We start from the raw sequence: 111,103 nt of genomic DNA, 5'->3' as shown, positions 1-111,103 counted from the left end.
GATGAAGCTGCCTCCCGAGAAGCCGGTCACATGGGCGGCCGGTATCTCGAGCGCGCGCAGCAGCGCCGCGGCATCGTCTGCCATCCGAGGCACGGTGAGCGGCCCTTCGGGCAGCGGCGTACGCCCGACGCCACGGTTGTCGAAGGCGGTGAGCCGGTAGCGGTCCGCGAGCCCGTCGAGCTGCGCCTCCCACGCCTCGGCGGGGTCCCCGAGACCCGAGATGAGCAGGACGTCGGGTCCCTGGCCCCGTCGCTCGACCCAGAGATCCACACTGTCAGCGTTGATCATTTGTCCCATGGCCGCCTCCCGTAGCGGAGACCCGTGTCGTCACCCTTGCGCCGGCGCGATGTTCTGGTTGGCGTGGAACAGGTTGTCCGGGTCATAGGTCCGCTTGACCCGGGCGAGCCTGTCGTAGTGGTCGCGGTAGGTCGCCCGGACCCGCTCCTGGCCCTCGCCCGACCCCATGAAGTTCACGTACGAGCCGCCCATGGAGTACGGGTGCAGCTCCTCCTGGTAGCCGACGCACCACTGCCTGATGGCCCCGGCGTTGACCGGATCGGGGTCCACACCGGCGAAGACGCCGGACCACACCGCGTCCCGGTAGCTCCACGCCGTGTCGTCCGGGTCCACCCGGTGGACCGCCCCGTCGACCGGGTAGAGGTGCATCAGCGAGAGCTGGGTGGGATTGTTCTCGCCGTACTTGAGGTGGACGTCCAGGGCGGCGTCCGGGATGTGGTCGAAGAAGTCGCCACGCCAGTACCACTGGTAGCCGGTCGGGATCAGTTCGTCGAACATGCTCTGCAGCCCGACATAGGGCATCGGGGTCGTGAAGTGGAAGGCCGGCGGTCCGGCCTCGTTGACCACTGAGAGCGTCTCGTCGAGCCGGTCCAGGTCTCCGGTGAGGCACCACACGATGCCGCACACCTTCTGCCGGTGGAGCTCCTCGGGGAAGGGCGGGCCGGGCGGTACGACGAAGACGTTGAAGAAGCCGTACACGTCCTCGGGCGCCTGTGGCAGGAACTCGCGGTACCACGCCAGCGCCTCGCGGGTGTGCTCCACCGGCCAGACGGTCACCCCCACCCCGACCGTGTCCACCGGGTGCAGCCGGTAGGTGAGGGAGGTCGCGATGCCGAAGTTGCCGCCGCCTCCCCGCAGGGCCCAGAACAGGTCCGGGTGTTCGTCCGCGCTCGCGGTGACGTAGCCGCCGTCCGCCAGCACGACATCGGCGGCGATCAGGTTGTCCGCGGTCAGGCCGTACCTACGGGTGAGATAGCCGTGTCCGCCGCCGAGGGTCAGGCCCCCGACCCCCGTCATGGAGATGATGCCCGTGGGGGTGGCCAGGCCGAACGCGTGGGTGGCGTGGTCCAGGTCGCCGAGCTGAGCGCCGCCGCCGGCCTGCGCGGTCTTCGCCGCCGGGTCGACACGCACCCCGCGCATCGGCGAGAGGTCGATGGTCACACCGTCGTCCACCAGGCACAGGCCCGGTCCGCTGTGCCCGCCGCCCCGCACGGCGAGTTCCAGGCCGTGATCGCGGACGTAGGCGACCGCGGCCATGACGTCCGCCGCGTCCGCGCACCGCACGATCGCGGCGGGGTGTTTGTCGATCATCGCGTTGTAGATCTTGCGGGCCTGGTCGTACTCGGCGTCCCGCGGGCCTATGACCGGTCCTCGCAGCGTGGTCCGCATGTCTTCCAGGGTGGCGCTGTTCATGACGATCTCCTCGGGACGCGTGACCGTGCTGATATCACCAGCGTCCCGCCGACGGCGGAGTGCTGCATGTCCGGCGGACCCGGTCCCCGCCGGCCACCCGGCACACCGCGTAGACGCCGAACGAGATCGTCGTGACGTAAGGGCTGATGGGGATGCTGCTGCCCAGGGCGAGCAGGATGCCGCCCTCGATCGAGGCCACGGCGAACAGCACGCTCAGCACGGGCAGCAGCACCGGCGACGCGGTGACGCGGGCGGCGGCAGCGGCCGGGGTGACGACCAGCGTCAGCACCAGCAGCGCGCCGACGATCTGCACCGACAGGGCGACCGCGAGGCCGAGCACCAGCATGAAAGCGAAGGACAGCGCCCGCACCGGCACCCCGCGCGCCTCCGCCACATCCGGATCGGTGCTGGCGAAGGCGAGCGGACGCCACATGACCGCCAGCGCGGCCAGCACCAGCACGGACGTGCCCAGCAGCCACGACATCTGCGGGGTGTCCACGGCCACGATCTGCCCGGTGAGCAGCCCGAACTTGTTGGCCGCCCGGCCCTGGTAGAGGGCCAGGAAGAGCACGCCCAGGCCCAGCCCGAACGGCATGACGATGCCGATGACCGAGTTGCGGTCCCGGGCCCGCGTCCCCAGCACCCCGATGACACCGGCCGCCAGGAGCGAGCCGGCGATCGACCCGGCCACGATGTTCACGCCCAGCAGCAGCGCCGCCGACGCGCCCGCGAAGGACAGTTCGCTGATGCCGTGCACCGCGAACGGCAGATCCCGCATCAACACGAACACCCCGGCCAGCCCGCCCACGAGCCCCAGCGCCACGCCCGCCACGAGGGAGTTGCGAACCAGGGCGAGGAGTTCGCCGTAGTCGGTGAAGTCGAAGATCTGGTGCCAGATCCCGGCGGCGAGCGTCATGCGCGCACTCCGTCCGTCTCGTCCGACGGCTCGGGATGGTGTGCCGATGCGGCCGGTTCGTCGGGCGCGCCCGCGACCACCACCCGGCCGCGCACCCGCACGACGTCGACCTGCGTGCCGTACAGCCGGGACAGCGACTCGGAGGTCAGCACCTCGTCCGGGGTGCCGACGCGGTGGCCGCCGAGGGCCAGGTATAGCACCCGGTCGACCAGCCCCAGCACCGGGTTGATCTCGTGTGTCACGAAGACCACCGCCGTCCCGTGGGAGCGGCGCCGGGCGTCGATCAGTTCGGTGACGGCCCGCTGGTGGTTCAGGTCGAGCGACAGCAGCGGCTCGTCGCACAGCAGGATCCGCGGCTCGGTGGCCAGGGCCTGCCCGATGCGGACGCGTTGCCGTTCGCCGCCGGACAGCATCCCGAGCGGGACATCGGCGTAGGCCGACGCCCCGACCGCCTCGAGGATCTCGTCGACCCGGCGACGGACCCCGGCGGTGCGCAGCCGTGGCCCGAAGCGGTGCCCGTCGATGCCGAACCGTACGAGGTCCCGGGCGCGCAGCATGGCCTGCGCGGACAGTGCGGCCTGCTGCGGGACGTAGCCGACGTCCCGGGCGGCGTCGCGGGCGGGGCGGCCGAGGACGGTCAGCGTCCCGGCGGACAGCGGACGGCGGCCCAGCAGTGCCCGTACGAAACTGGTCTTGCCCGCACCGTTCGGCCCCAGCACGGCCAGGAACTCCCCGGCCCGTACGTCGAGATCGAGGCCGCTCCACACCTCGCGGGCGCCGTACGACAGGGCCGCGCCGCGCAGACTGATGACAGGGACGCCGTCCTGCCGGGATATCGGCGTCACTTGGCCAGCGCGCCCGCGAGCGCGTCGACGTTGGCGGTCATCCAGCCGAGGTAGTCCGTGCCCTTCGGCAGGGTCTCGGTCACGGGCACGACGGGAATGCCCGCCGCCTTGGCCGCCGCCTCGGTCTTCTCGGTCTGCGGGCCGGTGGTCTGCTCGTTGTAGACGAGGGCCTCGACCTTCCTGCCGCTGAACAGCGCCAGGTTCTCCCGGAGGATCCGCGGGGAGACGTCGTCACCCTCCTCGATCGCCTCGCTGAACTCCGCGGGCGTCCGGTTGACCAGCCCGCTCGCCTCGGTCATGTACAGCGGCACGGGCTCGGTGATCGCCACCCCCTCGCCGCCGTGCTCCTTCTTGATGCGGGCTTCCTTCGCCTCCAGGGGCGCGAGCCCGGCCTTGAAGGCGGTGGCGTTCTTCTTGAAGGCGGCAGCGTCGGACGGGTCGGCCGTGGCGAGGGCCGTGGCTACGCGGTCGGCGACGCGGGCGACTGTGGGGAAGTCGTACCAGACGTGCTCATTGAGCTCGCCGCCCTTCGGAGCGGTCTTGCCGGAGACCTTCACCGCGTCGATCACCTGGGCGGAGTCGTTGTGGCCGCCCTTCAGCATGCGGCCGACGAAGTCGTCGTAACCGCCGCCGTTTTCCACGACGACCTCGGCCTTGGACAGGGCCAGCTGGTTCTGGGGGTCGGCCTCGTAGGAGTGCGGGTCCTGGTCGGGGTCGCTGATGATCGAGGTGACGTCGACTCTGTCGCCCCCCACGCGCCGCACGATGTCGCCGTAGACATCGGTGGAGGCGACCACCGCGACCCGGGCCGGTGTGCTCTTGCCGCCGGTGGAGTCCGACGAGCTGCCGCAGCCCGCGAGAAGCGCCAGTGACGCGCTGATCAGCAGCGCCAGGCGGCAGCGGGACGTGGACAGGGGCATGGCTCCTCCATGGCGGACGTGCACAGGGGTACTTGGCAGCGCCACGCTAGATGGGAATGAATGTCAAAAGCGGATTCCGGCCGAAGTCATGTGAAAACCATTGCCAACTGTTGAAGTGGCGAGGATTTGGACTGGAAATCCAAGAGTTGGACGCATAGTCTAAATCCATGCGAGAGACTCTGACCGCGGAACGGGATGCGATCCTCGCCGCGCTGACACCTGTCGTCGAAGGAATCGCCGCGACCTTCGGGCCGGTCTGCGAGGTCGTGCTGCACGACTACCGGAACCCGGAGAAGTCGGTGGCCGCCGTCGCCGGCTCGGTGACCGGGCGATCGGTCGGCGGTGCGATGAGCGAGATCGGCATGCGCGTGCTCGCCCGAGGCGACGAGGCGGCCGACGAGCTGAACTACGTGACCCGCACCCGGAACGGCACGCTGGTGAAGTCCTCCACGATGGTGCTGCGGGACTCCACGGCCACCGTGTTCGGCGCGCTCTGCGTCAACGTGGACGTCAGCGCCGTCAGCCAGGTCCACGGCCTGCTCGGCGCGCTCGCCGGAATCCGCCCCGAGCCGGCGGAACTGCCGACCACCACCTTCGGCAACGACATCGACGCCGTGGTCGACGCCCTCGTCGACGTCCACCAGTCGAAGCAGCGGGGGAGCTGGGCGGAACTGGACCGCGCGGAGCGCCTTGAGCTGTTCGGCGGGCTGGACACGCGCGGTGTCTTCGCCGTGCGCGGCGCCGTCGAGCAGGTCGCCGCCCGGCTCGGGATCTCCCGCGCCTCCGCCTACAACTACCTCTCCCAGGCCCGGGCCGCCCACGACACTTCCACCGGAGGACCCGCGTGACGACCACCACCCCACCGGTCACCCTCGACGACGTCCGGGACGCCGCCGCCCGGCTCAAGGGCGTCGCCCACCGCACCCCGGTGCTGCGCTCCCGCACCCTCGACGCGCTCGCCGGTGCCGAGGTGCACCTCAAGTGCGAGAACCTCCAGCGCGTCGGCGCCTTCAAGTTCCGCGGTGCCTACAACGCTGCCTCCCGCCTCACCCCCGAGCAGCTGTCGCGGGGCATCGCCGCCTACTCCTCCGGCAATCACGCCCAGGCCGTCGCCCTGGCCGCCCGCGAGCTCGGCACCACCGCCGTGATCGTCATGCCGGAGGACGCCCCGCCGTCCAAGCGGGCGGCCACCGCCGGGTACGGCGCCGAGATCGTCACCTACGACCGCTATGCCGGCGACCGCGTGGCCATCGCCGAGGCCCTGGCCGCCGAGCGGGGTCTCACCCTCATCCCGCCGTACGAGCACCCGCACGTGATGGCCGGCCAGGGCACGGCCGCACTGGAACTCCTCGAAGAGGCGGGGGAGTTGGGGGCGATCGTGACACCGGTCGGGGGTGGCGGGCTCATGGCCGGGAGCGCCACGGTGGCCAAGGGGCTGCACCCGGACATCCGGATGATCGGCGTCGAACCGGAGGCCGGGGACGACACCAAGCGCTCGCTGGAGGCCGGACGGCGCATCAGCATCCCAGTGCCGCACACCATCGCCGACGGACAGGCCCTGCACACCCCGGGCGAACTCACCTTCTCCGTCAACCGGCGGCTCGTCGACGAGATCGCGCTGGTCAGCGACGACGAGATCCGGGACGCGATGCGGTTCGCCTTCGAACGCCTGAAGATCGTCCTCGAGCCGAGCGGCGCCACCCCGCTCGCCGCCCTGCTGACCGGCCGCGCGGGCCGTCTCCCACGCCGTGTCGGCGTCATCCTCTCCGGCGGCAACATCGACGCCGGACGCTTCGCCGAGCTCTGCGGAAAGGAGGCCTGAGCGGGCGTTCTTCGGTTGGCGGCCCCGGATGGACGGGCGGACGATTGAGGGGTAGGAGGCCGGCCGCCGACGGCGGTGTCCAGGGCCGCCGGGGAGACCGGCCCCCGGCCGCGGTGCGCCGCGGTCGGAAGGGAGCGCGTCATGTTGGAAGTGAAGACGCTCGACAAGCCGGACGAGCGGCGTGATTTTCCCCGCGGTCACCTCGAAGCCGTCCACATGACGGAGCTCGACTTCGCCGTGGCGACCTTCGAGCCCGGCTGGCGCTGGTCCGAGTCCGTGGCCCCTATCGCGGGCACCGGCAGCTGTCAGATGCACCACAACGCCTACATGCTCCAGGGTCGCATGCACATTCGCATGGACGACGGCGGTGAGAGCGAGGTCGGCCCCGGCGACGTCTTCGTCTGCACACCCGGCCACGACGCCTGGGTGGTGGGCGACGAGCAGGTCGTGGTCTACGACTTCCAGGGGCAGTCGGCGAGGGAGTTCGCGAAGAAGTAGCCCCCTCTTGCTCTCCGGAAACCGATCGGTTTACGCTTCCCTTCGTGGGAAACCGATCGGTTTCCTGTGTGGAGAACACGAGGGAGACCCCTATGACCGCCATCGAAGGTTCCGTCGCGCTGGTCACCGGCGGCAGCCGCGGCATCGGCCGGGCCCTGGTCGAGGCCCTGTACGAGCGGGGTGCCGAGAAGGTGTACGCCACTGCCCGTGACCCGCGCACCGTCACGCACCCCGACGCCGTGCCGCTCGCGCTGGAGGTCACCGACCCCGCGTCCGTCGCGGCGGCGGCCGAGCGGGCACAGGACGTCACCCTGCTGATCAACAACGCGGGCGCGTCGGTGAACGCGAACTTCCTCGACTCGCCCGTCGAAGACGTCCGCCGGGAGTTTGAGACCAACTTCTACGGTCCGCTCCTGGTGACCCGGGCCTTCGTCCCCGTCATCGAGCGCAACGGCGGCGGCCACATCCTGAACCTCCACTCCGTGCTGTCGTGGATCGGCCTCGCCGGCTCCTACAGCGCGTCCAAGGCCGCCTTCTGGTCCCAGACCAACTCGCTGCGACTCGACCTCAAGCCGCGGGGCATCGAGGTCACCGGCCTGCACGTCGGGTACGTCGACACCGATCTGACCGCCGACATCGACGCTCCGAAGTCCACGGCCGGGAGTGTCGCGGCCCAGGCCCTCGACGGGGTCGAGTCGGGCGCCTACGAGGTCCTGGCCGATGACATCTCCCGCCAGGTCAAGGCCGGGCTGGCGGCCGACCCCGCCGCCCTCTACCCGCAGCTCGCCGTCGCCTGACAGCGCCCTGGGTCACACCGGCAGCAGCCGTGCCACCAGCGCGCTGAGCTGTCCGACATTGCGGCACTCGTGCATCTCGACCAGCTCGGCGTAGAGCGGCGCGACGGAATCGCCCGTGCCCCACAGGGAGCGCTGCTCGGGGTTCAGCCAGTAGACACGGCGTGCCCGTTCGGCGATCAGCCGTACGGCGGGCGGATTCGGGTCGCTCCGGTTCGTCCGGGCGTCACCGAGGACGAACACGGTCGTGCGCGGACCGACCGCGTCGCCGTGGATCTCGGCGAACTCGCCCAGCGCAGTGCCGTAGTCGCTGCTGTCGTGCCATCCGGTGAGGGTGGCCTCCGCCCCGATGCGGGCGCTGAGCCCCTCCGGGTCCGCGGTGCCGTGCCTCAGGAGCGCGGTCACCTCGTCGATCCGGTTGACGAAGGCGAACACCCGCACCTTGCTGAACTGGTCGTGCAGCGCCTGGACCAGCAGCATCGTGAAGTCCGAGAACCCGGACACCGACCCCGACACATCGCACAGCAGCACCAGTTCGGGGCGGGCCGGGCGGCGCCGGCGCAGCACCGGCTTCATCGGCACGCCGCCCGTCGACAGCGAACCGCGCAGGGTCCGCCGCAGATCGATGGTGCCCCGGGAGGCGCGGCGGCGCCGGGCCGCGAGCCGGGTCGCGAGCTTGCGGGCGAGCGGCTGGACCGCCCGGCGCAGTTCCGCCAGCCGGGCTTTCCCGGCGAACAGGAAGTCGACCTGCTCGGCGGTCGGGGCCACCGCACGCCGGGCGATCTCGTCCCGGTCCCGCCGCTCGGCGACCCGGCGCCGCGCCTCCGTGGCCACCAACGCGCGGAAACCATCGATGCGTCGCCGGATCTCGTCCTCCAGCAGCCGGTCGGCGAACCCCGAACTGCCGCCCTGCCCACGCACGTTGTCGCGGACCCGGGCGAGCAGGGTCTGCGGGCGCAGCCGTTCGAGCGCCTGGTACGACGACCAGCCGTCCGACTCGGGCGAGGAGCCGTAGCCCCCGAAACCGTCTACGGCCTCGATCGCCAGCCGGCCCAGCATCGTCTGGTCGTCGGCGGCGAGCGCGGCTGCCAGCCGGTCGCGCAGATCGTCCCGTCCGGCGGCCTTCCGCTCCGGGGCGCCGACGCCGCGCGGGAAGTACAGGTCGAAGACCGGGTCGAACACCTGCCGTTGCCCGGTGCCGTGCAGCAGCGTCGCCGCCAGCCCCTCGCGCAGCAGCTCCCGGTCCGTGAGGCCGAGCGCCTCGATCGCCTGCCCCGCGTCGACCGTCTCGCCGGTGCCGATCCGGATGCCGTGTGCGCGCAGCGCCCCGACCAGGGACGTCAGCCGCTCCGCGACGCCTGGGCCCGTCGGGGTGGTCACAGCGCGTCCAGGTCGAGCTTGGCGCTCGCCTTGAGGACGTCCTCCTGATGCTTGAGGAGCACGCCCAGGGTGGCCCGCACGACCGTCTCGTCCAGAGTGCCGGCGCCCAGCGCGAGCAGCGTGCGCGCCCAGTCGATGGTCTCGGCGACCGACGGCACCTTGCGCAGGTCCATCGCCCGCAGCGCGCCCACCACCCGGACCACCGAGCGGGCCAGCGCCTCGTCGAGCCCCGGCACCTTCAGCCGTACGATCCGGCGTTCCAACTCCTCGTCCGGGAAGCCGATGTGGAGGAAGAGGCAGCGGCGGCGCAGCGCCTCGGACAGCTCCCGGCTCGCGTTGGAGGTGAGGACGACGAAGGGGCGGCGCGTCGCCGAGATGGTGCCCAGCTCGGGCACGGTCACCTGGAAGTCGCTGAGCACCTCCAGGAGCAGGCCCTCCACCTCGACGTCGGCCTTGTCGGTCTCGTCGATCAGCAGCACCTTCGGGTCGTCGCCCCGGATGGCGGTCAGCAGCGGCCGGGTGAGCAGGAACTCCTCGCTGAAGATGTCCGTGCGCGTCTCGTCCCAGGACTCGTCGCGGCCCGCGCTGATGCGCAGGAGCTGCTTGGCGTGGTTCCACTCGTACAGCGCCCGGGACTCGTCGACCCCCTCGTAGCACTGGAGGCGCACGAGCCGCGCGTCCGCGACCTCGGCGACGGCCTTGGCGAGCTCCGTCTTGCCGACCCCGGCCGGGCCCTCGACCAGCAGCGGCTTGCCCAGGCGGTCGGCGAGGAAGACGGTCGTGGCGACCGCGGGCGAGGCGAGATACCCGGTCCCGGCCAGACGCGCGGAGACGTCGTCGACGGATGTGAACAACGGGGCCTCCAGGTCAGCGGCGAGGATCAGAGCACTATCTAAGCGCTTGTTCAGCCAGGATGTCACGAGGGTTCCGGGTACCGGAAGGCGGTAGACCGATCGGTTTCCCCGCGCCCCGGGGCGAGGTAGCCTCACCTCTATGGCCACCACAGACAAGGCGTCCACCCGGGACCGGCTGCTCGACGCGGCGGCCGAGATCTTCTACCGCGAGGGCGTCTCCGTCGGCGTGGAGGCGCTGTGCCGGAGCGCCGGGGTCTCGAAGCGGTCCATGTACCAGCTCTTCGCGAGCAAGGACGAGGTCCTGGCGGCGAGCCTGGCCGGGCGGCTCCCGGAGTACGAGGCACGGCTGGTGCCCGGCCCGCAGGAGGAGACCGGCACTCCGCGCGAGCGGATCCTGCATGTCTTCGAACGACTGGAGAAGGCCTCCGCCGAACCCGCCTACCAGGGCTGCCCCTATCTCGCCGCGCTGGTCGAGCTCAAGGATCCCGGGCACCCGGCGAGTGCGGTCGCCCGCGGGGCGAAGGAGCGACTGCTGGGCTTCTTCCGCGCACAGGCCGAGGAGGGCGGGGCGCGGGACGCGGAGCTGCTCGCCCGGCAGCTGATGCTGGTCTTCGACGGTGCCGCCGCCCGAGCGGGGGCCGGGCTCGAGACTTTGGACGGCCTGACCACAGCGACCGTGAACGCGCTGCTGGACGCGTCCGCCATGCGGTGAGCGGTGAAGGGACGGCGGCCGAAAGCCACCGTCCCCGCAAACGCCCTGTTCATCACGTCATCACGCCACCGCGACCGCCCCGACAGCCGGAGTGCGCAGCGTCCGCCGGGCCGTGGCCAGGCTCGTGCCCAGCGTCACCGCCGCCGCGACCGTGACGACCGCCGCGCCGATGCCGAAGAACTCGCCCGGCACCACCTCGTCGGTGCGCACCACCGTGAAGGGGACGACCCCCGCCAGCGCCGCCAGCGTGCCGAAGACCACCCCCGTGACCATCAGGATCAGCCCTTCGGCCCCCACCAGCCCGAGCACCTGCCCCGGAGTGGCCCCCGCGAGGCGCTGCTGCCCGAACTCCCGGATCCGGTAACTGGTCGCCGCGTACAGCGAGTTCACCAGCATGACGCACACGAAGACCACGATGATCCCGACGACCGTGAAGTTGAGCGTCTCGAGGGTCTTCGCGTCGACCGACTTCACCGCCCCCGAGGCCTCGATGGCGTCGCTCTCCACCATCTGCATGGTCAGGGTCGCCGTGGCGACCGCCGTGAACAGGATCAGCGACATCAGGATCCCGGCGAGCTGCCCGGCCCGCTCGCGCAGATTGCGCACCGCCAGCCAGCCGCTCGCGCCGCTCAGCGGCAGCCGGTCCAGCACGGCCGCCAGCAGCCGCGGCGCCCGCAGCGCGCACCCGACGGACAGCAGGATCGCCCCGTACGTCGGCGGCGCCATCAGCGCGGCGTCCGTCGCCGAGAACACGAACGTCGAGGTCGCCGAAGCGGCACCGGCCACCAGAGCCGCGTAGGCGAGGACCGTCCGCGCCCGGCCCCGCTGCCGGCTCCCGCCCGTCGCACGCCGCACGGCGAGGAACGCGGCCCCCACGGCGGCGAGCAGTGTGACGCCGATACCGGACGAGGACGCCACCGGACCGAAGGAGTACTCGACGGACCGGGCGACCTGACCGCTGTCCTGGAACACCTCCAGCAGCGCACGGCCGCCGAGCAGCGCCGGGCCGATCGCCAGCGCCGCGCCCACCAGGGCCACGGCCAGCGCCTCACCCACGACCATCCGCTTGAGCTGCGCCGGAGTCGCCCCCGAGCAGCGCAACAGCTCCATCTCGGCGGCCCGCTGGCGCACGTTCACCGTCAGCGTCGAGGCGATCGCGAAGAACACCAGCAGGGTGCCGTAGCCGCCGACCACGCCCGCCGCGGTGGACAGGGTCTCCCTGCTCACCTGGTCCACGCCCGGCTGCCCGGCCGTGTCGTGCATCGAGTTGAAGGTCATGACGATCGCCGCGCCGAGGAACGCGGACAGCAGGGTCGCGAGAAACCGCCCGGGCCGCTGCCGTATCGACCGCATCGCGAGGACGAACACGGCTCACACCCCCGTCCGCACGTCGTCGCCCAGGTGCGCCAGCCGCTCCGCGACCGCGTCGGCCGTCGGCGCGTCCATCCGGCCCGCGAGCCGGCCGTCCGCCAGGAACAGCACGGTGTCGGCGTAGGAGGCGGCGACCGGGTCGTGCGTCACCATCACCACGGTCCGGCCGTGCACCCGCACCGCCTGCCGGAGCAGTTGCAGCACGTCCCGCGCGCTGCGGGTGTCCAGCGCGCCGGTCGGCTCGTCCGCGAAGATCACCCGCGGCTCGGTGACGAGCGCCCGGGCGATCGCGACCCGCTGGCGCTGACCGCCCGACAACTGATCGGGCCGGTGCCCCAGCCGGTCACCCAGTCCCACCGCCGTCAGTACCTCGCGGACCCGCTGCCGGTTCACCCGCCGACCGGCCAGCTTCAGCGGCAGCACCGTGTTCTGAGCGACGGTCAGCGTCTCCAGCAGGTTGTACTGCTGGAACACGAACCCGATCCGGCCGCGCCGGAACCTCGTCAGCTCGGCCTCGCCGCCGCCCGTCAGCTCCGTGCCGTCGACCCGCACTATCCCGCTGTCGGGCCGGTCGAGCCCCGCCGCGCACTGCAGCAGCGTCGACTTGCCGGAACCGGACGGCCCCATCACCGCCGTGAACGTGCCACGCCCCAGACCGAGCGTCACTTCGTCCAGGGCGGTCACGGCGCTGTCGGCGCTCCCGTACGTCTTGGTGACCTTGACCAGCCGCAGCGCCTCGGCCGCCGGTCCCGGGTCCTGGTCCTGGTCCTTGCGCAGGCCGGTGCGCACCATCGTCGTCCCCCTCCGTCCGACACGCCCTGTGTCTCGTCCTCGACGCTACGGAGAAGGTGACGTGACCACACTGGCCGCAGAACCCGTATCGGGGGGTGTACTCAGCGACACCCCGGGGGTACCCGATCACACCAGCACCGAAAGGGTTGACCCGGCATGCAGATCGATCTGAAGGGCCGCACCGCTCTGGTGACCGGCTCCACGCAGGGCATCGGCGCCGCGATCGCCTCGGGCCTGGCCCGGGCGGGCGCCAGGGTGGGTGTCAACGGCCGCTCGCCCGCGCGGGTGCGGGAGGCCGTGGACCGGCTGCGGGGCGAGGCCCCCGGCGCCGACCTGGTGCCCGTGGCCGCCGACGTGACGACCGAGGAGGGCGCGGGGCAGGCGGTGGACGCCCTAGGGCAGGTGGACATCCTCGTCAACAACCTCGGCGTCTTCGAGTCCGCCGACCCCCTGGAGATCAGCGACGACGAGTGGCGGCGCTACTTCGAGGTGAACGTCCTGGCCGCCGTACGCCTCACCCGGCTCGTCCTGCCCGCTATGACCGGACGCGGCTGGGGCCGGGTGCAGTACATCGCCAGCGACTCGGCGGTCGTCATCCCCGCCGAGATGATCCACTACGGCATGTCGAAGACCGCCCTGCTGGCGGTGAGCCGGGGCTTCGCCAAGCAGGCGGCCGGCACCGGCGTCACGGTGAACTCCGTCATCGCCGGGCCGGCCCACACCGGCGGCGTCGAGGACTTCGTCTACCAGCTCGTCGACCGCGACCTGCCCTGGGACGAGGCCCAGCGTGCCTTCATGCGGCAGCACCGGCCGCAGTCCCTGCTGCAACGGCTGATCGAGCCGGAGGAGATCGCGAACATGGTCGTCTACCTCGGCTCCGACCAGGCCTCCGCGACCACGGGCGGCGCCCTGCGAGTCGACGGCGGCTACGTCGACTCCATCCTGCCGTGAATCACGCTCCGCCGACGAGGACCACCTCCAGAGTGCGCGGACCGTGCACCCCCTCGACCCGGTCCAGCTCGATGTCACTGGTCGCCGACGGCCCGGAGATCCAGGTCAACGGGCGCATCGGGTCGAGCCGTTCGAGGCCCTGCGGCACCGACGACACGACCTGCCCGGGCACACGCACGACGCAGATGTGGTGGTCCGGGACGAGGGTGATCCGGCGCCGGCCCTGGTCGGGTGAGCCGTCCAGCACGATGGTGCCGGTCTCGGCGATCGCGACCGCACAGGCCGTCACGACACTGTCCACCCGGTCGAGCTCGCCCGGAGTGCTCTCCGCCCGGTCCGCCACCCGAGTCACCCCAGTCCGCTCCAGCCACGCCGAGTCCAGCCCGGGCGGCACCAGTACCGAAGCCGACCCCCGCTTCTCCAGCAGCCCCGCGATCAGCCCGGCCAGCCCCTCGGCGTCCGTGCGGTGCACGATCGCCCGGTAGTCCGCCAGATTCTCGGCCAGCAGCTCGACGGTCTGCTCGGCACTCCGGTCCCCGTGCTCGCGCACATAGTCACGCGGAACCGCCTGCTCGTACGGATTGTCGTCCCGGGGCACGTCCGCCAGCGCGCGCCGCACCCGACCGAGGATCCGCTCCCTGCTGTTCACTTGGCACCGTCCTTCCCACCACGGGTCCGCAGCCACCAGTCCCGGAACGGCTCGGCCGGCACCGGCGGCAGATCCCGGGTCCCGCTCCAGGCCCGGCCGGGCCCCGGCAGCGCACGGGGATGGAAACGACGGGTCCGGGAGGCGGCGCGCTGGCCGGTGCGCAGCGCGCCCGGGTGTGTGAACGCCCAGCGGGCCGCCCGCATCGCCGCACGCTCGGCGGCATGCCCCTTCGCCGGACGTAGCACCACCTTGTTGCCCTCCCGGGTGACCTCACCGCCCTCCACGACCCGTTCCCGCAGATGCACCAGCACCTCGGGGATGTCGATGGCGACCGGGCACACCTCGTAGCACGCCCCGCACAGCGAGGACGCGTACGGCAGCGAGGCGTCGATCTCGCTGGCCGTGCCCCGCAGTTGGGGGCTGAGGATCGCGCCGATCGGGCCCGGGTACACCGAGCCGTAGGCGTGGCCGCCGGCCCGCTCGTACACCGGGCACACGTTGAGGCACGCCGAGCAGCGGATGCAGCGCAGCGCCTGCCGGCCGACCTCGTCGGCGAGAGTGTCGGTGCGGCCGTTGTCCAGCAGCACGAGGTGGAACGTGCCGGGTCCGTCCTGGTCCGTCGTGCCGGTCCAGGTCGAGGTGTAGGGGTTCATGCGCTCGGCCGTCGACGAGCGGGGGAGGGTCTGGAGGAACACCTCCAGGTCCCGCCACGTCGGCACGATCTTCTCGATGCCCACGACCGAGATCAGCGTCTCGGGCAGGGTCAGGCACATCCGGCCGTTGCCCTCCGACTCCACGACCACCAGGGTGCCCGTCTCGGCGACCATGAAATTGGCGCCGGAGATGCCGACCTTGGCGCGCAGGAACTTCTCCCGCAGATGCAGCCGGGCCGCCTCGGCGAGTTCGGCGGGCGTATCGGTGAGGCCCTCGGGGGCCGCGCGGCCCCACTCGCTCATCTCGGAGCGGAAGATGTCCCGGATCTCGCCCCGGTTGCGGTGGATGGCCGGGACGAGGATGTGCGAGGGCCGGTCCTTGCCCAACTGCACGATCAGCTCGGCGAGATCGGTCTCGTAGGCGCGGATGCCCTCGGCCTCCAGCGCCTCGTTGAGCCCGATCTCCTGCGTGGCCATCGACTTGACCTTGACGACCTCCGACTCGCCCGTCATCTTCACGAGCTGGGTGACGATCTCGTTGGCCTCCTCCGCGTCGGCGGCCCAGTGGACGATGCCGCCCGCCGCCGTGACCGACTCCTCCAACTGCTCCAGATAGCGGTCGAGATGGCGCAGCGTGTGGTCCTTGATCCGCTTGCCCGCCTCGCGCAGCTCGGCCCAGTCGGACACCTCCGTCACGGCCTTGGCACGCTTGGCGCGGATGGTGTGCGTGGCGTGCCGCAGATTGCCGCGCAGCGTCTCGTTGCCCACGGCCTCCCGCGCGGCCTCCGGAAACGCCGGCATACCGAGATACGTCCCGCTCATACGGCCGGTTCCTCCTCCGTGCTCGCCAGGATCTCCGCGATGTGCACCGGCCGCATGCCGGTCCGCAGCCGGGTCATCGTCCCGCCGATGTGCATCAGACAGGAGTTGTCGGCCGCGCACAGCACCTCGGCGCCCGTCGACTCGGCGTTGCGCACCTTGTCGGTGCCCATGGCCGCCGAGACATCGGAGTTCTTCAACGCGAAGGTGCCGCCGAACCCGCAGCACTCGTCGGCCCCCGGCAACTCGGCCAGCTCCAGCCCCTTCACGGCCTGGAGCAGCCGCCGCGGCCGGTCGCCGAGCCCGAGCCCGCGCAGCCCGTGGCAGGTCGGGTGGTACGTCACCCTGTGCGGGTAGTACGCCCCGACGTCCGTCACGCCCAGAACGTCCACCAGGAACTCCGTGAGTTCGTACGTCTTCGGCACCACCGGCGCCAGCGTGGCCGCGAGGGTGTCCCCACGCCCCTCGGCCCGGGCTCGCTCACCCATCCTCGGATACAGCTCGCGCACCATCGCCCCGCACGACCCGGACGGCGTCACGATCGCCTCGTACTCGCTGAAGACATCGGAGAAATGCCGGGCGAGCGGCTCGGCCTCATGACGGTATCCGGTGTTGTAGTGCGCCTGCCCGCAGCAGGTCTGCGCCATCGGGAAGTCGACGTCGACGCCCAGTCTGGTCAGCAGTTTCACCACGGCGCGCCCGGTGTCCGGATACAGCGTGTCGTTGACGCAGGTCAGGAACAGGGCGACACGCATCGCGGCTCCTTGTGGTCGATCATCGGATGAGTGAAGCGTAGTGCGGGGACAAGACTCGGGGGAGACCCCGTCAGTCCCCGGCGAGCCGGTCCTGCGCGGCGCGCCACCGCTCGGTCCCGCCGCGCGGCTCGTACCGCGTGAGCGGCTGCGTCCGGACGAGCAGCCGCCGCATCCCCTCCAGGTCACCGACCAGACCGTGCGCCCGCGCCTGCACCAGCACGTTGCCCAGGGCGGCGGCCTCCGTCGGCCCGGCGACCACCGGCAGCCCGCAGGCGTCGGCGGTCAGCTGGCACAGCAGCGCGTTGCGCGTACCCCCGCCCACTACATGCACCACGTCGACCGGATGCCCGGCGAGCCGCTGCGCGTCCTGGACCGCCTTGCGGTGGGCGAGGGCGAGGGAGTCGAGGATGCAGCGCGTCACCTCGGCCGGCGACCCGGGCACCGGCTGCCCCGAGGCCCGGCACGCCTCGGCGATCCGCTCGGGCATCCGCCCCGGCGCGAGGAACGCCGCGTCACCCGCATCGACCACCGACCGCAGCGCGGGCACCTTGGAGGCCTCCAGCAGCAGCGCGCCCAGATCCGTCTCGCCCCAGGCCCGCACGCACTCCTGGAGCAGCCACAGCCCCATGATGTTGCGCAGGTACCGGACCGTGCCGTCCAGCCCCAGCTCGTTGGTGAAGTTGGCCGCCCGACTCTCCTCGGTCAGCACCGGAGCGTCCAGTTCGAGACCGGCCAGGGACCAGGTGCCGGTGCAGATGTACGCGAACCGCTCGCCCGACGCCGGTACGGCGGCGACCGCCGACGCGGTGTCGTGCGACCCGACGGCCGTCACCGGCACGGGACCGGTCAGCCCGGTCTCCTCCAGCACCTCCGGCCGCAGCACACCCGCCGGATCCCCAGGCTGCCGCAGCGGCGCGAACAGCCCGAGATCGATGCCCAGCCGCTCCGCGACCCCGTACGCCCAGTCCCGGGTGCGCGGATCGATCAGCTGGGTCGTCGAGGCGTTGGTCAACTCCGTGCCCTGCTCACCGGTCAGCCAGTACGTCAGCAGATCCGGCATCAGCAACAGCCGCCGGGCCCCGTCGAGTTGGGCCGTGGAACGGGCGGCGGTGAGCTGGTACAGGGTGTTGAAGGGCGCGTACTGAAGCCCCGTCGCCGCGTACAGCTCCTCGGCGGGCGCAGTCGCCCACACCTTCTCGGCGACGCCCTCGGTCCGGCTGTCGCGGTAGTGCACCGGGTTGCCCAGCAGCGCCCCGTCGGCATCCAGCAGGCCGTAGTCGACGGCCCAGCTGTCGATGCCGACGGAGTCGACCCTCCCGGCCGCCCGCAGCCCGTCCAGCACGCCCGCGTACAGCCCGAGCACGTCCCAGCGCAGCCCCTCCGGCACCCGCACCGGCCGGTTCGGGAAGCGGTGGGCCTCGCTCAGCTCCAGCGAGTCCGGGCCGACCCGGCCGACCATGACGCGCCCGCTGGACGCGCCGAGGTCGACCGCGGCGTACGACTTCACGGCGGCGCTCATCGCAGGAAGGCGGCCGCGACGCCGGCGTCGACCGGGATGTGCAGCCCGGTGGTGTGGGTCAGGTCCCCGCCGGTCAGCGCGAAAACGGCGTTCGCGACATGCTCCGGCAGCACCTCGCGCTTGAGGATGGTCCGCTGCGCGTAGAACTCACCCAGCTTCTCCTCCTCGACCCCGTACACGGCGGCCCGCTTGGCCCCCCACCCCCCGGCGAAGATCCCGGAGCCGCGCACGACACCGTCCGGGTTGATCCCGTTGACCCGGACCCCGTGCTCGCCCAGCTCGGCGGCGAGCAGCCGCACCTGGTGCGCTTGGTCGGCCTTGGTGGCCGAGTAGGCGATGTTGTTGGGCCCGGCGAACACGGCGTTCTTCGAGGCGATGTAGACGATGTCGCCCCCGAGCCCCTGCGCGATCATCACCCGCGCCGCCTCCCGCGACATCAGGAAGGACCCGCGCGCCATGATGTCGTGCTGGAGGTCCCAGTCCTTGGCGGAGGTCTCCAGCAGCGGCTTGGAGATCGAGATGCCCGCGTTGTTGACGACGAGATCGACTCCGCCGAAGGCCAGCACGGCCGCCCGGAACGCCTCGGCGATCTGCTCCTCGGACGTGACGTCGACCGTCACGGCGACCGCCTTGTCCGGCCCGCCCAGCTCCTCGGCGACGGCCGCGGCGTTCTCACTGTTGAGGTCCGCGACGACCACACACGCGCCCTCGGCCACGAGCCGGTGCGCGATGGCCTTCCCGATCCCACTGCCGGCACCGGTCACCAGCGCGACCCGCGTCGCGAGCGCCTTGGGCTTGGGCATCCGCTGAAGCTTGGCCTCCTCCAGCGCCCAGTACTCGATCCGGAACTTCTCGGACTCCTCGATGGGCGCGTATGTCGAGACGGCCTCGGCGCCCCGCATCACATTGATGGCGTTGACGTAGAACTCCCCGGCCACCCGGGCGGTCTGCTTGTCCTTGCCGAAGCTGAACATGCCCACGCCCGGGACCAGCACGATCGCCGGATCGGCGCCGCGCATCGCGGGGGAGTCGGGCAGGGCGTGCCGCTGGTAGTAGGCGGCGTACTCCTCGCGGTATTCGGCGTGCAGCTCCTTGAGCCGCGCGACGGCCTCGTCGAGCGGAGCGGCCGGCGGCAGGTCCAGCACCAGCGGCCGGACCTTGGTCCGCAGGAAGTGGTCCGGGCAGGAGGTGCCCAGCGCGGCCAGCCGCGGATGCTCGGCGCTCGCCAGGAAGTCGAGGACGACCTCGGAGTCGTTGAAGTGCCCGACCTGAGGCCGGTCCTGGGAAGCGAGGGCGCGCACATACGGCGCGAGCGCGGCGGCCCGCTCCCGGCGCTCACCGGCACTCAGCGCGGCATACCCCTCGATCACCGGCCCGAACGGCTCGGCCTTCCCCCGCTCGGCCAGGAACTTCTCGGCGGTCCGGATGATGTGCAGCGAGTTCCGCTCGCACTCCTCGGAGGTGTCACCCCAGGCCGTGATCCCGTGCCCGCCGAGAACGCACCCGATGGCCTGCGGATTGGCCTCCTTCACGGCGGCGATGTCCAGCCCCAGCTGGAACCCGGGCCGCCGCCACGGCACCCACACCACACTGTCCCCGAAACACTCGGCGGTCAGCTTCTCTCCATCGGCGGCACAGGCGAGCGCGATCCCGGAATCAGGATGCAGATGATCGACATGAGCGGCCTCGACCAGCCCATGCATGGCGGTGTCGATCGAAGGAGCCGCCCCGCCCTTCCCGTGCAGGCAGTAGTCGAACGCGGCGACCATCTCGTCCTCGCGCTCCACCCCCGGATACACCTCGACCAGCGCCCGCATCCGATCCAGCCGCAACACGGCCAGCCCGCCCTCGGTCAACGTCCCGAGATCCCCACCGGACCCCTTGACCCACATCAGCTCGACGTCCCCACCGGTGACGGGGTCGGTCTCGGTGCCCTTGGCGGAGGCATTGCCGCCGGCGTAGTTGGTGTTACGCGGATCGGCCCCGAGCCGATGCGAACGAGCGAGCAGAGCGGCAGCTTCGGGATGGGTTGCCATGGATACGTGTTCCTTTCAAGGGACGGCGGGTGACTCACTCAGGGGCGCGGGGAACTGCGCGACCAGCCACAACCGGCCCGCACCCCGCAGACAACAGAACTCGGCAGACGCTTACGCACCCCACCCCGCCTGCTCCCCACCAACCCGCTCGGCAACGATCTTCTCGGCCCACCCGGACCGCCGGTACGCCGCCATCGGCTCGGGGTCCAACCCCATCTCCTCCCGCACTTCACGAAGCAACGGCCGCACATCCGTGTTGTACGCATCCATCACCACGGCATTGGCCTCAAGAACATCCCCGGCCGCCTGCGCCGCACCCAACGCATCCCCGTCAACAAGCAACGCCTTCGCCGTAGCCTCCTGCACATTCATCACCGACCGAATGATCGCCGGAATCTTCGCCTCGATGTTGTGACACTGATCGAGCATGAACGCGACCTCAGGAGTGAACCCCCCACCCCGAATCACCTCGTACATGATCCGGAACAGCTGGAACGGATCCGCCGCCCCCACCATCAGGTCGTCATCCGCGTAGAACCGCGAATTGAAGTCGAACCCTCCGAGCTTCCCCTCACGCAACAGCGTCGCCACGATGAACTCGATATTGGTCCCCGGCGCGTGATGCCCCGTGTCGACCACGACCTGCGCCTTCGGCCCGAGCTTCAGACAGTGGGCGTACGCCGTCCCCCAGTCCGGAACATCCGTCGTGTAGAACGCCGGCTCGAAGAACTTGTACTCCAGCAGCATCCGCTGCCCCTCGCCCAGCCGCTCGTAGATTTCCGCGAGCCCCTCGGCCAGCCGGTCCTGCCGCCCGCGGATGTCGTCCTGCCCGGGATAGTTCGTCCCGTCGGCGAACCACAGCTTCAGGTCCGTCGACCCCGTGGTGTCCATGATGTCGACGCACTCCAGCAGATGGTCCACGGCCTTCCGCCGCACCGCCGCGTCCGGATGGCAGATGCTCCCGAGCTTGTAGTCGTCGTCCTGGAAGGTGTTGGAGTTGATCGCGCCGAGCCGCACACCACGCCGCTCCGCGTGCTTCGCCAGCGCCGCGTAGTCGTCGACCTTGTCCCACGGGATGTGCAGGGCCACCGTGGGGGCGACCCCGGTGAACTCGTGCACCTTCGCCGCGTCGTCCAGCTTCTCGTACGGATCACGCGGCACGCCCGCCTGCGCGAACACCTTGAACCGGGTGCCCGAGTTCCCGTACGCCCACGACGGCGTCTCGACGGCCTGGGTCTTGAGAGCGGTCTTCGCCGCGGCGAGCTCGGTCACGTCAGGGCTCCTGTGGCATCGGGTCGTAGCGACCACTGAATGAAACGATTCAGGACGCGAAGCTATGGGCCCCCCGAAGGGGTGTCAACCCCTCCGGCCCACACGGTTTCCCGTGACCGGTGCGTGACCTTCTGTCCTCGAAATATTTTCGACCGGTACCCATTGACGTGACATGCGCGGCCCGCCTAACGTCCCGGCAATCCAGTTGAAACCTTTCACGACGCCGAGAGGGCCTCCCGCCGGCGTCGTCGAGGAGCCCTCATGACCCACCCGTCCACCACGGGTCCGGCCCCGGTTCTGGCACTGAGGGACGTGTCCAAGTCCTTCGGCGCGGTCCGCGCGCTGCGGGACGTCTCCCTGGAGCTGTTCCCCGGGGAGGTGCACGCCCTCGCCGGCGAGAACGGCGCCGGCAAGTCCACCCTCATCAAGGCACTCGCCGGAGTGCACCGGCCGGACACCGGCCAGGTGCTGCTCGACGGTGCGCCCGTCGTCTTCAACGGCCCCGGCGACGCCCGCGACGCCGGCATCGCCGTGATCTACCAGGAGCCCACGCTCTTCCCCGACCTGTCGATCGCCGAGAACATCTACATGGGCCGCAGGCCCAAGCGCGCCTTCGGCCGGATCGACCACAAGGCCACGCACAACGCGACGGCCGCCCTCATGGAGCGCCTCGGCGTCGAACTCGACCCCGACCGGCCCGCCCGCGGTCTGTCCATCGCCGACCAGCAGATCGTCGAGATCGCCAAGGCCCTCTCCTTCGACGCCCGCGTCCTGATCATGGACGAGCCGACCGCCGCCCTCACCGGCAGTGAGGTCGCCCGTCTCTTCGGCGTCGTACGCACCCTGCGCGACCAGGGCGCCGCCGTGCTGTTCATCTCCCACCGGCTGGAGGAGATCTTCGAGATCTGCCGACGGGTCACCACCCTGCGCGACGGCGCCTGGATCGCCAGCGAGCCCCTGGACGGCATGACCGAGGACGACCTCGTGCGCCGCATGGTCGGCCGGGACCTCGACGAGCTGTACCCCAAGCAGGACGTGACGCCGGGCGAGGTCGCCCTGAGTGTGCGCCGCCTGACCCGTGAGGGCGTGTTCACCGACGTCTCCTTCGAGGTGCGGCACGGTGAGATCGTCGGCCTCGCCGGGCTCGTCGGCGCCGGCCGTACGGAGGTCGCCCGGGCCGTGTTCGGCATCGACCGCTGGGACGCGGGCGAGGTCTCCGTACAGGGCAGGGCCCTCGTCAACGGCGCCCCCTCCACCGCGATGTCCGCCGGACTCGCCCTGGTCCCCGAGGACCGGCGCGCCCAGGGCCTGGTGATGGACATGTCCATCGAGCGGAACATCGGCCTCACCGGGCTCCGTACGACCGTCAAGGCGGGGCTGATGGACCGCGGCGCCGAGCGCAGCAGGTCCCTCGACTGGGCCGTCAAGCTCCAGGTGAAGTACGCCCGGATCGCCGACACCGTCAACACCCTGTCCGGCGGCAACCAGCAGAAGGTCGTGCTCGCCAAGTGGCTGGCCACCGGCCCCAGGGTGCTGATCGTCGACGAGCCGACCCGGGGCATCGACGTCGGCACCAAGGCCGAGGTGCACCGGCTGCTGTCCCAGCTGGCCGCCGACGGCGTGGCCGTCCTGATGATCTCCTCCGACCTGCCCGAGATCCTCGGCATGGCCGACCGCGTGCTGGTGATGCACGAGGGCCGCCTCACCGCCGAGATACCGCGCTCCGACGCCACCGAGGAAACCGTGATGGCCGCAGCCACCGGGAGGGCCGCCGCATGACGGTAGTCACTCCCCGAGAGGCCCCCGTGGCCGACGTGCCCAAGTCGAGCGGCACACGGCTGGTCGACCGGGTCTTCAAGATGCGCGAACTCGCCATCCTGGTCGTCTTCCTGGTGATGATCGCCGTCACCCAGGCCGGCAACAGCGAGTTCCTGTCCGAGCAGGGCATCAAGGACCTGCTGCTGAACGCGACGATCCTGGTGCTGGTCGCCACGGGCCAGTCCCTGGTGGTCATCACGAGGAACGTCGACCTGTCCGTCGGATCCACGCTCGGCATCAGCGCCTTCGCCGCCGGAACGTATCTCCAGGGCGGCGGCAACCCGGTCGTGGCGATCGCGCTGGCCGTCCTGCTCGGTATCGGCTTCGGACTGCTCAACGGGCTGCTCGTCAGCCTGGGCCAGGTGCCCGCGCTCGTCGTCACCCTCGGCACGCTCTACATCATCCGCGGCATCGACTCCATCTGGGTCGGCTCGCGCCAGATCACCGCGGCCGATCTGCCCGGCGGATTCGTCGACTTCGGCTCCGGCGGCATCTGGGCGGTGCCGTACCTGGCGCTGATCGCCCTGGCGGTGCTGGTGGCGACGGCGTACTACCTCAAGCACTACGGCAGCGGACGCGAGCTCTACGCCCTCGGCTCCAACCCGGAGGCCGCCCGGCTCGCCGGCATCCCCGTCCGCAAACGGATCCTCGCCGCGTACACCTTCTGCGGCGCCCTCGCCGGACTCGCCGGCGCGATGTACCTCGCCCGGTTCGGCAACGTCGACTCCGGCACCGGCAACGGCTACGAACTGACCGTCGTCAGCGCCGTCGTGGTCGGCGGCGTCGTCTTCACCGGCGGCTCCGGCAGCGTCTATGGCGCGGCCCTCGGCGCGCTGCTGCTGACCTCCATCAACAGTGTGCTGCCCGCCCTCGGTGTCAGCTCGGTCTGGGTGCTCGCCATCAACGGCATCCTGCTCATCCTCGCGATCGCGGTCGACCGGGTCGTCGCGCTGCGCGTGGCCTCCGCCCTGAAGAAGAGGAACGCCCGCCATGGCTGACATCTCCCTGAGCCGAGCGATCCGCTGGTCCGCCTTGAAAAGGTGGGATTCCGCCGTCGGTGCCCTGCTCGTCGTGGTGCTGCTGTTCTCCTTCGGGTTCGTCGACGGATTCGGCAACGCGCTCAACCTGTCCTTCCTGATCGGCAACACGCTTCCGATCGCGCTGATCGCCCTGCCGATGACCCTGCTGGTGGTGTCCGGGGAGATCGACCTGTCGGTCGCCTCGACGGCGGGTCTGTCGGGTGCCGTGATGGGGGCCCTGTGGAACCAGGGCATGGCCATCGAGACGATCATCCCGATCTGCCTGCTCCTCGGTGTGGTGTGCGGGCTGATCAACGGTCTGCTGGTGACCAGGCTCGGGCTGCCGTCCCTCGCCGTCACCATCGGCACCCTCGCCGCGTACCGGGGTATCGCGCAGATCGTGCTCGGGTCCGACGCGGTGACCGACTTCCCCACGCAGTACCTGGACTTCGCGGCCGGGCGTCTCGGCGACACGTTCATCCCGTACGCCTTCCTGCCGTTCCTCGTCCTGCTCGCCATCGCCGTGGTCGCGCTGCACGCCACGCCGTTCGGGCGGTCGTTGTTCGCGATCGGGGCGAGTGAGGAGGCGGCGCGGTTCGCCGGTATCCGCGTCAAGCGGCAGAAGCTGCTCCTGTTCACGCTGACCGGGCTGATGGCTTCCCTGACTGGCATCTTCTGGGCCCTGCACTACGCGAGCGCGCGCTATGACAACGCGACGGGGCTCGAACTGTCGGTTGTGGCGGCGGTGTTGCTCGGCGGGGTCGACTTCGACGGGGGCAAGGGCACGTTGGGCGGTGCGATCGCCGGGGTGTTTCTGCTCGGGGCGCTGCAGAACGTGATGAGCCTTCAGGATGTCTCGGCGCAGTCGCAGATCGTCGTGACCGGTGTGTTGCTTGTGCTTTCCGTTCTTGGGCCGCGGGTGGTTCGGCAGATCGCCGTGTTGCGTGCTCAATCGTCCGGCTGACCGCCTGTCTGTGGTTGTTCGCGCAGTTCCCCGCGCCCCTAAGAAACAAAGGCGCGTCTCACTCACCTTCGTCAAAGGAAACCGTCATGCCTAAGACAACCCTCCGCCGCAGCTGCGCGGTGCTCGCCACTGCCACCTCGCTCGCCCTGGCCCTCACCGCCTGCGGCGGGACCACCAAGAAGGACGTCGCGAGCGAAGGAGGTTCCGCCGCCACCGCCGGCAAGGCCGATCCGAACGCGGCCACCAAGAAGGGGCTCACCGTCGGGTTCCTGCCCAAGCAGGTCAACAACCCTTACTTCACCTCCGCCGACAAGGGCGGCGAGAAGGCGCTGAAGGAGCTCGGCTCCAGCTACAAGGAGGTCGGTCCCTCCAGCGCCACCGACACCGCCGGGCAGGTCAGCTACGTCAACACGCTCACCCAGCAGCAGGTCGACGCGATGGCCGTCTCCGCCCAGGACCCGGGCGCCCTGTGCACCGCGCTCAAGCAGGCCATGAAGAACGGCATCAAGGTCGTCACCTACGACTCCGACACCACGGCCGACTGCCGCAACGCCTTCGTCTCGCAGGCCTCCGCCGAGGACCTGGGCCGTACCGAGGTGCAGCTGCTCGCCAAGCAGCTCGACTACAAGGGCGAGATCGCGATCCTGTCCGCCGCGCAGACCGCGACGAACCAGAACACCTGGATCGACTTCATGAAGGACGAGCTGAAGAAGCCCGAGTACAAGAACATGAAGCTGGTGAAGACCGCGTACGGCAACGACGACGCCCAGCAGTCCTTCCAGCAGACCCAGGGCCTGCTCCAGGAGTACCCGAACCTGAAGGGGATCATCTCCCCGACCACCGTCGGCATCAAGGCCGCCGCCCAGTACCTGTCGGGCTCCAAGTACAAGGGCAAGGTCAAGCTGACCGGCCTCGGTACCCCGAACGACATGCGCAAGTACGTCAAGAACGGCACCGTCGAGGCGTTCGAGCTGTGGGACCCGGCCAAGCTCGGCGAGCTGGCCGCCCGTACCGCCGTCGCCCTGTCCTCCGGGCAGATCACCGGCAAGGAGGGCGAGACCTTCAAGGCCGGCTCGATGGGCGAGTACACCATCGGCAAGGACGGCGTGATCAGCCTCGGCAAGCCGACCGTGTTCGACGCCAAGAACATCGACCAGTTCAACTTCTAGTCCCCGGAGGGTTGTTGATGCAGCGCGTGTGCTTCCTGCTGAAGGTCAGGGCGGACCGTCTCGACGAGTACCGCGAGCGGCACGCCACCGTGTGGCCCGAGATGCGCCAGGCGCTCTCGGACACCGGCTGGCACAACTACTCGCTCTTCCTGCGCGAGGACGGGCTGCTCGTCGGCTATCTGGAGACCGAGGACTTCGCGGCCGCCCTGGCCGGGATGGAAGCCACCGACGTCAACGCCCGCTGGCAGGCGGAGATGGCGCCGTTCTTCGAGTCGCTGGACGGCGCCCGGCCCGACGAGGCCATGAAACCGCTCACGGAAGTGTTCCACCTCGTATGACGATGGAGTCCATGAGATGCACAGACGCACGCTGCTGGCCGCCGCCCTCGCCGAAGCCGTGGTGACCCCCGCCCTCGCCTCCGGCACCGCCCGGGCCGCCGACCCCGGCCCCTCGGTCACCCGGACCGGCACCACCACGCTCGACAGCCAGGCCGTCTTCTTCGTGTCGTACGACGGACTGGTCAACAACAACGCGTTCCAGAAGAACGGCCTGCTCACCTACAAGGGCTACCAGTACGCCGTCTGGTACACGGCCGACCGCAACGCCGTCGTCGGCCGCCGCGCCCTCGGGGCGAGCACCTGGTCGACCGTGAAGGTCGGGCACACCCTGCGGTACGACGACTCCCACAACGTCATCTCCATGGGCGTCTCCAGGACCGACGGCCGGCTGCACCTCAACATGGACTCCCACAGCGACGGCTTCACCTACGTCAAGTCGGTCGCCGGGCTGATGGACAACCCCGGCGGGCTGAGCTGGACCGCCGCCCGTTTCGGGGCGCCGCAGTCCACCCTCGACGGGCTGGCGCTGACCTCGCAGTTCACCTACCCGCAGTTCGTCTCCACGCCCGAGGGCCGGCTCCAGCTGAGCTACCGCGTCGCCGTCTCCGGCAACGGCCGCAACGCGCTCGCCGAGTACGACGGCACCAAGTGGACCAACCTCGGCGAATGGTCCGCCTCCACGGGGACCTACACCAGCGAGCACGGCTCCTCGACCGCCCGCAACATGTACCTGCACGGCATCGACTACGACCGGAACGGCCGGCTGCACTCCTTCTTCACCTGGCGCGAGCAGAACGGCGCCGTGATGTGCGACGGCGGCGGCATCAGCAACCACGACACCGGCTACGTCTACTCCGACGACCGGGGCCGCACCTGGCGCAACAACGCCGGCGCCGTCGTCGGCACGACCGGCGGCTCCGACAAGGTGTCCGTGAACGACACCGGCCTGGTCGTCGACCCGCTGAACGCGGACCACTCCCTGATGAACCAGGAGAGCCAGTTCACCGACTCCGCGGGCCGGCCGCACGCGATCATCTCCTACGTCCCCGGCCGCTTCGGACAGTGCACCACGAACTACGTCGCGAACCGGACCGCCGACGGCCGCGCCTTCCACGTCCGCAGGAACGCCTCCGGCACCTGGCAGAAGACCGAGATCCCGGTCCCGCTGAACTCCAGCCAGCGCACCAAGCTGCTCCTGGACAAGTACGACAACGCGTACGCGGTCTTCCCCTTCGGCCGGATCGCCGGCGCCTCCGCGGCCTCCGGGTACACCGACTGGAGGATCCTGTTCGACGGCAGCGGCCTCAACGCCTTCGGCGAGGTCGTCATCGACGAGACACGGGCCGCGCAGGACGGGGTGCTGTCCTTCATGTACCAGGAGAAATCCAGCGGTACGACGCCCTCGGCGCTGCACGTCATCGACTTCCGGCTGCCCGCCTGACCGGACCCGGTCGCCGGGGCGGCATGCCGGTAATGTGAAGCCGCTCCGGCCCCCGCCCCCTCTTTCCCCCTTCTGGAGGTCCCTGTCCGATGTCCCAGTCGGTGGGTATCAAGGACGTCGCCCGTGCCGCCGGAGTCTCCGTCGGCACGGTGTCGAACGTGATCAACCGCCCGGACACGGTCGCGACCGAGACCCGGGCCCGCGTGCAGTCCGCGATAGACCGGCTCGGCTACGTCCGCAGCGAGTCCGCGCGTCAGCTGCGCGCGGGCCGCAGCCGGATCATGGGGCTGCTCGTCCTCGACATGGGCAACCCCTTCTTCGTCGACGTGGCACGAGGCGCCGAGCGTGCCGCCCGTCAGGCCGGACTCGGCGTGATGGTCTGCAACAGCGCCCAGAACCCGGGGGAGGAAGCCGACTATCTCTCCCTCTTCGCCGAGCAGCGTGTGCGCGGCGTGCTGCTCACCCCCGCCGACGCGACGGGGCGCAACATCGAGGCCTTCCGGCGGCACGGCATCCCGTTCGTCCTGGTCGACCGGGTCGCCGAGGGCACCACAGAGTGCTCGGTCTCCGTCGACGACGTCGCGGGCGGCGCCCTGGCCGTACGCCATCTCGTCGACGCCGGGCACCGCTCGATCGCGTACGTCAGCGGCCCGCCCGGCCTCAACCAGGTCCGCGACCGGCGCACGGGCGCCCTGGAGGCGCTCGCCGAGGCAGGGCTCGGCCCCGAGGCGCTGCGCGAGCTGCCCACCGAACGGCTGGACGTCGCCGCGGGCCGCGACGCCGGAGCCCGGCTGCTCGGCCTCGCCGACCGGCCGACCGCCGTGTTCTGCGCCAACGACCTGCTCGCCCTCGGCGTCCTGCAGGCCATGTACGCGGCGGGCGTGGGTGTCCCCGACGACCTCGCCATCGTCGGCTACGACGACATCGAGTTCGCGGCCGCGGCGGCCGTCCCGCTCACCTCCGTACGGCAGCCCGCCGTCACCATGGGCGCCATGGCGGCCGACCTGCTCCTGGAGGAGACGGAGGCGGAGGGCGCGGTGAAGCCGCACGAGCACCGACGGGTCGTCCTCCAGCCGGAGCTGGTGGTCCGACGCTCCAGTCTCTCTGCCCGCTGAGCCTGAACGTCCGTTCAGGAAGGTTTCATGATCCGAAGGGCCCGCCCGCGGACGTTCCCTGTGATGAACTGGGACGCGGTCCGAAAATCCGTCCGTCCCGGGAGCCCTGTTGACCGTCAGCTACCGCCAGCCCGGAGTCGTCCTCACCGACCGTCGCTTCACCGTCCCCCTCGACCACGACCACCCCGAGGGCGACACGATCGAGCTGTACGCCCGCGAGGTCGTGGCGAGTGACAAGGCCCACCAGGAGCTGCCCTGGCTGCTCTATCTGCAGGGCGGTCCCGGCTTCGGCGCGGACCGCTCCGTCGGCAGGCCCGGCTGGCTGGGCAGGGCCCTGAAGGAGTTCCGCGTCCTGCTCCTCGACCAGCGCGGCACCGGTCACTCCACGCCCGCCAACCGGCAGACGCTCCCGCTGCGCGGCGGCCCCGCCGAGCAGGCCGACTACCTCACCCGGTTCCGCGCCGACTCGATCGTCCGCGACTGCGAGGCCATCCGCCCGCTGGTCACGGGCGGCGCGCCCTGGACCGTCCTCGGCCAGAGCTTCGGCGGCTTCTGCGCGACCAGCTACCTCTCCCTCGCCCCCGAGGGCCTGGCCACCGCGGTGATCACCGGCGGGCTGCCCGCCCTGGACGCCCACGCCGACGACGTCTACCGGGCCGCCTTCCCACGCATCGAACGCAAGGTCGCCGCCCACTACGCCCGGTACCCGCAGGACGCCGAGCGCGCCCGCCGGGTCGCCGACCACCTGCTGACCCACGACGTGGTCCTGCCGAACGGCTACCGGCTCACCGTCGAGGCGTTCCAGTCCCTCGGCATCCTCCTCGGCACCGGCGACGGCACCCACCGCCTCCACTACCTCCTGGAGGACGCCTTCGTCCGCACCCCGCAGGGCTTCACCCTGTCCGACGCCTTCCAGGAGCAGGCGCAGGGCATGCTGTCCTACGCCCGCCACCCGCTGTACGCGCTCGTCCACGAGTCGATCTACGGCCAGGACGGCCGGCCCACCGACTGGTCGGCCGAGCGGGTCCGAGCCGAGTTCCCGCAGTTCGACGCCGCCAAGGCACTCGCGGGCGACGAGCCGCTGCTGTTCACCGGCGAGTCGATCCACCCCTGGATGTTCGACTGCGACCCGGCCCTGCGGCCCCTGCGCGAGACCGCCGACCTGCTCGCCGCCCGCACCGACTGGACGCCCCTGTACGACGCTGCCCGCCTGGCCACCAACAAGGTGCCGGTCGTCGCGGCCGTCTACCACGACGACATGTACGTCGACACGGCCCACTCCCTGCGGACCGCCCGCACCATCCGCGGCCTGCGCACCTGGATCACGGACGAGTTCGAGCACGACGGCGTGCGCACCGGCGGCACGCGTGTCCTGGACCGGCTGCTGGCCATGGCGCGTGACGAGGCCTGAGACGGGTCCCCGGACTAGTCTGCGGACATGACGACCACTCAACTCCAGCCCATGCCCGAAGACTGGCGGCGTGCCCTCGCGGTCGTGGCCCACCCGGACGACCTCGAGTACGGCTGCTCGGCGGCGATCGCGGCCTGGACCGACGGGGGCCGCGAGGTCGCCTATGTGCTGGCGACCCGGGGCGAGGCGGGCATCGACACCCTGGAGCCGGAGAAGTGCGGGCCCCTCCGGGAGCGCGAGCAGCGGGCCAGCGCGGCGGTGGTCGGCGTCTCGGCCGTGGAGTTCCTCGACCACAAGGACGGCGTCATCGAGTACGGCACCGCCCTGCGCCGTGACATCGCCGCCGCGATCCGCCGGCACCGGCCCGAGCTGGTCATCACGCTCAACCACCGGGACACCTGGGGCGGCGTCGCCTGGAACACCCCGGACCATGTCGCCGTCGGCCGTGCCACGCTCGACGCGGCCGGCGACGCCGGCAACCGGTGGATCTTCCAGGAACTCGTCGAGCAGGGCCTCGAGCCGTGGGACGGAGTGCGCTGGGTCGCCGTCGCCGGTTCCTCCACACCCACACACGCCGCCGACGCGACGTCCGGCCTGGAGCGCGCGGTGGCCTCGCTGCTCGAACACCGCAGCTACATCGAGGCACTGACCGACCAGGACCCGGAGACTTACGTCCGCGGCTTCCTGACCAAGCACGCCGAGGCCACGGGCGAGCGCTTCGGGGGCAGGCCGGCGGTGGCGTTCGAACTGTTCAGCAGATGACTCGACGGAGTACGGGGGAGACCATGACAGGCAGCGCGGAACTGGCCGACCGGTTCGAGGAGCACCGCGGGCGGCTCAAGGCCGTGGCCTACCGCATGCTCGGCTCCCTGGTCGAGGCGGAGGACGCCGTCCAGGAGACTTGGCTGAAGCTCAGCCGCACCGACGTGGACGACATCCAGAACCTCGGCGGCTGGCTCACCACGGTGACCGGCCGGGTCTGCCTGGACCTGCTGCGCTCGCGCACCGCACGCCGCGAGGAGCCGATGGGCGACGCCTTCGTCCCGGACCCGGTGCTCAGGCCCCTCACCCACCTCGACCCGGCGGAGGAGGTGCTCCAGGCCGACTCGGTCGGTCTGGCCCTGCTGGTCGTCCTGGAGAACCTGGAGCCCGCCGAACGGCTCGCGTTCGTGCTGCACGACATGTTCGCCGTGCCGTTCGACGACATCGCGCCGGTCGTGGAGCGCAGCACGGCCGCGACCCGGCAGCTGGCGAGCCGCGCCCGGCGCCGGGTCCGCGGCGCCACGCCCTCGGCCGAGCCGGACCTCGGCCGGCAGAAGGAGGTGCTCGACGCCTTCCTCGCCGCCTCGCGCGGCGGCGACTTCGAGGCGCTGCTCGCGCTGCTGCACCCGGATGTGGTGCTGCGGGCCGACTCGGGTGCCCTCGTACGGGGCGCGGCCGCGTCCAAGGTCGTCCAGGGCGCGAAGACGGTGGCGGAGCAGGCGCTCATGTTCGCCCGGTACGCGACGTCCGCGCGGCTGGTGCTGGTCAACGGCTCGGTAGGCCTCCTCCACGCACCCGAAGGGCGCGTGCAGTCGGTCATGGGTGTCACCATCGCCGACGGCCGGATCACCGGCATGTACATCCTGGCCGACCCGGAGCGGCTGGAGCGTCTGGAGGTGCCCGGACTCACGGGCTGACCGGCGTTCTTCGTTTCGTATGCTGAACGTCATGCGAGATCACCAAGCCGCGCGAGCGGAACTGCGCGGCGACTGCGAGCGGTGCTTCGGGCTGTGCTGCGTCGCCCTGCCCTTCGCGCGGTCGGCCGACTTCGCGGTCGACAAGGACGCCGGTACGCCCTGCCGCAACCTCCAGGACGACCACCGCTGCGGCATCCACGCCAGACTGCGGCAGAAAGGGTTCACCGGCTGCACCGTCTACGACTGCTTCGGCGCCGGACAGCAGGTCTCGCAGATCACCTTCGGCGGGCGGGACTGGAGGTCCGGGCCTCCGGAGCACGCCCGCCGCATGTTCGACGTGTTCCCGGTCGTCCGGCAGTTGCACGAGCTGCTGTGGTACCTGACCGAGGCGCTGGCCCTGCCCGCGGCCCGCCCGGTCCACGCCGAGCTGCGCGAGGCGCTGGAGAAGACCCGGGAGCTCACCGACGGGAGCCCCGAGGAGCTCGCCGGGCTGGACGTGGCGGCGCACCGCCAGGAGATCAACGTCCTGCTGCTGAGGACGAGCGAACTGGCCAGGGCCGGCACCCGGGGCCGTAAGAAGGACCGCCGGGGCGCGGACCTCATGGGCGCCCGGCTCAAGGGCGCCGACCTGCGCGGCGCAAGTCTTCGCGGCGCCTACCTCATCGCCGCCGACCTCACCGGCGCGGACCTCAGGGGCGCCGACCTGATCGGCGCCGACCTGCGCGACGCGGATCTCACCGACGCGGACCTGACCGGGGCGTTCTTCCTCACCCAGCCGCAGCTCAACGCGGCCCGGGGGAGTGCCGGGACCCGGCTGCCGGAGTCAGTCACCCGCCCCGGGCACTGGACAGCGCAGGTCTGACGCCGGCTCCCGCACCGGGGTCCGCCGCTCCGGGTGCAGCCGCAGGCCCTCCGGCATCAGCGTCAGCCGTTCCGTGACGCGCAGCCGGTAGGCCGGGTCGGACCGCAGCTCGTAGCGGCGCAGCAGCAGACCGAGGACCAACGTCGCCTCGTGCAGCGCGAACTGGCGCCCGATGCACGCCCGCGCCCCCGTCCCGAATGGCTTGAAGGTGTGCGGGGCTCGGGACCGTACGGCCGACGCGTCGAAACGGTCCGGGTCGAAGCGCTCGGCGTCCGCGCCCCACACCTCCGGGTCCCGGTGCAGCATCGGCGTCAGCACCAGTGTCCACGCCCCGCGCAGCATGGGATGCTCCCCGGCCAGCACCGTGTCCTGACGTGCCTCCCGGGCGAAGGCGGGCGCGGTGGGCCACAGCCGCAGCGACTCGTCCAGCACCCGGCGGACGTAGCGCAGCCTGGCCACCTGCTCATAGGCCGGCTCCGCCGCGTCGCCCCACACCCGGTCCACCTCGGCGCGGGCCCGGGCCGCCGCCTCGGGGTGCCGGGAGAGGTAGTGCAGGGCGAAGGAGAGCGCGCCCGATGTCGTCTCGTGGCCCGCGACGAGGAAGGTGATCACCTGACGGCGCACGTTCTCCGGCGAGAGCCGCTCCCCGGTCTCCGGATGGGCCGTCTCCAGCATCCTGTCCAGCAGGTCGCCCTCGCCGCCGCCGTTCGCGCGCCGGGCCCGGACCAACTCGTCGACCGTGCTGTTGAGGTGGGCGATGTCGGCCGCGTTGCGGCGGCTCGCGCTCCGCAGCAGCAGCGGGGCCAGCGGGAAGGGCACGGTGTTGAGCCGCTGCGCGTAGGTCAGCGTCCCGACCATCGCGGTCACGAAGGGATGCGGCCGGGAGCGCTCGAACGACCCGAAGTCGTGCCCGAAGCCGGTGCGGGCGATCGTCTCCAGCGTCAGCTTGGTCATGTCGCCGGGCACGTCCACCGACCGGCCCGTCGCCGCGGCCCGGTCCCAGTGCTCCGTCAGCCGCCGGGCGACATCCAGCATCATCGGGTGGTAGCCGGCCATGGCCTCGCGGCTGAACCCCGGGGCGAGCACGTCGTGCGCCAGCTGCCAGTTCGGCTCGTGGTTGTACGCAGTGAAGAGGCCGTCCCCGGCGACCGGCCGGAGGTTGGCGATGCCGAGCCCCACGTGCTTGGCGAACCTCGACTCGTCCGCCAGATCGGCCGCGTGCCGGGCGCCCCACACGAACACGAACTCCTTGCCGAAGGCCTTCCGCCGGAAGACCGGACCCAGCTGCCGGGCGTACCGCAGCGAGTCCTGCAGGGGAGTGCGCCGGTTCACGCCCACCACGTCACCGAGCAGCGGGATCCGGCGCGGCGGATGCGGAATGCGGTCCAGCTCGGGCCAGCCCAGCTCGGCACTCCGGAACCCCTTGGGCCCTGATGCCCGTATCGGCGCCTCCGTCATGACGCGATCTCCCTTGATCCGGCGGCGGGTTCGCACGTGTTGTACGTGAGTTCAATAGCGCGGTCAGTCTGGTCCCGTTGTTGAACCGGCGTCAAGTAAAGTGCCGGTATGGCCGCGAACCAGGGCGGGCGCACACGCCGCCGGCTCAGCACCGAGGAGCGCCGGGAGCAGCTCCTGTCGGTCGGGGCGCGACTGTTCTCGGAGAGCCCGTACGACGACGTGTGGATCGAGCAGGTCGCCGAGATCGCCGGGGTGTCGCGGGGGCTGCTGTACCACTACTTCCCGACCAAGCGTGACTTCTTCGCGGCGGTCGTGGAGCGCGAGAGCGAGCGGATGCTGCGCATGACGGCGGCGGTTCCGGGCGTCCCGGTGCGCGAGCAACTCGCGGCCGGTCTCGACACGTTCCTGGAGTACGTCCGGACGCACGCGCACGGCTACCGCGCCTTTCACCGTGCCGACGCGGCCGGGGACCAGGCGGTGCGGCGGGTCTACCAGCGGGCCCTGGCCGCGCAGGAGCGGCAGATCCTCGCCGCGCTCGCCGCCGACCCCGAGTTCGGCCCGGCCTTCGAGGTGCGGCGCGAGGTGCGGCTCGCCGTGCGCGGCTGGCTGGCGTTCACCACGGCCGTCTGCCTGGAGTGGCTGCGCGACGCGGAGTTGGGCCGGGAGCAGGTGCGCGAGCTGTGCGCTCGTGCCCTGCTGGGCGTGCTCACTCCCTGAAACGTCTCGTAAAGATCACGTGACGTGGTTGGCTCACACCCCGATCTTCGGTAAGTTAGGCAAGGCTTACCTAAGGAGGTTCGGGATGGGTGACGACAGCCAAAGCTGGACGGCGGCCCCTGCCGCGGCGGAGCGGGCGCGCTCGGTGCTCGCCGCCGCCTGGTCTTGCTCGGTGACCGCGGAGGGCACGCGGGAGGAGCTGGTCGGCGCGCACACGGTGACCGAGGACGGCAGGGTACTCGTGACCGTGCCGGAGGACAGCGCCCTGCTCGCGGCCGCGATCTGCGCGCCCCGCGGCGAGCCGTCCGCGGTCCTGGAGTTCGCCGATGTCGCGCCCGTCCCCGTGCGCAACCGGATCCGCGCCCGGCTGTGGCTCGCGGGCTGGTTCGCCGTCGAAGAGGGGCAACTGGCCTTCAGGCCCACCCGTGTGGTGCTGCGGCAGTCGTCCGGTGCCGTGGTCGTCGATGTCGACGAGTTCACCGCCGCCGTGCCCGACCCGCTCACCACGGCCGAGGCCCGGCTGCTGACGCATCTCGCCGACTGCCACGCCGACGCGGTCGAGCGGCTCACCCGGCTCGTGGAGCACGACAGCCTGCACGGCGCGGTCCGCGTCCAGCCGCTCGCCGTGGACCGGCACGGACTGACGCTGCGCATCGAACGGGCCCGCGCCCACGGCGACGTACGCCTGGCGTTCCACGCGCCGGCCGACGACGTCGCGCAGCTCACCGAGCGCATGCACGTCCTGCTCACACAGGCGAGCGCCGCGTCCTGTCCGCGGGCCCTACAGCGGCAGCGCACAGACGGCGACGGGTGAGGGAAACGGTTCTCCGGCGCGCCGCAGCGCACCGCTCTTCTCGTCCACGTGGAAGACGGTGACGGTGCCGGACTTCTGGTTCGCCGCGAACAGCAGCGTGCCCTCCGGAGAGAAGGCGATCTGGCGGGGGAAATCCCCGTCCACCGGCACGGTGTCCAGCAGTCTGAGCCGGGCACCGTCCGCCTCGATCGCATAGCGCGTGAGGCTGTTGGCGCCGCGGTTGGCGAGAAAGGCGTACCCACCGTTCGCCGTCACCAGGAGCTGCGCCGGATAGTTCGTGCCCGAACCCGTGCCCGTGGACTGCGCCTCACCGACGGTCAGACGGCCGGAGGCCGGATCGTACGAGCAGACGGCCACCGTGTTGTCGACCTCGTCGGCGAGGTAGGCGTACCGGCCGCCGGGGTGGAACGTGAGGTGACGCGGCCCGGCACCCGGCCGGGTCCGCGCCTGGGACACCTCGGTGAGCTTTCCGGCCTTCTCGTCGAACCGGTACGTGTAGACGGTGTCCGTACCGAGGTCCACGGCGAGCACGTGCCGCCCGTCGGGGCTGGTGAAGATCTGGTGGGCGTGCGGCCCGTCCTGGCCCGGCCCGGGCGGCGGAGCGGAATGCCGGACGAGGTCGGTGCGCTCGCCGAGGGCTCCCGAGGAGTCGATCGGATGCACGGCCACACTGCCCGAGCCGTAGTTCGCGCTGAGCAGCCAGCGCCTGCCCGGATGCACCGACAGATGGCAGGGAGCCGCGCCCCCGGTGCTCCGGCTGCCCAGGACCTTCCGGTCGGCCAGCCGGACGGCGGTCACGGCGCCGTCCTCGCGTTCGTCCACCGCGTACAGCGTGCGGCGGTCCGGGTGGATCGCGAGATACGACGGGTCACCGACGCCGGTGATCGTGCCGGTGCCGGTGATCCGGCCCGTCGCCGCGTCGTAGGTGGCCAGGCCGATGCCCTTGCCGCCGCCCTCGACGGAGGTGTAGGTGCCGAGGTACAGAGGGCGGGGCCCGGAAGGCCGCCGCGCCGCTCCGGACGGACTCGACTCCGGGGCCGCCGGGGTTGTCGAGGCCGAGGGCGCGGGCGCCTTGTCGCAGGCCGGGAGCGCCGCCGCGGCGGATCCTCCTGCCAGTGCGCCGACGAACCGGCGCCTGCTCCAGCCACCACTTGCCATGTCGCCCCTCAGGTCGTCACTCGTCCCCGTCGCGACAGCCACCTTGGCGTGGATCACCCACCGGGTGCAACAACGGCACCGCGCGTTGCGCGAGACGCAATGGGCCTCGGCTGTCTACCAGTCCCCGTCCTCCACCGGCCGGCCCGGCGCGTCCTTGAGCCGCCGTACCTGCCCGGGCTCCGGCTCCTGCCAGGGCTCGTGGTCGTCCCCGAGCCAGTCGCCGGCCGGCTTGACGGCCCGGAGCGTGTCCGTGGGGGCGAGATCCTCCGCGTCCTGGTCGTAGTAGTCGAACCAGGGCAGGCCCGCCCGGGTGTACGCGGCCCGGTTCACCGGAGAGGGCGGCGCCGCCTCGCCGGTGATGCGGCGCCACTCCGGCGGCGTCACGAGGTGCACGAAGACCCGGCCCGCCGGCTGCTCCGCCCAGTCCGACAGCGGCCGGTCGTCCTGGAAGACCTCCTGCCGCATGGATCCGCCGACGCCGAGCCCCATCGCCGCGGGCGCACGGGAGGGAGCCGGGGGAGCGGCTCCGGCGGCGGGCGCGGGGGCCGCGCCGTACGCGGGAGGCACCGGGGCGGACCCGGGCGCGGAGGGCGCCGGAGGCGCACCGGCCGCGGGCGGCGCCGCCATCGGCATCGCGGCACCGTAGCCGCCCGGCGCGCCGGCACCGAATCCGCCCGGCCCGCCGGCACCGAATCCGCCCGGCACGGCACCGTAGCCGCCCGCCGGGGCCGTCTCCCGGGCCCGCTCCGCCCTCCGGCGCTCCTCGGCACGCCAGAGCGCCAGCTCCCGGTCGTTCAGCGGGAAGGACTGCAGCTGTACGCCGCCCCAGACCTCCTCGCCCGTGACCTGGCCCTCGACCGTGGCGCCCAGGCCGAGCGGGACGGCCACGAACTGACGGACCGTGCCCGTGCCGGAGTTGATGCCGTCCAGCCAGGGCTGCCGGGGGAGCACCACATAGTTCTGCGGGTCGCGTGCCGGGCGGTCGCTCCAGGGCCGGCCCGAGACCGCGCACACCTTGCCGACGCCGACCTGCAGCGCGGCCGGCTCCGATGTGCCCGCGAAGCTCAGCCACATCGCCTCGCGCAGATACACCGGCAGCATCACGCCGCCGCGCGCCCGCCACGCCTCGGGCACCCGGTCCTCGTAGTCCGCGACCCGCCGCACCGGGAACTCGCCCAGGCCGGGCGGCAGTGGATGAGTGCCCGTCTCCGGCAGCCGCAGGGTGCGGATGAACCGCACGGTCACACCGCCCGGCAGCCGCAGGGTGTTCGCGTCGATTCGTACCGCCGTCGTGTCGGCCATGGGCCCGCTCCCTCGCATCGGGTGCCGGCCCCCTGCCGGCGCTCCCTCAGCGAGAACGCGCGTCGAACCCGGCGCGGTTCCGCCACAGCTCTTCCGTGACGCCCAGCCGCTCACGCAGCCGCGTCAGCCGGGGCATCCGCGCGCGCTGCTCGCGCGACACACGGTCCAGTTCCTCGAAGAGGCGCCGGGAGCGGTGCTCGGTGTCGAGCTCGTCGAGGATGCGGTTGACCTCCGTCAGGACGGCGCCCGGAAGCTGCCAGTGCCCGGGGTCGCGCTCGGCCTCCTCGCGCAGCAGCAGGGCCAGCTTGTCGCGGGTGCCCGCGGCGGTGCGCAGTTCGGCGGCGAGACGTTCCTCGGCCGACTCGGCGCTCGCGCTGAGGTGGGTGGTGACCAGCACCGCGAAGCTCACCACGGCGTCGGCGATCTCGGACAGCAACTGCTCCAGGGCGGCGCCCGTCTCGGCCTCGAACAGCGGCTTGGGTTCGCGCTCCTTCGCCAGGTCGGTGAGGGAGCGCGCGAGCACACGCAGGACGACCGCGCAGATCTCCAGCGTGTCCAGGCCGGTGCGCATCACGACCCGGTGCAGCACGCTGTCCTGCACACGCGGGTTGAGCCGCAGACTGTCCTCAGCCTGCCGCAGGGCGGCATCCACCTCGACGATGTCGTGGTCCAGGCGCCGCGCCTCGTGCAGCTGCTTCTCCGCGCGGTCCACGGGCGTGCCGCCCGCCGCCTCCTCGCCCATGAGCAGCATCAGCTGCCGCAGCCGGCGCGCCAGACCCTCGATCGACTCGCCCGCCTCCTCCACCCACACCGGCGGCGCCAGCAGCAGATTGCAGGCGAGCCCGACGCTCGCGCCGATCAGTGTCTCCACCACCCGGGCCCAGGCGGTGTTCCCGACGGTGGTGACCCCGAGGACCAGCATCGCGCTGATCGCCACCTCGGGGACGTACTCCTCCACCTTGACCAGCCGCCCCACGACCAGCGCGGCCAGGAGGAGCAGCGCCAGGCTCCACCAGGTCAGGCCCACCAGCAGGCTGAACCCGATGGCGACGAGGACTCCCGTGACCACGGCGTTCACCCTGCGGAAGCCGTTGGTGAGCGTGGTGTACAGCGTCACCTGGGTGACCAGCAGCGCGGTCAGGGGAGCGGTGAGAGGTGCGGCCGTCGGCTCGGGGCTCAGCCGGAGCGCGATGACGTACGCGATCGTCGCCGCGGTCGCGGACCGGAACGTCTGGACGACCACGGGATCCCGGCGCTTGTGCATGATCCGAGTGGCGTGCGCCCTCCACTCACGTACCTCTCGCATCCTCGGGCTGTTCCCCTTCCCCTGGCGCGTCGAACGCATCTATGAAGGACGTTAGCGCCGCGGGAAAACAGGGGCGACCGTGGACGCTCAGGCGTACAGCTTGTCGAGGAAGGCGGCCAGTCCGTCCGTGGTGCGGTCGATCTGCTCCGCCAGGGTGAGGCTCTCCTCGAGGCGGGACCCGCTCTCCGGCACCTTCTTCCCGCGTACGTAGAGGGAACAGGCGAGGTCGGTGCACATGTACACACCGACGGAATTCCCCTCACGCCCGGCCGCCCCGGCCTTCCGCGCGGTCATCAGCGAGACCCCGCCCCGCGGGTGGGTCGTCAGGCACAGCGAGCACATGCTGCGCTGCAGGGGCCCGCGCTGCGCGGGCTGGAACCGCATCGTCACCCCGACGAGCCGGCCTTCCCGCTCGGTCACCAGATAGCTCCGATCGGGCGCCCCCGGATCCCGCCACCCGAGAAAGTCGAGATCGCCCCAGGGGCGTTCCCCGAGATCGCGGGGAACGGCCAGACGCTTGGCCTCTCCCTTCGAGCAGTTGATGAACGAGGTGCGGATGTCCTGCTCGGTGAGCGGCTTCATGGGAGGGCTCCTGGTTCTCTTCGGCCAAACCTAGGGGTCCTAGGTTTTGGGGGTCAGGTCAGGTTAGACAGCCACGACGAACGGGGCGAGTGGATTTCCGGAAGGCCGTCTCACCCCGGCTCCGCCGCCGACACCTCCGGCGGCCACACCCCAGGGGCCAGTACCCCCAGGGCGTAGGCGCGGGCCACCAGTTCCGTGCGGTTGGCCGCCTGCCAGCGGGAGGACAGGCGGCGGAGGTGGTATGTCACGCCGTCGGCGGTGAGGCCGGTTTCACGGGCGGCCCGGGCCGTGGTGGCGCCCGCGGCCAGAAGGGCCAGGATGCGTGCCTCCGCCGGAGTGACCCGCTCGGCGGGCGGGGCGCCGCGGGCCTCGCGTTCGCCGTCCACCCGCAGCATCACCAGCAGGGCGGGCGTCTCCTCCACCGTGTCGCTCACCGGGTCCGCCGTCAGCTCCCCGTACCGCTCCGCCCCGCCGGGCGCCCGCCAGCGCACGGACACCTGGTACCGCGAGCGGTGCCGCAGCCGCAGCGCCTCGGCGATCCGCTCCACCTGCGTCGCCTCCCGCGGGCTGAACAGCTCCAGCACGTCACGGCCGCGCAGCCGCCCCGGCGTCGTACCGCACTCCGCGGCCATCGCCGGGTTCGCGAGCAGCACGGCGCCGTACACGTCGCACACCGCGACCGGCATCGCCACCCGGTCGAAGAGGAGCAGGGCGCGGTTGCGCCACACCACTGCCTCCTGCCGGGCCAGGTCCACGAGCATCTCCTGCCACGCCGGGTCGCTCCCGCGCAAGAGCGACGCACTTCCTTGCGCTACACAATCATGTAGGGGCGGGGTATCGCCCGCCGGGCCCCGTGGATCACGCTGGATCGCAGTACTTCCGTACCGCGAAAGGCAGTTGCCGCGTCATGCCCCCCACCGGACAGACCTCCCGCCCCGCAGACACCCGCGCCGACCTCCCCGTCGCCGACATCACCGCCACCGGCCCCGGCCCCGCGCCCATCCAGCAGGCCATGGACCTGATGCGTGAGCACGGGGCCGCCTTCGTCCGGCGGCTCTACGGGCGGGACACCCTGTTCGTGGGTGACCTGGACCTGGTCGCCGACCTCGCGGACGAGCAGCGCTTCGCCAAGCACATCGGGCCCGGTCTGGAGAACGTCCGCGAGTTCGCCGCCGACGGCCTGTTCACCGCCTACAACGACGAGCCCAACTGGGCCAAGGCGCACGACATCCTCATGCCCGCCTTCGCGCTCGGCTCGATGCGGACGTACCACCCCGTGATGCTGCGGGTCGCCCAGCGGCTAATCGCGTCCTGGGACCGCGACGCCGGTGCCGGGAAGCCCGTCGACGTGCCCGGCGACATGACCCGCATGACGCTCGACACCATCGGACTCGCCGGCTTCGGATACGACTTCGGTTCGTTCGAGCGGGCCGAGCCGCACCCCTTCGTCGAGTCGATGGTCCGCTGCCTGGAATGGAGCATGACCCGTCTCGCCCGCGTCCCGGGGCAGGACTACTCGGCGCAGGACGCGGCCTTCCGCGACGACTCCGCCTACCTCGCCCAGGTCGTCGACGAGGTCATCGCCGCCCGCACCGGCACCGACCAGAGCCAGGCCGGCGACCTCCTCGGCCTGATGCTCACCGCCGAGCACCCGGCCGACGGCACCACCCTGGACACGGCCAACATCCGCAACCAGGTCATCACCTTCCTCATCGCCGGGCATGAGACCACCTCCGGCGCCATGTCCTTCGCGCTGTACTACCTCGCCAAGCACCCGACCGCGCTCCAGCTGGTGCAGCGCGAGGTCGACGCGCTGTGGGGCGACGCGGCGGACGTCGAGCCGGCGTACGACGAGATCGGCCGGCTGACCTACACCCGCCAGGTCCTCAACGAGGCGCTCCGGCTGTGGCCCACGGCCGCCGTGTTCTCCCGCGAGGCCCGTGAGGACACACTCCTCGGAGGCCGCATCCCGATGCGCGCCGGACAGTCCGCCCTGGTCCTCACGCCGATGCTGCACCGCCAGCCCGTCTGGGGCGACAACCCCGAGCTGTTCGACCCCTCCCGCTTCACGGCCGAGGCGGAGGCCAAGCGCCCGGTGCACGCCTTCAAGCCGTTCGGCACCGGTGAGCGCGCCTGCATCGGACGCCAGTTCGCGCTGCACGAGGCGACCATGCTGCTGGCCATGCTCGTCCACCGCTACCGGCTGGGCGACCACGCCGACTACCGGCTGGACATCAAGGAGACCCTCACCCTCAAGCCCGAGGGCTTCACCCTCGCGCTCACCCCGCGCACCGCCGCCGACCGGGTCCACACGCCGCTGCCCGGCGCCGCCCCGCCCCAGGACACCGGCTCGGCCGAGCCGCAGGACCTGCCCGCCCGCGTCCGCCCCGGCACCGCCGCCCTCTTCCTGCACGGCAGCAACTACGGCACCTGCCGCGACTTCGCCGCCCAGCTCGCCGACGAGGCCGCGGCCGTCGGCTGCGAGACCCAGGTGGCGTCCCTGGACGCCTACGCCGGCGGCCTGCCCACCGACCGGCCCGTCGTCATCGCCGCTGCCTCCTACAACGGCCGCCCCACCGACGACGCCACCGCCTTCGCCGCCCGCCTCGAAGAGGACCACGACCTGTCCGGGGTGACGTACGCCGTCCTCGGTGTCGGCGACCGCAACTGGGCCGCCACCTACCAGCACGTCCCCACCCGGATCGACGAGCGGCTCGCGGAGTCCGGCGCCACCCGGCTCCTCGACCGCGCCGCCGCCGACGCCTCCGGCGACCTCACCGGCACCGTCCGGGATTTCACGGCGGCCCTGCGCACCGCCCTCCTGCGGCAGTACGGCGACCCGGACGCCACGGCCCCGGGCCCCGAGCCCACGGCCGCCTACGAGGTCCGCACCCTGACCGGCGGCCCGCTCGACGCCCTCGCCGAACGGCATGAACTTGTCCCCATGCGGGTCACCGAGGCCTACGACCTCACCGCGCCCGGCTACGCGCGCCGCAAGCGGTTCCTCCGCGTCGCCCTCCCGGACGGCGTCACCTACCGCACGGCCGACCACCTCACCGTGCTGCCCGCCAACGACCCGGACCTCGTCACCCGCACCGCCACCGCGCTCGGCCTCGACCTCGACACGGTCCTGGACATCCGCGCCACCCGCCCGCGCCGCGACGGCATCGCCGTCGACCGGCCCGTGACGGTACGGCAGCTCCTCACCCACCACGTGGAGCTCCAGGAGCGCCCGAGCGCCGGGCAGCTGGCCGCGCTCGCCGAAGCCAACCCGTGCCCGCCGGAGCGCACGGCCCTGGAGGCCCTCACCGACGACCCGCGCACCCTCGTGGAGATCCTCGAGGACCACCCGGCCCTGCGAGGCGCCCTGGACTGGCCGCGGCTCCTCGACCTCCTCACCCCGCTGCGCCCCCGGCACTACTCCATCTCCTCGTCGCCCGCCGTCGACCCCGGCCACGTGGACCTGATGGTGTCGCTGCTGCAGGCACCCGCCCGCTCCGGCAAGGGCGTCTACCGCGGCACCGGATCCGGCCACCTCAACACGGTGGAGCCCGGCGACACGGTCTATGCGCGCGTGCAGCCGTGCCGGGAGGCCTTCCGTATCGACGCCACCGAAGGATCCGCACCGGTCGTCATGGTCGCGGCGGGCACCGGCCTCGCCCCGTTCCGCGGCGCCATCGCCGACCGCACGGCCGCCCTCGCGACGGGCGCCGAACTCGCCCCGGCCGTCTGCTACTTCGGCTGTGACGCGCCCGACGCGGACTTCATGCACGCCGACGAGCTGGGCGCCGCCGACGCCGCAGGGGCCGTCTCGCTGCGCCCCGCCTTCAGCGAGACCCCCGAGGGCGAGGTGCGGTTCGTGCAGCACCGCATCGCCGCCGAGGCCGGGGAGGTCTGGGCCCTGCTGGCCGCCGGAGCGCGGGTGTACGTCTGCGGCGACGGTTCGCGGATGGCGCCCGGCGTGCGGGACGCGTTCCGTACGCTGTACCGCAAGCACACGCCGGGTGCGGACGAGACGGCCGCCGAGCAGTGGCTCGACGGGCTGGTCGCGGACGGGCGTTACGTCGAGGACGTGTACGCGGCCGGCTGACCGAAGCCGTAGGGGAGGGGTGGGCGCACGGTGGTGGACTCCTGGGAACGGGCCCGGCGCATCCTGGAGGTGGCGGGCCTGGACCCCGGCCGCCTCGCCCACCTCCGCCCGCTGACGGGCGGCACGTACAACACCGTCGAGGAACTCCGCCTCACCGACGGCACCCGCTACGTGCTGAAGATCCCGCCCGCGGCGGCCACCCCGGGTCTGCGCCACGAGCGGCGACTGCTCGTCTCGGAGGCCGAGTTCTACCGCTCGGCCGCCCGCGTCGGTGTCCCCGCGCCGCGGCTGGTCTCCCTGGGCGACGACTTCCTGCTGATGACGGCCTGCCCGGGCGACTCCTGGGACGACTCCCTCACAGCGGCGGAACAGACCGCGCTGCGTACGGAGCTGGGACGCCGGACGGCCCGGCTGCACCGCGTGAGGGGCCCCGGCTTCGGCTATCCCTCCGGCGCCCTCGGCCCGCTCGCCTCCGACTGGCGGACCGCGTTCACGACGATGTTCGACGCCGTCCTCGACGACGCCCGGCGCTACGGGGCCCGGCTGCCCCGCCCGGTCGAAGCGGTGGCCCGTACCGCCCGTTCCGCGTACGGCGCCCTCGACGAGGTCACGGTCCCCTGCCTCGTGCACTTCGACCTGTGGCGGGGCAACATCCTCGTCGACCGCTCGGACGGAGACGCCCGCATCGGCGGCCTCATCGACGGGGAGCGCATGTTCTGGGGCGACCCCCTCGCCGAATTCGTCTCCCTGGCACTGCTGGGGGACATCAAGGAGGACGAGGCGTTCCTGTCGGGCTACCGGCAGTCCGGCGGCCGGGCCGACTTCGACACCCTGGCCCGCCTCCGTCTCGCCCTGTACCGCGCCTATCTGTACCTGATCATGCTCACCGAGACGGTTCCGCGCGAGAGCGGCGAGGAACAGGTCAGCTGGGTGCAGAGCGCGGTCGCCCCGGAACTCGTCGCGGCCCTGGACGAGATCGAGGAACTCCTCGACGGGAAATCTCACACCGTGAAATAAGGGGTGGAGGAATGTCGCGCCGAGCCCGCCCCGGCGGTATGTTGCAGGTCGGGCAAGGGGCGGAGGGAGCCACATGGCGGGGCGGAACGGGCGCACGGTACGCGATCTGAGGCGGGCCAACCGCACGGCCGTGCTGCAACGGCTCTACTTCGACGGCCCGCTCAGCCGCTTCGCACTCGGCCCGGCGACCGGACTGAGCTCCGGCTCCGTCAGCAACGTCGTCGCCGATCTGGTCGCCGACGGGCTGGTCGAGGAGGCCGGCAGCGTCGACTCCGACGGCGGCCGCCCCCGCACCCTGCTGCGCGTCGCGCCCGGCAGCGGCCACATGATCGGCGTCGACGTCGGCGAGACCCGGGTCCGTGTCGAACTGTTCGACCTCACCCTCACCGAGCTGGCCCGCGTCGAGCGCCCGCTCGCCGGCCGGCGGTACGAGGTCGAGGTCATCGTCGACCACATCCGCCAGGGCATCGCCGAGGTGCTCGACACCGCCGACCTCGCGCCCGAACGGCTCCTCGGCGTCGGCATCGGCGTCCCCGGCATCGTCGATCACGCCCCCGACCGCGGCGCGCTCGTGCACGGGCAGACCATCGGCTGGGACACCGTCCCGCTGGAGGCCCTGCTCCGCACCGGAACCCCGCTGCCGGACACCGTCCCGTACTTCATCGACAACGGCGCCAAGACGCTGGGCCAGGCCGAGATGTGGTTCGGCGCCGGACGCGGCGCGGACAACGCCGTGGTGGTCCTCTTCGGCTCCGGTGTCGGCGCGAGCCTTGTCACCCCCGAGGTGGAGCAGGGCCGGGCCGTCGAATGGGGGCACCTGACCGTCCGGGTCCGGGGCCGCCGCTGCCGCTGCGGGGCGCTCGGCTGCCTGGAGGCCTACGCGGGCGCCGAGTCACTGCTCGCCCGCTGGCGGGAGGAGGGCGGCCGGGTCCAGGACGGCGCCGACGAGGAGGCCGCGCTCACCACGATGCTCGCCGCCGCGTACCCGCCCGGGGACGGCGAGGCCGACCCGGTCGCGCTGGCCGTCCTGGAGGAGACCGCCGAGTATCTGGGCGCCGGTCTCTCCGACCTGATCAACCTCTTCCAGCCCGAGCGCATCCTCATCGGCGGCTGGGCGGGCCTGGCCCTCGGCGCCCGCTTCCTGCCCGCCGTACGCCGCCATGCCATGTCCTACGCGCTGCGCCACCCGGCCGGGAAAGTGACCGTCGAGCTGGGCCGGCTCGGGCCCGACGCGGTCACGGTCGGCGCCGCGATCCTGCCGCTCGCCGACTTCTTCGCCCGCGGCGGACGGCGTCCCGATCCGGCACCGGAGAGTCCGCCTCCCGCATGGCACGCGGCACTTCGGGAGCGGACACCGCGCTGAGGTTTCGCAGGTCACGGCGGAGGTACTCGCGTGGCGCCCGGACCACGAAGGGAGTACGCCGTGACCGACCACCGCCTCGAAGGACCCGGCGAGAACGGTGAGCCCGTCCCGCGGGACCTGCCGGACCAGCAGGCCGACGTCGGCGAGGACCCGTGGGAGGTCGCCCCGCGCTTCACGGGTACCGGCGAGGACGACAAGGACGGAAGGGGCCAGGCCGACCAGCCAGCCGATGACGTCCCCGACACGGACGAGGCGGGGACGGGCCGCCAGGGGGAGGCGCCGCGACAGGGAACGGTGCACCCCGAGCATCCGGTGCCGGACGAGCCCGCCGACTGACCACCCCTGACCACCCCTGACCACCCCTGACCACCCCTGAGCGCCGATGGCCGCAGCTGACCGTGGGGGCCGGCTGCGGCCATCGGCCGTGTGCGGGGCGCGGAGAGTGCGGGAGGCCTGGGGTGCCCGGGTTCAGCCCACCTTGCGTCCCTGCATGGGTTCCGTCGGCGCGCCCGCACCCTGCTGGAGTCCCTGGAGAAACTGCTCCAGCACCTCCGGCGCCGTGTGCTCCGGCCGCCAGTCCAGTTCCCTGCGCGCGCGTGCGCAGTCCATCAGGGGCAGCCGCAGCACCGCGTCGAAGAGATGCGGTGAGGCGGGCAGCAGGCGCAGGCCCCAGGCGGCGGCGATCGCCGAACGGGCCGCCGTGCGCGGCAGCCGCACCGGGCGGGCGCCGAACATCCTGCCCAGGAGCTCCGCGTCGACCGTCGGCTCGGCCGCGAGGTTGAACGCGCCGCGTACCTCGGAGTGCACCGCCAGCCGGTACGCCTGCGCCGCGTCGTCCGTGTGCAGCGCCTGTACCCGCAGCCCCGCGATGTCGGGCAGGAAGGGCAGCAGCTCCGGACGGGCCGACGGACCCGGCAGGAAACGCCCGCCGAAGATACGGCGCTGCTCACTCGCGGACTCCCGCCGGAAGAGGAAGGCGGGACGCATCCGCACCACCCGCGTCCCGGCGTGATCGCGCTCGAACGTGTCCAGCGCACGCTCCAGATAGGCCTTCTCCCGGCAGTACGCGGCGTCCGGCCAGCCGTGCGTCGGCCACGACTCGTCCACCGTCCGGTCCTTGGGACCCGGCGAGTACGCGCCGACCGACGAGGCGTGCACCAGCGCAGGCACCCCCGCCGCGGCCACCGCCTCGAACACCCGCATGCTGCCGAGCACATTGGTGCGCCAGGTCTTCGCGGGGTCGTGCGTCGGCTGGAACGCCCAGGCCAGATGGACGACCGCGTCGGCGCCGGCGAACCGCTCCACGAGGTCGGACTCCGCGAAGGCCAGATCCACCGCGGACCAGTCCGTCTTCGGAGGCGACCAATCGGGGATCCGCCGGGCCAGGCCCAGCACGGAGGCGACCTCCGGATCCTCGGAGAGGAGGCGCACCACGCTGGTGCCCACATTGCCGGTCGCGCCCGTGACGACGATCCTCTTGCCCGTTGTGCTGCTCACCTTCCGCTCCTCTCGGCCGCGTGGTTCCGCGAGCGGTGGCCGAGTACCCGGGGGCCGCGCGGATTGCACGTGGGCGGGCCCATCGCGCGAGGGCAGAAGGAAGCCCCGGCCGGACGGGGGAATCACGGCCGGGGCGGCTCAGGGTGTGGGTGCGTCCCCACGACTTGTTCAACGGGCAACCAACGCTGGGTGTTCCCTGCCCGTACGCCCCGTCCGGTGAGGTGGGTCACGGCCCCCGGTCGTCCGGGACGGTCTCGGCCCACAGGTTCTCCGCCTGGAGCAGCAGCGTGCCCAGGACCGCCGTGTGCGCGGCCCCCTCCCCGGCGTGCCGGCGCAGTTTCTCCTGCAGCTCCTGGTGCAGTGCCCCCATCGCCTCCACGGTCTCCTCGTCCGGACGGGGCCGCACACTGCCCTCGAGCAGACTGTCGGCCTCTGTGTGGCAGGCCTCCCCGATCAGTTCCAGCAGACGCGCGTACGCGCAAAGGGCCGGCCCTCCGGGCGGGGCGGGTGTCCGATTGTCGTCAACGGACACCGACAGGGCCTGGGTCAGCGCCGTGACGTGCCCGGTGACCCGGGCGAACCGCTCGTCCTCCTCCACCGGCGGCAGGGCACCCCCGTGCGGCACGCGGTGCAGGGCGCGCAGCGGGCCGTACGTCAGGCGCAGGCTCTCCCGGCTCCACCGCCGCGCCGAGCGCAGCGCCTCCAGCCGGTTTTCCAGCCGGGACGACGCACTGAGCCAGCCCGCGGCGGTCTGCGCGTCCCATTCGCCTTCGCTCAGGTCGGCGGCGACGGTGCGCAGGACATCGCCCGCCTCCCGGGCGAGGGCCGCCAGGTTCTCCCGGACGTCCCGCAGATGGACCGGCGGCAGGACGAGCGCGTTGACCGCGAGGCCGATGACCGCGCCGAGTGCCGCCTGCCCCACCCGGTGCCCGACGCTTGACACGCTCACGGAGCCCGCGGTGAGGGTGAACAGCGCGGTGGTCGCCGCGTAGATGCCCTGGTCGCCGAAGCGGGACCAGTTCGCGAGCAGCATCAGCACCGGCACGGACAGGGCGAGCGCGCCCGTCGTGTCGCCGGTGAGCGCCTGTGCGGCCGAGGCCAGGACGGTGCCGACGCAGATCGCCCCGAACTGCCGCGCGCCCTGCACCAGCGAGCTGTAGACGGTGGCCTGCACCAGCACCAGTGCCGTCCACGGCGCCATCAGCGCCAGCGGGTCTCCCATCCAGACGCCGCCCACCAGCCAGGCGAGCACCGCCGCCGCGGCGGCCTTGAGTGACTGGACGACCAGATCGCGTTCGCGCCCGGGCCCGTTCCAGGCGGCTCGCAGGGCGTCCCAGGCGGCCCGTGTCTCCCGCCGCACGGCATCCACCGACCGGGCACCGCGGGACCCCTGCTCCAGCGCGCGGCTCCCTCCCTTCCCCTCATCGGCCGACGTGCTTCTGTCCCGCCCAGGGCGGAAGGCCCGAGCCGTCCGCCGTACCGCCCTCGTCACCCGCGTCATGCGCTGCGAGTATCCGCGTCACCGGCGGTTGCACGCCGCCTCATGCCGGTCTCATGCCAGCGGGCTGCCGCGCAGGGAGGACAGCAGGTGCGCGGGGTCGGCGTAGACCGCGTCCGCGCCGGACTTCTCCAGGTCGGCGCGCGGGATGCCGCCGCACAGCACGCCCACACAGCGCACCCCGGCCCGGCTGCCCGCGAGCATGTCCCACACGGTGTCGCCGACGAAGACCGCCCGCTGAGCCGGCACCCCGGCCAGCTCCAGCGCGTGCTCGACCGGCTCGGGTGCCGGCTTGCCCTCGTCGACGTCGTCGGCGCTAGCGGTGGCGGTGATGGCGTCGTCCGCGTCGATGGCCCGGCGCAGCGCGCTCAGCTCGGCGCCGCCCGCCGAGGTGGCCAGCACCACCGCCCAGCCCTCCCGGTGCAGCCGGCGCAGCAGCGGCCCGGCCCCCGGCAGCGCGGGCAGCCGGTCGAAGTACTGCCCGTACAGCGCCTTGTGGGCGGCGCTGATGCCGGCGTCCTGCTCCTTGTCGCGACTGTCTCCCAGCAGGTGGGCGACGAGATCGGTGGAGGGCAGGCCCACGGCCCGGTGAACGGCGTGCATCGGCACCTGGTGGCCTGCCTGCCGGAAGGCCTCCCACCACGCCACGACGTGCAGGTGGTTGGTGTCGACCAGCGTGCCGTCGACGTCGAACACGGCCGCCCGTTCGGCGCTGTCCATAGGTGTGGTCCCTTCCTCTTTGGTTCGCCCGGGTACCACCTCAACCGCCCGCCACGCCGGACGGCACCCGCCGCTCGCGGGTCCAGGCCAGCAGTTCTTCGAGGGACCACGTCGTCACCACACGCTCCGGCGGCACCCCGCATTCCTCCGCCCGGGCGCACCCGTTGATCTGCCAGTCCAGCTGTCCCGGCGCGTGCGCGTCGGTGTCCACGGAGAACAGCACCCCCGCGTCCACCGCCCGGCGCAGCAGCCGCCGCGGCGGGTCGAGCCGCTCCGGCCTGCTGTTGATCTCCAGGGCCGTGCCGGTCTCCGCGCACGCCGCGAACACCGCGTCCGCGTCGAACTCCGACTCGGGCCGCCCCCGCCCCGTCACCAGCCGCCCCGTGCAGTGCCCGAGCACGTCGGAGTGCGGATCACGTACGGCGGCCACCATCCGCCGGGTCATCGACCGGGCGTCCATCCGCAGCTTGGAGTGCACCGACACCACCACGACGTCGAGCCGGTCCAGCAGCTCCGGCTCCTGGTCGAGGGAGCCGTCCTCGAGGATGTCGCACTCGATGCCGGTCAGCAGCCGGAACGGCGCCCAGGTCTCGTTCAGCTCCGCCACCACGTCCAACTGCTCCCGCAGCCGCTCGGCCGTGAGGCCACGGGCCACCGTCAGCCGCGGCGAGTGGTCGGTCAGCGCCGCCCACTCGTGGCCCAGCGCCGCCGCGGCCCGGCCCATCTCCTCGATCGGGCTGCCGCCGTCCGACCAGTCGGAATGCAGATGGCAGTCGCCGCGCAGCAGCTCCCGCAGCCGCTCGCCGCCCCGCACGGGGGGCCGCTCCGCGGCCTCGCCCTCCAGCTTGCGCAGATAGCCGGGCTCCTGTCCGGCCAGCGCCTCCCGCACCACCTGCGCGGTCTTCGGCCCGACGCCCTTGAGCGACTCCAGCGAACCGTCCGCCGCCCGCCGGCGCACCTCGTCGTCGCCCAGCTCCTTCAATACCCGTGCCGCCGTACGGAAGGCGCGCACGCGGTACGTCGGTGCCAGGGACCGCTCCAGCAGGAAGGCGATCCGGTCCAGTGCCTCGACGGGATCCATCGCCACCTCCACCTCAAGGGTTCCCCAGGCCCCGGCGGACCGCACGACGGGCTTGAACCCCGCGCCGACGCCGGTTGCGCTCTACTCTCGATGCATGACCGAAAGCGCGAGCCCGTACATATCCCACCCGCGGATCATGGTGCTCGGGGTGCAGCCGGGCACACCGCCGTTCCGGATCGTGGAGATCGACGGCCAGGTGGTCGGGGAGGCGAAGGCCGCCACCGACGTACTGACGGCCGCTGCCGCGTTCGGCATCACGGTCCACGACATGGACGATCCGGACGTGGTCCGCTGGGTGGGCGGAGACAAGTACACCTGGACCCTGCACTAGGCCTTTCCGGCCGTCGGCTTCTTGGCCGCCCGGCCGCGCCGGGGCCTGCGTGCGTGGACCGCCCGGCTCATGCGGCGGCCCAGGAGCAGATAGCCGATCAGCGCGCCCGTCGTGTTGAGGATGACGTCGTCGATGTCGAAGGCGCGGCCGGTGACCAGGGCGCCCTGGGCGAATTCCACGAGCAGCATCACGATCGCGGTCATCAGCAGGACGCGCAGAATGCCGCGCGTGCGCGGCGCGACGACGGGCACGAGGATGCCGAAGGGGACGCCGAGCAGGATGTTGCCGCCGATCTGGCGCACGGCGTCCCGCAGTTCCGGCTGGTCCAGATAGGCCTTCAGGGAGTCGCCGGGCTGGAGGTTGGTGTGGGTCAGGGCCTCGGAGGCGGGCGAGGGCTGCAGGGTCAGCCGTGCCAGCACCACGGCGAAGGCGACCATGAACGTGAAGGCGCACAGCATCGCCAGCAGCCGGACGGGCAGCGGGAGTGGACGTCGCTCGCTCCCGGATCCGGCGGTACGGGGACGTGAGGCGGCACTGGCCATACGCTCCTCCAGTCTTCAACTTCCCTGTGTGACAGGGCGGTTACCCACGGGCGTGCCGACGATGCCGCGGGGGATCGTTCCCAGCCACTGTTGCCCGCGTTCCGCCGGGGCACTCCGCCCTGTCCACGGGAGCTCGGCGGCTGATCAGTTCCCGTACGACACGCGCACCTCCTTGAAGCCGAGGGAACGCAGCAGGCCTTCGAGCATGCCGGTGGCGTTCTTCTCGGCGCGTGCGGTCAGCTCGCTCTCCTTCGCCGCGTCTCCGATGTGCCGTACCGCGAGTTTCTGCACGGCCTGTTCACCGTTCGGGTTGTCCGAGAAGAGGTCGCCGAGGCGGTCGAAGAGGCCGCGCTGCTTGGAGACGGCGTAGGAGCGGTCGGGGTCGAGGGCCGGCTTGCCGAGTTGCGCGTGGGGCAGCCGGAGCGTGGCGGACGTACGGTCGCCGTTGACCTTCACGTCGTTCTCGCCGACCTTGCCCAGGTCGACGTAGGCGTCCACAGTGCCCGCGCCGACGTACAGGGTGCGGGTGCCGCGGATCGCGTCGGGCAGGAACCTGGCGTCCTTCTCCAGGTCCACGACGACCTGGAAGTTGCCGGAGGCGGCGTCGTAGCGGCTGATGTCCTGGATGGACTTCAGCAGCGCGGGGCCGGACCGGTCATGGGTGTCGGTGCCGAACAGGTCCTTCAGGCCCGGGATCACGCTGAGCCGGATCCCGGCGAAGAACACGACGAGCACCAGCACGAGCGCGGCCACCACCTTGGCCCAGCCGGGCATGCGCCTGGGGAGGCGCTTGACGGGAGTCGTCATGCGACGGCCCTCCTTCCTTACTGTTCCGGATGCCCGCCACATCCCTTGCCAGACCGGCCGGTTGAGGGTGGGACGACTTCGGAGGAAGCACGAAAGGGCGCACGCGGGGCGTCACACCGAGCCGGACGTGGCCTCCGGCTGTTCCAGGGCGGCGTCCAGCGTCGGCTGCGGCGGCAGCAGCCGGGACAGGCCGGTGATGCGCAGCACCCGCAGGGTCAGGGGGTGGGCGCAGACGAGGAGCAGGTAGCCGTCCCGGTCGAGGACCCGGCTCCTGGCCCGGTACAGCAGCCGCAGGCCCGAGCAGTCGAAGAACTCGATCCGGCTGAGGTCGATCACGACCCGGGCGGCGCGGCGGTTCGTCTCCCGGTCCAGGTGCGGGGCGATCTCCGTGGCCGCGGCGAGGTCGATCTCGCCGCGGAACTCCAGCACGGTGTGTCCCCGTTCCTGGCGGACGCGCAGATGCCGGGTGAGCGGTGCAGGTTCCTGCCGCACGACGAGATCGCCTCCAGCCTGCTCCGTGCGTGGGGAGGGGCCACGGTCCTCAAAACCGTTCCCCGCCCCGCAAGTTACCCTCCAACGAGTGAATTTGAGCATGTTCGATTGACATATGTCTCTGAATTGCAGGCGAGTTGGCCGAGGTTCGCGCGGGGGAGTGCGCGGGCGTGAGCGCGGGCGCGATTCCAGGCGTGCGCTCCGGCTACGACAGGGCGTGCCAGGCCTTGGTGAGGGCCTGGCGAAACTGCTCGGTCTGGTGCGCCGTGAGGTCGCGCACCATGCGTTCCTCCAGTTCCCGGACCGGCCCGGCGTGCCGGGCGAGCAGCGCCCGGGCGTCGTCCGTGAGCAGGATCAGCAGCTCCCGGCGGTTGCGGGGGTTGCGCTCCCGGCGCACCAGCCCACGACCCTCCAGTGAGCGGACGAGATCGGCGATGGACTGCGCGGTGACGAAGGAGTCGCGCGCCAGCTGGGCCGCCGACAGTCCGTCGTGTCGCTCCAGGACGGTCAGCGCGGTGTACTGAAGAGCGGTGATCCCGGAGGGCCTGACCAGCTCGTCCAGGTGGGAGCGCACGACGAGCTCCACCTGCTTGACCATGTAGAGCAGGGAAGGGGGTGCCTTGGTCACCTGTGTGTCGAGCATGGATGCAGGCTAGAGCATTGACAGGAAACCTGTCTGTAAAGAGACTGCGAACCAACAGGAATCCTGTTTGTTGAAAACTTGGCGACGACGCTGGGGAGCGGCGATGACCACCTTCGAGAGGGAACCCGGGCAGCTGTTCATCGGGGGCCGGTGGCGCGAGGCCGCCGACGGGGCGCGTACCGAGGTGGTCGACCCGTCCCGGGGCACGGTCGTCACCACCGTCGCGGAGGCGGGCCCCGCCGATGTCGACGCGGCCGTACGCGCAGCCCGCGAGGCCTACGACGACGGCGCCTGGTCCGGACTGAGCGGCCGCGAGCGGGGCCGGGTGCTGCACCGCGTCGCCCAGCTGATCCGCGAGAACGCCGACGAGCTGGCCGCCCTGGAGAGCCTCGACGTCGGCAAGCCGGTCACGCTGTGCGGCGCGGTCGACGTGACGAACGCGGCCAACGACTACGAGTACTACGCCAACCTCGCCCAGAGCCAGGACGGCGCCCTGCGCGACACCCCCCTGAACGCCCTCGCCTACACCCGGCGCGAGCCGCTCGGGGTGGTCGCCGCGATCACCCCGTTCAACTTCCCGCTGATCCTCGCCGGCTCCAAGCTCGCCCCCGCGCTCGCGGCCGGCAACACCGTCGTCCACAAGCCCGCCGACGAGACCCCGCTCAGCGCCCTGTACATGGCCCGGCTCCTCCAGGAGGCGGGCGTACCGGACGGCGTGGTCAACGTCGTGACCGGCAGCGGCCCCGTGGCCGGTGAAGCACTGCTGCGCCACCGCGGCGTCGACAAGGTCGCCTTCACCGGCTCCACCGCGATCGGCCGGCATGTGGCGAGCGTCGCCGGCGAGGCGCTCAAGCCCGTCACCATGGAGCTGGGCGGGAACGCCGCCCACATCGTCTTCGAGGACGCCGACCTGGAGAAGGCGGTGGGCGCGGTCATCAAGGGCTTCGTCTTCAACACCGGCCAGTTCTGCATGGGCGGCCCGCGCCTGCTGGTGGCTCGCTCGGTGTACCCGACGCTGCTCGGCATCCTCGCCGAGGCCGTCCCCGGCGTGCCGATCGGCGACCCGCGCGACCCGGCCACCGTCATCGGCCCGATGGCGGCCGAGAAGCACCTGAAGAAGGTCGAGGAGTACGTCGCCCTGGCCCGCAAGGAGGGCGCCCGCGTCGTCTGCGGCGGCGAGCGGCTCGACCTCGACGGCGGCTACTACTACAAGCCCACCGTCATCGCCGACCTGTCGAACGACTCCCGTGTGATCCAGGAGGAGATCTTCGGCCCGGTCCTCACCGTGCAGCCCTTCGACGACGAGGACGAGGCCGTCGCCCTCGCCAACTCCACGCCCTACGGCCTGGCCTCGGGCGTCCAGACCAGCCACCTCGCCCGGGCCCACCGGGTCGCCGACCGGCTGCAGGCCGGGATCGTCTGGATCAACGACTGGGCGATGCTCGACCCCGCCGTGCCCTTCGGCGGTGTGAAGGACTCCGGCTACGGCCGTGAGTACGGGCCCGAGGCCCTCGCCGGTTACACCAAGGTCAAGTCCGTCGTCGTCTCGCTCGACTGAGACACCGTCAAGGAGCCATTGCGATGCCCACCACCACCCGTGCCGCGGTCGTCGAGTCCGGCGGCGCGCCCTTCACCCTCTCCGACGTCGTCCTCGACGAACCCGGCCCGCGCGAAGCGCTGGTCCGCATGGTCGCCACCGGCCTGTGCCACACCGACCTCGGGGTGGCGAGCGGCGGACTGCCCTTCCCGCTGCCCGGGGTCCTCGGCCACGAGGGCGCGGGCGTCGTCGAGGCCGTCGGCCCCGCCGTCACCGGTGTGGCGCCCGGCGACCACGTCCTGCTCTCCTTCACCTCCTGCGGCGACTGCCGCAACTGCCGCGGCGGGCACCCCGCGTACTGCGCGACCTGGCTGCCGCTGAACCTGCTCGGCGGCAGCCGCGCCGACGGCTCGAACACCATCAGCCGGGACGGCGCGGCCCTGGGCGGCCACTTCTTCGGCCAGTCCTCCTTCGCCGAGCGGGCCCTGGCCGACGAGCGCAGCCTGGTCAAGGTCGACCCGGAGGTGCCGCTGGAGTCGATCGCCCCGCTGGGCTGCGGTGTGCAGACGGGCGTCGGAGCCGTCTGGAACGTGCTGAAGCCGGACACGGGCAGTACGGTCGTCGTCCTGGGCGCCGGAGCGGTCGGCCTGTCGGCCGTGATGGCGGCGGCCCTCACCCCGGCCACCAGGATCGTCGCCGTCGACCGCGTCGCCGAACGCCTCTCCCTGGCCACGGAGCTGGGCGCCACGCACACGGTCGACACGAGCCGAGAAGACCTCGCCGAGGCCCTCGCCGGCATCACGGGCGGCCAGGGTGCGGACGGTGTCGTGGAGACCACGGGCAACGTCGGCGTCCTGCGCCAGGGCGTCGACGCGCTCGCCGCCCGCGGCACCCTGGTCGTGGTCGGCGCCCCGCCCTTCGGCACCGAGGTCGCCCTGGACGTCAACGGCCTGCTCGGCGGCAAGCGGATCGTCGGTCTCACCCTCGGAGACAGCGAGACCCAGACGATGATCCCCGCGCTGGTCCGCCTGGTGAAGGAGGGGCGCCTGCCACTGCACCGCCTGATCAGCGCGTATCCCTTCGGGGACATCGACCGGGCGGTCCAGGACATGAAGTCGGGCAAGACCATCAAGCCGGTGCTGACGTTCTGACGCTTCGGCTGCGCTGGGCGGTCGGCCCGGAGGCCCCGCCGGCCGGTTGTCGATCGGCGGCACGGCGCGGGGTGGGTCCCGGAGCCGGGGCCGGCCCCGCGCCGCCGTCCTGTGCGTCGGCCGTCGTACGCTGCTACGGCCCTGGTGATCCCGGACAGCGCCGGGCCGGGCAGACCAGAAACAGACCGCCCGGCCGCACCGCTCAGTCGTTCACCAGCACCAGCTTCCCCGTCGTCCGGCCCGTGTCGCCCGAGGCGTGCGCCTGCGCGGCGGCGGACAGCGGGAAGGTGTCGGCGATCGTGGCGCGCAGCTTGCCCGTCCCGGCGAGTTCCGCGATCGCCTCCATGCCACCGCGGTCGGCGTCCACGAGCATGCGCAGCCCCCGTACCCCGAGCCGCTCGGCCTCCTCGTAGAACTCGTCCGAGCCGCCCGGGAGGATCGAGACCACGACGCCGCCGGGGCGCAGGACCCGCAGTGAGCGCAGGGCGTTGTCGCCGCCGATCGTGTCCAGGACGACGTCGACGTCCTTCACGGCCTCGGTGAAGTCCGTCTCCCGGTAGTCCACCGTCTCGTCCACGCCGATCCCGCGCAGGAACTCGTGCTTGCCCGCGCTCGCGGTGCCGATCACATACGCGCCCCGCGCCTTGGCGATCTGCACCGCCACATGCCCGACCCCGCCCGCGGCGGCGTGGATCAGCACCCGCTGCCCGGACCGCAGGTCCGCGTGCTCGACCAGCGCCTGCCACGCGGTGAGCGAGACCAGCGGCAGCGCTCCCGCCTGGACGTGGTCGATACCGGCCGGCTTGTGGGTGAGGGCGCGGACCGGAGCGATGACGTACTCCGCGTGCGAGCCGTGCCCGTACGGATACGGCAGCATGCCGAAGACCTCGTCGCCGGGCGCGAAGGCCACGACGCCGATGCCGACCGCCTCCACCGCCCCGGAGACGTCCCAGCCGAGGACGAAGGGCGGCTCGCCCAGGAAGCCGCCGGTCGCGCGGTGCTTCCAGTCGGTCGGATTGACCCCGGCGGCCCGCACCCGGACCAGCACCTGGTTCGGCCCGGGTGCCGGGCGCTCGACTTCGACTTCCTCGAGGACCTCGGGACCGCCGAGGGCATTCTGGCTGATGGCTCGCATCGTGTTCTGTGTGCTCATGGTGATCAAGCGTGCCGGTTCGCGTACCGCTCGCCAATGGCAAGATTGCCAACCTTCGATAGGATCGTGCCATGCGACGCGAACGAGTGGTGGTCCTGGCCCTGGACGGGGTGTACCCCTTCGAGCTGGGCATCCCCAGCCGGATCCTCGGCGCGGCCGACGGGCGGTACGAGGTGCTGACCTGCTCGGTCGACGGCGGTCCGGTGCGCACCAACGCGGACTTCGGCGTCACCGTGGAGCACGGGCCCGAGGTCCTGGCCACGGCCGGCACGGTGGTGATCGCGCCCGTCGCGCCCGCCCACCTCACCGACGGGGTGCCGGGCGACGTCCTGGCCGCCCTCGCGCTCATCCGGCCGGGGACCCGCATCGTGTCCATCTGCACGGGCGCCTTCGTCCTCGCCGCCGCCGGGCTCCTCGACGGGCGCAGGGCGACCACCCACTGGCAGGTCGCCGACCGGTTCCGGCGGATGTTCCCGCTCGTCGACCTCGACCCGGACGTGCTGTTCGTCGACGACCACCCCTTCCTCACCTCCGCAGGAGCCGCCTCCGGTGTGGACATCTGCCTGCACCTGGTCCGCAAGGACCACGGCAGCCGGCTGGCCAACACCGTCGCCCGCCGCTGCGTGGTCCCCCCGTTCCGGGACGGCGGTCAGGCCCAGTACATCGAACAGCCCGTCCCCGAACAGGGCGCCGCGAGCACCGCGGCCACCCGCTCCTGGATCCTGGAGCGCCTCGGCGAACCGCTCACCCTGGCCGACCTCGCCGGCCACGCCCGGATGAGCCAGCGCACCTTCGCCCGCCGCTTCCACGACGAGGTGGGCCTCAGCCCCGGCCGCTGGCTCATCCAGCAGCGCGTGGCCAGGGCCCAGCACCTGCTGGAGTCCAGCGACCTCACGGTGGATCAGATCGCCGGCCGGGTCGGCTTCGCGACGGGCGCGTCCCTGCGCCAGCATCTCCACGCGGCGATCGGGGTGTCCCCGCAGGCATACCGCCGCACCTTCCAGACCGCCCGCTGACCCGCCCGACGGTCGCGTGCGGTCGTTCACGGGTCAACTGGGCAGGCTGGCATGGACATTTGTCGACCTGTTTCCTTCTGTCAGAGCGTGACGGAACCCTCACGTCCGCAGGGTGACGAGTTTGATCCTTTCGGCTCTAAACCCGATAAGGTTCCGATCGGCGCTGCGAGTTGACGCGATCGCGTCCGGTCGACTCGCGGTGCGTACTCATGAGTGCGATCCACACCCCCCCCTGTTCGATCGTGTTTGTTCGAAGGATGCAGATGGAACTCGCCACTCCGCCACCGGCGGCGCGGGCCCCTGTCGCCTGGTACAGCTGGTGGTTGATGCCGCTGAGCTTGGGAGGCGGGACCGTTGCCGCCACCTTCATGAGCTCGGAGCGAATAACCGCGGCCGTCGCCGGTCTCGCGGCGACGGCGGCCAGTGCCGTGTGCGTACGCCTGCTGCTGCGCACCCGGGCACACCTGCACAAGGCGGAGAACTCCTTCCGCACCACGCAGGCCGAGCACAACCAGCAGTGGCAGCAGCACGTGGCGGGCCTGGAACGGAAGTTCTCCGCCGAACGCGCCACCCTGGAGTCCCAGCTCACCGAGCAGAACGCGACCTACGAGCGCCGCCTGGCCGACCAGAGCGCCACGTACGAGACGCAGCTCTCCGACACCTCCCGGGCCTACGAGGAACGGCTGACCGAGCAGGCCACGTCCTACGAGGCCCAGCTCGCCGACCAGGCCGAGGTCTGGCAGGAACAGCTCTCCCACCAGCTCGCCGCGGTCGCCCGGCTCGCCGACGAGCAACTGCCCTCCGCGATGGAGGCGCTGCGCTCCGGTGACGCCATCGACGACGTCCTGCCGACCGTCAACCAGTGCGCCAAGGTCAGTTCCGACCTCCAGGCCGAGCTGCGCAAGGTGCTGCGTACCGCCCTGATCGGCCTCGAGTCGGAGTTCGACCGCTCCACCTCGGCCGAACAGGCCGTCATCAGCATCGGCAACCGCATCCACGTGCTGACCAGCAAACTCCGTGGCCGGCTGCACGAGATGCAGGGCGAGCACGGCAGGCTGCCGGCCGTCGCCCGGGGCCTGATGGAGCTCGACCAGGAGATCGGCCCCGCCGACTGTCTCGCCGCCAGCATCGGCGTGCTCGGCGGCTCGGACCGGCCCGGCCGGCAGTGGCAGGAGCCGCAGCGGCTGCTCAGCGTGGCGCGCGGCGGCATCGGCCGGATCAAGGATTTCCACCGGATCCAGGTCCGCCACCTGCCCGAACTCGGCGTCGACGGCGGTCTCGTGGACCACCTCACGCTGATCTTCGCTCACCTTCTCGACAACGCGGCCCGCTACTCGCCGCCCACCGAGCCAGTGCTCATCTCCGGCAAGGAAGTGCCCAACGGCGTCGGCATCGAGATCCAGGACTCCGGCAAGGGCCTGAGCGAGGAGAAGAAGCGCGAAGCCGAGCACGCCCTCGCGGGCACCGCTCCCGGAGCGGGCCTCGGCGGCATCACCGAGGACGCGAACATCGGTCTGCGCGTCGTCGGAGCCCTCGCCCGTCGCTACGGCATCCGCGTCACCTTCGCGGACTCCCCGTGGCTCGGCACCTCCGTGGTGGTCGTGGTTCCGCACAAGTACTTCAGCCCGCTGCCCGCAGCCGCCGCACCGGCCGCGCCCACACCGGAGGTCCGCACCGCGACGGCCGCCCCGGCCCGCGAGCGGGCCACCGCACCGGCACCGGACGCCCCGGCCGAGGCCGCGGAGACCACACCCGGCGGACTGCCCCGGCGCCGCAGCAAGCGGAACGAGGCGGCCGAGCCCCGGGAGGCCGAGCGGACGGACCGGAGCACCGTCTCCGCCATTCCGCCGGACGCCTCGTTCTCCGGTCTCGCCGCCTTCGCCACCGCCGGACGCGACGCCGAAGAGGCGTCCCTGGCGCACGGCGACCGCGACACCGCCGCCGGACGCGAGTCCACCGCGCACCGCACCGAAGAGAGCGACTAGTCCTCATGACGCAACAAGGAACAGATGTGAGCTGGGCGCTCCGCGATCTCGTCGAGAGCATCCAGGAGATCCGCTTCGCCCTCGTGGCCTCCAGCGACGGCAAGGCCATCACCTCCTACGGCGCCGAAGACCCCGACGACGTCGACCGCTTCGCCGCCGTGGTGGCCGGCCTGCAGGCCCTCGCCCAGCCGGTCGCCGAGCAGTTCCCCAAGTACGCCGGGCAGCTGCGCCTCGCGATGATCGAAGTCGACGGCGGGCACCTCTTCGTGGTCCGCGCCGGTGTGGAGACGTACCTCGGTGTCCTTGCCAGGGAAGGCCTCGACCAGGGCCTGCTCGGGCACCAGATGAGAGACCTGGCCCGCAGGATGGGTGAGCTCCTCGGCACCACTCCGCGCCTGGAGGAGCACTCTGGATGAGTGCTCCCCGCAGGCCGTCGGACCCGTCCGGTCTCGAGCGCTACTACGTCCTCACCGGCGGTCGCAGCGGACCGGGCGGTTCGGCGTCGAGTCTCGACGTGGCGACGCTCGTCGTCGCCCGCGCCGCCCCGTTACCGGGCATGCAGCACGAGCACGAGGAGATTCTCCGCCGGTGCCGCGATCCGCTGTCGGTCGCCGAACTCGGCGCTCACCTCGGGCTGCCCTTCAACATTCTCGCAGTGCTGCTGTCGGACCTGCTCGTCGCAGGTCGCGTCGAAGCCCGTAACCCCATCCCGGCACACGAAGCCGGCCGCGGGCCCGACCTCGCGCTCCTTGAGGAGGTACTCAGTGGACTTGAAAGGCTTTGACCAACCCGGAGGGCGGGCGGGCGGTGACGCCCGCTCGGTGAAGGTGATGATCGCCGGCGGGTTCGGCACCGGGAAGACCACGATGGTCCGGTCGGTCAGCGACATCAAGCCGCTCACCACCGAGGAGACCCTCACCCAGGCCACTGCCGACGTCGACCGTCTCATCGGCGTCGCCGACAAGACCCAGACCACCGTCAGCCTGGACTTCGGCAAGATCGGCATCAACGAGAGCCTGGTGCTGTACCTGTTCGGCACGCCGGGTCAGGAGCGCTTCTGGTTCCTGTGGAACGGGCTGTTCAAGGGCGCGCTCGGCGCGATCGTCCTGGTGGACACCCGCCGACTGGAGTCCAGTTTCCGGGCGATCGAGGAGATGGAGCGGCAGGAGGTTCCCTTCGTCGTCGCCCTGAACGTCTTCCCCGACTCCAACAACTACCCGGTCGAGGAGATCCGGGACGCCCTGGACATCCCCGAGCACACCCCGGTCATCGCCTTCGACGCCCGCGACCGGGCCTCCAGCCGGGACGTCCTCGTCGCCCTGATCCACCACCTGAAGGAACGCTCGGCCGTGGCCCTGGAGCCCCGATGAACGACTCGACCGAAAACGCCGTTCAGGTCCCGAGCGGCTGCCCCGTCGCCCATCACGGGTCCGATCCGGCCCGGCTGTACGGGCCGGAGGCGGCGACCGACCCGGTGGGCATCTACGAGCGGCTGCGCAAAGAACACGGCTCGGTCGCACCCGTCCTGCTCGAAGGCGATGTGCCCGCCTGGCTGGTCCTCGGCTACCGCGACAACCGGCGGGTGCTCGACAACCCCCGCCAGTTCAGCCGGGACGCGCGCATCTGGCGGGACTGGGCGGAGGGGCGCGTGGCGGAGACCTCGCCGCTCATCCCGATGCTCGGCTGGCGGCCGGACTGCGTGTCCCAGGACGGTGATCCGCACCGCAGGCTGCGGGCCGCCGTCACCGACGGACTCCAGGCCGCCGCGGTCCGGGGCATCCGGCGTCACGCGACGCGCATCGCGAACAAGCAGATCGACGCGTTCGCCGACACCGGGCACGCCGACCTGGTGAAGGACTACGCCGAGTACCTGCCGATGCTCGTCCTCTCCCGTATCCTCGGGCTCCCCGAGGCGGAGGGCCGGGACCTGGTCGAGTCCTGCGCGCAGGTCCTCAAGGGCGGTGAGGACGCCCTCGCGCACAACGAACGCATCATGGTGATCCTCGGCGACCTGGCCGAGCGCAAGAAGTCCGAACCCGGCGGCGACCTCACCACCGCCCTGCTGGAGCACGCGGCCGGGCTCGACGAGGAGGAGGTGGTCAGCCATCTGCGTCTCGTGCTGATCGCAGCGCACACCACCACCAGCAATCTGCTGGCCCGGGTCCTCCAGTTGATCCTCACCGACACCGCCCGGCTCTCCGGACTGATCAGCGGGCAGCTGAACATCTCCGCCGTGGTGGAGGAGGTCATGTGGAACAGCCCGCCGCTGGCCGTGCTGCCGGGCCGGTTCGCGGCCGGCGACCTGGAACTCGGCGGCCACCAGATCCAGGAGGGCGACCTGCTGGTGCTGGGCCTCGCGGCGGGCAATGTCGACCCGGACATCCGGCCGGACATCGGCGTCTCGGTGCAGGGCAACCAGGCCCACCTGGCGTTCAGTTCCGGTCCGCACGAGTGCCCCGGGCAGAGCATCGGACAGTCCATCATCGCGATCGCCGTGGACGTCCTGCTGCACCGTCTGCCGGGCCTGAGCCTGGCCGCACCGCCGGAGGAGCTCACCTCGACCGCCTCCACGTGGGAGTCCCGGCTGGACAGCCTGCCGGTCGAGTTCGCCGTGTAGCGGTGGTGCCCGGCCCTCCGGCCGGGCACCAGCACGTGGTCACACGGTCAGCAGGTCGTCCACCGAGCCCCGCCCGGCCTGCTCGGCGGTGGCCACCGGGCCCTTCTTCGCCGCGGCGTAGCGGCCGGTGGTGAGCGCCCACTCGTAGTTGCCGTTGATCCAGTGCTGGATGGCCTCCACACCCATCCGCACCCGTTCCCGCTGCGCGTCGTCGAGCCGGAGCTCGTCGCACATCTGCGGGACGCGCGCCTGGAGTTCGAGGTACTCGTCGAGGCAGTCCTTCGTCATCCGGTACACCGTGTCGGTGGCCTCCTGCCAGGAGCAGCCCCGCTCCCGGCGCAGCACGGCGACGAGATTGTGGCCGTCGCCGCGGCGCTTCTCCCGCTCGAGGGAGTGGATGTCGTTCATGAACCCGATGGTGTCGGCGGCCAGATCACGCATCCGCTCCATCACCGGATGCGCCATCGCCTGGGCCGGCACCTCGAAGCCCCGGCTGCGCTCGCCCGCGTCGATGCTGTGGTGGATGCCGACCGTACGACGCCGGAACACGGCGTACTCGTCGAGTGCCAGCGTGCCCTCCAGGCCCCGGGCGGCCAGGTCGACCTCCTCGCAGTGCGCGACCAGGAACCGTCCCCACGAGGCGGCGAAACGGGTCTGCCATGTCAAGGACATGCCATGTGAGAGATGGTTCCACACCTCGGCCCAGGCGAGAGTGATCGGGCAGACGACTCGCGGGGGACTGCCGGCCGGCCGCAGGGGAGTGACGATCAGTTCCCGTGCGACCTCGGCTATGCGGTCGGCGCGGTCGGGCTGACTGGCGTCGAACTGGTCATCGAAGAGAAAGGCCAGCGAGAACCAGTTCATCAGGACGACCAGGTCGTCCGCCGACGCGTGCGGATAGGTGCGGGCGGCGGCTTGGGGCAGATCCCAGGACTTGTATTCCTCGAACCCGTCCCGGCTGCGGACCAGGCGCATCTCCCACACCCAGCGCAGATGGCGCGCACGGGCGTACTCCAGATGCTCGCTGACCGGGGTGTCGAAGGGGAGGTCGAACCGGACGTCCTGAGGCATGTGCTTCCTTTCGGGAGACGGACCGCAGAGCCCCCCGGCCCCTGCGAGCGGACGGTGTCTTGACCGGCCGCACACTCGAACTCGGCTTCGCAGTCCGAATGTTGAACCGAGAAGCGGTACGAGACTGCCCAAGGCGGGAATAAGCCATTCCGTGACCCTGCCGTGATCTCGGTTACTGCGGAAAGCGCTTGAGCTGCGTATACTCCCTCGTCCCTCACCCGGCTCGGCCCGTACGCCGGGCCTCCCCGGCCTCGTGGCGTCACACTGGACCTCGTCCGTTCTGACGACTCTTCAGGAGGCGCACCGACGATGACGTCCGCACCCGTACGCGGCGCTGAGCAGCGCAAGAAGGACACCCTGCACCGACTGGACCACGACGTGGACGCCTGGGTCGCCACGGCAGGCACCGCGTCGGGGACCCCGCACCTCGTCCCGCTGTCCTTCCTCTGGAACGGCTCGTATCTGCTGTTCGCCACCCCCGCGTCGAGCCCCACCGGACGGAACCTGACCGCGACCGGCCGCGCCCGGGTGGGCATCGGGCCGACCCGTGACGTCGTCCTCGTCGAGGGGACCGTCGAGACCGTCCAGCCCGGCGAGCTGACGGAGCAGGACGCCGAACTCTTCGCCGCCAAGACCGGGTTCGATCCCCGTCGGCTGGCCACGCCGTACCTCTACTTCCGCGTCGTACCCCGGCGGGTGCAGGCCTGGCGGGAGGCCGACGAACTGGACGGCCGTGAACTCATGCGCGACGGACGGTGGTTGACGGCCGACTGAATCGGCCGTACCGGGATAACCGCAAGGTACGAGGCCGCGGGGCAGCACGCCCCACGGCCGGAATCCTGCGGAGGAGACATGGCCCTGGTGAAAGCGGGTGTCCTGGTGCTCGACTGCGCCGAGCCCGAGAAGCTCGCCGTGTTCTACAAGGAGTTGCTGGAAGGGGAGGAGTCGGACGCGACGGCCAACCGGGTGGAGATCAAGAGCGCCGACGGCTTCCGGATCGCCCTGCGCCGGGACGTCAACGCCACCCCGCCCAGCTGGCCGCGCCCCGAGAACTCCCTCCAGGCCCATCTGGAGTTCGTGGTGGACGACCTCGACGCGGTGGAACGCCGGGTCATCAGCCTGGGCGGTCGCCCCCTGGAGGCCAAGGAGGCCTCGGGCCCCCTGGAGGAACGCGGCTACGCCGACCCGGCGGGCCACTCCTTCACCCTGCGGCGCACTGCGCCGACCGCACCCAAACAGGGCTGAGCGCCGCGTTCCCCGGACGCCGTTCAGCCGGTCGCCGGCAGGGGCCGGAGAGTGAGGATCTGCTGGGCGTGTCCGACGGGGCCGGTGAGGTCGTGCAGGACGGTGCTGGTGACGCCCTGGCCGGTCGGGCCGAAGGCGACGGTGGTGTCGAGCCCCGTCCAGCGGCCTTCCGGCCGGCGGTGGAGATGCAGGGTGAGGTCGACGTTGGGATACATCCAGGCGGTGGGCGGTTGACGTACCGCTATGCCGTTGGCGGTGTCGACGAGCGCGATGTAGGACGCGAGAGGGCTCACGGCCTGTCCGGCCACCAGGCCGACCCGGGTGGAGACCCAGGCCGTCGTGCGGCCCGGCCGCGGGGGCGCGACCGGGCGGACGTCCAGGGAGGCGATGTATCCGCCGGGCCACACGGAGGTCAGCGGCCAAGGTGCGAGCGTCTCGGGCGGGGTGAGCGTGTCCGCGGTGTCACCCCCGACCTCCCTGGTGTCGCGGTCGGCGAGGAGCCAGGCGAGGGCCCGCACGACGGGACGGCCGGCGATGAGCGCGACCGCTTCGAGGAGTTCGATGGTGCGGCCCGGCCGGAGGTCTCCACCCGAATCTCGCATTCGTCCAGGGCGAGCCGGCCGAGGATGTCGAAGCTGATCCGGGACAGCGTCAGGCCGCTGTCCGGCCGTCCGGCCAGATAGCGGTCGACGGCGTGGACCATGGGGCCGGCGAGCGGGCTGAAGTGCTGCTCGTCCGGGTCCCACGCGCCGCTCGCGTGGGCGGTGGGCTTGAAGCGGTGTGTGTCGACGGGTTCGTAGTAGCAGTCGATGTGCAAGGGGCACGTGCCTTTCGGGCGAGGGGCGTCAGTGGGTGAAGACCGCGCTGGCCAGGGCTACATGGACGGCCGTGCCGGCGAGGATGCTCAGCAGGGCGTTGCGGAGCCACAGGTGCAGGCCGACGGTGACGGCCAGGGCGGCCGACGGGGCCACGGCGCGCGACTCGGTGACCGGCAGATCGCGCAGGCAGTAGACCACCAGGATCACCATCACCCCGGCGGGCATACGGTCGCTGAGGTACCGCACGGTGTCGCTGGCCCGCAGCGGAGCCAGGGCGGCGAACGGCAGGGCGCGCAGGGACCAGGTCACGGCTGCGGTGACGAGGACCGCGACGACGGCGTAGGTGTCAGACATGGGCGGGCTTCCTCCGGTCGGCGAGCCGGCGTGCCAGGAGACCGGCGGTGAACAGGGCGAAGGCCGCCGGCAGCAGCTGACCCGGGAAGAGCAGGCGGGCGCCCAGGGCGCAGAGCAGGGCGAGCACGGGGGTCGGCAGGTCGCCCCGCAGGTCACGGACCGCGTCGAGAGCGAGAACGACGAACAGGGCGGTCAGGGCGAAGTCCAGGCCGGTGACACTGTCCGGGATGAGGGAGCCGAGCAGGGCCCCGGCGGTCGCGCTGCCGGCCCAGTACAGGTGCATGAAGAACTGCAGCCACAGGATGCGCGGGCCGGACCAGCCGCGGGCCTGCTCGCTCGCGGTCAGCGCGTACGCCTCGTCGGTGAGGGCGAAGGTGCTGTACGTCCTGGCGAGCCGGCCCCGCACGCGGTGCAGGGGAAAGGACAGCGCGTAGAAGACGTGCCGTGCCTGCACCAGGAAGGCGGCCAGGGCGATGGACACCAGCGGCGCGGCGGCCACGACCATGCCGATCAGCAGGAACTCGAACGAACCGCCGTAGACCACCGCCGCGGACAGCCCTGCCCACCACCAGTCGAGCCCCGACTGGACCACGAGCGCCCCGAAGGCGAGACCGAGCGGCACCATCCCGAGGCCCACGGAGGCACAGTCCTGGAAAGCGGCCCGCGCCGCAGGGCTTATTCGCATGTCGACATTTTAGAAATGTATGCGCCTCATATGGTTGCCGATGATGGCTCTATGATGTCCATATGAGCAATGAAAGTGGCCTCGATGCCGTGGATCGAGAAATTCTGTTCCATCTGCGTCAGGACGGGCGGCTGTCGAACGTCGAGCTCGCCAAGCGGGTGGGGCTGACGCCGCCCCCCTGCCTGCGCCGGGTCAAACGCCTGGAAGAGAGCGGCGTCATCGCCGGCTACCGGGCCGTCATCGACCCCGGAGCGCTGGGCCGCGAGCTCGAAGTGCTCCTCGACGTCGAGATCTACGCCCAGGACCGCAGGACCGTCGAGGAGTTCGAGACCACTGTGGCCTCCTACGAGGAGGTCGTCGAGTTCCGGCGGATGTACGGACGCCCCGACTACTTCCTCCGCGTCGCCGTCGCCGACCACGCCGCCTACGAGGCCTTCATGATGGGCAGGCTCAGCGGCCTGCCCGCCGTGCTGCGCCTCGAGTCCCACCTCACCATGAAGACGATCAAGGTCGACGGCTGAGCGCACGCCCGGCACGCACCGGCCCCGCCCGCGGTACATGCTGGGCGGGGCCTGGTGAGACAGGGGCCTTCTGTCAGTCCCTGCCGCCCTTCTCGTCAGCCGGCCACGTGCCGGTCGAACGCTCGATGGCCTTGGCGCCCGCGCGGTCCACGGCGCTGCGCACCACGGCGAAGATGGCGCCCTGGACCGCTGCGGCCAGCAGGATCTCGCCCCAGCCGCGGTCCCGGTCCAGCGCGTCGGGCGCGTCCTCCTCGTGCCGGATCGCCATCCACGTCTTGCGGAAGGCGAGCCCGGCCAGCCAGCCGCTCGACCAGCCCAGCACGAACCCGAGGGGCTGGTAGGCGAGGGGCATTTTCTTCTTCTTGGCCACGGGGATCTCCTTGTTCGCTCAGGGGGTGGGTAGGAGTGTTCAGGGGGTGTGCGCGGCCGGGACCCGCTCCTCGGCGCGGACCGGCCCCGGCGGCGTGCCGTCACCGAACGGCCGGCCGCCCAGCTCCTCACGGTGGTGCGGGGTCAGCCAGCCGGACAGGTCCGGCCCCAGCGGCACGACCTGGGTCGGATTGATGCCGGTGTGCACCTGGTAGTAGTGGCGCTTGATGTGGTCGAAGTCGACGGTGTCGCCGAACCCGGGCGTCTGGTACAGGTCGCGGACGTACCCCCACAGCACCTGGTTCTCCGTCAGTTTCCAGCGGTTGCACTTGAAGTGGCCGTGGTAGACGGCGTCGAAGCGGACCAGCGTGGTGAACAGCCGGATGTCCGCCTCGGTGATGGTGTCGCCGACGAGATACCGCTGCCGTTCGAGTCGGTGCGCGAGCAGCTCCAGCCGCCGGAACACGCCCGCGCAGGCGGTCTCGTACTCCTTCTGGCCGGTGGCGAAACCCGCCCGGTACACGCCGTTGTTGACGTCCTCGTAGACGTCCGCCATCACCGCGTCGATCTCGTCGCGCAGCGGTTTCGGGTACAGGTCGGGCGCGCCCTCCCGGTGCAGGGCCGTCCATTCGGTCGCCAGGTCGAGCGTGAGCCGCTGGTAGTCGTTGGTGACCAGCTTCCCGCTGGGCACGTCCACGATCGCCGGCACACTGACACCGCCTGGGTAGTCGGTCTCCCGCCGGTCGTAGGCCTCGCCGAGGTAGCGGATGCCGAGAACGGGGTCGCGGCCGTCCTCGTCCAGCGTGAAGCGCCAGCTTCGGTCGTCCTGGATCGGGTCGGCGACGGCCAGGGACAGCGCGTCCTCCAGGCCGAGCAGCCGCCGGGAGACCAGCGACCGGCTCGCCCATGGGCAGGCGCGGCTGACGACCAGACGGTAGCGGCCGGCCTCCACCGGCCAGCCGTCCCGGCCGTCCGCCGTGATCCGGTCCGCGAAATGCGCCTTGGACCGTTTGAACGACCTCCTGCCGTAGGCGCTGTTGCCGTCGCCGTCGTCGCGGCTCATGCGGGTGACCTCCTTGCCGTACGTGTGGCCCGCTCGTCGTGAGAGTGCCCTGTCTGCCGTGCGTGTGCCCTGGTGAACGCGTTCCCCTTTTTCCGCCGACGGCACGGTGTGAGCACCGCCGACCGGGGCAATCGGCGTGGGTGACTCATGAAGGAACTGATCGGAGGACACGCGTCACCGTGCTGGTGGCGCTCGGCGCCAACCTGGTGATCGCGGTCGCCAAGGCCATCGGAGGCCTGGCCGCGGGATCACCCGCCCTGCTGTCGGAGGCGGCCCACTCGGTGGCCGACAGCCTGAACGAGGTCTTCCTGCTGGCGGCCCTGCGCCGCAGCCGCCGCCCCGCCGACCGGCGTCACCCCTTCGGCTACGGCAAGGAGCGGTTCTTCTGGTCGCTCCTCGCGGCGGTCGGGATCTTCGTCATGGGCGGCTGCTTCTCCTTCTTCCAGGGCTTCGAGGCCCTGGCGAGCGGATCGGAGGAGAAGCTCAGCGGCTATGTCGCCGGCCTGATCGTGCTCGGCATCGCCCTCCTCGCGGAGGGCGGCTCCTTGTTGCGCGCCCTGTACCAGGTGCGCCGGCAGGGCGGCACGCGCGCCGGGCTGCGCGACCCGGCCCTGCGGACGATCGTCGCTGAGGATGGCACCGCGGTGCTGGGCGTCACGCTGGCCATGGCCGGCATGGCCCTGCACATGGTCACCGGCCAGGTGGTGTGGGAGGCGTCCGCCTCGCTCGCGATCGGCGCGCTGCTGGTCTACGTCGCCTTCCGGCTGGGCCGGGACGCGCGCGACCAGCTGATCGGCGAAGCGGCCGACCCGGAGGCGAGCGGGCGGATCCATGCGCTGCTGCGGGCGCAGCCCGAGATCGACAGTGTGGAGGCACTGTTCACGATGAAGACGGGCCTCGACTCAGCCCTCGTTGCCGCCCGGGTCGACCTGGTGCCCGGCCTGGACAGCGAGCATGTCGAGGATGTCGCCGTGCGCATCAAGCGCTCCATCGCCCGGACGGTGCCCGAGGCGCACCAGATCTTCCTCGACGTCACGGACCGCCGCGCCCGGGAGGCAGCAGAAAGCCCCGCCGCGACGGGGGAACGCGGCGGGGCCTGAACCACGCGTGCCCCGCCGCCGGGGGTTCATGCACACCGGACGAAACTTTTCTGCCGGTGGATTCCCCGGGGGCTGGGGCGGGCGGTTCGGTGTCACCCGCCCTCTACCGGCTCCAGCACGAACAGCGGAATCTCCCGGTCCGTCTTCTTCTGGTAGTCCGCGTAGGCCGGATACGCCGCGACGGCCCGGTCCCACCACTCGGACTTCTCCTCGCCCGTGACCTCACGGGCGGTCATGTCCTGTTTCCGGGGCCCGTCCTGGAGCTCCACATGCGGGTCGGCCTTGAGGTTGAAGTACCAGACCGGGTGCTTGGGCGCACCGCCGAGGGAGGCGACGGCGGCATAACGCCCCTCGTGCTCCACCCGCATCACCGGTGTCTTGCGCAGCTTGCCGCTCTTGGCGCCCCGGGAGGTCAGGACGACGACCGGCATCTTGGAGCCCTGCAGCGTCGTCCCCTCCGTACCGCCGGAGCTCTCGTACAGTTCCACCTGCTTGCGCACCCACTGCGTCTTGCTGGGTTCGTACTCGCCTTCGAGAGGCATGGCATTCCGTCCCATCGTCGTGTCAGAGGCCGACTGGTACCCGGTACCTTCCCTCAACGCCGGTACCCCCGGGAATCATCCTGGAGAAACCGCCATTCGGACGGCCAGAGCCGTCATCACCCCGCTCGCCACCAGCGCCGTGGCCAGCCTGCCCCGGTGACCGGTCAGCGCCCGGCCCAGCAGGGCACCGCTCCCGGCGAGCAGCACCTGCCAGCTGGCGGATGCGGCGAAGGCGGCCAGCACGAACACGCCCTGTTCCACCCGCCCGGCCGGACCCGCGGCCTGGGAGCCGAGCACCAGCGCCGCGAAGTAGATCACGGTGGTGGGGTTGAGCAGGGTGATGCCGAGCAGCCCCGCGAAGGCCCGGGCCGGACTCGGGGGAGCGGCGGCCGTCCGCGTGGCGAGCCGGTGGCCCCGGTACTCGCGCAGGGCGCCGACCGCGCCCCACACCGCCAGCCCGAGCAGCACCAGGACACAGACCCAGCGCAGCGGCCCGAGCACCGGCCGCAGCGCGGCGGCCAGGGCCGTGCCCCCGAGTGTGGCGGCGAGGGCGTACAGCCCGTCGGCCGTGGCGACGCCCAGCGCCGCGCAGACACCGGTACGCAGGGATGTGCGGGCGGTGAGCGAGACGAGGTAGGTCCCGACCGCGCCCACGGGTACGGCGATGCCGTACCCGGCGAGCAGCCCCGCCAGGAGCGCGGCCGTCATGACCGCGGCGGCGTCGGCCCTCCACGGCGGCCGGACCGCTGCTGTCGGCGCGCGGCAGGAGCGGCGGCGGACAGCGGCAGCGACGGCGGAAGGACCTCGAGCGTAGGCATGGCTGGATCCTGGGGCCTGTCCCGCCGCGGCGACAACCGGTTTTCGACTCGCCGCCATGACTTCCTGGGGCCCCCGGCTTTCGGCAAGGGACCTGTTCGCACGCCACGGACCCCCGACCCCGGCCTTCGAACGTGAAGACGGCTTTCCCCGGCCATGTTTGCAGCCGCCATCGATCTGGCCGAACTTCGCGTCGCTCTATAGGTGCCCGGGGCATCTAATGATGATCGGCACGACGCACTACTCGTCTGCGAGGTCTTCATGACGGACACGACCGCACCCGTCGTCTTCCCCCAGAGCCGGACCTGCCCCTACCAGCCGCCCGCCGCCTACGACGCGCTGCGCACCGAGCGCCCCCTCACCCGCATCTCGCTCTTCGACGGCCGCGAGGCCTGGCTGGTCAGCGGGCACGCGATCGCCCGCGCGCTGCTGGCCGACCCGCGTCTGTCGTCCAACCGCGACCGGCCCGGCTTCCCCGCCCCGACCAAGCGGTTCGCCGGGATCCAGAACCGCAGAACGGCCCTGCTGGGCGTCGACGACCCCGAGCACCGCACCCAGCGCCGCATGGTCGTCGGGGACTTCACCCTCAAACGGGCCGTCGAACTCCGGCCACGGATCCAGCAGATCGTCGACGAGCGGCTCGACGCGATGATCGCCCAAGGCCCGCCCGCGGACCTGGTGACCGCCTTCGCGCTGCCCGTGCCGTCCATGGTGATCTGCGCCCTGCTCGGCGTCCCGTACTCCGACCACGACTTCTTCGAGACCCAGTCACGGCGGCTGCTGCGCGGCCCGGAGACCGCCGACGTCCTCGACGCCCGCGACCGGCTGGAGGACTACTTCGGCGAGTTGATCGACCGCAAGCAGCAGAAGCGAGGCACCGGTCTGCTGGACGACCTGGTCCACCGGCAGCCGGACGAGGGCGCACTCGACCGCGACGGCCTGATCGCCATGGCCCTCATCCTGCTGGTCGCGGGCCACGAGACGACCGCCAACATGATCTCGCTCGGCACCTTCACCCTGCTCCAGCATCCCGAGCGGCTCGCCGAACTGCGCGCGGACCCGGGCCTGCTGCCGACCGCGGTGGAGGAGCTGATGCGGATGCTGTCGATCGCGGACGGCATGCTGCGGCTGGCCGTCGAGGACATCGAGGTCGCCGGGACGACGATCAGGAAGGGCGAGGGCGTGGTCTTCGCGACCTCCGTCATCAACCGCGACGAGACGGTCTACCCCGACCCGGACACGCTCGACTGGAATCGCCCCTCCCGCCACCATGTCGCGTTCGGCTTCGGCATCCACCAGTGCCTCGGGCAGAACCTCGCCCGCGCCGAGCTGGAGATCGCCCTGCACACCCTCTTCGCCAGGCTGCCCGACCTGCGCCTGGCCGCCCCGGCCGACGAGATCCCCTTCAAGCCGGGCGACACGATCCAGGGGATGCTGGAACTCCCCGTGACCTGGTAAGAGGCTTGCGCACATGCACATCGACATCGAGATCGACACGGACGTCTGCATCGGCGCCGGCCAGTGCGCCCTGACCGCCCCGGAGGTGTTCACCCAGGACGACGACGGCTACAGCGCCCTGCTGCCCGGCCAGGAGGACGGCGGCGGCAGCCCGCTGGTGCGGGAGGCGGCCCGGGCCTGCCCGGTGAGCGCCATCACCGTCTCGGAGAGGGTGAGCTGAAGCCCGGGCTCACACGGTTTCCAGGAGCAGCCGGGCCGCCTCGCGCGCCTCGGCCGCGGGCTCGGCGCTCCTGGTGACACCCGCCGTGACCATGGCACCCTCGGCCAGCAGGAACAGCTGCCCGGCCAGGGTGCCGGGCAGCCCCGCCGCGTCCACGAGCGAGGCGAGGTAGTCCCGGAACGCCCGCTTGTGCGCCCGCACTTGGCCGGCCACGCGCGCTGACGTGGCGCCGAGCTCGCCGTAGGCGTTGAGCCACGCGCAGCCGCGGAAGCCCGGCTCGCCGAACCACCCGCCGAGCCAGTCGAACACGGCCAGGATCCGCTCCCGGGGCTCCCCGTGCCGCCCGACGTACTCGGCCAGTTGCCCGCGCCAGCGCGCGTCGCGCCGCTCCAGATACGCCTCGACCAGCTGCTCCTTCGCCGGGAACAGCTGGTAGAGCCGCTTGAGCGAGACCCCGGACGTGCCGCGGACGTCGTCCATCCCCACGGACTGCACGCCCCGCCCGTAGAACAGCTCCTCGGCCGCGTCCAGCGCCCGCTCCCGGGCCACCGCGCTGTCCATGTGCCACCACTCCTTGACGAGAGAACGAGCGTTCTCCTACCGTAGCAGCCCTCGGGAGAACGCTCGTTCTCCGCCGTGACCAGGGAGATTCGATGACCGACCGCCCGCCCCTGCCGCCCTTCACCCGAGAGAGCGCCGCACAGAAGGTCCAGGCCGCCGAGGACGCCTGGAACACCCGCGACCCGCACAAGGTCGCCCTCGCCTACTCGGAGGACTCCGTCTGGCGCAACCGCGACACCTTCGTCACCGGCCGCGCCCAAATCGTCGAGTTCCTGACCCGCAAGTGGGAGCGCGAGCAGGAGTACGCGCTGCGCAAGGACCTCTGGGCCTTCGACGGCAACCGCATCGCCGTCCGCTTCCAGTACGAGTGCCGGGACGCCGGGGGACAGTGGTGGCGCTCCTACGGCAACGAGCTGTGGGAGTTCGACGAGCACGGGCTGATGACCCGCCGCGAGGCGAGCATCAACGACGTGCCGATCGAGGAGAAGGAGCGCCGCGTATTCGGCCCGCGTCCGGAATCGGAGCGCGGAAGCACCTTCCCGGTCCGGTGAACCCGGGGGAGTGGCTAGGGTTTCCGGGATGACCGAACAGGCCGCCCGCAAGCCCTTCCTCTACGTCGTCGTCTGCGCCGCCGGAATCGCCGCGGACGTCAGCGAACTGATCACCGCCGCGCAGGAACGGGACTGGGAGGTCGGCGTCATCGCGACGCCCGTCGCCATGAACGGCTTCTTCGACACCGCCGCCGTCGAAGCCCAGACGGGCCGCCCGATCCGCTCGGCATGGCGCACCCCGGGCGAGCCCCGCCCGTTCCCGGCGCCCGACGCCCTGGTCCTCGCGCCCGCCACCTTCAACACCGTCAACAAGTGGGCGGCCGGCATCGCCGACACCCTCGCGCTGGGCACCCTGTGCGAGGTCGCGGGGCTCGGCGTGCCGATCGCCGTCCTGCCGTGCGTGGCCGACGCCCTGGCCGTCCACCCCGCCTACCGGGACAGCCTCGAACGGCTGCGGGGGATGGGCGTGCGGTTCGGTGAGCCGTACACCGGAGAGCCGGGCGAGGACGGCCGGCGACCGGAGTTCGGCTGGGAGCGGGCACTGGACCTGGTCGAACGGGGCTGACGGTCAGCCGCAGCCGACCGTGGGACCCTCCACCATGCCGCCGGTGTAGAGCGCCTGCCCGCGCGGCATCCAGTAGCCCAGCTTCGAGACCACCGTCGAGCAGGCCGACCCCTGGGTGACCTGGACCCGAACGGTGGCCGGACGGCCCGGCTGGAGGTCGGTCAGCGCACAGTCCACGGAGTGCGTCAGCCTGGCCTCGGAGGGGGCCCGTCCGATCAGCGGGTTGACGCACCGGGCGTCCGCCGTGCTGATCCGCACCCCCTTGCTCTCCTCGCCGATCAGCCCGAAGCGGGCACTGCCGTCGCCCTGTTCGCTGTCGCGGTACACCCGGTACGTCAGCGTGGTGGTGGCCCCGCGACGCAGGGTGGTCCGGTCGACCTCGACGCGGTGCGTGGGCCGCTGCTTCGGCGCGCTCAGGGTGAGCGTGGTCCGGACCGTGCCGCGCAGATCCACACCGCCCGGCGTGGAGCGGACGTGCACGGTGGCCGTGACGTCGTAGGTCCCCGGGCCGGGGTACGGCTGCGAACCGGGCAGCGTCCCGGAGGCGACCGTCCTGCCCTGGCGTTTCGCCGTCCAGGTGCCGGAGGTCAGACAGGCGTACCGGGCGGACGTGCCGGGACGGACGCAGTTCGCGGGGGCCGACACCGCCATCACCGGGGTGCCGCTGCCCGCGCACAGGCTGACGGTGGCCCGCTCGCCCTCCGTTCCGCGCAGGGTGCCCGCGGGTACGCACAGCGTCGCCGGTCCCTCGGCCGCCGGCGCCTGGGCCCGCACCTCGTGCCCGGGCGGGGCCGGCCGGCTCCAGGCTGTCGAGACCAGGGCGAGGGACGCCGCGGCCGCCCCGGTCAGGATCCTGAGTGTCCTCCGTCGTGCCGCCACGCCTTCTCCCCTACGCCGTCGACCGGCCGGGCGCCGGTCACCTGCGCCGAGGATGCTTCAGCAGTCCGGCCGCCTCGCCGCTCCCACGCCGTGCGGTCACCTGGGGGCAGCAACGATGACGGCCCGTCAGCCGGTCCGGCGCACCCTGCCTTCGAGCGCACACGAGCACGTACGCTCCCCTTGAAACCCCCTCCCGAAGGCAGGAGCAGCAACGATGCAGTACGTGAAGCTCGGTTCGACGGGCCTGGACGTCTCCCGGATCTGTCTGGGGTGCATGACCTACGGCCTGCCCGACCGCGGCCGTCACGAATGGACCCTCGACGAAGAGGCCTCGCGCCCGCTGATCCGGCAGGCGGTCGAAGCGGGGATCAACTTCTTCGACACGGCCAACGTCTACTCCGACGGCACCAGCGAGGAGATCACCGGCCGTGCCCTGCGCGACTTCGCCCGCCGCGACGAGATCGTGCTCGCGACGAAGGTGCACGGCCGGATGCGGCCCGGACCGAACGGCGGCGGACTGTCCCGCAAGGCGATCCTCACCGAGCTCGACCAGAGCCTGACCCGTCTCGGCACCGACTACGTCGACCTCTACCAGATCCACCGCTTCGACCCGCACACCCCCGTCGAGGAGACGATGGAGGCCCTGCACGACGTCGTCAAGGCCGGCAAGGTCCGCTACATCGGGGCCAGCTCGATGTACGCCTGGCAGTTCTCCAAGGCCCAGTACACGGCCCGCCTGAACGGCTGGACGCGCTTCGTCTCCATGCAGAACCACTACAACCTCATCTACCGCGAGGAGGAGCGCGAGATGCTGCCCCTCTGCGCGGACCAGGGCGTGGGCGTACTGCCCTGGAGCCCGCTCGCCCGCGGCCGCCTCACCCGCGACTGGGACACCACGACCGAGCGCAGCGCCACCGACACCTTCGGCAGCAATCTGTACCAGGAGGGCGACCGCACCATCGTCGAGGCCGTCACCCGCATCGCGGCCGACCGCGACGTCCCCCGCGCCCAGGTAGCCCTGGCCTGGCTGCTCCACCAGTCCACGGTGACGGCCCCGATCGTCGGAGCGTCGAAGCCGCAGCACTTGGAGGACGCGGTTGCCGCGGTGGAACTCGAGCTGACAGACAAGGAGCTCGAGGAGCTGGAGCGTCCCTACACAGCACATCCGATCGCCGGCCACTGAGCTTTCTTAGGGGCGCGGGGAACTGCGCGACAAGCCACAACGGCGCAGCAGACGAACCACGGGCTTACCGCGGAGCGATCAGTGAGGCCCTTGCGGCGAGAACTCCGTCCCGCAGGGCCCCGCCCCCTCACTCTCCCGCAGAGCGACCCGCGCCCCACTCATCGACAACGTCCGGTAGAACCGGCCGATCCGCTCCGCCGACCGCCCCACATAGTGCCCGATGAACGACCGCCGGAACCGATCACCCGAACGGTTCGGCTGCGACCCGTGCACCAGACTGCCGTTGAAGAACAGAACATCCCCCGGCGACATGTCCACCGGCACGGCCGCCAGCCCGGGCGGCGGCGGAACGTACTCCCGGGCGAAGGAAACCCCCTCGTCCGCCTCCTCCGGGCAGAACACATCCATCCGGTGCGTGCCCGGCACGACCTCCAGCCCGCCGTTCTCCCGGTCGATCACGTCACACGCCAGCCACGCCGCCACGCACGTCCCCGGCTCCACCCGCAGATAGAAGTTGTCCTGGTGCAGCGCCTGGCCCCGGGCGCCCGGCGGCTTGAAGTAGAACATGCTCTGCGCGGCCAGGACCTCCTCCCCGAGGAGCACCTCCAGTACCGTGCGCAGCCGGGCGTCCAGCAGGACGTCCCGGGCGAGACCGTTGATCTCGTGCGGGTGCATCACCCGAGGCCAGACACGCAGCGGATCCGCGTCCGCCTCGGACGCACGCGGCTCGAAGTGCCCGGGAACCGGGCCGCCCGCGTGCAGCGCCGCGAACTCGCCGCACAGCCGCTCGATCTCGTCGGCCCCGAAGAGCCCGCGCACGACGGCGAAACCGTCCTCCTCGAACCCCTCCCGGTACCGCCGGAGCCCGGCGGGGTCCAGGATGGGAGCGCCGGCGGCGCCGTTGCCCGTGACTGTCATGAGCGCACTCCTCGGTCGGGTGTCCACGGTCCGACACTAGGCCGCCCTGTCGTCGAGGAGGATGCCCGTGCGTGCTGACGGATTGCCCGGCACTGCTGGGAACGGGAACGACGGGGACCCCGCCCCGCCGCCCGGCCTGGTGGTGCTCGGCCACTTCGACCAGCCGCCCGGCTACGCCGTCTACCGCCCTCGGGGATCCGCGAGTTGGCTGTTCGCCTGGACCACGGGAGGCCGGGGCCGACTGCGGCAGGGCACCGTGGAGACCTCCGTCGGCGCGGGTGACCTCGTGGTGCTCGCCCCGGGTGTCCCGCACGGCTACGCGGTGGAGACCGGCGCCCGGCACTGGCGGTTCTGGTGGGCGCACTGCCAGGCCCGCCCGTCGTGGGCCGGGTGGCTGCGGCCGTACGACGCCGGCGACGGGGTGTACGTGGTCACGTCCGCCCCGGCCGGTGTGCACGGCCGCGTCGAGTCGGCGTTCCGGCGGATGCACACCGACGCCCGCTGGACCGGGACCGAGGCGCCGCCCGCACCGGTGCCCCCGGACGGGCAGGTCGCCGTCGCACACGGCAGCGCGGCCCGCGAACTCGCCCTGAGCGCGCTCGAGGAGATCGTCCTGCTCACCGCCGCCGGCGCTCGGCCGGCGGCACCCCGCCCCGGCCTCGACGCACGGATCCGCCGGGCCGAGGAGCTGATCGCCGCCGACCCGGGCGCCCCGCACACCGTCCGATCGCTCGCCGAGGGCGTCGCCCTGTCGCCGTCCCGCTTCGCCCATCTGTTCAGCCGGCAGCTCGGCCAGTCGCCCATGCGCGCCCTGCGCGAGGCGCGGCTGCGGCACGCCGCGCGACTGCTGGAGGGTACCGACCTGGCCGTGGAACGGGTGGCCGCGGCCTCGGGCTTCGCCAGCCCGTTCCACTTCAACCGCGTCTTCCGAGAGCGCTACGGGATGCCGCCCGGCGCGTACCGGACACGGTACGGCGATCCGTCCGGCCCGGCGGTTTCCGGACGGCGACGGGAACCGGGCGAATACCTGCCATAAAAACCGAGCAGGCAGCCCGGAAATCCCGTTCGGGCCGCTGATTGACATTCTGTCAAAAAGCCCTGGCCGCCTACGTAATGCACGAAACCGCGAGATCCCTTGTTCCCTGTCGCTGAGCTGTGCAAAGGTGTGCCCTGTCGGCGTGCGGACAGCGCGCCGTTCTTTCGTATGCGCGAGGCCGCCGTGCCGGCATACCCCTTGGTATGGACTTTATTCCGCATGTCCTTGAGAGGAATGCAGCCGTGAACGACGCAAGTCCGTCGAATTCCCCGGTTCCGGCCCGCAGGTTCGGCCCGACGGACGAGCAACTGAGCGCCGAGCTCAGGAAGTGGACGGGCGCGACGCCCGCGCTTCATCCCGTCGGCGAGCTGCTGGACCGGCACTGGGAGGCGGCTTTCGCCTACGCCCGGCTGTGCACCGCCGGTCCGCATTTCGCCGGAATGCTCACCACCGCCGCCTTCACCCGGCTCTTCGGCGAAAGCCTGCGCCAGAACGGCCCGACATCAGCGTGGCGGCCCCAGCTGCTCGTCACCGTGCGGCGGATCGCGGCCGAGTGGGCCACCGACCACCGGCGGGACATGCTCCACCCGGACCTGCGGTCCGAGGCCGGTGACGGGGAGCGGCCGGCCGCCCGGCTGCTGCCGCGGCAGCACCGGCGCCTGCTGTCCGGGGCCTTTCAGCGGCTGCCCCAGTCGGCCCGCTGCCTGCTGTGGCACGTGGAGGTCGAGGCCGAACCGCTCGCGGCTCCCGCCGCCTTGCTCGGCCTGGACGAGGAGGGCGCGCGCGTCGAACTGGACCGGGCCCGTGACCGGATGCGCGAGGAGTGCCTCCAGCTGCACCGCGAACTCGCCCCCGACGAGGAATGCCGGCGCTATCTGCGCCTGCTCGACGTGACGTACAGACGCGGCGCCCTCGACATCGACCCCGATCTACGCGCGCATATCGGGGGATGCGGGCACTGCAGCGCCGCCGCGGACCAGCTCGACCGGTTCAACCACGGGCTCGGCGTCGCCCTGGCGGAGGCGGTGCTGGGCTGGGGCGGGCAGGACTACGTGGAGAGCGCCTCGATCGTCGCGGAGGCTTCCCCGGAGAGCGGCGTTCAGGGGGACGTGGCCGGCACGGAGTCGGCCGGTGCCGCGCGTGCGGCGTTTCCGGACCCCGTGCTCCTCGCCGGCGCGGTCGGGGAGTCGTTCACCGACCCCGTCGACTCGGTGGCCACGCCACCTGCCCTCGCGGTCGAAGGGGAAGCGGGGATCCCACCGCAGGTCGGGGTCCAGACGCAGGCCCTGGTCCACGCCCATGAGACATTCCCCGCCACCCCACCCGACGCGCCGGCACCGACCGGTGGAACGGCGCCCGGCCCGGACGCCGTGGGTCCCCGCACCGCCTCCCGCAGATCCGCCCACAAGGCGGCCCGCCGTGCCGCCCGCCGCCGTAACCTCACCGTGGGCATCCTGACCGTCAGCGGCCTGGTCGTCCTCCCGCTGGTCCTGTGGTCCATCGGCAACTCCGGCGACCCGGCCCCGCCGGCCGGCGGGGACCGGCCCTCCGGGGCCTCCGACCCGGGCGCGGGCAAGCCCACCGGCGATCCGTCCTGGATCGGGGCGGGCGAGGCCCGCAAGGGCGCGCTGCGCGGCCGGCTGCACAATGTCGCCTCGGGTCTGTGCGTCGGCGTCGACGGCAAGAAGGCCGTCGAGAACGCGGAAGCCGAACTCACCACCTGCTCCTCGGAGCCTGCCCAGCAGTGGACGTACGAGACCGACGGGCTGCTGCGCAACGGTTCCGCCCCCGACCTGTGCCTGGACTCGCGGCTCGGCTACTCGGTGCGGCTGGCCCCCTGCACCGGCCCGTCCCGGCCCGACATCAAGGACATCAGCTACGACTTCATCCTGCAGGGAGCCCTGGTGCCCCGCCGGGACCAGGAGCTCGCCCTGGCCCCGGCCGCGACCGACGGCTCGGGGGCCCTGGTCCTCAAGACCCGGGCGGACGACGAGGTCCAGCGTTGGGTGATCGACACCTCCAAGACCGATCTCCAGATGGAGGCCGTCAACTGGGAAGCAGCCGCTCCGGTGCCGCGGCCCGCGCCCACCCCGACCTCCCGCCCCACACCGTCGAGGGCACCCGAGCCGACCCCCACCCCGACCGCCACTCCGTCGACGTCCCGGCCGGAGCCCACGAGTCCGTCGCCCAGCACCACGTGTCATTACCACGGCTACTACTGCTCCTGGAACGGCGACCACGGCTATCCCGGCTATGGCTACGGCTACCCCGGTTACGGCTACGGGGGCCGCGGGCACTGACCGGGCGCGACTCAGCCTCAGCCCCCGAGGACCCCCAGCGACAGCCACAGCGCCACCACGGCCGACACCAGCGCGGCGGGTGTCGCGAGCAGCCCGAGCCGGGTGAACTCCCCGAGTTCTACGCGGTGCCCGTGCTGGTGCACGATCCGCCGCCACAGCAGGGTCGCCAGCGAACCGGCATAGGTCAGGTTGGGGCCGATGTTCACGCCGAGCAGCACCGCCAGCACAGCGCCGGGACCGGCCCCGGCCGTCAGCGGCAGCAGCACCAGCACCGCGGGCAGGTTGTTGATGAGGTTGGCCAGGACGGCGGCCAGCGCGGCCACGCCCAGCAGCGCGAGCAGGCCCGAGCCGTCGGGCAGCACACGGTGGAGCGCGTCGGCGAGCCCGTTGTCGACGACCGCGCGCACGACGACGCCGAGCGCGAGCACGAACGCCAGGAAGGCCGGGGACGCGGAGCGCACCACCGTCAGCGGGGTGGCCCGCCGCCGCAGCAGTGCCCGCCCGGCCAGTACCAGCGCACCCGCCAGCGCGGCCCACGCCGGTGCGATCCCGAGAGCCGAGGCCACGACGAACCCGGCCAGTGTGCAGCCCACCGTGACCAGGGCGAACAGCGGCAGCTCGGGAGGCCGCGACGGGTCGGCGGCCGGGAGGGGAGCGGCCAGTTCCCGGGCGAAGAAACGGCGGAAGACCAAGTACTCGGCGCCGATCGCGACCAGCCAGGGCAAGGCCATCAGCGCCGTGAACCGGGTGAAGCTCAGCCCGCTCGCCGAGAAGGCGAGGAGGTTGGTCAGGTTGGAGACCGGCAGGAGCAGCGAGGCGGTGTTCGACAGGTGCGCGCACGCGTAGAGGTGGGGCCGGGCCTGGACGCCCATCCTGGTGGCGGTGGCGAGCACGACCGGTGTCAGAAGGACGACCGTGGCGTCCAGGCTGAGCACGGCCGTGATGACGGAGGCCAGTGCGAACACCGCGGTCAGCAGCCGTCCGGGACGTCCCGCCGCCCAGCGGGCCATCCACGCCCCGCACGCCGTGAAGAGCCCCTCGACGTCGCAGAAGTGGGCGAGCACCAGCACGGCCGCGAGGAAGCCGACCACGGGCCCCAGCCGCTGGATCTCCTCCCACGCGTGCGTGGGCGAGATCACTCCGACGGCGACGGCGAGCCCGGCGGCCGGAACCGCCAGTACGGCCTCGGGCAGCCCCTTCGGACGGACGACGGCCCAGACGAGCACCGCGGCCAGCAGCGCGACGGACAGGACTTCGGCGAGCGGGGTGTTCAGGGCGGAGTCCTCCGGGGCGTGTTTCAGGCGGTGCCCGCCCATGAAACCAGGCTCCGGTAAGAACCCTTACATCGCGTCGAGCGTCGTCAGCTCCGCCCAGATCGTCTTGCCGTCGGGGGTGTGCCTGCTGCCCCAGCGCTGGGTGAGCTGGGCGACCAGGAGCAGACCGCGGCCCCCCTCGTCCCAGGTCTTGGCCCGGCGCAGATGCGGGGCCGTGTGATTGGTGTCGGACACCTCACAGATCAGCGTGTCCGCGTCGTGGATCAGCCGCAGCCGGATGGGCTTGGCGCCGTAGCGGATGGCATTGGTGACCAGCTCGCTCACCACCAGCTCCGCGGTGAACGTGGCCTCGGTCAGCCCCCAGCGATCGAGCTGTTCGACGACCTGCTTGCGGATGGGGGCCACCAGCGCCGGGTCGGCCGGGATGTCCCACGTCGCGACCTGGGAGGACGGCAGGCCCCGGGTGCGGGCCAGCAGCAGGGCCACGTCGTCGGCGGAGCCGCCCGAGGGGAGCAGCGCATCCAGCACGCGGTCGCAGACCTCGTCGAGCGAGCCGGCGGGCGCCGACAGGGCATCGCGGAGCATCCGCTGGCTCGTGTCGACGTCCCGTTCGCGGCTCGCGAGCAGCCCGTCCGTGTGGAACGCCAGGACGCTGCCCTCCCGCAGCTCCACCTCGGCGCTCTCGAACGGCAGCCCCCCGACACCGAGCGGGGGACCGGAGGGCAGGTCGAGCTGCCGGGCCGGGCCGTCCGGCGGGACCAGGTGGGGCTGCGGGTGCCCGGCCCGGGCCAGGGTGCAGCGCCGCGACACCGGGTCGTACACCGCGTAGAGGCAGGTCGCGCCCACCTCCCCGGTGCCGGCCGCCTCTTCGCCGCCGGACTCCTGGGAGAGCCGGACGACCAGGTCGTCGAGGTGGGTGAGCAGTTCGTCGGGTGCCAGGTCGATGTCGGCGAGGGTGCGGACGGCGGTGCGCAGCCGGCCCATGGTGGCCGAGGCCTGGATCCCGTGGCCGACGACATCCCCGACGACCATGGCGACCCGCATCCCGGACAGCGGGATCACGTCGAACCAGTCGCCGCCCACACCGGAGCGGGTGGCCGGCAGATAGCGGGAGGCCGCTTCCACCGCGGCGGTGCGCGGCAGGTGGCGGGGCAGCAGGCTGCGCTGCAGCGTGAGGGTCGTCTCCCGTTCGCGGGAGTAGCGGCGCGCGTTGTCGATGCATACGGCGGCCCGGGCCGTGACCTCCTCGGCCAGCATCACGTCGTCGTTCGTGAAGTCCTCGGGGCGGCGAAAGCGGGTGAACACCGCGACCCCGAGGATGGTGCCCCTGGCCTGGAGCGGGACGGACATCGTGGAGTGGATGCCGTACTCGCGGACCCGCCGGAACCGAACCGGGTCCCAGGCGAGCCACCGTTCGAGGTCGTCCTCCGATCCCGAGGCCACCACCGCGTGGCCCGCGGTCAGCGAGGCGGCCTGCGGGGAGGACGCCGGGTAGACCTCCACCTGCCCCGGCTTGGCGACGGCCTCGGGGCTGCCCGCGTTGACCGACTGGTGGGCGGCCCGGCGCAGACTCACCGGTGGGACGGGCGGCCCGGCGGACTCGCCGCCGTGCTCCCGGGTGTCGAGCAGGTCGACGCTGACGAAGTCGGCGAGCGCCGGAACGCACACCTCCGCCAGCTCCTGGGCCGTACGGGTGACGTCGAGGGTGGTGCCGATGCGCACGCTCGCCTCGTTGACCAGTTGCAGCCGCTCCCGTGCCCGGTACTGGTCGCTGAAGTCGTGGGCGGTCACGCACACGCCCCGGACCTGGCCGGACGCGTCGGTGAGCGGTGCGATCCGGGCCAGCCAGGCGTGCGCCCCCCGGGTCTCGCCGCTGGCCTTCATGTATGTCTGCATGTCCTGCCGCCGGCCGGTGCTCAGCACCTGGCGCAGATTCTCCTCGAGCTCGGTGTTCTGCGGCCGGCTGCCGACGTCGGTGGGTCTCAGCCCCCGCAGACGGTCGGCGGGCATCCCGAGGAGGTCCGCCATGGCGTCGTTGACGCCGCGCAGCCGCAGCCCCTCGTCGAAGATCATCGTGGCGCAGGGTGACTGGGTGAGGGCCGCGCGCACCAGCGGGTCGTCCGCCAGGTCGGAGGCGTCGGCCTCGGGCGGGGACACCGCGAACCACTCGGCCGGCTCGCCCTCCGGCGGTCTGCGGTGGGCGAGCACCCACACGGACACTGTGCGGCCGTCGCGGTGCCGCAGCGCGAGCATGCCGCTCCAGCGGGCATCCTGGGGCGCGGGCGGCACGTCCGCTTCGTCGGCCAGCAGCTCGGCGGCCGGGCGGCCCACGACCTCGGCGGACGTGTGGCCCAGGAGACGGCGGGCGCCTTCGCTCCACCCGGTGACCGTGCCGTCGGCGGCGATGACGGCACGGGCGGCCATGCCATCGTCCAACGGCTCGTCCGGGATCATCGTCGCCACTCCATACGGACACTCACAGTGATCAGAGAGGTCGCTTGAGTTCCAGCCTAGTCCGTAGGCGCCCGACGTGAACGGGTAACCCCGGCAGCGCCAGGCCGTGCGGGGCCGTGGCGTGATTCCGGCCGATGTGACGCCTGGGACAGAAGGATGTCGCCGCACCCTTGACGGCCCTGTGTGACACCTCGACAAAATCTGTTTGTTCACGATCAGTTGCCAGTTACTCCGGCAGCCCGGACACCCTGCCCGCCGCCATACTCGACGGCGATCCGGCCACCGGCTGGTCCAACGGCTTCTTCAAGCAGGCCACGGCCCTGCTGCCCGCCTTCGACGGGGCCCGCGGCGAGGACTGGGTCTCGGTCGACCACGGGCGCACCCGCGGCTTCGGCCGGGTGGACGTGTCCTTCACCGTGGACGCCACCCACAGCCTGCCCGCGGCGATCGAGGTGGCGGTGTGGGACGGCCGGGCGTGGCAGGCCGTGCGGGACACCGCGATCGACTGGGCCACCGCCTCAGACGCCCCCACCGTGATCACCTTCAGGCCCGTCCGCGGCTCCCGGATCCGGCTCACCCTGACCAGCCGCCACCCCGACGAGGCGCGGGGCGCGCTGCGTATCAGCCGACTGGACACCGTCCAGGCCACACGGGTCCGGACGGGCGGTGGACAGCCAGTCCCGTCCGGACCGTTGACGGGGCGTCACATCAGCCACAACCATGGCGGGCATCCGTATCTGGGAGCGCTCCCATGACGAGCGCCACCCGCACCTCACCAGAGGAGCCCGGACGTGAAACGACGCAGAACCGCCCTGCTGTCCCTGACGGCCCTCCTGGCGACCGCGCTCACCGCGCTGCCCTCCGCACCGGCCGGGGCCGAAGAGGTCGAACAGGTCGAGAACGGCACCTTCGACACCACCACCGCCCCCTGGTGGACGACCAGCAACGTCACCGGAGGACTGTCCGACGGCCGGCTCTGCGCCGACGTCCCCGGCGGCACCGCCAACCGCTGGGACGCCGCCGTCGGACAGAACGACATCACCCTCGTGAAGGGGGAGTCGTACCGCTTCTCCTTCAGCGCGACCGGCACGCCCGCCGGGCACGTGGTGCGGGCGATCGTGGGCCTGTCGGTGTCCCCGTACGACACCTACTACGAGGTGACACCGCAGCTCAGCGTCTCCGGCGACCGCTACTCCTACACCTTCACCTCGCCCGTCGACACCACCCAGGGCCAGGTCGGCTTCCAGCTCGGCGGCAGCGCGGACGCCTGGCGCTTCTGCATGGACGACGTCTCGCTGCTGGGCGGCGTCGCGCCGGAGCCGTACGAGCCCGACACCGGCCCCCGGGTGCGCGTCAACCAGGTCGCCTACCTGCCCGCCGGGCCGAAGAACGCCACCTTGGTCACCGATGCCACGGCGAAACTGCCCTGGGAGCTGAAGAACGCCCGCGGCACCGTGGTCGCCCGGGGCACGACCGTGCCGCGCGGGGCCGACGCCTCCTCCGGGCAGAACGTCCACTCGATCGACTTCGGCGCGTACCGCACCAAGGGCACCGGCCTCACCCTGGTCGCCGACGGCGAGACCAGCCGCCCCTTCGACGTCGACGCGAGCGTCTGGGAGCGGCTCCGGCTGGACTCGGCGAAGTACTACTACACCCAGCGCAGCGGCATCGAGATCCGCGAGGACCTGCGGCCCGGGTACGGCCGCCGGGCCGGCCACCTGGGCGTGGCACCCAACCAGGGCGACACCTCCGTGCCGTGCCAACCCGGCGTGTGCGACTACACCCTCGACGTCAGCGGCGGCTGGTACGACGCCGGCGACCACGGCAAGTACGTCGTCAACGGCGGCATTTCCACCTGGGAGCTGCTGAGCACCCACGAACGCGCGCTGCACGCCCGCACCGGCGACGCCGGCAAGCTCGGCGACGGCACGCTCGCCATCCCCGAGAGCGGTAACAAGGTCCCGGACATCCTCGACGAGGCCCGCTGGGAGCTGGAGTTCCTGCTGAAGATGCAGGTGCCCGCCGGGAAGCCGCTGGCCGGCATGGCCCACCACAAGATCCACGACGAGCAGTGGACCGGGCTGCCGCTGCTGCCCGGCGACGACCCGCAGAAGCGCGAACTGCACCCGCCGTCCACCGCGGCCACCCTGAACCTGGCGGCCACGGCCGCGCAGGCGGCCCGCCTGTACCGGTCCTACGACAAGGCGTTCGCCGACAAGACCCTGGCGGCCGCCCGCACGGCCTGGTCGGCGGCGCTCGCCCACCCCGGCCGCTACGCCTCCGAGAGCGACGGCATCGGCGGCGGCGCCTACCCCGACAACGACGTGACCGACGACTTCTACTGGGCGGCGGCCGAGCTGTATCTCAGCACGGGGGAGAAGCAGTTCCAGGAGTACGTCCTGAAGTCCCCGGTCCACACGGCCGACCTCTTCAAGCCCCTCGGCTTCGACTGGGCCCGCACCGGGGCGGCGGGCCGGCTCGATCTCGCGACGGTACCGAACAAGCTGCCCGGCCGGGACAAGGTGCGCCAGTCCGTCGTCAAGGGCGCCGACCGCTACCTGGCCACCCTGAAGGATCACCCCTACGGCATGCCCTACGCGCCCGACGGCAACAAGTACGACTGGGGCTCCAGCCACCAGGTCCTCAACAACGCCGTCGTCCTCGCCACCGCGTACGACATCACCGGCGCCTCGAAGTACCGGGACGGCGCACTGCAGACCATGGACTACATCCTCGGCCGCAACGCGCTGAACATCTCCTACGTCACCGGCTACGGCGAGGTCAGCTCCCAGAACCAGCACAGCCGCTGGTACGCCCGCCAGCTCGACCCCGGCCTGCCCCACCCGCCGCGGGGCACCCTCGCCGGCGGGCCGAACTCGAGCATCCAGGACCCCTACGCACAGAGCAAACTCCAGGGCTGCGTCGGACAGTTCTGCTACATCGACGACATCCAGTCCTGGTCGACCAACGAGCACACGATCAACTGGAACGCCGCCCTGACCCGGATGGCCGCCTTCGTGGCGGACCAGGGGTAGGGACGTGCCCGGTGCCGGGGGAGTCCGCCGACAGGACGCCCCCGGCACCCGCGCGTAGCCTGGTCACATGCACGCGGTGCGAGTAGACGGCGTCGAGGTCGCCTACGACCGGGTGGGCTCGGGCCCGCCCCTGGTGCTCGTGCACGGCGCCACCGCGGACGCCCGCGTCTGGCGCGGCCAGATCGCCGACCTGGCCGACGCCTTCACCGTGGTCGCCTGGGACGAACCGGGAGCCGGCCGCTCCTCCGACGTACCGCCCTCCTTCACTCTGGCCGACTACGCCCGCTGTCTGGCGGCGGTCGTCAAGGACGTGGGGCTCGGACCGGCCCATGTCCTGGGCCTGGCCTGGGGCGGGACCATCGTCCTGGAGCTCTACCGGCACCACTCCGATCTCGTCAGGACGCTGCTCCTCGTCGACACCTACGCCGGCTGGAAGGGCTCGCTGCCCGCGGCGGAGGTGAAGGCGCGGGTCGAGGGGGCCGAGCGGCTGCTCGCGGTCCCGGACGAGAACTTCGCGCCGACCATGCCGGGCCTGTTCGCGGGCCCGCCGCCCGCCGAAGCCGTACGTCTGATGTCCGTGATGTCGGCCGACACGCGCCCCCAGACCATGCGGACCGAGCTCACCGTCATGGCCGAGGCCGACCAGCGCGACCTGCTGCCCGCGATCACGGTGCCGACGCTCCTGCTCTGGGGCGAACTCGACACGCGCTCCCCGGTGGAGCAGGTCGCCCACCCGTTCCTGGCGGCGATCCCGCACGCCACGCTGGTCGTGCTCCCGGGCGTCGGGCACCTCAGCAGCATGGAAGCCCCGGAGGCCTTCAACCGGACCGTCCGGGAGTTCTGCCGCTCCCGGTCCTGAGCGCACCGGCCCCGGCCGCTCACACCTCCCCTCTGGGCACGTGGGCCAGCTTGTCCGGATTGGCCACGACGTAGACGCCGCGCACCCGGTCGCCCTCCGGGGTGAGGTCCAGCACCAGGACGGCGAACGGCGCGTCCCCGTCGAACAGCACGGCGGAGTCGTCGCCGTTGACGCGGCGGTAGTGCCAGACGGGGTCGCGCGGACCGCCGCGCCCGGACGTGAGCAGGCGGGCCACCTTGTCCCGGCCGTGCACCGGGCGCAGGCTCGCCCGCTTGCGTTTGCCGCCGGCGTCCGTCCACGCTGTGACGTCCGGTGCGAGGACCTCCATCAGCGCGGAGATGTCCCCGCCGAGCGCCGCCCGCACGAACCGCTCGGTCGCCTCCCGCCGCACCCGCGGATGCGCCTCGTACCGCGGCCGCCGCGCCCGCACGTGCTCCCGGGCCCGGTGCGCCAACTGCCGTACGGCGGCGGGGGAGCGGTCGATGACCTCCGCGATCTCGGCGTGCGGGTAGCCGAACACCTCGCCCAGGACGAACACGGCCCGCTCCAGCGGGGTCAGCGACTCCAGGACGACCAGCATCGCCAGCGACACCGACTCGGAGCGCAGGGCGGGCCCGTCGGCGGTGTCGGCCTCGCCGTCGGCGACCAGAGGCTCGGGCAGCCACTGGCCGACGTAGGTCTCCCGCCTGCGGCTGATCGTGGCGCGGCGGCGCAGCGCGTGGTTGACCGCCACCCGTACGAGATAGGCGCGGGGGTTGTCGACGCCGGCCAGGGGAGCGCCACCGCCGCGGGCCGTCCAGGACAGCCAGGTCTCCTGCAGGACGTCCTCGGTGTCGGCGACGCTGCCGAGCATGTTGTAGACGACGCCGAACAGCAGCTCGCGATGGTCGACGAACACCCCGGTCGCCTCGTCGGCCGGGGCGTCGGTGCCGGGTGCGGTGATCTCGGTCATGCGTGGTCCTCCCGGAGACGCGTTCACCACTGAGACCGGGGAGCGGGCCCCGAATGTGACATCGCCCGGCCGCGCCGGTGTCCGGTACCGTCCAATTACCTCTCTGACCTGGCGATATTTACGAGTCAGTACCCGAGCGGTACCTTGAGGGCATGCCAGCTCTCAACGTGGAGTTCAGCGACCGCGAGCTTGAGGACCTGCGGCAGATCGCCAAGGAACGCGGTACGTCGATGAAGGCGCTCGTGCGGGAGGCGGCCGCGGCCGACATAGCCCGTCACCGGGCGCTCCAGGAGGGCGCGGAGGCCTTCCGCAGGTTCTTCGCGACCCACGCCGACGAGTTCGCCGCGGCCTTCCCGGACGACGAACCGTCCGCCAAGGGTGAAGGGCGGGCCGCCTGACCGATGGCACCCGTCATCCATATCGACGTGCCCTGGCTGCTGCAGCGCCATGAGGAGGTCCTGCCGGACCAGCCCACCGTCAACGACTTCTCCGCGCTGGTCGCCGCCGTCGCCCGGCACCGGGTCGATCCGCCGCGCCTGGGGGTGAACTCCGACCCCGCCTGGCGGGCCGCCGCGCTGCTGCACACCCTCGCCGTGCTCCGGCCGCTGCCGGCGGCCAACGCCCGCTTCGCCTGTGCGACGGCCGTGGCGTACATGTTCGTCAGCGGCGTCGGTATCGACCCGCCCTACGGCGCCCTCGTCGACCTCGCCCGCGATCTGATGTCCAACACGACCGACGTCTACGGCGCTGCGGACCGGCTGCGGTCCTGGCAGATCTGACCCGATTCACACAGGGCGCACGGAAATGTCGAAAACAGGTGCGATCTGTGTACGTGCGTTCCCCGTTTCTGACTTTCTGTCAATGGGCCGGATGTTGCACGGGCGCCTTGTTGGTCGTGTGGGGGTTGTGCAAGAGTGAAACACACGTGCGGGGGGAATGGCCGGGTGTCGCACGTGATTTGTGGACCGGGTCCGATTCGCCGCCGGTGAATTCGCACCTCCCGCGCCGCGCCAGAAAAGGTTCGCACCAACCGGGCTCCTTTTTCGGCGGCAGGACTTCTGTGTGTCACCTGCGCGTGGGAAGGAACCACCTCAGTGCCCACCCCCCACCCCCCTCGTCCCCCGTATCCCCCGCCCGGCGGGGATCCCGGGGAATCCGATGAATCACTCGCCGCCCCGCTGAGAGGCAGCCCGGAGGGCGAGGTCGCCGCCCATTCCGTCGCGCTGCTGATGGCGCGGCACTGGCAGCCGGTGCACGACTACGCGGTCATCTGTCTCGCCTCGTCGGCGCAGGTCGCCGCCATGGTCACCGGGACCGCCTTCCACCGGACCCTCAACCGCGTGGCCTTCGGCGACTCGGCCGTCGCGCTGCGCCCGGTCCTTCTGGTGACCGTGCGCGACACGATCCGGGAGTGGTCCGGCGACGATCGAATATCCGCCGTACTGCCGGCCCTGCAGAAACCGGCCGGAGGGCGCGGGCTGCGCGCGGCGACGTCCATGACGCCCGAAAATCGGGCACTCGCGGAGCGGGCATTCCAGGCACTTCCCGCCGCCGCGCGCTGTTTGCTCTGGCATGTCGAGGTCGAGGCAGATCCTTTAAGCGTCCCCGCCGGCCTGCTGAGCATGGATACCGACATCGCGTCGGCCGCCCTCGAACAGGCGCGTGACAAATTCCGCGAGGGTTGTGTACATGCCCATCGCGAACTCGCGCCGACCCATGATTGCCGGTTCTACAACCGCCTCCTCGACGTCCCGATCCGCCGGGGCGGCGCACTGCTGCCGGACGTCCAGCAGCATCTGGCGGAGTGCCGGTACTGCCGGAACGCCGCCGAGCAACTGAGCCATTTCGAGGGCGGTCTCGGCCCGTTGATCGCCGAAGCGGTGCTGGGCTGGGGCGCCCGCCGCTACCTCGACTCGCGTCCGGGCCGGGCCTCGCACGGTACCCGCGGCGGTCGCGGCGGCCGGCGCGGCGGCGGGCGGTCCGGGAGCGCACGCCACCGTCTGCTGTCCAGGATCCCCATGCCCGCCCGCCGGATCCCGGGCGTCCGGGTCCCGGACGCGCTGCGGTCCTCCCGGGCGCTGCTCTCGGGCGTCGGCGCGGTGTCGGCCGGGGTGCTGGCGACGGTGCTCATCATCAGCGCGTCCTCGTACGACGGCGGCCAGGCCGACCCGGCCGGCTCCAACAGCGCCGCCGGCGGCAACGGCGGCGGGTCGGTGACACCGCCGGACACGGCCGTACTGCCCACCGCACCGGGAGTGACGCGGCTGCGCAACGCGGGCGCCGATCTGTGCCTCGACATCCGGGACCTGCCGAAGGAGGGCTCGGGGGCGAAGCTGGCCTCGTGCTCGACGGCGTGGACCCAGCAGTGGACGTACGAGAACGACGGGCTGCTGCGCAGCGTCGCCGATCCCGGGCTGTGTCTGGACTCGCACAAGGACGCGGGCGTCGTGGTGCTCGGCACCTGCGCCGAGGAAGACGCCGAGCGAGGCGAGGACGTGCGCTACGACCTCACCGTGCAAGGGGAGTTGCTGCCCCGCTGGGGCGAGGAGCTCGCCCTCACCTCCACCAACGACGACCCGGACGCCGACATCGTCGTCAAGGTCCGCGACCGGTCCGACGAACAGCGCTGGCAGCCGGAGCCCGTGCCCACGGCGGCCGGGTCCCTGTCGATCGCGGAGGAGGACGCCCCGACCGCACGGCAGGTGACGGCGCCGAACCGCTGAACGGCTGAGCGGTGAACTCGGCCTCGCCCCCGCCCACGCCTCAGCCCGGCTCCTCCGTCAGATCGGCCGGGCCGACCGTCGCAGGCGTGGCGTGGCCCGACAGGGCCAGGGTGAGGTCGAGTTCGGCCAGGAGGCAGCGGATGACGTGCTCTACGCCGGGCTGTCCGTCGAGGCCGAGACCATAGACGTACGGGCGTCCGACGAGCACCGCCCGCGCGCCCAGCGCGAGGGCCTTGAAGATGTCGTCGCCGGTGCGGACGCCGCTGTCGAAGAGGACGGTGAGCCGGTCGCCGACGGCGTCCACCACACGGGGCAGCGCGTCGGCGGCGGCCACGGACCCCGCGACCTGGCGGCCGCCGTGGTTGGAGACGACGACGCCGTCCATGCCCGCCTCGGCGGCCAGCCGCGCGTCGTCCGGGTGCAGGACGCCCTTGAGGACGATCGGGCCGTCCCAGTTCTCCCTGAGGAACGCCAGGTCCGGCCAGGACTTGGCCGGGTCGGAGAACATCCCGACGAAACGCATCACGGCCGCGTTCGGGTCCTCGTGCACCGGTTTGGCCAGACCCGCCTGGAAGACCGGGTCCGAGAAGTAGTTGGCCGTGCCGACGCCGTGCAGGAAGGGCAGATACGCCTGGTCGAGATCCCGGGGCCGCCACGACAGCAGCGGGGTGTCCAGGGTGACGACGAGTACGCTGAACCCGGATGCCTTCGCCCGGCTCAGGAAACTGCGGGCCACCTCAGGGTCCTTCGGCCAGTACAGCTGGAACCACCGCTCGGCGTCGCCCATCGCCTCGGCGACCTGCTCCATGGGGGTGCTCGAGGCGGACGACAGGATGTACGGCACGCCCTGCGCGGCGGCGGCCCGGGCGGCGGCGGGTTCGGCGTCCGGGTGCATGATCGACAGCACGCCGACCGGGGCCAGCGCCAGCGGGGCGGGCAGGGCGCGGCCCAGCACCTCGACCGACAGATCCCGCTCGTGCACGTCCCGCAGCATGCGCGGCACGATCCGGCGGCGCTCCAGGGCCGCCCGGTTGGCCCGGGCGGTGCTGCCGTTCCCGGCGCTGCCCGCCACATAGCCGACCGGGCCGGGCCCGAGCCGCTGTTCGGTCAGTTCCTCCAGCCGGGTCAGATCGGTGGGCAGGCGCGGCACCGCTCCCGTCATCCCGTTGAGATAGATCTCGTACTGGAAGTCCGCCCAGTGCTTCGCCATGTGGTCCGTCCCGCCTCTCGTCGCTGAGAACGCGCAGTACGCCGACCATACCGACCGGTAGGCAGGAGGGGGCTGATCAGGGCCGGGCCACCGACTCGTGCAGGACGCGTGCCAGTTCGCGCGGGCTGGAGAACATCGGCCAGTGGCCGGTGTCCATCTCGATCAGCTCCCAGCGGTCGCTCTTGAGCAGTTCGGCCACCACGGGCATCGGCTCTTCGCCGTCGAGCAGGCACTTGATGTAGGTCGCCGGGAGCTCGCCGAGGGGACGGGTGAGCTCGGCCGGTGCGGTGAGCGTGGCACCGGGGTGCGGGGTGGCGTTCACGATCCGGGTGATCTGCTCGTCCGTCAGACCCTGTCCCGCGTACTCCGGCGCGCCGAGCGGCGGCCAGTACCCGTCGTGGTCGGCGATCGACCGCTGTACGTCCTCGCTCGGCCAGCCCGACAGGAACGACTCCCCGTCCACCGGGACGTTCGCGTCGACGAACACCACGCGCCGCAGCCGGTCACCGATCAGCTCGGCGGCCTGCCCGACCGGTACGCCCGCGTAGCTGTGCCCCACCAGCACCACGTCCCGCAGATCGAGCCGCTCGACCTCGTCGACGATGTCCTGGACGTGCGTCCGCTGCCCCGCGGGCAACCCCTGCTTCTCGGCGAGGCCGGACAGCGTCACGGCACGCACGTCGTGCCCGGCCGCGCGCAACTCGCCCGCGACCTCGTCCCACGCCCACGCCCCGAGCCATGCCCCGGCCACCAGTACGAAGTTGGTCATGCGGGCAACTTAGCCGAGGGGTCTGACAACGCCCCCTCGGGGCCCGGCCCCGTGATCGGCGGCACGGGCACCTCGACGGTCCGGGCCAGCCGGGCGCCCTCGGGGCCGTACACCGCCCGGGGTTCGGGGAACAGCCACAGCAGGGCCAGGAACAGCACCGCCGCCACGACCAGCGACAGCGGCAGGCTGATGTCGACACCGCCGGCCAGGTCGCCGAGCGGGCCGACGAACTGCCCGGGGATGTTGGTGAACAGCACGCCGAGCACCGCCGACACCCACCAGGCGGTCATGCCCCGCCAGTTCCAGCCGTGCGCGAACCAGTAGCGGCCGCCTCGCTGACGGCGGTTGAAGACCTGGAGCGCCTCCGGGTCGTACCAGCCGCGCCGCGTCCAGTAGCCCAGCATCATGACGACCATCCACGGTGTGGTGCAGGTGATGATCATCGTGGCGAAGGTCGAGATGGAGCGCACGAGGTCGAGCCCGAACCGGCCGGCGAAGATGAACGCGATCGACAACGCGCCGACCAGCAGCGTCGCCTGGACCCGGGACAGCCTCGGGAACACGGAGGAGAAGTCGAGCCCGGTGCCGTAGAGCGCTGTCGTGCCCGTCGCCATGCCGCCGATCAGCGCCAGCAGGCACACCGGCAGAAAGAACCAGCCCGGGGAGATCGCGAGCAGCCCGCCCACGAAGTCGGGGGCCGCCGGGTCGACGTACTCCGGCGCCTGGGCCGCGATGATGCTCGCGGTCGTCAGGCCGAACAGGAACGGCAGCAGCGTCGCGAGCTGTGAGAGGAACGCGGCCCCGACCACCTTCCGGCGCGAGGTGCTCGCCGGGATGTAGCGCGACCAGTCGCCGAGGAACGCCCCGAACGACACCGGGTTCGACAGCACGATCAGCGCCGCCCCGATGAACGACGGCCAGAACAGGTCCGCCGTCGCCGCGTCCGCCGAGTCGGTGAAGACGCCCGCGTACGACGGGTCGAAGTCCCCCGCGAACGCCACCGCGCCGAGCAGGAACAGGGCGCTCGCCGAGGTCACCGCGATCTTGTTGACGAACAGCATGAACCGGAAGCCGTAGACGCAGACGGCGAGGACCAGCACCGCGAACACCGCGTAGGCGACGGCGTAGGACAGATCGTCCCGGGCGAGTCCGAAGAGCCGGTGGGCGCCGCCGACCAGGGCGTCACCGGAGCTCCACACCGAGATGGAGAAGAACGCGACCGCCGTCAGCAGGGACAGGAACGAGCCGACCACCCGGCCGTGCACCCCGAGGTGCGCGGACGAGGAGACGGCGTTGTTGGTGCCGTTGACCGGGCCGAACACCGCCATCGGACACAGGATCAGCGCGCCCGCGACGACCCCGAGGAGGGTGGCCGCTAGGCCCTGCCAGAAGGAGAGGCCGAACAGGATGGGGAAGGCACCGAGGACGCAGGTGGAGAAGGTGTTGGCGCCGCCGAAGGAGAGCCGGAACAGGTCCAGCGGGGTCGCGGAGCGCTCGGCGTCGGGGATCCGGTCGACGCCGTGGGTCTCGACCTCCGTCAGGGACGGGGGAGACGCGGCGGGGGAGGGGCGGTCGGCCGAGGACAAGTGGGCTCCAGCGGGGACGGGTCGGCGGAGCGCGGTGTGACGCGACGACTTGAGCGGACGGCCGCCCGCCGGTGCCGGGGTGTGCGGCGGCGCGCGGATGCCGTCCTCATGGGGTCTGCCGACCGTAAATGATCACGAGCGGGCGACGCCAGAGGACGGATCATCCATTCTTGGCGATGCTGTTGGACGATTCCTCCACTCCTCGGTCACTCCTCGTCGTCGGCGGGCGGTGTGCGGTCCGTCCCGGCGTCCGGCCCCTGGGCTCGCACCCGCTGCACGTGTTCCAGGGAATCGCGCAACTCCGCGAGCCAGTCGTCCGTATGGCGCTGGACCAGGCGCACGCACCAGGCCAGCGCGTCGCTGCGGCTGCGGGCGACGCCGCCGGCGATCAGGGTGTCCAGGACCTGGCGCTCCGGCTGGCGCAGCCGCGTCATCACCGGCGCGGCCACGTGTGTGAAGAGCGCCCGCCGCCCACCGCACTCCACGCCCCAGGACACCTTCCGGCCGAACCGGTGCTCGGCCTCCCGTGCCACGGCCATCCGGTCCTCGCGGGTGCGCTCCCGGAACTCCTGCACCCGGCTTTCCAGGGCCGCCTCCCGCTCGGCGTCCGGAGCGTCCTCCGCCAGCCGGGGTTCGGGGATGCGGCCGATCACGGTGATCTCCTCGCGGTCGACCGTGAGCTCGGTCAGTTCCTCGAAGAGGTCGTCGGGGAGGCGGCCGGCGAACCAGCCGCGCAACTTCTCTCGCTGCTCATTAGTAATCATGTAATGACGATTACTCGACCCGCGCATGAACACAAGGGGTGGCGAAGTGGTCGGCTGAGAGCGGAATCGGAATGTTTCAGGCCTATTAACGAACAGTGGGAAATCGGCCATCTGGCCGCATCGTGCCCCCGAGGTCCGTGCGGTTACGGGCTTCACCCGTGTGGATTCCGTAACTTCACGCCACTGATTCAACACGAAATGTTACTGAAACCAGTGGGGTCGATGTGTGTTTCGGCGGTGGACTCGGCAGACTCGCGCTCGCCGATCCGGCACCGAACGAGCATGGATCGGCACACCCTGTAATCGAGCGGAAGGATGCACACAATGCGGAGCACCGCGCGCTGGGCCATGACCCTCGGCCTGACGGCCACCGCCGTCTGCGGACCCCTCACCGGGTCCGCGCTCGCCAGTCCGGGTCAGGCCCCCACCGCGCTCTACGCCCCCTCGGCCCTCGTTCTCACGGTGGGCCACGGTGAGAGCGCGATCGCCGTGACCCCGGAACGCGCGGTCACCCTGACCTGCGCCCCGAGGCCCGGCGGCACGCACCCGGCCGCCGGCTCGGCCTGTACGGAACTCCTGGGCGTCGGCGGGAACATCGACGCCCTGAGCGCCAGGGACGGAGTGATGTGCACCAAGCAGTACGACCCCGTGGTCATCACCGTCGACGGTGTCTGGCAGGGCAAGCGCGTCTCGTACGAGCGCACCTTCTCCAATGACTGCGTGAAGAACGCCCACGGTTCGGGCCTCTTCGCGTTCTGAGACCGGGATCGCGCCGTTCCCGTGAAGTAGGCGGCCCGTTGCTGGGGAGCCGGGTTGCCGACGCGGGGATCCGCGATCTCGTACAGGGGGCCGGCGGGCGGAGTGGGGCCGCCCGTCGGCCCCCGGGTCATGCCCGGTCGCGGTGGCTCGTGTCGCACCACGGGTAGCGGCGGCTGCGGCGGCAGGTGCACAGGGCCACGCGGAAGCGGTCGGAGCGGACGACGGAGCCGTCCTCCAGCTCCACCTCCACCGGGCCCTCCACCAGGAGCGGGCCCTTGCGCTGGACGGTGATGCGCCGCGGCGGCGCGGACCGGTCAGACGGGGAGTTCGGCACGGACGACCACCAGCTCTTCCTCGTTCTCGGCGGCGTGCAGCAGCCCCCGCTGCCGCAGCCAGCGTTCCCGGCCGCGCAGCACCGGCCCGAACGCGATCCGGCGCCGGCGGATCACCGCGGCCTTCAGGCCGGAAGCGCGCAACTGCCCGACGGTCAGGTCCGGGTCGCTCAGCGCCGACTGCACGAGCAGGAGGACCCCGCCCGGACGCAACAGGGCGGGCGCCTCCCGGCAGATCCGGTCGACGACCAGCCGCCCGTCTCCGCCCGCGTCCCAGGCCCGGGCCGAGCCGCGCGGCTCCCTGCCGCCCGGCGCCGGCACGTACGGGGGATTGGCCAGGATCAGATCGAACGACTCCCCGCGCACGGGATCGAAGAGGTTGCCGTGCCGGATACGGAGGGGGAGTCCCGCCAGCCGGGCGTTCAGCCGCGCCGCCCACACGGCGCCCCGGGACACGTCCACGGCGGTCACACGGAGACCGCGGCGCGCGGCGGCCAAGGCCAGAGCGCCCGTCCCGGTGCCCACGTCGAGGACCTCGGCGCCCGGGGGCACCGGCTCGTCGGACAGGGCACCGGCCAGCAGCTCGGTGTCCTCCTGCGGGGCGTAGACGCCCGGGGGTACCAGTGGATTCACGCCGCTCGGGTACCCCGGACATCAGGAGATATGGGCTGTCTCCCGAGCAAGCGGTGCATACAGTGACGAACGTGACGCGCGCCAGTCGGTGAGCAGCCGGTCGCCGAGGCGGTCCTCGACGAACCCGGTGGCGTCGATCCCGAAGGCCACATCGGCGGCGAGATGCGGCTCCCGCTCCAGCAGACCGCCGATGACGTCGTGGCGCACCACCTGCTCGTGGACCGCGTCGGCCTCCACGTGCTCGTCGTAGAAGTGCTCGGCCGCGGGCCCGGCGCCCGTGCGGCGCATCGCCTCGGCGAGTCGCCGCGACCCCGGTGACGAGGTGATCTCGACCGCCGCGAAGTGGCCCACCAGGGCGCCCCTGAGGGCCCGGTGCAGGCCGAAGAGGGACATGAGGTTCACCGTCACCAGGGCCTCGGCCGTCGCCGCGTCGAGGTAGCGGCCGTAGGCGGTGTCCAGGCCCAGATCCGTCATCAGGTCGGCGAACAGCCGCGCGTGGACGCGGTCGGCGCGGCCGCCGCCCCACTCGTCGAACTCCACCGCTGCCATCGCGGCCTTCGCCCGGCCCCACAGCCGCGGCAGCACCCAGGCGTGCGGGTCGGCCTCCTTGAGGTGGTACAGCGAGCGCTGGGCCGCGTACTCGCGCACCTGCCACAGTTCGCCCTCGTCCCGCAGGAAGTGCGTGACGCCTGTGCCGTGGACGGGCTCCACCAGCAAACCCCGCAGCGCCTCGTCCAGGTTGTCGTGGACCTTGGCGTCGGCGCGCAGCGCGGACAGGAAGCGGTGCTCCAGGGCCGCTCGGACGCGCAGCAGATCGGGGTCCCACTCCAGCTCCGGGGCGACGCCCGCGAAGCCGCGGTAGTGCAGCTCGTAGCACAGGTACAGGGCGAGCTGGAGGTCGTCGCCGTAGACCTGGGCCCGGGCCGCTTCCTCAGGGCGGGGCAGCGCGCCCGCGCCCCGCAGGTACGCCTCGACGCCCCTGCTCAGCGGGCCGCGCGGGGTGGGCAGGGGCGGTTCGTCACGGTCGTGCTCCATGCGCGCCGGGTACCCGGGCGAGGGCCGGTCACCCGCCCGCGTCACCCGCGCGCGTCACTCTCCTTCGGACTCCTCCTGCGCACGCTCGTTCGGCGTGATGGCGTCCCCGGCCTCACCCCGGCGACGTCGCTGCCCGGGGGAGTCCTCGGTGCGGTTCTCGGCGTCCTCTATCTCGCGCAGGACTTCATCGAGGGCCGTCTCGGGCTGCTTGCCGGAGGTGTCCTGGTTCTTGTCGTGGGACATCGGGGTCTCCCTTCCGCGTTCGGTACGTCATTTCCGTGCGCCGTGATCAGTTGGCCGCGGCGGCCGCGATGCGCAGCGGCACCGGGTCAGGAGGAGTGGTCTCCTCGTTGCGGCGGGTCACCTCAGCCCACCAGGACGGGCCGTCCTCGATGTGACGCAGCAGCACGCCCTCGCGGATCGCCCAGGGGCAGACCGTGACGGACCGGATGCCGGCCAGCTTCATCGCGGTGTGCGCGACCACCGCGCCGGCCAGGCTCTGCGAGGCCCGCGGCGCGGAGATGCCGGGCAGGCGCGCGCGTTCGGCTGCGGGCAGGGCGGTCAGCGTCGTGATCGCCTCCCGCAGCCCCACGCGGTGCAGTTCCCGGTCCACGAACGGGCCGTGGCGTCCGGGTGCGGCGCCGCACAGCCGACCCAGCTGCTGGAAGGTGCGGGAGGTGGCGACCGCGGTACGCGGGCCCTCCCAGCGGATCCGCGCCGCGACGTCCCGCAGCTGATGGCGGACCCTGCGGCGCAGCGCCCGCACCCGCTCCGGCGACGGCGGGTCCTCGTCCTCGAAGAACTCGTGGGTGAGCCGCCCCGCGCCCAGCGGCAGCGACGCCACGAAGTCGGGCAACCGGCCGCGCCCGAAGGCGACTTCCAGTGAGCCGCCGCCGATGTCGAGCAGGGCGAGCGGCCCGGACCGCCAGCCCATCCAGCGCCGGGCCCCGAGAAACGTCAGCTCGGCCTCGACCTCGCCCGGCAGCGTGCACAGGTCCACGCCGGTACGGGCCCGGACGGTGTGCAACACCTCATGCCGGTTCGGCGCGTTGCGCACCACGGCGGTCGCGAAGGCGAGCGGGCCCGCCGCGCCCCACCGGGTGGCCGTCCGGCTCGCCTCGGCGACCGCGTCGACGAGTTGACCGACGGCCTGCTCAGGGATGGGTCCCCCCGGTGTGACCTGTTCGGACAGCCTGAGTCGCCACTTCGCGGTGTGCACCGGCAGCGGTACGCCGTCCTCCGCGTCCGAGACGACGAGTCTGACCGTGTTCGATCCCACATCCATCACGCTGATTCGCATTGGACGTGGGTACCCAAATACGGGCCGGAGCAACGGAAGCGTGCCCGGAGTACGGCGAAGTCACGCCATCGGACACAAGCGCGCACGGGTATATTCCTTGACAGGTATATAACGCCAGAGGCATATTGAAGTCATGTCCGACGCCGCCCTCTGGACCGCCCTCGCCGATCCCCACCGGCGGGCCATCGTCGCCCTTCTCCTGGAGCGGCCCCGGGCCGTCGGTGAGATCGTCGAGGCGTGCCGACTGAGCCAGCCGAGCACCTCCAAGCACCTGAAAGTGCTGCGGGAGGCGGGCCTGGTCCGGGTGCGGCAGGACGCGCAGCGACGCGTCTACGCCCTGGACCCAGGCCCGATCGCCGTACTCGACGCCTGGCTCGCCCCCTACCGCAAGCTCTGGAACGAGAGCCTCGACGCGCTGGGCCGCCGCCTCGACGAGACGCCGGACACCACGGAACCACCCGCACCGAAGGACTGATCCCCCATGGCAGCCGAACTCACCGGCACCTATCTGACCCTGGACGACGGCCGCCCCGCCGTCCGCTTCAGCCGCACCTACGACCATCCCGTCGACCGCGTCTGGCAGTTCGTGACCGACCCCGACGAACTGGAGCGCTGGTTCCCCTCCCGCGCCGAGATCGAACTGCGCCCCGGCGGCGCGGTCACGTTCAGCGGCGACCCGCACATGGCGGACTCCACAGGCCGCGTCATCGCCGTCGACCCGCCCCGGCACCTGTCGTTCGAGTGGGGCAGGGACGAACTGCGCTTCGACCTGGAGGAGGCCGGGGACAAGCGCACCCTCTTCACACTCACCAACGTCCTCCAGGCCGAGGACTCCGCCGCCCGCAACGGCGCCGGCTGGGAGGTGTGCCTGACCGCGCTGGACGCCAGGGCGCGCGGCGAGCAGATCGCCGGACCGCACGCCGGGGCCGACGCGCCCTGGCAGGAGCTCTACGCCGCCTATCGCGCGGCCGGTGTCCCCTCCGGCGCCCCGGTCCCCGGACTCGAGTGATCGCTCACGCCATCTGCCGTCGCACCAGCTCGTGCAGCCGGCCGCTGGTGTCGGCGAGCAGCAGGTCGGGCGGGCCCTGCTGGATGACCTTGCCGTCCTCCATCACCACGACCCGGTCGGCGTCCATCACGGTGGACAGCCGGTGCGCGATGACGACCCGGCTCGCGTTGAGCGCCTTGGTGCTCTCGATGACGGTGCGCTGGGTCTCGTTGTCGAGGGCACTGGTCGCCTCGTCGAAGAAGAGAATGCGCGGCCGGCGGATCAGCGCCTGCGCGATCATCAGCCGCTGGCGCTGACCGCCGGAGACGGCACCGCTGCCCGAAACGATGGTGTGCAGACCCATCGGCATCCGCTTGATGTCCTCGGCGAGGCCCGCCATCTCGGCCGCCGCCATCGCCTCCTCCGGCGTGTACGGCTCGGTGCCGCAGATGACGTCCAGGATCGAGCCGGTGAACGGCTGCGCGTGCTGGAGCACCACCCCGCACTGCCGGCGCACCGCCGACTGGTCGAGGGCCCCCAGGTCCTGCCCGTCGTACAGCACGCTGCCCGACAGCGGCCGGTCGAAGCCGATCAGCAGACGCAACAGCGTCGACTTGCCGCAGCCGCTGGGGCCGACGATCGCGACGAACTCGCCCGGCTTCACCTCGAACGACACCTCGTCCAGGATCAGCGGACCGTCGTCCGAGTACCGGAAGGACACCCGCCGTGCCTCGATCGCGCCGGACAGCGGACCCGGCCGTGTGCTCGCCGTCCGCACCTCCGGCGTCGCGTCCAGCACCGGCCTGATCTCCTCGAACAACGGCAGCGCGGCCACCGCGGAGACGAACGAGCCGGTCAGCTGGGTGACCGCGGTCAGCACCATCGTCACCGAGGTGTTGAAGGTGAGGAACGCGGCAGCCGACATCGAGCCCCGGGCCGGGCCCGCCAGCAGCATGAACATCAGCAGCGTGCACAGCGGCAGATACACCGCGCCCAGCACCGTCGAGAGGTTCTTGATGCGGCCGACCTTCTGCTGGAGCTCACGGCTGCGCGCGAACTCCGACGCCCACGCGGCGTACGCGTAGTTCTCTGCGGCGGCCACCCGCAGCTTGGGCAGGCCGCGCAGGGTCTGGAACGCCTGGTTGTTCAGCTTGTTGGAGAGCACGACCAGCCGCCGCTGCCAGCGCACCTGCCACAGCCCCAGCCCCAGGAACACGGCCGCGATGACGACGAGCATGCCGATCGCGGCCATCGCCATCGGCACGCTGAACCACAGCAGCAGCCCCAGGTTCATCGCCCCGATGGTCACCGACTGGGCGACCGTCGGCCCGACTCCCGCCAGCAGCCGGCGGATCGAGCTGATGCCCATGGCCGCGCTGGCCAGTTCGCCGGTGGAGCGCTCGGTGAAGAACCGCGTCGGAAGTCTGAGCAGCCGGTCCCACACGGCCGGCTGGAGCGTCGCCTCGATCCGGCCCTCGATCCGCAGGATGGTGAGGTTCTGCAACAGCATGAAGGCCGCCGCCACCACGCTGCTGAGCATCACCGCCAGACACACCTGCACGATCAGGTTCGTCTGGGCCTTGGGCACGAACTCGCCGAGCACCTTGCCGGTCGCGATGGGCACCATCGCGCCGATCGCCACCGTGACCAGGCCGCTGAGCAGCAGCCCCGTCAGGTCGCCGCGCATGCCCTGCATACAGAACCGCAGCAGCCCGAGCGGGCTGAGCCGCCGCTCGGGCAGCGGACGGTAGAACATCACCGCACGCGGCTCGAACTCGTCGGCGTTGGCCTTCTCGACAGGCGTCTCACGGCCGGTCGACGGATGGACGGCGACATAGCCGCCGCGCCGCCACAGCAACGCCACCGGCGCACCCGACAGGGCCCGGTGGCCGACCAGCGGCCCCACGTTGTCCCGCCACCAGCGGCCGTCCAGGCGCACGGCCCGGGTACGGACGCGCGATGCGAGAGCGACCTGCTCGACCGGGTCGAGGCGGTCGCCCCCGGTGCCCTTCTGGGTGGGCTCGGTGAGGCGGATCCCGGCCGCCTGGCCGACCAGCTTGCAGGCCGCGTAGGAGGCGTCGGCGTCGGCCGGGGTGGTCCGCTTCGACGACCGCTTGCCGATGGAGGCGAGCAGCGTCTGGTCTGCCTGGGCGCGGACCGCCTCACCGGCCTTGATGCCCTCGGCCGTCCGCGTCTCGTGGGTGCTCTCCAGCTCCTCGATCCAGCGGTCCAGCGTGGTCAGCAGCCGGTACTGCTGGTCGACCATGCTCTGCCAAAGCGCCGGGTCCATCAGCAGGTCGGCCGCGGCCTCCGCGCCGTACAGCGAGCCGTACTGCACGCTGCCCGGCGGCACCTGCATCCAGAACACGTCGTCGTCCGTGGGCGCCGCGGCCCGCTCGGTCGCCATCGGTGCCTGGAAGAGGATGGACAGGCTGCGGCCGACACCCAGGGCGAGCGCGTACTCCAGCGGACTCGTCGTCGGAGGCACGTACTGGGGATTGCCGTACTCGTCGTACGACCAGGTCGCGGTGTCGGCGGGCTGGTACAGCTCGCGCAGGCCGATGCGGTGCACCACACAGTCCCGCAGCGGGCGGGCGACCAGCGTGTGCTGCGGGCCCGGCACCGGGCCGAGCACCAGCGAGCCCGCCTCCAGACGGCCCAGGTGGTGCCAGTGGCCCTGCTGGCCGGCGTCCACCGCGAACAGGTCCACGGCACCGGCCGCGACCAGCCACAGCACCTGCGGGCCCTCCAGGTCGAGACGGTTGAACCCGGCGCAGTCGATGCGCGAGCCCATCTGCCCGAACGCGTTGAGGACGAGGTCGCCCTCATGTCCCTGAACGGCCGTCATCTCACCGCTCCCTGACCAGCGTGGCGTACGCGCCGCCGCGCGCCACCAGCTCCTCGTGCCGTCCCCGCTCCACGACCGTGCCGTGCTCGAGGACGACGATCTCGTCGCTGTCGCGCACCGTGCTGAGCCGGTGCGCGATCACCACACAGGCACAGCCGCGCCTGCGCAGGTTGTCCATCACGACCAACTCGGTCTCCGCGTCCAGCGCGCTCGTCACCTCGTCCAGCACCAGGATGCTCGGCCGGCGCACCAGCGCCCGCGCGATCTCCAGACGCTGGCGCTGCCCGCCGGAGAAGTTGCGGCCGTCCTGCTCCACCTTGCTGTGGATGCCGCCGGGGCGGCGCGTGATCACGTCGTACAGGGCGGCGTCCCGCAGCGCGTCCTCCACCGCGTCGTCGGGGATCGACGGGTCCCACAGCGCCACGTTGTCGCGGACGGTGCCCTCGAAGAGGAACACGTCCTGGTCGACGAAGGAGACGGAGGCGGCCAGCGCCCCGCGCGGGATGTCGTCGATGCGCTGCCCGTCGATGCGGATCACGCCCTCCCACGGCGCGTACAGGCCGGAGATCAGCCTCGACACCGTGGACTTGCCGCTGCCGGAACCGCCGACCAGCGCGACCTGCCGGCCCGGGCCGACCGTCAGGTCGAAGCCCGTGAGCAGCGGCTTGTCGAGCGGGCTGTAGCCGAAGGTGATGTTCTCCAGCTCGACATGGCCCTGGAGACGGCGCGTCGACTCGCCGGAATCGGGCCGGCCGTAGAGCGGGTCGGCCTTGAAGTTCTCCACGTCCTTCAGCCGGGCCACGTCGGCCGCGAAGTCCTGGATGCGGCCCGCGACGCCGTTGAGCCGGGTCAGCGGGGCGGTGAAGCGGGCGACCAGGGCCTGGAAGGCGACCAGCAGGCCGACCGAGATATGACCCTCGACCGCCCGCATGCCGCCGATCCAGAGGATGAGCCCGCTGTTGAGGGTGGCCAGGGTCGGCGCGACCACGCCCAGCCAGGCGCTCGGCACACCGAGCCGCTGCTGCTCCTCCAGCGTGGTGGCGTGCTGCCCGGCCCACTTGCGGAAGTAGCCGTCCTCGCCTCCGGTCGCCTTCATCGTCTCGATCAGCTGAAGACCGGTGTAGGCGGTGTTGGTGAGCCGGGCCGTGTCGGCGCGCAGCTTCGCCGTACGGGTCGCGCGCAGCCGTACGACCACCCGCATGGCCACGATGTTCAGCAGCGCCACGCCGATGCCGACGAAGGTCAGCTGCGGGTCGTAGGTGTAGAGCAGCACCGCGTACAGGACCACCACGATCGCGTCCACGCCCGCCGCCGCGAGATCACGGGACAGGGTCTCGGCGACCGCGTCGTTGGACTGCAGCCGCTGGACGAGGTCGGCCGGGCTGCGCTGGGAGAAGAACGTCACCGGCAGCCGCAGCAGATGCCGCAGGAAGCGGGCGCTGGACAGGGTGGAGGAGATGATGCGCCCGTGCAGCAGATTGGCCTGCTGGAGCCAGGTCAGCACGACGGTGAGCAGGACGCACGCGCCCATCGACGCGAACAGAACGCCGAGCAGCGAGGTCTGGTTGCCGATCAGGAACTCGTCGATGTAGGTGCGGCTGAGCGCGGGCACCGCCGCGCCGACCGCCACCAGCAGCAGGCTCGACAGCACAGCGGCGGGCATCGTGCCGGCGGTGCCGCGCAGCCGGGCGGGCATGGCGCCCAGGACGCCGGGCTTGCGGCCGCCCCGGGTGAAGTCCTCGCCGGGCTCCATGACCAGCACGACACCCGTGAAGCTGCCGTCGAAGTCCTCCATCGGGACGAAACGGCGGCCCTTGCCGGGGTCGTTGATGTAGACCCCGCGGCGTCCGAAGCGGCGGCCCATGCCGTCGTAGACGACGTAGTGGTTGAACTCCCAGAACAGGACGGCCGGCGACTTCACCTCGGCGAGGGCGGCCAGGTCCATCTGCATGCCCTTGGCCGTCAGGCCGTAACTGCGGGCCGCCTTGAGGAGGTTGCTGGCGCGCGAGCCGTCGCGGGAGACGCCGCAGGCGATGCGCAGCTCCTCCAGCGGGACGTGCTTGCCGTAGTGGCCGAGCACCATCGCCAGGGAGGCGGCGCCGCACTCGACGGCCTCCATCTGGAGCACGGTGGGCGTGCGGACGGTCTTCGCGGCGGCCTTGGGCACCTTGCGCTTCGGCGGGGCCGCACGGCGCCTGCTCCGCGGCTCCTGTGCGGTGGCGCTCATGGCAGCAGCCAGTCGACGGGACGCTGGTCGGTGAGCCGTATCGAGCCCGAGGCCATCGTCATCGACGACAGCTTGTACGGCGGCCCGTCCGCGGACGACCACTTGTATCCGCTCTTCGTGCCGGACGACTTGTCCAGCCGGACCGTGACGGCCACGGGCCTGCCCTTCTTGGTGAACTGCTCGCCCAGCTGGCTGTCCCCGAGGAACGCGGAGATCTGCTGAGGGGACTGGGCCGCGCGGTCCACCGACTTCACATGGCCGCGCAGCACGCCGTACTCCTGGGTCGGCACCGACTGCACGGTCAGGTCCACCGCGGCGTCGTCGGGGATCGAGGCGGCGTTCTCGGCGGGGACGTAGACGGTCGCGTACAACGCGTCCCCGGTATGGGCGACCTTCTCGACGGCGGCCACGTTCGCGCCGGTCTGGATGATCTGCCCGACGGTCGCGGCGAGTCCGGAGACCCGGCCCGCGTCGAGCGCGCGCACGACGACCTCGCCCTTGGCCGTACGGACCTTGAGCACGGGGGAGTTGGCGGTCACCTGCTCGCCCTGCTTCGCGAGTACCGCGGTGACCTGGCCCGCGACGGGGCTCTGGAGGAGATAACTGCCCTGCCCGTGCGTGAGGATGGCGGGTGCGCTGACGGTGGAGGCCACCGAGCCGGTCACCGCCCACACCGAGGCGGCCGCCATCGCGACCACGGTCACCGAGAGCACGAGCCAGCCCTGCGGGCGGGCGAAACGCACCGGGAGGTCGAGTTCCTCCGGTGACTGGAGCTTGGCGAGGGCCTGTTGGCGGAACTGCAAGGAACTTCCCTCACCCGTAGAAGAGGTTCTTACGGCCGTGACGGAAGGGGTCACGGCACCCGAAGATCCCGGAACCGCCGGCTGCGGTTCCGGGAGTCAACGGCACAAGGGCTCGATCAGAGACCGGAGACCAGGCCGGTGACCGGGGCCGTGTTCAGGCCGGTGACACCCTCGACGGTGCCGACGGCGGTGTCGACGACGCCGGAGACCGGGGCGATGCTGTCAACCGTGTCGGTGACGGTGTTGACGGCGTTCACGGACAGGCCGCCGGAGATGGCGTCGAGCTGGGCGTCAGCGATCTCGACGGTCTCAACCTGGGGGGTGGAGTTCATGATGGAACTTCCCTTCATATGGATATCTCACAAGGGGGGAGCGGCCCCCTCTGGGGACAGATGACGGCCGCGACCGCGAGCGCCGGGCACCCGTTTCCGGAGTGCCCTCCGCGGCTCCCGCGATGCGATGGATCAAAGCACGCTGCGGGTCCGGGCTTCCAATCAACCAGCCGTCTCACCAGGGAACTTGCGCCCCAGCGGTACCTATTGGTGCAGGAGTGTGCACGTCTTGGTGGCGAGTTCTTCACATGCGCCACAGCATCGGCTCATCCGACGCCTTGCATCCGGAAGCGGCGAATCCGGCACTCCCGCCCCAAAGGCGTGTCAGGTACCTCCCGCTTGTGGATAACCCTCCGCTTGGTGACTGGGTTGAGCATTCGATGTGCAGATTCGCTGAAGTCGGGATTCGACTCGGTGTTCGCAACAGATCGTTTCCAGTCGGATACGGATCGTGTCGGTTCGGCGGACCGGGACGAGGGCCGCAGTCGAAAGACCGTCATTAAGCCAGGCACTGTCCCGGGCCGACCGGACTCCTCCGCCCGGTCTCTCGCCGTGACCAGGGAAGTCGTGGGCCGGACGGGTCGGCGTACGGGCAGCGGGAGTTGGCTGATTCCGCGATGCGAAGGGATCACTTGCAAACGCGATTGAACGCCCCCTGCGACCCCTGCGTACCTACAGCCATCCAGGCGCCCCCCAAGCTGCCGGACGGCGGCAAGGCTCCGTCCCCCCAGGAGGAGAGAAGTTTGAGTCACAAGCGAATTCCGAAGCGCAAGGCCGCGATAGCGGTGGGCGGCGTGGTGGCGCTCGGCGCGGCCGCGATCCTGCTCCCCAACGCCAACGCGTCACAGGACGGTTCGTCCGACGACGCGGCCGCCGCGCCGAAGACACTGAAGGCGGGCGACGCCTCGGATCTCGCCTCGCAGCTCTCCGGGCTCCTCGGTGAGGCGTTCGGCGGCTCCTACTACGACGGCGACAGCCAGCAGCTCGTCGTCAACGTCGTACCGGGCGACAACAACAACGTGATCGTGCAGGCGAAGGCGGCCGGCGCGAAGGTCCGCGAGGTCGACAACAGCTGGTCGGAGCTGCAGAGCGGCGCGTCGACCCTGAAGTCCGACGCGACCATCGCGGGCACCTCGTGGTCGATCGACCCGCGCACGAACAAGCTGCGTGTCACCGCCGACAGCACCGTGACCGGCGCCAAGTGGGACAGACTGGAATCGACGGTCAAGAGCCTCGGCACCGGCATGGCGACCCTCTCGAAGTCCGCGGGCACCTTCAAGCCGTTCGTCTCCGGCGGCGACGCCATCTTCGCGGGCGGCTCGCGCTGCTCCCTCGGCTTCAACGTCACCGCGGACGACGGCTCGCCCGCCTTCCTGACCGCCGGCCACTGCACCCTCGGCGGCAACGAGTGGTCGGACGCCGAGGGCGGCCAGCCGATCGCCACGGTCGACCAGTCCACCTTCCCGGGCGACGGCGACTTCGCGCTCGTGAAGTACGACGACCCGGCGACCGAGGCGCCCAGCGAGGTCAACACCGGCGACCAGACCGTCCCGATCACCGAGGCCGCGGAGGCGACCGTCGGCCAGCAGGTCTTCCGGATGGGCAGCACCACCGGGCTCAACGACGGCCAGGTCCTCGGACTCGACGCCACGGTGAACTACCCGGAGGGCACGGTCACCGGCCTCATCCAGACCGACGTCTGCGCCGAGCCCGGCGACAGCGGCGGCTCGCTGTTCACGCAGGACGGTCTCGCGATCGGCCTGACCTCGGGCGGCAGCGGTGACTGCACGGCCGGCGGCGAGACGTTCTTCCAGCCGGTGACCACCGCCCTTGAGGCGGTCGGCGCGACCCTCGGCGCGGGCGGCGCCGGCGGCGCGGGTGCCGGTGCCGGTGAAGAGGCCGGTGCGGGCGAGGAAGCCGGTGCGGGCGAGGAGGCCGGTGCTGGTGCGGGTGCCGGTGAAGAGGCCGGTGCGGGCGAGGAAGCCGGTGCGGGCGAGGAGGCCG

General features: G+C 71.7%; 108 protein-coding genes and 2 pseudogenes (1 of these 110 only partly in view). 53 read left to right on the top strand and 57 right to left on the bottom strand.

Annotated elements, in window-relative coordinates; all coding sequences use genetic code 11:
• The 5 genes in view from ACWIF2_RS03070 to ACWIF2_RS03050 are tightly spaced (at most 34 nt apart) and all read right to left on the bottom strand, a layout consistent with a single transcriptional unit that may run on beyond the window.
• On the bottom strand, window positions 1-297 hold the start of the coding sequence (locus ACWIF2_RS03070) for an alpha/beta fold hydrolase (protein WP_454358270.1). It extends 513 nt beyond the left edge of the window; only the first 297 of its 810 coding nucleotides appear in the window; it begins with the start codon at window positions 295-297; the stop codon falls past the left edge of the window.
• 30 nt (window positions 298-327) lie between these two features.
• A complete protein-coding gene (locus tag ACWIF2_RS03065; RefSeq protein ID WP_454358268.1) occupies window positions 328-1,710 on the bottom strand; it encodes an FAD-binding oxidoreductase in 1,383 nt (460 codons plus the stop codon).
• 34 nt (window positions 1,711-1,744) lie between these two features.
• Window positions 1,745-2,626 carry a metal ABC transporter permease gene (locus ACWIF2_RS03060; RefSeq protein WP_454358267.1) on the bottom strand — a complete coding sequence of 294 codons (882 nt, stop codon included), beginning with the start codon at window positions 2,624-2,626 and terminating at the stop codon, window positions 1,745-1,747.
• A complete protein-coding gene (locus tag ACWIF2_RS03055) occupies window positions 2,623-3,471 on the bottom strand; it encodes a metal ABC transporter ATP-binding protein (protein WP_454358266.1) in 849 nt (282 codons plus the stop codon). The genes ACWIF2_RS03060 and ACWIF2_RS03055 overlap by 4 nt, the downstream gene beginning before the upstream one ends.
• Window positions 3,468-4,391, bottom strand: coding sequence for a metal ABC transporter solute-binding protein, Zn/Mn family (locus tag ACWIF2_RS03050; protein WP_454358265.1), 924 nt, complete (start codon window positions 4,389-4,391; stop codon window positions 3,468-3,470). Before ACWIF2_RS03050 ends, ACWIF2_RS03055 begins: the two co-directional genes overlap by 4 nt.
• A gap of 167 nt (window positions 4,392-4,558) precedes the next feature.
• Between ACWIF2_RS03050 and ACWIF2_RS03045 the strand changes: the two genes are divergently transcribed.
• The 4 genes from ACWIF2_RS03045 to ACWIF2_RS03030 all read left to right on the top strand — a co-directional run bounded on the left by ACWIF2_RS03045 (window position 4,559) and on the right by ACWIF2_RS03030 (window position 7,508).
• Window positions 4,559-5,239, top strand: a complete 681-nt coding sequence (locus ACWIF2_RS03045) for a helix-turn-helix transcriptional regulator (protein ID WP_454358264.1) — start codon at window positions 4,559-4,561, stop codon at window positions 5,237-5,239.
• Window positions 5,236-6,213 (top strand): pyridoxal-phosphate dependent enzyme, encoded by a 978-nt coding sequence (locus tag ACWIF2_RS03040; protein WP_454358263.1) that lies wholly within the window; start codon window positions 5,236-5,238, stop codon window positions 6,211-6,213. The genes ACWIF2_RS03045 and ACWIF2_RS03040 overlap by 4 nt, the downstream gene beginning before the upstream one ends.
• Window positions 6,214-6,354: 141 nt before the next feature.
• Complete coding sequence (locus tag ACWIF2_RS03035) at window positions 6,355-6,711, top strand: cupin domain-containing protein (protein ID WP_382829415.1); 357 nt, start codon at window positions 6,355-6,357, stop codon at window positions 6,709-6,711.
• Between the two features lie 92 nt (window positions 6,712-6,803).
• Window positions 6,804-7,508, top strand: a complete 705-nt coding sequence (locus ACWIF2_RS03030; RefSeq protein WP_454358262.1) for an SDR family oxidoreductase — start codon at window positions 6,804-6,806, stop codon at window positions 7,506-7,508.
• Window positions 7,509-7,520: 12 nt separating this feature from the next.
• Here ACWIF2_RS03030 and ACWIF2_RS03025 read toward each other — a convergent pair whose 3' ends face one another.
• Both ACWIF2_RS03025 and ACWIF2_RS03020 read right to left on the bottom strand, forming a co-directional pair.
• Window positions 7,521-8,885, bottom strand: coding sequence for a vWA domain-containing protein (locus ACWIF2_RS03025; RefSeq protein ID WP_454358261.1), 1,365 nt, complete (start codon window positions 8,883-8,885; stop codon window positions 7,521-7,523).
• Entirely contained in the window at window positions 8,882-9,739 is an 858-nt protein-coding gene (locus ACWIF2_RS03020; protein WP_382487014.1) for an AAA family ATPase, read from the bottom strand. Before ACWIF2_RS03020 ends, ACWIF2_RS03025 begins: the two co-directional genes overlap by 4 nt.
• A 139-nt stretch (window positions 9,740-9,878) precedes the next feature.
• Between ACWIF2_RS03020 and ACWIF2_RS03015 the strand changes: the two genes are divergently transcribed.
• Window positions 9,879-10,451 (top strand): TetR/AcrR family transcriptional regulator, encoded by a 573-nt coding sequence (locus ACWIF2_RS03015; RefSeq protein WP_454358260.1) that lies wholly within the window; start codon window positions 9,879-9,881, stop codon window positions 10,449-10,451.
• Between the two features lie 60 nt (window positions 10,452-10,511).
• Here the strand turns inward: ACWIF2_RS03015 and ACWIF2_RS03010 are convergent, their stop codons facing one another.
• Window positions 10,512-11,819 carry an FtsX-like permease family protein gene (locus ACWIF2_RS03010; protein ID WP_454358259.1) on the bottom strand — a complete coding sequence of 436 codons (1,308 nt, stop codon included), beginning with the start codon at window positions 11,817-11,819 and terminating at the stop codon, window positions 10,512-10,514.
• Window positions 11,820-11,822: 3 nt separating this feature from the next.
• On the bottom strand, window positions 11,823-12,614 hold the full coding sequence (locus tag ACWIF2_RS03005; protein WP_454358258.1) for an ABC transporter ATP-binding protein: 792 nt from the start codon (window positions 12,612-12,614) through the stop codon (window positions 11,823-11,825).
• Between the two features lie 156 nt (window positions 12,615-12,770).
• Here ACWIF2_RS03005 and ACWIF2_RS03000 point away from each other — a divergent pair, with 156 nt between their 5' ends.
• Window positions 12,771-13,565 (top strand): SDR family NAD(P)-dependent oxidoreductase, encoded by a 795-nt coding sequence (locus tag ACWIF2_RS03000; protein ID WP_454358257.1) that lies wholly within the window; start codon window positions 12,771-12,773, stop codon window positions 13,563-13,565.
• Window position 13,566: 1 nt separating this feature from the next.
• Here the strand turns inward: ACWIF2_RS03000 and ACWIF2_RS02995 are convergent, their stop codons facing one another.
• From ACWIF2_RS02995 to rhaI, 6 genes are all read right to left on the bottom strand, one after another.
• On the bottom strand, window positions 13,567-14,214 hold the full coding sequence (locus tag ACWIF2_RS02995; protein WP_454358256.1) for a LutC/YkgG family protein: 648 nt from the start codon (window positions 14,212-14,214) through the stop codon (window positions 13,567-13,569).
• Window positions 14,211-15,689 (bottom strand): LutB/LldF family L-lactate oxidation iron-sulfur protein, encoded by a 1,479-nt coding sequence (locus ACWIF2_RS02990; RefSeq protein WP_454358255.1) that lies wholly within the window; start codon window positions 15,687-15,689, stop codon window positions 14,211-14,213. The genes ACWIF2_RS02995 and ACWIF2_RS02990 overlap by 4 nt, the downstream gene beginning before the upstream one ends.
• Window positions 15,686-16,441 (bottom strand): (Fe-S)-binding protein, encoded by a 756-nt coding sequence (locus ACWIF2_RS02985; RefSeq protein ID WP_454358254.1) that lies wholly within the window; start codon window positions 16,439-16,441, stop codon window positions 15,686-15,688. The genes ACWIF2_RS02990 and ACWIF2_RS02985 overlap by 4 nt, the downstream gene beginning before the upstream one ends.
• 70 nt (window positions 16,442-16,511) lie before the next feature.
• Entirely contained in the window at window positions 16,512-17,960 is a 1,449-nt protein-coding gene (locus ACWIF2_RS02980) for a rhamnulokinase (RefSeq protein WP_454358253.1), read from the bottom strand.
• The gene (locus ACWIF2_RS02975; RefSeq protein WP_454358252.1) at window positions 17,957-19,996 is read right to left on the bottom strand and encodes a bifunctional aldolase/short-chain dehydrogenase; all 2,040 of its coding nucleotides are present in this window, start codon (window positions 19,994-19,996) and stop codon (window positions 17,957-17,959) included. Before ACWIF2_RS02975 ends, ACWIF2_RS02980 begins: the two co-directional genes overlap by 4 nt.
• A 111-nt stretch (window positions 19,997-20,107) precedes the next feature.
• A complete protein-coding gene (rhaI, locus tag ACWIF2_RS02970) occupies window positions 20,108-21,268 on the bottom strand; it encodes an L-rhamnose isomerase (protein ID WP_454358251.1) in 1,161 nt (386 codons plus the stop codon).
• 261 nt (window positions 21,269-21,529) lie between these two features.
• Between rhaI and ACWIF2_RS02965 the strand changes: the two genes are divergently transcribed.
• The 11 genes from ACWIF2_RS02965 (at window position 21,530) to ACWIF2_RS02915 (ending at window position 33,084) form a co-directional block, all read left to right on the top strand.
• Window positions 21,530-23,047 (top strand): sugar ABC transporter ATP-binding protein, encoded by a 1,518-nt coding sequence (locus tag ACWIF2_RS02965; RefSeq protein WP_454358250.1) that lies wholly within the window; start codon window positions 21,530-21,532, stop codon window positions 23,045-23,047.
• Entirely contained in the window at window positions 23,044-24,084 is a 1,041-nt protein-coding gene (locus tag ACWIF2_RS02960; RefSeq protein ID WP_382577205.1) for an ABC transporter permease, read from the top strand. The genes ACWIF2_RS02965 and ACWIF2_RS02960 overlap by 4 nt, the downstream gene beginning before the upstream one ends.
• The gene (locus ACWIF2_RS02955; protein WP_454358248.1) at window positions 24,077-25,069 is read left to right on the top strand and encodes an ABC transporter permease; all 993 of its coding nucleotides are present in this window, start codon (window positions 24,077-24,079) and stop codon (window positions 25,067-25,069) included. Before ACWIF2_RS02960 ends, ACWIF2_RS02955 begins: the two co-directional genes overlap by 8 nt.
• 86 nt (window positions 25,070-25,155) lie before the next feature.
• A complete protein-coding gene (rhaS, locus tag ACWIF2_RS02950) occupies window positions 25,156-26,238 on the top strand; it encodes a rhamnose ABC transporter substrate-binding protein (RefSeq protein WP_454358247.1) in 1,083 nt (360 codons plus the stop codon).
• A 17-nt stretch (window positions 26,239-26,255) separates the two neighbouring features.
• Window positions 26,256-26,576, top strand: a complete 321-nt coding sequence (locus ACWIF2_RS02945) for an L-rhamnose mutarotase (protein ID WP_215116872.1) — start codon at window positions 26,256-26,258, stop codon at window positions 26,574-26,576.
• Window positions 26,577-26,592: 16 nt separating this feature from the next.
• On the top strand, window positions 26,593-28,017 hold the full coding sequence (locus ACWIF2_RS02940; RefSeq protein ID WP_454358246.1) for a BNR repeat-containing protein: 1,425 nt from the start codon (window positions 26,593-26,595) through the stop codon (window positions 28,015-28,017).
• Between the two features lie 89 nt (window positions 28,018-28,106).
• Complete coding sequence (locus ACWIF2_RS02935; RefSeq protein WP_454358245.1) at window positions 28,107-29,132, top strand: LacI family DNA-binding transcriptional regulator; 1,026 nt, start codon at window positions 28,107-28,109, stop codon at window positions 29,130-29,132.
• Window positions 29,133-29,241: 109 nt separating this feature from the next.
• Window positions 29,242-30,543: an alpha/beta fold hydrolase gene (locus tag ACWIF2_RS02930; RefSeq protein ID WP_454358244.1), complete on the top strand. Its 1,302-nt coding sequence runs from the start codon at window positions 29,242-29,244 to the stop codon at window positions 30,541-30,543.
• Window positions 30,544-30,570: 27 nt separating this feature from the next.
• The gene (locus tag ACWIF2_RS02925) at window positions 30,571-31,305 is read left to right on the top strand and encodes a PIG-L deacetylase family protein (protein ID WP_454358243.1); all 735 of its coding nucleotides are present in this window, start codon (window positions 30,571-30,573) and stop codon (window positions 31,303-31,305) included.
• Between the two features lie 23 nt (window positions 31,306-31,328).
• Window positions 31,329-32,222, top strand: coding sequence for an RNA polymerase sigma factor SigJ (sigJ, locus tag ACWIF2_RS02920; RefSeq protein ID WP_454358242.1), 894 nt, complete (start codon window positions 31,329-31,331; stop codon window positions 32,220-32,222).
• Between the two features lie 19 nt (window positions 32,223-32,241).
• Complete coding sequence (locus ACWIF2_RS02915) at window positions 32,242-33,084, top strand: pentapeptide repeat-containing protein (protein ID WP_454358241.1); 843 nt, start codon at window positions 32,242-32,244, stop codon at window positions 33,082-33,084.
• On the opposite strand, the gene ACWIF2_RS02910 is transcribed toward ACWIF2_RS02915, so the two are convergent.
• Entirely contained in the window at window positions 33,046-34,542 is a 1,497-nt protein-coding gene (locus ACWIF2_RS02910) for a cytochrome P450 (RefSeq protein WP_454358240.1), read from the bottom strand. The two genes, ACWIF2_RS02915 and ACWIF2_RS02910, sit on opposite strands and share 39 nt — an antisense overlap.
• A gap of 108 nt (window positions 34,543-34,650) precedes the next feature.
• Between ACWIF2_RS02910 and ACWIF2_RS02905 the strand changes: the two genes are divergently transcribed.
• Together ACWIF2_RS02905 and ACWIF2_RS02900 are read left to right on the top strand one after the other, a co-directional pair.
• The gene (locus ACWIF2_RS02905; RefSeq protein WP_454358238.1) at window positions 34,651-35,259 is read left to right on the top strand and encodes a TetR/AcrR family transcriptional regulator; all 609 of its coding nucleotides are present in this window, start codon (window positions 34,651-34,653) and stop codon (window positions 35,257-35,259) included.
• An 85-nt stretch (window positions 35,260-35,344) separates the two neighbouring features.
• Complete coding sequence (locus tag ACWIF2_RS02900) at window positions 35,345-36,073, top strand: DUF2470 domain-containing protein (protein WP_454358236.1); 729 nt, start codon at window positions 35,345-35,347, stop codon at window positions 36,071-36,073.
• Here the strand turns inward: ACWIF2_RS02900 and ACWIF2_RS02895 are convergent.
• From ACWIF2_RS02895 to ACWIF2_RS02875, 5 genes are all read right to left on the bottom strand, one after another.
• Window positions 36,041-37,231 carry a lactonase family protein gene (locus ACWIF2_RS02895; protein ID WP_454358295.1) on the bottom strand — a complete coding sequence of 397 codons (1,191 nt, stop codon included), beginning with the start codon at window positions 37,229-37,231 and terminating at the stop codon, window positions 36,041-36,043. The genes ACWIF2_RS02900 and ACWIF2_RS02895 overlap by 33 nt on opposite strands.
• Before the next feature lie 114 nt (window positions 37,232-37,345).
• Window positions 37,346-38,533: a hypothetical protein gene (locus ACWIF2_RS02890; protein ID WP_454358235.1), complete on the bottom strand. Its 1,188-nt coding sequence runs from the start codon at window positions 38,531-38,533 to the stop codon at window positions 37,346-37,348.
• 46 nt (window positions 38,534-38,579) lie between these two features.
• Complete coding sequence (locus tag ACWIF2_RS02885; RefSeq protein WP_454358234.1) at window positions 38,580-39,839, bottom strand: FUSC family protein; 1,260 nt, start codon at window positions 39,837-39,839, stop codon at window positions 38,580-38,582.
• Between the two features lie 87 nt (window positions 39,840-39,926).
• Entirely contained in the window at window positions 39,927-40,421 is a 495-nt protein-coding gene (locus ACWIF2_RS02880; RefSeq protein WP_454358233.1) for an FBP domain-containing protein, read from the bottom strand.
• A gap of 110 nt (window positions 40,422-40,531) precedes the next feature.
• A complete protein-coding gene (locus ACWIF2_RS02875; RefSeq protein WP_454358294.1) occupies window positions 40,532-41,182 on the bottom strand; it encodes a PAS domain S-box protein in 651 nt (216 codons plus the stop codon).
• A gap of 146 nt (window positions 41,183-41,328) precedes the next feature.
• Between ACWIF2_RS02875 and ACWIF2_RS02870 the strand changes: the two genes are divergently transcribed.
• The 4 genes from ACWIF2_RS02870 to ACWIF2_RS02855 all read left to right on the top strand — a co-directional run bounded on the left by ACWIF2_RS02870 (window position 41,329) and on the right by ACWIF2_RS02855 (window position 47,227).
• The gene (locus ACWIF2_RS02870) at window positions 41,329-44,511 is read left to right on the top strand and encodes a bifunctional cytochrome P450/NADPH--P450 reductase (RefSeq protein ID WP_454358232.1); all 3,183 of its coding nucleotides are present in this window, start codon (window positions 41,329-41,331) and stop codon (window positions 44,509-44,511) included.
• Between the two features lie 30 nt (window positions 44,512-44,541).
• The gene (locus tag ACWIF2_RS02865) at window positions 44,542-45,528 is read left to right on the top strand and encodes a phosphotransferase family protein (protein WP_454358231.1); all 987 of its coding nucleotides are present in this window, start codon (window positions 44,542-44,544) and stop codon (window positions 45,526-45,528) included.
• 73 nt (window positions 45,529-45,601) lie between these two features.
• Entirely contained in the window at window positions 45,602-46,891 is a 1,290-nt protein-coding gene (locus ACWIF2_RS02860) for an ROK family protein (protein ID WP_454358230.1), read from the top strand.
• A gap of 60 nt (window positions 46,892-46,951) precedes the next feature.
• Window positions 46,952-47,227 (top strand): hypothetical protein, encoded by a 276-nt coding sequence (locus ACWIF2_RS02855; RefSeq protein WP_454358229.1) that lies wholly within the window; start codon window positions 46,952-46,954, stop codon window positions 47,225-47,227.
• 132 nt (window positions 47,228-47,359) lie between these two features.
• On the opposite strand, the gene ACWIF2_RS02850 is transcribed toward ACWIF2_RS02855, so the two are convergent.
• The 4 genes from ACWIF2_RS02850 to ACWIF2_RS02835 all read right to left on the bottom strand — a co-directional run bounded on the left by ACWIF2_RS02850 (window position 47,360) and on the right by ACWIF2_RS02835 (window position 51,687).
• Complete coding sequence (locus ACWIF2_RS02850; RefSeq protein ID WP_454358228.1) at window positions 47,360-48,388, bottom strand: SDR family oxidoreductase; 1,029 nt, start codon at window positions 48,386-48,388, stop codon at window positions 47,360-47,362.
• Between the two features lie 226 nt (window positions 48,389-48,614).
• Window positions 48,615-49,757 (bottom strand): FUSC family protein, encoded by a 1,143-nt coding sequence (locus ACWIF2_RS02845; protein ID WP_454358227.1) that lies wholly within the window; start codon window positions 49,755-49,757, stop codon window positions 48,615-48,617.
• Window positions 49,758-49,940: 183 nt separating this feature from the next.
• Window positions 49,941-50,606: an HAD family hydrolase gene (locus ACWIF2_RS02840; protein WP_454358226.1), complete on the bottom strand. Its 666-nt coding sequence runs from the start codon at window positions 50,604-50,606 to the stop codon at window positions 49,941-49,943.
• 40 nt (window positions 50,607-50,646) lie between these two features.
• The gene (locus ACWIF2_RS02835) at window positions 50,647-51,687 is read right to left on the bottom strand and encodes a PHP domain-containing protein (RefSeq protein ID WP_454358225.1); all 1,041 of its coding nucleotides are present in this window, start codon (window positions 51,685-51,687) and stop codon (window positions 50,647-50,649) included.
• Window positions 51,688-51,781: 94 nt separating this feature from the next.
• Between ACWIF2_RS02835 and ACWIF2_RS02830 the strand changes: the two genes are divergently transcribed.
• On the top strand, window positions 51,782-52,018 hold the full coding sequence (locus ACWIF2_RS02830) for a hypothetical protein (protein WP_193481290.1): 237 nt from the start codon (window positions 51,782-51,784) through the stop codon (window positions 52,016-52,018).
• On the opposite strand, the gene ACWIF2_RS02825 is transcribed toward ACWIF2_RS02830, so the two are convergent.
• The 4 genes from ACWIF2_RS02825 to ACWIF2_RS02810 form a co-directional block, all read right to left on the bottom strand.
• Window positions 52,015-52,560: a VanZ family protein gene (locus ACWIF2_RS02825; protein WP_454358224.1), complete on the bottom strand. Its 546-nt coding sequence runs from the start codon at window positions 52,558-52,560 to the stop codon at window positions 52,015-52,017. The two genes, ACWIF2_RS02830 and ACWIF2_RS02825, sit on opposite strands and share 4 nt — an antisense overlap.
• 144 nt (window positions 52,561-52,704) lie before the next feature.
• Window positions 52,705-53,367, bottom strand: coding sequence for a DUF4230 domain-containing protein (locus ACWIF2_RS02820; protein ID WP_454358222.1), 663 nt, complete (start codon window positions 53,365-53,367; stop codon window positions 52,705-52,707).
• 111 nt (window positions 53,368-53,478) lie between these two features.
• Entirely contained in the window at window positions 53,479-53,859 is a 381-nt protein-coding gene (locus ACWIF2_RS02815) for an anti-sigma factor antagonist (RefSeq protein WP_382484874.1), read from the bottom strand.
• A 205-nt stretch (window positions 53,860-54,064) separates the two neighbouring features.
• Entirely contained in the window at window positions 54,065-54,502 is a 438-nt protein-coding gene (locus tag ACWIF2_RS02810) for a MarR family winged helix-turn-helix transcriptional regulator (RefSeq protein WP_454358221.1), read from the bottom strand.
• A gap of 103 nt (window positions 54,503-54,605) precedes the next feature.
• Here ACWIF2_RS02810 and ACWIF2_RS02805 point away from each other — a divergent pair, with 103 nt between their 5' ends.
• Both ACWIF2_RS02805 and ACWIF2_RS02800 read left to right on the top strand, forming a co-directional pair.
• Window positions 54,606-56,060: an aldehyde dehydrogenase family protein gene (locus ACWIF2_RS02805; RefSeq protein WP_454358220.1), complete on the top strand. Its 1,455-nt coding sequence runs from the start codon at window positions 54,606-54,608 to the stop codon at window positions 56,058-56,060.
• A gap of 23 nt (window positions 56,061-56,083) precedes the next feature.
• Window positions 56,084-57,190, top strand: a complete 1,107-nt coding sequence (locus tag ACWIF2_RS02800; protein WP_454358219.1) for an NAD(P)-dependent alcohol dehydrogenase — start codon at window positions 56,084-56,086, stop codon at window positions 57,188-57,190.
• Between the two features lie 202 nt (window positions 57,191-57,392).
• Here ACWIF2_RS02800 and ACWIF2_RS02795 read toward each other — a convergent pair whose 3' ends face one another.
• Window positions 57,393-58,343 (bottom strand): NADP-dependent oxidoreductase, encoded by a 951-nt coding sequence (locus ACWIF2_RS02795; RefSeq protein WP_454358218.1) that lies wholly within the window; start codon window positions 58,341-58,343, stop codon window positions 57,393-57,395.
• 71 nt (window positions 58,344-58,414) lie between these two features.
• Here ACWIF2_RS02795 and ACWIF2_RS02790 point away from each other — a divergent pair, with 71 nt between their 5' ends.
• The 6 genes from ACWIF2_RS02790 (at window position 58,415) to ACWIF2_RS02765 (ending at window position 63,961) form a co-directional block, all read left to right on the top strand.
• Window positions 58,415-59,359 (top strand): GlxA family transcriptional regulator, encoded by a 945-nt coding sequence (locus ACWIF2_RS02790; RefSeq protein WP_454358217.1) that lies wholly within the window; start codon window positions 58,415-58,417, stop codon window positions 59,357-59,359.
• A 263-nt stretch (window positions 59,360-59,622) separates the two neighbouring features.
• Window positions 59,623-61,344, top strand: a complete 1,722-nt coding sequence (locus ACWIF2_RS02785; protein WP_454358216.1) for a sensor histidine kinase — start codon at window positions 59,623-59,625, stop codon at window positions 61,342-61,344.
• Between the two features lie 5 nt (window positions 61,345-61,349).
• Window positions 61,350-61,760: a roadblock/LC7 domain-containing protein gene (locus ACWIF2_RS02780; RefSeq protein WP_003994857.1), complete on the top strand. Its 411-nt coding sequence runs from the start codon at window positions 61,350-61,352 to the stop codon at window positions 61,758-61,760.
• Entirely contained in the window at window positions 61,757-62,128 is a 372-nt protein-coding gene (locus ACWIF2_RS02775; RefSeq protein ID WP_193481280.1) for a DUF742 domain-containing protein, read from the top strand. The genes ACWIF2_RS02780 and ACWIF2_RS02775 overlap by 4 nt, the downstream gene beginning before the upstream one ends.
• Entirely contained in the window at window positions 62,109-62,714 is a 606-nt protein-coding gene (locus ACWIF2_RS02770) for a GTP-binding protein (protein ID WP_454358215.1), read from the top strand. The genes ACWIF2_RS02775 and ACWIF2_RS02770 overlap by 20 nt, the downstream gene beginning before the upstream one ends.
• On the top strand, window positions 62,711-63,961 hold the full coding sequence (locus ACWIF2_RS02765; RefSeq protein WP_454358214.1) for a cytochrome P450: 1,251 nt from the start codon (window positions 62,711-62,713) through the stop codon (window positions 63,959-63,961). Before ACWIF2_RS02770 ends, ACWIF2_RS02765 begins: the two co-directional genes overlap by 4 nt.
• A gap of 39 nt (window positions 63,962-64,000) precedes the next feature.
• Here ACWIF2_RS02765 and ACWIF2_RS02760 read toward each other — a convergent pair whose 3' ends face one another.
• Window positions 64,001-65,032, bottom strand: a complete 1,032-nt coding sequence (locus tag ACWIF2_RS02760; RefSeq protein ID WP_454358213.1) for a 7-epi-alpha-eudesmol synthase — start codon at window positions 65,030-65,032, stop codon at window positions 64,001-64,003.
• 309 nt (window positions 65,033-65,341) lie between these two features.
• On the opposite strand from ACWIF2_RS02760, the gene ACWIF2_RS02755 reads away from it, so the two are divergent.
• Window positions 65,342-65,806 carry a pyridoxamine 5'-phosphate oxidase family protein gene (locus ACWIF2_RS02755; RefSeq protein WP_454358212.1) on the top strand — a complete coding sequence of 155 codons (465 nt, stop codon included), beginning with the start codon at window positions 65,342-65,344 and terminating at the stop codon, window positions 65,804-65,806.
• A 78-nt stretch (window positions 65,807-65,884) separates the two neighbouring features.
• Window positions 65,885-66,277: a VOC family protein gene (locus ACWIF2_RS02750; protein WP_031117767.1), complete on the top strand. Its 393-nt coding sequence runs from the start codon at window positions 65,885-65,887 to the stop codon at window positions 66,275-66,277.
• Window positions 66,278-66,300: 23 nt separating this feature from the next.
• Here ACWIF2_RS02750 and ACWIF2_RS02745 read toward each other — a convergent pair.
• From ACWIF2_RS02745 to ACWIF2_RS02735, 3 genes and pseudogenes are all read right to left on the bottom strand, one after another.
• Window positions 66,301-67,094, bottom strand: a pseudogene (locus ACWIF2_RS02745) (thioesterase family protein).
• Window positions 67,095-67,122: 28 nt separating this feature from the next.
• Window positions 67,123-67,449: a branched-chain amino acid transporter permease gene (locus ACWIF2_RS02740; protein WP_454358211.1), complete on the bottom strand. Its 327-nt coding sequence runs from the start codon at window positions 67,447-67,449 to the stop codon at window positions 67,123-67,125.
• Window positions 67,442-68,134 (bottom strand): AzlC family ABC transporter permease, encoded by a 693-nt coding sequence (locus tag ACWIF2_RS02735; protein WP_454358210.1) that lies wholly within the window; start codon window positions 68,132-68,134, stop codon window positions 67,442-67,444. Before ACWIF2_RS02735 ends, ACWIF2_RS02740 begins: the two co-directional genes overlap by 8 nt.
• A 62-nt stretch (window positions 68,135-68,196) precedes the next feature.
• Here ACWIF2_RS02735 and ACWIF2_RS02730 point away from each other — a divergent pair, with 62 nt between their 5' ends.
• Window positions 68,197-68,655, top strand: a complete 459-nt coding sequence (locus ACWIF2_RS02730; protein WP_454358208.1) for an Lrp/AsnC family transcriptional regulator — start codon at window positions 68,197-68,199, stop codon at window positions 68,653-68,655.
• Window positions 68,656-68,728: 73 nt separating this feature from the next.
• Here ACWIF2_RS02730 and ACWIF2_RS02725 read toward each other — a convergent pair whose 3' ends face one another.
• Both ACWIF2_RS02725 and ACWIF2_RS02720 read right to left on the bottom strand, forming a co-directional pair.
• A complete protein-coding gene (locus ACWIF2_RS02725) occupies window positions 68,729-69,025 on the bottom strand; it encodes a DUF4235 domain-containing protein (RefSeq protein WP_432971341.1) in 297 nt (98 codons plus the stop codon).
• 39 nt (window positions 69,026-69,064) lie between these two features.
• The gene (locus tag ACWIF2_RS02720; protein WP_454358207.1) at window positions 69,065-70,087 is read right to left on the bottom strand and encodes a glutathione S-transferase family protein; all 1,023 of its coding nucleotides are present in this window, start codon (window positions 70,085-70,087) and stop codon (window positions 69,065-69,067) included.
• 179 nt (window positions 70,088-70,266) lie between these two features.
• Here ACWIF2_RS02720 and ACWIF2_RS02715 point away from each other — a divergent pair, with 179 nt between their 5' ends.
• Window positions 70,267-71,187 carry a cation diffusion facilitator family transporter gene (locus ACWIF2_RS02715; protein WP_454358206.1) on the top strand — a complete coding sequence of 307 codons (921 nt, stop codon included), beginning with the start codon at window positions 70,267-70,269 and terminating at the stop codon, window positions 71,185-71,187.
• A 92-nt stretch (window positions 71,188-71,279) separates the two neighbouring features.
• Here the strand turns inward: ACWIF2_RS02715 and ACWIF2_RS02710 are convergent, their stop codons facing one another.
• Together ACWIF2_RS02710 and ACWIF2_RS02705 are read right to left on the bottom strand one after the other, a co-directional pair.
• Window positions 71,280-71,729, bottom strand: coding sequence for a nitroreductase family deazaflavin-dependent oxidoreductase (locus tag ACWIF2_RS02710; RefSeq protein ID WP_454358205.1), 450 nt, complete (start codon window positions 71,727-71,729; stop codon window positions 71,280-71,282).
• Between the two features lie 75 nt (window positions 71,730-71,804).
• Window positions 71,805-72,437, bottom strand: a complete 633-nt coding sequence (locus ACWIF2_RS02705; protein WP_454358204.1) for a LysE family transporter — start codon at window positions 72,435-72,437, stop codon at window positions 71,805-71,807.
• A gap of 369 nt (window positions 72,438-72,806) precedes the next feature.
• Here ACWIF2_RS02705 and ACWIF2_RS02700 point away from each other — a divergent pair, with 369 nt between their 5' ends.
• The gene (locus ACWIF2_RS02700; protein WP_454358203.1) at window positions 72,807-74,003 is read left to right on the top strand and encodes a cytochrome P450; all 1,197 of its coding nucleotides are present in this window, start codon (window positions 72,807-72,809) and stop codon (window positions 74,001-74,003) included.
• Between the two features lie 19 nt (window positions 74,004-74,022).
• Window positions 74,023-74,223, top strand: a complete 201-nt coding sequence (locus ACWIF2_RS02695) for a ferredoxin (RefSeq protein ID WP_372498772.1) — start codon at window positions 74,023-74,025, stop codon at window positions 74,221-74,223.
• Between the two features lie 9 nt (window positions 74,224-74,232).
• Here the strand turns inward: ACWIF2_RS02695 and ACWIF2_RS02690 are convergent, their stop codons facing one another.
• Window positions 74,233-74,784 carry a TetR/AcrR family transcriptional regulator gene (locus ACWIF2_RS02690; RefSeq protein WP_454358202.1) on the bottom strand — a complete coding sequence of 184 codons (552 nt, stop codon included), beginning with the start codon at window positions 74,782-74,784 and terminating at the stop codon, window positions 74,233-74,235.
• Window positions 74,785-74,876: 92 nt separating this feature from the next.
• Between ACWIF2_RS02690 and ACWIF2_RS02685 the strand changes: the two genes are divergently transcribed.
• Together ACWIF2_RS02685 and ACWIF2_RS02680 are read left to right on the top strand one after the other, a co-directional pair.
• Window positions 74,877-75,335: a nuclear transport factor 2 family protein gene (locus ACWIF2_RS02685; protein WP_454358201.1), complete on the top strand. Its 459-nt coding sequence runs from the start codon at window positions 74,877-74,879 to the stop codon at window positions 75,333-75,335.
• 28 nt (window positions 75,336-75,363) lie between these two features.
• Window positions 75,364-75,900, top strand: a complete 537-nt coding sequence (locus ACWIF2_RS02680; protein ID WP_454358200.1) for a flavoprotein — start codon at window positions 75,364-75,366, stop codon at window positions 75,898-75,900.
• Between the two features lie 3 nt (window positions 75,901-75,903).
• Here ACWIF2_RS02680 and ACWIF2_RS02675 read toward each other — a convergent pair whose 3' ends face one another.
• Complete coding sequence (locus tag ACWIF2_RS02675) at window positions 75,904-76,779, bottom strand: hypothetical protein (RefSeq protein ID WP_454358199.1); 876 nt, start codon at window positions 76,777-76,779, stop codon at window positions 75,904-75,906.
• A gap of 214 nt (window positions 76,780-76,993) precedes the next feature.
• On the opposite strand from ACWIF2_RS02675, the gene ACWIF2_RS02670 reads away from it, so the two are divergent.
• On the top strand, window positions 76,994-77,962 hold the full coding sequence (locus tag ACWIF2_RS02670) for an aldo/keto reductase (protein ID WP_454358198.1): 969 nt from the start codon (window positions 76,994-76,996) through the stop codon (window positions 77,960-77,962).
• A 78-nt stretch (window positions 77,963-78,040) separates the two neighbouring features.
• Here the strand turns inward: ACWIF2_RS02670 and ACWIF2_RS02665 are convergent, their stop codons facing one another.
• Window positions 78,041-78,880, bottom strand: coding sequence for a phytanoyl-CoA dioxygenase family protein (locus ACWIF2_RS02665; RefSeq protein ID WP_454358197.1), 840 nt, complete (start codon window positions 78,878-78,880; stop codon window positions 78,041-78,043).
• A gap of 61 nt (window positions 78,881-78,941) precedes the next feature.
• Between ACWIF2_RS02665 and ACWIF2_RS02660 the strand changes: the two genes are divergently transcribed.
• Both ACWIF2_RS02660 and ACWIF2_RS02655 read left to right on the top strand, forming a co-directional pair.
• Window positions 78,942-79,916: a helix-turn-helix domain-containing protein gene (locus ACWIF2_RS02660; RefSeq protein ID WP_454358196.1), complete on the top strand. Its 975-nt coding sequence runs from the start codon at window positions 78,942-78,944 to the stop codon at window positions 79,914-79,916.
• A 242-nt stretch (window positions 79,917-80,158) separates the two neighbouring features.
• Complete coding sequence (locus ACWIF2_RS02655; protein WP_454358195.1) at window positions 80,159-82,216, top strand: ricin-type beta-trefoil lectin domain protein; 2,058 nt, start codon at window positions 80,159-80,161, stop codon at window positions 82,214-82,216.
• A 17-nt stretch (window positions 82,217-82,233) separates the two neighbouring features.
• Here ACWIF2_RS02655 and ACWIF2_RS02650 read toward each other — a convergent pair whose 3' ends face one another.
• Both ACWIF2_RS02650 and ACWIF2_RS02645 read right to left on the bottom strand, forming a co-directional pair.
• On the bottom strand, window positions 82,234-83,532 hold the full coding sequence (locus ACWIF2_RS02650) for an arsenic transporter (RefSeq protein WP_454358194.1): 1,299 nt from the start codon (window positions 83,530-83,532) through the stop codon (window positions 82,234-82,236).
• A gap of 24 nt (window positions 83,533-83,556) precedes the next feature.
• Complete coding sequence (locus tag ACWIF2_RS02645) at window positions 83,557-85,944, bottom strand: SpoIIE family protein phosphatase (protein WP_454358193.1); 2,388 nt, start codon at window positions 85,942-85,944, stop codon at window positions 83,557-83,559.
• 221 nt (window positions 85,945-86,165) lie between these two features.
• Between ACWIF2_RS02645 and ACWIF2_RS02640 the strand changes: the two are divergent.
• From ACWIF2_RS02640 to ACWIF2_RS02630, 3 genes and pseudogenes are all read left to right on the top strand, one after another.
• A pseudogene (locus ACWIF2_RS02640) lies at window positions 86,166-86,585 on the top strand (discoidin domain-containing protein); the annotation flags it as partial.
• Window positions 86,586-86,735: 150 nt separating this feature from the next.
• Complete coding sequence (locus ACWIF2_RS02635; RefSeq protein ID WP_454358192.1) at window positions 86,736-88,979, top strand: glycoside hydrolase family 9 protein; 2,244 nt, start codon at window positions 86,736-86,738, stop codon at window positions 88,977-88,979.
• Between the two features lie 67 nt (window positions 88,980-89,046).
• The gene (locus ACWIF2_RS02630) at window positions 89,047-89,838 is read left to right on the top strand and encodes an alpha/beta fold hydrolase (RefSeq protein WP_454358191.1); all 792 of its coding nucleotides are present in this window, start codon (window positions 89,047-89,049) and stop codon (window positions 89,836-89,838) included.
• A 19-nt stretch (window positions 89,839-89,857) separates the two neighbouring features.
• Here the strand turns inward: ACWIF2_RS02630 and ACWIF2_RS02625 are convergent, their stop codons facing one another.
• A complete protein-coding gene (locus ACWIF2_RS02625) occupies window positions 89,858-90,790 on the bottom strand; it encodes a sigma-70 family RNA polymerase sigma factor (RefSeq protein ID WP_454358190.1) in 933 nt (310 codons plus the stop codon).
• A 152-nt stretch (window positions 90,791-90,942) separates the two neighbouring features.
• Here ACWIF2_RS02625 and ACWIF2_RS02620 point away from each other — a divergent pair, with 152 nt between their 5' ends.
• The 3 genes from ACWIF2_RS02620 (at window position 90,943) to ACWIF2_RS02610 (ending at window position 93,513) form a co-directional block, all read left to right on the top strand.
• Window positions 90,943-91,188, top strand: a complete 246-nt coding sequence (locus ACWIF2_RS02620; protein ID WP_234845748.1) for a hypothetical protein — start codon at window positions 90,943-90,945, stop codon at window positions 91,186-91,188.
• 3 nt (window positions 91,189-91,191) lie between these two features.
• Window positions 91,192-91,569 carry a toxin Doc gene (locus tag ACWIF2_RS02615; protein WP_454358188.1) on the top strand — a complete coding sequence of 126 codons (378 nt, stop codon included), beginning with the start codon at window positions 91,192-91,194 and terminating at the stop codon, window positions 91,567-91,569.
• Between the two features lie 315 nt (window positions 91,570-91,884).
• Window positions 91,885-93,513, top strand: a complete 1,629-nt coding sequence (locus tag ACWIF2_RS02610) for an RICIN domain-containing protein (RefSeq protein ID WP_454358187.1) — start codon at window positions 91,885-91,887, stop codon at window positions 93,511-93,513.
• A 40-nt stretch (window positions 93,514-93,553) separates the two neighbouring features.
• On the opposite strand, the gene ACWIF2_RS02605 is transcribed toward ACWIF2_RS02610, so the two are convergent.
• From ACWIF2_RS02605 to ACWIF2_RS02590, 4 genes are all read right to left on the bottom strand, one after another.
• Window positions 93,554-94,723: a lactate 2-monooxygenase gene (locus ACWIF2_RS02605; RefSeq protein WP_454358186.1), complete on the bottom strand. Its 1,170-nt coding sequence runs from the start codon at window positions 94,721-94,723 to the stop codon at window positions 93,554-93,556.
• 76 nt (window positions 94,724-94,799) lie between these two features.
• Window positions 94,800-95,492 (bottom strand): alpha/beta fold hydrolase, encoded by a 693-nt coding sequence (locus ACWIF2_RS02600; RefSeq protein ID WP_454358185.1) that lies wholly within the window; start codon window positions 95,490-95,492, stop codon window positions 94,800-94,802.
• Entirely contained in the window at window positions 95,489-97,078 is a 1,590-nt protein-coding gene (locus tag ACWIF2_RS02595) for a purine-cytosine permease family protein (RefSeq protein ID WP_454358184.1), read from the bottom strand. Before ACWIF2_RS02595 ends, ACWIF2_RS02600 begins: the two co-directional genes overlap by 4 nt.
• A gap of 206 nt (window positions 97,079-97,284) precedes the next feature.
• A complete protein-coding gene (locus tag ACWIF2_RS02590) occupies window positions 97,285-97,842 on the bottom strand; it encodes a hypothetical protein (protein WP_454358183.1) in 558 nt (185 codons plus the stop codon).
• Between the two features lie 324 nt (window positions 97,843-98,166).
• On the opposite strand from ACWIF2_RS02590, the gene ACWIF2_RS02585 reads away from it, so the two are divergent.
• Window positions 98,167-98,601: a protease inhibitor gene (locus ACWIF2_RS02585; RefSeq protein ID WP_454358182.1), complete on the top strand. Its 435-nt coding sequence runs from the start codon at window positions 98,167-98,169 to the stop codon at window positions 98,599-98,601.
• Between the two features lie 127 nt (window positions 98,602-98,728).
• On the opposite strand, the gene ACWIF2_RS02580 is transcribed toward ACWIF2_RS02585, so the two are convergent.
• From ACWIF2_RS02580 to ACWIF2_RS02560, 5 genes are read right to left on the bottom strand one after another with little or no spacing between them, the layout of a single operon-like run.
• A complete protein-coding gene (locus ACWIF2_RS02580) occupies window positions 98,729-98,935 on the bottom strand; it encodes a CDGSH iron-sulfur domain-containing protein (RefSeq protein WP_193481250.1) in 207 nt (68 codons plus the stop codon).
• The gene (locus ACWIF2_RS02575; protein WP_454358180.1) at window positions 98,916-99,566 is read right to left on the bottom strand and encodes a HemK2/MTQ2 family protein methyltransferase; all 651 of its coding nucleotides are present in this window, start codon (window positions 99,564-99,566) and stop codon (window positions 98,916-98,918) included. The genes ACWIF2_RS02580 and ACWIF2_RS02575 overlap by 20 nt, the downstream gene beginning before the upstream one ends.
• 21 nt (window positions 99,567-99,587) lie before the next feature.
• Window positions 99,588-100,601: an iron-containing redox enzyme family protein gene (locus tag ACWIF2_RS02570; protein ID WP_454358179.1), complete on the bottom strand. Its 1,014-nt coding sequence runs from the start codon at window positions 100,599-100,601 to the stop codon at window positions 99,588-99,590.
• A gap of 54 nt (window positions 100,602-100,655) precedes the next feature.
• Window positions 100,656-100,844 carry a hypothetical protein gene (locus ACWIF2_RS02565; RefSeq protein ID WP_454358178.1) on the bottom strand — a complete coding sequence of 63 codons (189 nt, stop codon included), beginning with the start codon at window positions 100,842-100,844 and terminating at the stop codon, window positions 100,656-100,658.
• 46 nt (window positions 100,845-100,890) lie between these two features.
• Window positions 100,891-101,901: a Ppx/GppA phosphatase family protein gene (locus tag ACWIF2_RS02560; protein ID WP_454358176.1), complete on the bottom strand. Its 1,011-nt coding sequence runs from the start codon at window positions 101,899-101,901 to the stop codon at window positions 100,891-100,893.
• 133 nt (window positions 101,902-102,034) lie between these two features.
• On the opposite strand from ACWIF2_RS02560, the gene ACWIF2_RS02555 reads away from it, so the two are divergent.
• Complete coding sequence (locus tag ACWIF2_RS02555) at window positions 102,035-102,376, top strand: ArsR/SmtB family transcription factor (protein WP_454358175.1); 342 nt, start codon at window positions 102,035-102,037, stop codon at window positions 102,374-102,376.
• Window positions 102,377-102,382: 6 nt separating this feature from the next.
• Complete coding sequence (locus tag ACWIF2_RS02550; RefSeq protein WP_454358174.1) at window positions 102,383-102,910, top strand: SRPBCC family protein; 528 nt, start codon at window positions 102,383-102,385, stop codon at window positions 102,908-102,910.
• 4 nt (window positions 102,911-102,914) lie between these two features.
• On the opposite strand, the gene ACWIF2_RS02545 is transcribed toward ACWIF2_RS02550, so the two are convergent.
• The 4 genes from ACWIF2_RS02545 to ACWIF2_RS02530 all read right to left on the bottom strand — a co-directional run bounded on the left by ACWIF2_RS02545 (window position 102,915) and on the right by ACWIF2_RS02530 (window position 109,099).
• On the bottom strand, window positions 102,915-105,737 hold the full coding sequence (locus tag ACWIF2_RS02545; RefSeq protein ID WP_454358173.1) for an NHLP bacteriocin export ABC transporter permease/ATPase subunit: 2,823 nt from the start codon (window positions 105,735-105,737) through the stop codon (window positions 102,915-102,917).
• Window position 105,738: 1 nt separating this feature from the next.
• A complete protein-coding gene (locus ACWIF2_RS02540; protein ID WP_454358172.1) occupies window positions 105,739-107,964 on the bottom strand; it encodes an NHLP family bacteriocin export ABC transporter peptidase/permease/ATPase subunit in 2,226 nt (741 codons plus the stop codon).
• On the bottom strand, window positions 107,961-108,767 hold the full coding sequence (locus ACWIF2_RS02535; protein ID WP_454358171.1) for an HlyD family efflux transporter periplasmic adaptor subunit: 807 nt from the start codon (window positions 108,765-108,767) through the stop codon (window positions 107,961-107,963). The genes ACWIF2_RS02540 and ACWIF2_RS02535 overlap by 4 nt, the downstream gene beginning before the upstream one ends.
• Before the next feature lie 116 nt (window positions 108,768-108,883).
• A complete protein-coding gene (locus ACWIF2_RS02530) occupies window positions 108,884-109,099 on the bottom strand; it encodes a type A2 lantipeptide (RefSeq protein WP_189721965.1) in 216 nt (71 codons plus the stop codon).
• Window positions 109,100-109,842: 743 nt separating this feature from the next.
• Between ACWIF2_RS02530 and ACWIF2_RS02525 the strand changes: the two genes are divergently transcribed.
• The coding region (locus ACWIF2_RS02525; protein WP_454358170.1) for a S1 family peptidase at window positions 109,843-111,103 on the top strand (1,261 nt) is incomplete at its 3' end.

Source organism: Streptomyces sp. NPDC055506 (assembly GCF_053643595.1).
The sequence above is the reverse complement of the archived record's forward strand: the minus strand, read 5'-3'. Positions and strand labels throughout refer to the sequence as shown.

Bases quoted from the DNA above. Each gene is read 5' to 3' on its own strand.
- ACWIF2_RS03065 (WP_454358268.1), bottom strand. From the start codon at position 1,710: ATGAACAGCGCCACCCTGGAAGACATGCGGACCACGCTGCGAGGACCG.
- ACWIF2_RS03060 (WP_454358267.1), bottom strand. From the start codon at position 2,626: ATGACGCTCGCCGCCGGGATCTGGCACCAGATCTTCGACTTCACCGAC.
- ACWIF2_RS03050 (WP_454358265.1), bottom strand. From the start codon at position 4,391: ATGCCCCTGTCCACGTCCCGCTGCCGCCTGGCGCTGCTGATCAGCGCG.
- ACWIF2_RS03045 (WP_454358264.1), top strand. From the start codon at position 4,559: ATGCGAGAGACTCTGACCGCGGAACGGGATGCGATCCTCGCCGCGCTG.
- ACWIF2_RS03035 (WP_382829415.1), top strand. From the start codon at position 6,355: ATGTTGGAAGTGAAGACGCTCGACAAGCCGGACGAGCGGCGTGATTTT.
- ACWIF2_RS03030 (WP_454358262.1), top strand. From the start codon at position 6,804: ATGACCGCCATCGAAGGTTCCGTCGCGCTGGTCACCGGCGGCAGCCGC.
- ACWIF2_RS03015 (WP_454358260.1), top strand. From the start codon at position 9,879: ATGGCCACCACAGACAAGGCGTCCACCCGGGACCGGCTGCTCGACGCG.
- ACWIF2_RS03005 (WP_454358258.1), bottom strand. From the start codon at position 12,614: ATGGTGCGCACCGGCCTGCGCAAGGACCAGGACCAGGACCCGGGACCG.
- ACWIF2_RS03000 (WP_454358257.1), top strand. From the start codon at position 12,771: ATGCAGATCGATCTGAAGGGCCGCACCGCTCTGGTGACCGGCTCCACG.
- ACWIF2_RS02990 (WP_454358255.1), bottom strand. From the start codon at position 15,689: ATGAGCGGGACGTATCTCGGTATGCCGGCGTTTCCGGAGGCCGCGCGG.
- ACWIF2_RS02985 (WP_454358254.1), bottom strand. From the start codon at position 16,441: ATGCGTGTCGCCCTGTTCCTGACCTGCGTCAACGACACGCTGTATCCG.
- ACWIF2_RS02980 (WP_454358253.1), bottom strand. From the start codon at position 17,960: ATGAGCGCCGCCGTGAAGTCGTACGCCGCGGTCGACCTCGGCGCGTCC.
- ACWIF2_RS02975 (WP_454358252.1), bottom strand. From the start codon at position 19,996: ATGGCAACCCATCCCGAAGCTGCCGCTCTGCTCGCTCGTTCGCATCGG.
- ACWIF2_RS02965 (WP_454358250.1), top strand. From the start codon at position 21,530: ATGACCCACCCGTCCACCACGGGTCCGGCCCCGGTTCTGGCACTGAGG.
- ACWIF2_RS02960 (WP_382577205.1), top strand. From the start codon at position 23,044: ATGACGGTAGTCACTCCCCGAGAGGCCCCCGTGGCCGACGTGCCCAAG.
- ACWIF2_RS02955 (WP_454358248.1), top strand. From the start codon at position 24,077: ATGGCTGACATCTCCCTGAGCCGAGCGATCCGCTGGTCCGCCTTGAAA.
- rhaS (WP_454358247.1), top strand. From the start codon at position 25,156: ATGCCTAAGACAACCCTCCGCCGCAGCTGCGCGGTGCTCGCCACTGCC.
- ACWIF2_RS02945 (WP_215116872.1), top strand. From the start codon at position 26,256: ATGCAGCGCGTGTGCTTCCTGCTGAAGGTCAGGGCGGACCGTCTCGAC.
- ACWIF2_RS02940 (WP_454358246.1), top strand. From the start codon at position 26,593: ATGCACAGACGCACGCTGCTGGCCGCCGCCCTCGCCGAAGCCGTGGTG.
- ACWIF2_RS02935 (WP_454358245.1), top strand. From the start codon at position 28,107: ATGTCCCAGTCGGTGGGTATCAAGGACGTCGCCCGTGCCGCCGGAGTC.
- ACWIF2_RS02925 (WP_454358243.1), top strand. From the start codon at position 30,571: ATGACGACCACTCAACTCCAGCCCATGCCCGAAGACTGGCGGCGTGCC.
- sigJ (WP_454358242.1), top strand. From the start codon at position 31,329: ATGACAGGCAGCGCGGAACTGGCCGACCGGTTCGAGGAGCACCGCGGG.
- ACWIF2_RS02915 (WP_454358241.1), top strand. From the start codon at position 32,242: ATGCTGAACGTCATGCGAGATCACCAAGCCGCGCGAGCGGAACTGCGC.
- ACWIF2_RS02910 (WP_454358240.1), bottom strand. From the start codon at position 34,542: ATGACGGAGGCGCCGATACGGGCATCAGGGCCCAAGGGGTTCCGGAGT.
- ACWIF2_RS02905 (WP_454358238.1), top strand. From the start codon at position 34,651: ATGGCCGCGAACCAGGGCGGGCGCACACGCCGCCGGCTCAGCACCGAG.
- ACWIF2_RS02900 (WP_454358236.1), top strand. From the start codon at position 35,345: ATGGGTGACGACAGCCAAAGCTGGACGGCGGCCCCTGCCGCGGCGGAG.
- ACWIF2_RS02895 (WP_454358295.1), bottom strand. From the start codon at position 37,231: ATGGCAAGTGGTGGCTGGAGCAGGCGCCGGTTCGTCGGCGCACTGGCA.
- ACWIF2_RS02890 (WP_454358235.1), bottom strand. From the start codon at position 38,533: ATGGCCGACACGACGGCGGTACGAATCGACGCGAACACCCTGCGGCTG.
- ACWIF2_RS02885 (WP_454358234.1), bottom strand. From the start codon at position 39,839: ATGCGAGAGGTACGTGAGTGGAGGGCGCACGCCACTCGGATCATGCAC.
- ACWIF2_RS02880 (WP_454358233.1), bottom strand. From the start codon at position 40,421: ATGAAGCCGCTCACCGAGCAGGACATCCGCACCTCGTTCATCAACTGC.
- ACWIF2_RS02875 (WP_454358294.1), bottom strand. From the start codon at position 41,182: ATGCTCGTGGACCTGGCCCGGCAGGAGGCAGTGGTGTGGCGCAACCGC.
- ACWIF2_RS02870 (WP_454358232.1), top strand. From the start codon at position 41,329: ATGCCCCCCACCGGACAGACCTCCCGCCCCGCAGACACCCGCGCCGAC.
- ACWIF2_RS02860 (WP_454358230.1), top strand. From the start codon at position 45,602: ATGGCGGGGCGGAACGGGCGCACGGTACGCGATCTGAGGCGGGCCAAC.
- ACWIF2_RS02840 (WP_454358226.1), bottom strand. From the start codon at position 50,606: ATGGACAGCGCCGAACGGGCGGCCGTGTTCGACGTCGACGGCACGCTG.
- ACWIF2_RS02835 (WP_454358225.1), bottom strand. From the start codon at position 51,687: ATGGATCCCGTCGAGGCACTGGACCGGATCGCCTTCCTGCTGGAGCGG.
- ACWIF2_RS02830 (WP_193481290.1), top strand. From the start codon at position 51,782: ATGACCGAAAGCGCGAGCCCGTACATATCCCACCCGCGGATCATGGTG.
- ACWIF2_RS02825 (WP_454358224.1), bottom strand. From the start codon at position 52,560: ATGGCCAGTGCCGCCTCACGTCCCCGTACCGCCGGATCCGGGAGCGAG.
- ACWIF2_RS02820 (WP_454358222.1), bottom strand. From the start codon at position 53,367: ATGACGACTCCCGTCAAGCGCCTCCCCAGGCGCATGCCCGGCTGGGCC.
- ACWIF2_RS02810 (WP_454358221.1), bottom strand. From the start codon at position 54,502: ATGCTCGACACACAGGTGACCAAGGCACCCCCTTCCCTGCTCTACATG.
- ACWIF2_RS02805 (WP_454358220.1), top strand. From the start codon at position 54,606: ATGACCACCTTCGAGAGGGAACCCGGGCAGCTGTTCATCGGGGGCCGG.
- ACWIF2_RS02800 (WP_454358219.1), top strand. From the start codon at position 56,084: ATGCCCACCACCACCCGTGCCGCGGTCGTCGAGTCCGGCGGCGCGCCC.
- ACWIF2_RS02795 (WP_454358218.1), bottom strand. From the start codon at position 58,343: ATGAGCACACAGAACACGATGCGAGCCATCAGCCAGAATGCCCTCGGC.
- ACWIF2_RS02790 (WP_454358217.1), top strand. From the start codon at position 58,415: ATGCGACGCGAACGAGTGGTGGTCCTGGCCCTGGACGGGGTGTACCCC.
- ACWIF2_RS02785 (WP_454358216.1), top strand. From the start codon at position 59,623: ATGGAACTCGCCACTCCGCCACCGGCGGCGCGGGCCCCTGTCGCCTGG.
- ACWIF2_RS02780 (WP_003994857.1), top strand. From the start codon at position 61,350: ATGACGCAACAAGGAACAGATGTGAGCTGGGCGCTCCGCGATCTCGTC.
- ACWIF2_RS02775 (WP_193481280.1), top strand. From the start codon at position 61,757: ATGAGTGCTCCCCGCAGGCCGTCGGACCCGTCCGGTCTCGAGCGCTAC.
- ACWIF2_RS02765 (WP_454358214.1), top strand. From the start codon at position 62,711: ATGAACGACTCGACCGAAAACGCCGTTCAGGTCCCGAGCGGCTGCCCC.
- ACWIF2_RS02760 (WP_454358213.1), bottom strand. From the start codon at position 65,032: ATGCCTCAGGACGTCCGGTTCGACCTCCCCTTCGACACCCCGGTCAGC.
- ACWIF2_RS02755 (WP_454358212.1), top strand. From the start codon at position 65,342: ATGACGTCCGCACCCGTACGCGGCGCTGAGCAGCGCAAGAAGGACACC.
- ACWIF2_RS02750 (WP_031117767.1), top strand. From the start codon at position 65,885: ATGGCCCTGGTGAAAGCGGGTGTCCTGGTGCTCGACTGCGCCGAGCCC.
- ACWIF2_RS02740 (WP_454358211.1), bottom strand. From the start codon at position 67,449: ATGTCTGACACCTACGCCGTCGTCGCGGTCCTCGTCACCGCAGCCGTG.
- ACWIF2_RS02735 (WP_454358210.1), bottom strand. From the start codon at position 68,134: ATGCGAATAAGCCCTGCGGCGCGGGCCGCTTTCCAGGACTGTGCCTCC.
- ACWIF2_RS02730 (WP_454358208.1), top strand. From the start codon at position 68,197: ATGAGCAATGAAAGTGGCCTCGATGCCGTGGATCGAGAAATTCTGTTC.
- ACWIF2_RS02720 (WP_454358207.1), bottom strand. From the start codon at position 70,087: ATGAGCCGCGACGACGGCGACGGCAACAGCGCCTACGGCAGGAGGTCG.
- ACWIF2_RS02710 (WP_454358205.1), bottom strand. From the start codon at position 71,729: ATGCCTCTCGAAGGCGAGTACGAACCCAGCAAGACGCAGTGGGTGCGC.
- ACWIF2_RS02705 (WP_454358204.1), bottom strand. From the start codon at position 72,437: ATGACGGCCGCGCTCCTGGCGGGGCTGCTCGCCGGGTACGGCATCGCC.
- ACWIF2_RS02700 (WP_454358203.1), top strand. From the start codon at position 72,807: ATGACGGACACGACCGCACCCGTCGTCTTCCCCCAGAGCCGGACCTGC.
- ACWIF2_RS02690 (WP_454358202.1), bottom strand. From the start codon at position 74,784: ATGGACAGCGCGGTGGCCCGGGAGCGGGCGCTGGACGCGGCCGAGGAG.
- ACWIF2_RS02685 (WP_454358201.1), top strand. From the start codon at position 74,877: ATGACCGACCGCCCGCCCCTGCCGCCCTTCACCCGAGAGAGCGCCGCA.
- ACWIF2_RS02680 (WP_454358200.1), top strand. From the start codon at position 75,364: ATGACCGAACAGGCCGCCCGCAAGCCCTTCCTCTACGTCGTCGTCTGC.
- ACWIF2_RS02670 (WP_454358198.1), top strand. From the start codon at position 76,994: ATGCAGTACGTGAAGCTCGGTTCGACGGGCCTGGACGTCTCCCGGATC.
- ACWIF2_RS02665 (WP_454358197.1), bottom strand. From the start codon at position 78,880: ATGACAGTCACGGGCAACGGCGCCGCCGGCGCTCCCATCCTGGACCCC.
- ACWIF2_RS02660 (WP_454358196.1), top strand. From the start codon at position 78,942: ATGCCCGTGCGTGCTGACGGATTGCCCGGCACTGCTGGGAACGGGAAC.
- ACWIF2_RS02650 (WP_454358194.1), bottom strand. From the start codon at position 83,532: ATGGGCGGGCACCGCCTGAAACACGCCCCGGAGGACTCCGCCCTGAAC.
- ACWIF2_RS02645 (WP_454358193.1), bottom strand. From the start codon at position 85,944: ATGATCCCGGACGAGCCGTTGGACGATGGCATGGCCGCCCGTGCCGTC.
- ACWIF2_RS02630 (WP_454358191.1), top strand. From the start codon at position 89,047: ATGCACGCGGTGCGAGTAGACGGCGTCGAGGTCGCCTACGACCGGGTG.
- ACWIF2_RS02625 (WP_454358190.1), bottom strand. From the start codon at position 90,790: ATGACCGAGATCACCGCACCCGGCACCGACGCCCCGGCCGACGAGGCG.
- ACWIF2_RS02620 (WP_234845748.1), top strand. From the start codon at position 90,943: ATGCCAGCTCTCAACGTGGAGTTCAGCGACCGCGAGCTTGAGGACCTG.
- ACWIF2_RS02615 (WP_454358188.1), top strand. From the start codon at position 91,192: ATGGCACCCGTCATCCATATCGACGTGCCCTGGCTGCTGCAGCGCCAT.
- ACWIF2_RS02605 (WP_454358186.1), bottom strand. From the start codon at position 94,723: ATGGCGAAGCACTGGGCGGACTTCCAGTACGAGATCTATCTCAACGGG.
- ACWIF2_RS02600 (WP_454358185.1), bottom strand. From the start codon at position 95,492: ATGACCAACTTCGTACTGGTGGCCGGGGCATGGCTCGGGGCGTGGGCG.
- ACWIF2_RS02590 (WP_454358183.1), bottom strand. From the start codon at position 97,842: ATGATTACTAATGAGCAGCGAGAGAAGTTGCGCGGCTGGTTCGCCGGC.
- ACWIF2_RS02585 (WP_454358182.1), top strand. From the start codon at position 98,167: ATGCGGAGCACCGCGCGCTGGGCCATGACCCTCGGCCTGACGGCCACC.
- ACWIF2_RS02570 (WP_454358179.1), bottom strand. From the start codon at position 100,601: ATGGAGCACGACCGTGACGAACCGCCCCTGCCCACCCCGCGCGGCCCG.
- ACWIF2_RS02565 (WP_454358178.1), bottom strand. From the start codon at position 100,844: ATGTCCCACGACAAGAACCAGGACACCTCCGGCAAGCAGCCCGAGACG.
- ACWIF2_RS02560 (WP_454358176.1), bottom strand. From the start codon at position 101,901: ATGCGAATCAGCGTGATGGATGTGGGATCGAACACGGTCAGACTCGTC.
- ACWIF2_RS02555 (WP_454358175.1), top strand. From the start codon at position 102,035: ATGTCCGACGCCGCCCTCTGGACCGCCCTCGCCGATCCCCACCGGCGG.
- ACWIF2_RS02550 (WP_454358174.1), top strand. From the start codon at position 102,383: ATGGCAGCCGAACTCACCGGCACCTATCTGACCCTGGACGACGGCCGC.
- ACWIF2_RS02545 (WP_454358173.1), bottom strand. From the start codon at position 105,737: ATGACGGCCGTTCAGGGACATGAGGGCGACCTCGTCCTCAACGCGTTC.
- ACWIF2_RS02540 (WP_454358172.1), bottom strand. From the start codon at position 107,964: ATGAGCGCCACCGCACAGGAGCCGCGGAGCAGGCGCCGTGCGGCCCCG.
- ACWIF2_RS02530 (WP_189721965.1), bottom strand. From the start codon at position 109,099: ATGAACTCCACCCCCCAGGTTGAGACCGTCGAGATCGCTGACGCCCAG.